Annotated in this window: 98 protein-coding genes, 2 tRNA genes and 13 pseudogenes; 44 read left to right on the top strand and 69 right to left on the bottom strand. The window is 62.1% G+C overall.

Translation table 11 applies throughout. The features are described 5' to 3' along the window. A pseudogene (locus E4Q23_RS12575) lies at positions 1-199 on the bottom strand (IS1634 family transposase); the annotation flags it as partial. Positions 200-748: 549 nt separating this feature from the next. After that, positions 749-904 carry a hypothetical protein gene (locus tag E4Q23_RS12570; protein WP_169066857.1) on the bottom strand — a complete coding sequence of 52 codons (156 nt, stop codon included), beginning with the start codon at positions 902-904 and terminating at the stop codon, positions 749-751. A gap of 264 nt (positions 905-1,168) precedes the next feature. Between E4Q23_RS12570 and E4Q23_RS12565 the strand changes: the two genes are divergently transcribed. Continuing rightward, positions 1,169-2,110: a COG2958 family protein gene (locus E4Q23_RS12565; protein WP_169066951.1), complete on the top strand. Its 942-nt coding sequence runs from the start codon at positions 1,169-1,171 to the stop codon at positions 2,108-2,110. A gap of 9 nt (positions 2,111-2,119) precedes the next feature. On the opposite strand, the gene E4Q23_RS12560 is transcribed toward E4Q23_RS12565, so the two are convergent. From E4Q23_RS12560 to E4Q23_RS12455, 24 genes and pseudogenes are all read right to left on the bottom strand, one after another. Continuing rightward, complete coding sequence (locus E4Q23_RS12560; RefSeq protein WP_169066946.1) at positions 2,120-2,410, bottom strand: hypothetical protein; 291 nt, start codon at positions 2,408-2,410, stop codon at positions 2,120-2,122. 80 nt (positions 2,411-2,490) lie between these two features. After that, complete coding sequence (locus E4Q23_RS12555) at positions 2,491-2,862, bottom strand: hypothetical protein (RefSeq protein ID WP_248595414.1); 372 nt, start codon at positions 2,860-2,862, stop codon at positions 2,491-2,493. Between the two features lie 103 nt (positions 2,863-2,965). Beyond that, the gene (locus tag E4Q23_RS12550; protein ID WP_169066945.1) at positions 2,966-3,634 is read right to left on the bottom strand and encodes a hypothetical protein; all 669 of its coding nucleotides are present in this window, start codon (positions 3,632-3,634) and stop codon (positions 2,966-2,968) included. A 3-nt stretch (positions 3,635-3,637) separates the two neighbouring features. Further along, on the bottom strand, positions 3,638-5,593 hold the full coding sequence (locus E4Q23_RS12545; RefSeq protein ID WP_169066944.1) for a phage tail protein: 1,956 nt from the start codon (positions 5,591-5,593) through the stop codon (positions 3,638-3,640). 15 nt (positions 5,594-5,608) lie between these two features. Continuing rightward, positions 5,609-6,964, bottom strand: coding sequence for a hypothetical protein (locus tag E4Q23_RS12540; protein WP_169066943.1), 1,356 nt, complete (start codon positions 6,962-6,964; stop codon positions 5,609-5,611). Continuing rightward, a complete protein-coding gene (locus tag E4Q23_RS12535) occupies positions 6,961-7,377 on the bottom strand; it encodes an NlpC/P60 family protein (protein WP_169066942.1) in 417 nt (138 codons plus the stop codon). Before E4Q23_RS12535 ends, E4Q23_RS12540 begins: the two co-directional genes overlap by 4 nt. Next, the gene (locus tag E4Q23_RS12530) at positions 7,377-8,225 is read right to left on the bottom strand and encodes a DUF2163 domain-containing protein (RefSeq protein WP_169066941.1); all 849 of its coding nucleotides are present in this window, start codon (positions 8,223-8,225) and stop codon (positions 7,377-7,379) included. The genes E4Q23_RS12535 and E4Q23_RS12530 overlap by 1 nt, the downstream gene beginning before the upstream one ends. Continuing rightward, positions 8,222-8,857 carry a DUF2460 domain-containing protein gene (locus tag E4Q23_RS12525; protein WP_169066940.1) on the bottom strand — a complete coding sequence of 212 codons (636 nt, stop codon included), beginning with the start codon at positions 8,855-8,857 and terminating at the stop codon, positions 8,222-8,224. Before E4Q23_RS12525 ends, E4Q23_RS12530 begins: the two co-directional genes overlap by 4 nt. Before the next feature lie 8 nt (positions 8,858-8,865). After that, on the bottom strand, positions 8,866-10,992 hold the full coding sequence (locus E4Q23_RS12520) for a phage tail tape measure protein (RefSeq protein WP_169066939.1): 2,127 nt from the start codon (positions 10,990-10,992) through the stop codon (positions 8,866-8,868). Next, the gene (locus E4Q23_RS12515) at positions 10,974-11,165 is read right to left on the bottom strand and encodes a hypothetical protein (RefSeq protein WP_169066938.1); all 192 of its coding nucleotides are present in this window, start codon (positions 11,163-11,165) and stop codon (positions 10,974-10,976) included. The genes E4Q23_RS12520 and E4Q23_RS12515 overlap by 19 nt, the downstream gene beginning before the upstream one ends. 53 nt (positions 11,166-11,218) lie before the next feature. Further along, positions 11,219-11,557, bottom strand: a complete 339-nt coding sequence (locus E4Q23_RS23895) for a hypothetical protein (protein ID WP_248595413.1) — start codon at positions 11,555-11,557, stop codon at positions 11,219-11,221. Positions 11,558-11,705: 148 nt separating this feature from the next. Next, positions 11,706-12,035, bottom strand: a pseudogene (locus tag E4Q23_RS25225) (phage tail tube protein); the annotation flags it as partial. Between the two features lie 222 nt (positions 12,036-12,257). After that, positions 12,258-12,620 carry a tail completion protein gp17 gene (gp17, locus tag E4Q23_RS12505; RefSeq protein ID WP_169066936.1) on the bottom strand — a complete coding sequence of 121 codons (363 nt, stop codon included), beginning with the start codon at positions 12,618-12,620 and terminating at the stop codon, positions 12,258-12,260. Continuing rightward, positions 12,620-13,102, bottom strand: coding sequence for an HK97-gp10 family putative phage morphogenesis protein (locus E4Q23_RS12500; protein ID WP_169066935.1), 483 nt, complete (start codon positions 13,100-13,102; stop codon positions 12,620-12,622). The genes gp17 and E4Q23_RS12500 overlap by 1 nt, the downstream gene beginning before the upstream one ends. A gap of 2 nt (positions 13,103-13,104) precedes the next feature. After that, entirely contained in the window at positions 13,105-13,464 is a 360-nt protein-coding gene (locus E4Q23_RS12495) for a phage head closure protein (protein WP_169066934.1), read from the bottom strand. Then, positions 13,461-14,084 carry a head-tail connector protein gene (locus E4Q23_RS12490; RefSeq protein ID WP_169066933.1) on the bottom strand — a complete coding sequence of 208 codons (624 nt, stop codon included), beginning with the start codon at positions 14,082-14,084 and terminating at the stop codon, positions 13,461-13,463. The genes E4Q23_RS12495 and E4Q23_RS12490 overlap by 4 nt, the downstream gene beginning before the upstream one ends. A 3-nt stretch (positions 14,085-14,087) precedes the next feature. After that, complete coding sequence (locus tag E4Q23_RS12485; protein ID WP_169066932.1) at positions 14,088-14,534, bottom strand: hypothetical protein; 447 nt, start codon at positions 14,532-14,534, stop codon at positions 14,088-14,090. 36 nt (positions 14,535-14,570) lie between these two features. Then, positions 14,571-15,872, bottom strand: a complete 1,302-nt coding sequence (locus tag E4Q23_RS12480) for a phage major capsid protein (protein WP_169066931.1) — start codon at positions 15,870-15,872, stop codon at positions 14,571-14,573. A 224-nt stretch (positions 15,873-16,096) separates the two neighbouring features. Continuing rightward, a complete protein-coding gene (locus tag E4Q23_RS12475) occupies positions 16,097-16,807 on the bottom strand; it encodes a hypothetical protein (protein WP_169066930.1) in 711 nt (236 codons plus the stop codon). Positions 16,808-17,424: 617 nt separating this feature from the next. Then, positions 17,425-18,342, bottom strand: a complete 918-nt coding sequence (locus E4Q23_RS12470; RefSeq protein ID WP_248595411.1) for a S49 family peptidase — start codon at positions 18,340-18,342, stop codon at positions 17,425-17,427. A gap of 16 nt (positions 18,343-18,358) precedes the next feature. Further along, entirely contained in the window at positions 18,359-19,639 is a 1,281-nt protein-coding gene (locus E4Q23_RS12465) for a phage portal protein (RefSeq protein ID WP_169066929.1), read from the bottom strand. Beyond that, positions 19,639-21,039: pseudogene (locus tag E4Q23_RS12460) on the bottom strand (terminase large subunit). The gene E4Q23_RS12465 and the pseudogene E4Q23_RS12460 overlap by 1 nt, the downstream one beginning before the upstream one ends. Before the next feature lie 17 nt (positions 21,040-21,056). Next, positions 21,057-21,356, bottom strand: a complete 300-nt coding sequence (locus E4Q23_RS23885) for a hypothetical protein (RefSeq protein ID WP_248595410.1) — start codon at positions 21,354-21,356, stop codon at positions 21,057-21,059. Beyond that, positions 21,353-21,823 (bottom strand): phage terminase small subunit P27 family, encoded by a 471-nt coding sequence (locus E4Q23_RS12455; protein WP_169066928.1) that lies wholly within the window; start codon positions 21,821-21,823, stop codon positions 21,353-21,355. Before E4Q23_RS12455 ends, E4Q23_RS23885 begins: the two co-directional genes overlap by 4 nt. A gap of 306 nt (positions 21,824-22,129) precedes the next feature. Between E4Q23_RS12455 and E4Q23_RS24595 the strand changes: the two genes are divergently transcribed. After that, entirely contained in the window at positions 22,130-22,264 is a 135-nt protein-coding gene (locus E4Q23_RS24595; protein ID WP_272873678.1) for a hypothetical protein, read from the top strand. A 52-nt stretch (positions 22,265-22,316) separates the two neighbouring features. Here E4Q23_RS24595 and E4Q23_RS12450 read toward each other — a convergent pair. Then, positions 22,317-22,595, bottom strand: a pseudogene (locus E4Q23_RS12450) (HNH endonuclease); the annotation flags it as partial. 87 nt (positions 22,596-22,682) lie between these two features. Between E4Q23_RS12450 and E4Q23_RS12445 the strand changes: the two are divergent. From E4Q23_RS12445 to E4Q23_RS12430, 4 genes are all read left to right on the top strand, one after another. Further along, entirely contained in the window at positions 22,683-23,204 is a 522-nt protein-coding gene (locus E4Q23_RS12445; RefSeq protein WP_169066926.1) for a DUF3489 domain-containing protein, read from the top strand. 121 nt (positions 23,205-23,325) lie between these two features. Next, complete coding sequence (locus E4Q23_RS12440; protein WP_169066925.1) at positions 23,326-23,577, top strand: hypothetical protein; 252 nt, start codon at positions 23,326-23,328, stop codon at positions 23,575-23,577. 91 nt (positions 23,578-23,668) lie between these two features. Further along, complete coding sequence (locus tag E4Q23_RS12435; RefSeq protein ID WP_169066924.1) at positions 23,669-23,860, top strand: hypothetical protein; 192 nt, start codon at positions 23,669-23,671, stop codon at positions 23,858-23,860. Between the two features lie 28 nt (positions 23,861-23,888). Next, entirely contained in the window at positions 23,889-24,269 is a 381-nt protein-coding gene (locus E4Q23_RS12430; protein WP_169066923.1) for a hypothetical protein, read from the top strand. On the opposite strand, the gene E4Q23_RS23880 is transcribed toward E4Q23_RS12430, so the two are convergent. The 16 genes and pseudogenes from E4Q23_RS23880 to E4Q23_RS12345 all read right to left on the bottom strand — a co-directional run bounded on the left by E4Q23_RS23880 (position 24,233) and on the right by E4Q23_RS12345 (position 39,691). Then, complete coding sequence (locus E4Q23_RS23880) at positions 24,233-24,670, bottom strand: DNA-methyltransferase (RefSeq protein ID WP_248595409.1); 438 nt, start codon at positions 24,668-24,670, stop codon at positions 24,233-24,235. The genes E4Q23_RS12430 and E4Q23_RS23880 overlap by 37 nt on opposite strands. A 562-nt stretch (positions 24,671-25,232) precedes the next feature. Next, a pseudogene (locus tag E4Q23_RS12415) lies at positions 25,233-26,222 on the bottom strand (ParB N-terminal domain-containing protein); the annotation flags it as partial. Continuing rightward, positions 26,209-27,606, bottom strand: a complete 1,398-nt coding sequence (locus E4Q23_RS12410) for a site-specific DNA-methyltransferase (protein WP_169066922.1) — start codon at positions 27,604-27,606, stop codon at positions 26,209-26,211. The gene E4Q23_RS12410 and the pseudogene E4Q23_RS12415, both read right to left, overlap by 14 nt. Before the next feature lie 151 nt (positions 27,607-27,757). Further along, on the bottom strand, positions 27,758-28,297 hold the full coding sequence (locus E4Q23_RS12405; protein WP_169066921.1) for a hypothetical protein: 540 nt from the start codon (positions 28,295-28,297) through the stop codon (positions 27,758-27,760). After that, positions 28,294-28,521 (bottom strand): hypothetical protein, encoded by a 228-nt coding sequence (locus tag E4Q23_RS12400; protein WP_169066920.1) that lies wholly within the window; start codon positions 28,519-28,521, stop codon positions 28,294-28,296. The genes E4Q23_RS12405 and E4Q23_RS12400 overlap by 4 nt, the downstream gene beginning before the upstream one ends. After that, on the bottom strand, positions 28,518-29,027 hold the full coding sequence (locus E4Q23_RS12395) for a crossover junction endodeoxyribonuclease RuvC (protein ID WP_169066919.1): 510 nt from the start codon (positions 29,025-29,027) through the stop codon (positions 28,518-28,520). Before E4Q23_RS12395 ends, E4Q23_RS12400 begins: the two co-directional genes overlap by 4 nt. A 332-nt stretch (positions 29,028-29,359) precedes the next feature. Next, positions 29,360-31,660, bottom strand: a complete 2,301-nt coding sequence (locus E4Q23_RS12390) for a PriCT-2 domain-containing protein (RefSeq protein ID WP_248595420.1) — start codon at positions 31,658-31,660, stop codon at positions 29,360-29,362. A 28-nt stretch (positions 31,661-31,688) separates the two neighbouring features. Then, the gene (locus E4Q23_RS12385) at positions 31,689-32,012 is read right to left on the bottom strand and encodes a DUF6511 domain-containing protein (protein ID WP_169066917.1); all 324 of its coding nucleotides are present in this window, start codon (positions 32,010-32,012) and stop codon (positions 31,689-31,691) included. Continuing rightward, complete coding sequence (locus E4Q23_RS12380) at positions 32,012-33,586, bottom strand: DEAD/DEAH box helicase (protein ID WP_169066916.1); 1,575 nt, start codon at positions 33,584-33,586, stop codon at positions 32,012-32,014. Before E4Q23_RS12380 ends, E4Q23_RS12385 begins: the two co-directional genes overlap by 1 nt. Next, positions 33,583-34,530, bottom strand: coding sequence for a PD-(D/E)XK nuclease family protein (locus E4Q23_RS12375; protein ID WP_169066915.1), 948 nt, complete (start codon positions 34,528-34,530; stop codon positions 33,583-33,585). Before E4Q23_RS12375 ends, E4Q23_RS12380 begins: the two co-directional genes overlap by 4 nt. Beyond that, a complete protein-coding gene (locus E4Q23_RS12370) occupies positions 34,523-34,888 on the bottom strand; it encodes a hypothetical protein (protein WP_169066914.1) in 366 nt (121 codons plus the stop codon). The genes E4Q23_RS12375 and E4Q23_RS12370 overlap by 8 nt, the downstream gene beginning before the upstream one ends. Before the next feature lie 4 nt (positions 34,889-34,892). After that, complete coding sequence (locus E4Q23_RS12365; RefSeq protein WP_169066913.1) at positions 34,893-35,399, bottom strand: DUF669 domain-containing protein; 507 nt, start codon at positions 35,397-35,399, stop codon at positions 34,893-34,895. 31 nt (positions 35,400-35,430) lie between these two features. Continuing rightward, positions 35,431-36,198 carry an ATP-binding protein gene (locus E4Q23_RS12360; RefSeq protein ID WP_169066912.1) on the bottom strand — a complete coding sequence of 256 codons (768 nt, stop codon included), beginning with the start codon at positions 36,196-36,198 and terminating at the stop codon, positions 35,431-35,433. Positions 36,199-36,227: 29 nt separating this feature from the next. Beyond that, a complete protein-coding gene (locus E4Q23_RS12355) occupies positions 36,228-36,620 on the bottom strand; it encodes a hypothetical protein (protein WP_169066911.1) in 393 nt (130 codons plus the stop codon). 99 nt (positions 36,621-36,719) lie between these two features. Beyond that, on the bottom strand, positions 36,720-37,283 hold the full coding sequence (locus E4Q23_RS12350) for a sigma factor (protein ID WP_169066910.1): 564 nt from the start codon (positions 37,281-37,283) through the stop codon (positions 36,720-36,722). Positions 37,284-37,477: 194 nt separating this feature from the next. Continuing rightward, positions 37,478-39,691, bottom strand: a complete 2,214-nt coding sequence (locus tag E4Q23_RS12345) for a hypothetical protein (RefSeq protein WP_169066909.1) — start codon at positions 39,689-39,691, stop codon at positions 37,478-37,480. Between the two features lie 299 nt (positions 39,692-39,990). On the opposite strand from E4Q23_RS12345, the gene E4Q23_RS12340 reads away from it, so the two are divergent. The 8 genes from E4Q23_RS12340 to E4Q23_RS23865 all read left to right on the top strand — a co-directional run bounded on the left by E4Q23_RS12340 (position 39,991) and on the right by E4Q23_RS23865 (position 46,921). Further along, entirely contained in the window at positions 39,991-40,431 is a 441-nt protein-coding gene (locus tag E4Q23_RS12340; RefSeq protein ID WP_169066908.1) for a DUF2924 domain-containing protein, read from the top strand. Then, positions 40,428-41,765, top strand: a complete 1,338-nt coding sequence (locus E4Q23_RS12335) for a recombinase family protein (protein WP_169066907.1) — start codon at positions 40,428-40,430, stop codon at positions 41,763-41,765. The genes E4Q23_RS12340 and E4Q23_RS12335 overlap by 4 nt, the downstream gene beginning before the upstream one ends. Beyond that, positions 41,765-42,160, top strand: a complete 396-nt coding sequence (locus tag E4Q23_RS12330) for a hypothetical protein (RefSeq protein WP_169066948.1) — start codon at positions 41,765-41,767, stop codon at positions 42,158-42,160. Before E4Q23_RS12335 ends, E4Q23_RS12330 begins: the two co-directional genes overlap by 1 nt. 127 nt (positions 42,161-42,287) lie before the next feature. After that, entirely contained in the window at positions 42,288-43,115 is an 828-nt protein-coding gene (locus E4Q23_RS12325) for a DUF6946 family protein (protein ID WP_169066906.1), read from the top strand. A 111-nt stretch (positions 43,116-43,226) separates the two neighbouring features. Beyond that, a complete protein-coding gene (locus E4Q23_RS12320) occupies positions 43,227-43,889 on the top strand; it encodes an SDR family oxidoreductase (protein WP_169066905.1) in 663 nt (220 codons plus the stop codon). A 559-nt stretch (positions 43,890-44,448) separates the two neighbouring features. Further along, positions 44,449-45,135: a hypothetical protein gene (locus tag E4Q23_RS23875; protein WP_248595408.1), complete on the top strand. Its 687-nt coding sequence runs from the start codon at positions 44,449-44,451 to the stop codon at positions 45,133-45,135. 657 nt (positions 45,136-45,792) lie between these two features. Then, positions 45,793-46,260 (top strand): hypothetical protein, encoded by a 468-nt coding sequence (locus E4Q23_RS23870; RefSeq protein WP_248595407.1) that lies wholly within the window; start codon positions 45,793-45,795, stop codon positions 46,258-46,260. A gap of 190 nt (positions 46,261-46,450) precedes the next feature. Then, positions 46,451-46,921 carry a hypothetical protein gene (locus tag E4Q23_RS23865; RefSeq protein ID WP_248595406.1) on the top strand — a complete coding sequence of 157 codons (471 nt, stop codon included), beginning with the start codon at positions 46,451-46,453 and terminating at the stop codon, positions 46,919-46,921. A 310-nt stretch (positions 46,922-47,231) separates the two neighbouring features. Here the strand turns inward: E4Q23_RS23865 and E4Q23_RS12310 are convergent. Both E4Q23_RS12310 and E4Q23_RS12305 read right to left on the bottom strand, forming a co-directional pair. Then, positions 47,232-49,409: pseudogene (locus E4Q23_RS12310) on the bottom strand (ATP-dependent RecD-like DNA helicase). Between the two features lie 12 nt (positions 49,410-49,421). Further along, a complete protein-coding gene (locus E4Q23_RS12305) occupies positions 49,422-49,733 on the bottom strand; it encodes an integration host factor subunit beta (RefSeq protein ID WP_169066904.1) in 312 nt (103 codons plus the stop codon). 468 nt (positions 49,734-50,201) lie between these two features. Between E4Q23_RS12305 and E4Q23_RS12300 the strand changes: the two genes are divergently transcribed. Further along, positions 50,202-54,494 carry a hypothetical protein gene (locus E4Q23_RS12300; protein WP_169066903.1) on the top strand — a complete coding sequence of 1,431 codons (4,293 nt, stop codon included), beginning with the start codon at positions 50,202-50,204 and terminating at the stop codon, positions 54,492-54,494. A gap of 658 nt (positions 54,495-55,152) precedes the next feature. On the opposite strand, the gene E4Q23_RS12295 is transcribed toward E4Q23_RS12300, so the two are convergent. Both E4Q23_RS12295 and E4Q23_RS12290 read right to left on the bottom strand, forming a co-directional pair. Further along, positions 55,153-55,246: transfer RNA gene (locus E4Q23_RS12295), tRNA-Ser, on the bottom strand. Then, the gene (locus E4Q23_RS12290; RefSeq protein WP_169066902.1) at positions 55,246-56,526 is read right to left on the bottom strand and encodes an aspartate kinase; all 1,281 of its coding nucleotides are present in this window, start codon (positions 56,524-56,526) and stop codon (positions 55,246-55,248) included. The genes E4Q23_RS12295 and E4Q23_RS12290 overlap by 1 nt, the downstream gene beginning before the upstream one ends. A gap of 244 nt (positions 56,527-56,770) precedes the next feature. Here E4Q23_RS12290 and E4Q23_RS12285 point away from each other — a divergent pair. Continuing rightward, positions 56,771-57,077 (top strand): annotated as a pseudogene (locus tag E4Q23_RS12285) (helix-turn-helix domain-containing protein). A 285-nt stretch (positions 57,078-57,362) separates the two neighbouring features. On the opposite strand, the gene recN reads toward E4Q23_RS12285, so the two are convergent. Together recN and E4Q23_RS12275 are read right to left on the bottom strand one after the other, a co-directional pair. Further along, the gene (gene recN, locus E4Q23_RS12280) at positions 57,363-59,018 is read right to left on the bottom strand and encodes a DNA repair protein RecN (protein WP_169066901.1); all 1,656 of its coding nucleotides are present in this window, start codon (positions 59,016-59,018) and stop codon (positions 57,363-57,365) included. Positions 59,019-59,041: 23 nt separating this feature from the next. Continuing rightward, positions 59,042-59,971 carry an NAD kinase gene (locus tag E4Q23_RS12275; protein WP_169066900.1) on the bottom strand — a complete coding sequence of 310 codons (930 nt, stop codon included), beginning with the start codon at positions 59,969-59,971 and terminating at the stop codon, positions 59,042-59,044. Between the two features lie 75 nt (positions 59,972-60,046). Between E4Q23_RS12275 and hrcA the strand changes: the two genes are divergently transcribed. Together hrcA and hemH are read left to right on the top strand one after the other, a co-directional pair. After that, positions 60,047-61,075: a heat-inducible transcriptional repressor HrcA gene (gene hrcA, locus E4Q23_RS12270; RefSeq protein ID WP_169066899.1), complete on the top strand. Its 1,029-nt coding sequence runs from the start codon at positions 60,047-60,049 to the stop codon at positions 61,073-61,075. Continuing rightward, the gene (gene hemH / locus E4Q23_RS12265) at positions 61,075-62,178 is read left to right on the top strand and encodes a ferrochelatase (protein WP_169066898.1); all 1,104 of its coding nucleotides are present in this window, start codon (positions 61,075-61,077) and stop codon (positions 62,176-62,178) included. The genes hrcA and hemH overlap by 1 nt, the downstream gene beginning before the upstream one ends. Before the next feature lie 82 nt (positions 62,179-62,260). Here hemH and E4Q23_RS12260 read toward each other — a convergent pair whose 3' ends face one another. After that, complete coding sequence (locus E4Q23_RS12260; protein WP_169066897.1) at positions 62,261-63,610, bottom strand: serine/threonine-protein kinase; 1,350 nt, start codon at positions 63,608-63,610, stop codon at positions 62,261-62,263. A gap of 183 nt (positions 63,611-63,793) precedes the next feature. Here E4Q23_RS12260 and grpE point away from each other — a divergent pair, with 183 nt between their 5' ends. The 4 genes from grpE (at position 63,794) to E4Q23_RS12240 (ending at position 68,968) form a co-directional block, all read left to right on the top strand. Further along, positions 63,794-64,354, top strand: a complete 561-nt coding sequence (gene grpE / locus E4Q23_RS12255; protein ID WP_169066896.1) for a nucleotide exchange factor GrpE — start codon at positions 63,794-63,796, stop codon at positions 64,352-64,354. A gap of 97 nt (positions 64,355-64,451) precedes the next feature. After that, positions 64,452-66,395, top strand: a complete 1,944-nt coding sequence (gene dnaK / locus E4Q23_RS12250; RefSeq protein WP_169066895.1) for a molecular chaperone DnaK — start codon at positions 64,452-64,454, stop codon at positions 66,393-66,395. Positions 66,396-66,461: 66 nt separating this feature from the next. After that, a complete protein-coding gene (dnaJ, locus tag E4Q23_RS12245) occupies positions 66,462-67,586 on the top strand; it encodes a molecular chaperone DnaJ (RefSeq protein WP_169066894.1) in 1,125 nt (374 codons plus the stop codon). A 239-nt stretch (positions 67,587-67,825) separates the two neighbouring features. Continuing rightward, complete coding sequence (locus E4Q23_RS12240) at positions 67,826-68,968, top strand: ABC transporter substrate-binding protein (protein WP_169066893.1); 1,143 nt, start codon at positions 67,826-67,828, stop codon at positions 68,966-68,968. Positions 68,969-68,993: 25 nt separating this feature from the next. On the opposite strand, the pseudogene cysS reads toward E4Q23_RS12240, so the two are convergent. Next, a pseudogene (gene cysS, locus E4Q23_RS12235) lies at positions 68,994-70,374 on the bottom strand (cysteine--tRNA ligase). A gap of 272 nt (positions 70,375-70,646) precedes the next feature. Between cysS and E4Q23_RS12230 the strand changes: the two are divergent. From E4Q23_RS12230 to recQ, 4 genes and pseudogenes are all read left to right on the top strand, one after another. After that, positions 70,647-71,199 (top strand): annotated as a pseudogene (locus E4Q23_RS12230) (peptidylprolyl isomerase). Between the two features lie 10 nt (positions 71,200-71,209). Further along, positions 71,210-71,701, top strand: coding sequence for a peptidylprolyl isomerase (locus tag E4Q23_RS12225; RefSeq protein ID WP_169066892.1), 492 nt, complete (start codon positions 71,210-71,212; stop codon positions 71,699-71,701). Positions 71,702-71,732: 31 nt separating this feature from the next. Further along, positions 71,733-72,473, top strand: a complete 741-nt coding sequence (locus E4Q23_RS12220; RefSeq protein ID WP_169066891.1) for a UDP-2,3-diacylglucosamine diphosphatase — start codon at positions 71,733-71,735, stop codon at positions 72,471-72,473. Positions 72,474-72,504: 31 nt separating this feature from the next. Further along, positions 72,505-74,334 carry a DNA helicase RecQ gene (recQ, locus tag E4Q23_RS12215; RefSeq protein WP_169066890.1) on the top strand — a complete coding sequence of 610 codons (1,830 nt, stop codon included), beginning with the start codon at positions 72,505-72,507 and terminating at the stop codon, positions 74,332-74,334. A gap of 8 nt (positions 74,335-74,342) precedes the next feature. Here the strand turns inward: recQ and E4Q23_RS12210 are convergent, their stop codons facing one another. Next, positions 74,343-75,824 carry an FMN-binding glutamate synthase family protein gene (locus E4Q23_RS12210; RefSeq protein WP_169066889.1) on the bottom strand — a complete coding sequence of 494 codons (1,482 nt, stop codon included), beginning with the start codon at positions 75,822-75,824 and terminating at the stop codon, positions 74,343-74,345. A 58-nt stretch (positions 75,825-75,882) separates the two neighbouring features. Between E4Q23_RS12210 and nadC the strand changes: the two genes are divergently transcribed. Then, positions 75,883-76,740 carry a carboxylating nicotinate-nucleotide diphosphorylase gene (gene nadC, locus E4Q23_RS12205; protein WP_169066888.1) on the top strand — a complete coding sequence of 286 codons (858 nt, stop codon included), beginning with the start codon at positions 75,883-75,885 and terminating at the stop codon, positions 76,738-76,740. 215 nt (positions 76,741-76,955) lie between these two features. Beyond that, positions 76,956-77,093, top strand: coding sequence for a hypothetical protein (locus E4Q23_RS12200; RefSeq protein WP_169066887.1), 138 nt, complete (start codon positions 76,956-76,958; stop codon positions 77,091-77,093). A gap of 88 nt (positions 77,094-77,181) precedes the next feature. Here E4Q23_RS12200 and thrC read toward each other — a convergent pair whose 3' ends face one another. From thrC to E4Q23_RS12180, 4 genes are all read right to left on the bottom strand, one after another. Further along, positions 77,182-78,669: a threonine synthase gene (thrC, locus tag E4Q23_RS12195; protein WP_169066886.1), complete on the bottom strand. Its 1,488-nt coding sequence runs from the start codon at positions 78,667-78,669 to the stop codon at positions 77,182-77,184. Between the two features lie 204 nt (positions 78,670-78,873). Then, positions 78,874-79,611 carry a GGDEF domain-containing protein gene (locus E4Q23_RS12190; RefSeq protein ID WP_169066885.1) on the bottom strand — a complete coding sequence of 246 codons (738 nt, stop codon included), beginning with the start codon at positions 79,609-79,611 and terminating at the stop codon, positions 78,874-78,876. Positions 79,612-79,741: 130 nt separating this feature from the next. Then, positions 79,742-80,872: a hypothetical protein gene (locus E4Q23_RS12185; RefSeq protein WP_169066884.1), complete on the bottom strand. Its 1,131-nt coding sequence runs from the start codon at positions 80,870-80,872 to the stop codon at positions 79,742-79,744. Between the two features lie 72 nt (positions 80,873-80,944). Further along, entirely contained in the window at positions 80,945-81,202 is a 258-nt protein-coding gene (locus E4Q23_RS12180) for a DUF2249 domain-containing protein (RefSeq protein ID WP_169066883.1), read from the bottom strand. 297 nt (positions 81,203-81,499) lie between these two features. Between E4Q23_RS12180 and E4Q23_RS12175 the strand changes: the two genes are divergently transcribed. From E4Q23_RS12175 to E4Q23_RS12155, 5 genes and pseudogenes are all read left to right on the top strand, one after another. Next, positions 81,500-82,033, top strand: a complete 534-nt coding sequence (locus tag E4Q23_RS12175; RefSeq protein WP_169066882.1) for a DUF2062 domain-containing protein — start codon at positions 81,500-81,502, stop codon at positions 82,031-82,033. A gap of 174 nt (positions 82,034-82,207) precedes the next feature. Then, positions 82,208-83,392 carry an acyl-CoA dehydrogenase gene (locus E4Q23_RS12170; RefSeq protein ID WP_169066881.1) on the top strand — a complete coding sequence of 395 codons (1,185 nt, stop codon included), beginning with the start codon at positions 82,208-82,210 and terminating at the stop codon, positions 83,390-83,392. 8 nt (positions 83,393-83,400) lie between these two features. Further along, positions 83,401-84,315, top strand: a pseudogene (locus E4Q23_RS12165) (CaiB/BaiF CoA transferase family protein); the annotation flags it as partial. Between the two features lie 56 nt (positions 84,316-84,371). Next, positions 84,372-84,575, top strand: a pseudogene (locus E4Q23_RS12160) (TRAP transporter large permease subunit); the annotation flags it as partial. A gap of 346 nt (positions 84,576-84,921) precedes the next feature. After that, complete coding sequence (locus E4Q23_RS12155; protein ID WP_169066880.1) at positions 84,922-85,671, top strand: protein phosphatase 2C domain-containing protein; 750 nt, start codon at positions 84,922-84,924, stop codon at positions 85,669-85,671. A 41-nt stretch (positions 85,672-85,712) separates the two neighbouring features. Here the strand turns inward: E4Q23_RS12155 and E4Q23_RS12150 are convergent, their stop codons facing one another. Both E4Q23_RS12150 and E4Q23_RS12145 read right to left on the bottom strand, forming a co-directional pair. Then, the gene (locus E4Q23_RS12150; RefSeq protein ID WP_169066879.1) at positions 85,713-86,612 is read right to left on the bottom strand and encodes an AEC family transporter; all 900 of its coding nucleotides are present in this window, start codon (positions 86,610-86,612) and stop codon (positions 85,713-85,715) included. 24 nt (positions 86,613-86,636) lie between these two features. After that, positions 86,637-87,800 (bottom strand): CaiB/BaiF CoA transferase family protein, encoded by a 1,164-nt coding sequence (locus tag E4Q23_RS12145; RefSeq protein ID WP_169066878.1) that lies wholly within the window; start codon positions 87,798-87,800, stop codon positions 86,637-86,639. A gap of 491 nt (positions 87,801-88,291) precedes the next feature. On the opposite strand from E4Q23_RS12145, the gene E4Q23_RS12140 reads away from it, so the two are divergent. Both E4Q23_RS12140 and E4Q23_RS12135 read left to right on the top strand, forming a co-directional pair. After that, on the top strand, positions 88,292-92,491 hold the full coding sequence (locus E4Q23_RS12140; protein ID WP_169066877.1) for a DUF748 domain-containing protein: 4,200 nt from the start codon (positions 88,292-88,294) through the stop codon (positions 92,489-92,491). Then, entirely contained in the window at positions 92,488-93,849 is a 1,362-nt protein-coding gene (locus tag E4Q23_RS12135) for a YhjD/YihY/BrkB family envelope integrity protein (RefSeq protein ID WP_169066876.1), read from the top strand. The genes E4Q23_RS12140 and E4Q23_RS12135 overlap by 4 nt, the downstream gene beginning before the upstream one ends. A gap of 80 nt (positions 93,850-93,929) precedes the next feature. Here the strand turns inward: E4Q23_RS12135 and E4Q23_RS12130 are convergent, their stop codons facing one another. From E4Q23_RS12130 to alaC, 3 genes are all read right to left on the bottom strand, one after another. After that, a complete protein-coding gene (locus E4Q23_RS12130; protein ID WP_169066875.1) occupies positions 93,930-95,240 on the bottom strand; it encodes a homoserine dehydrogenase in 1,311 nt (436 codons plus the stop codon). A gap of 113 nt (positions 95,241-95,353) precedes the next feature. After that, positions 95,354-96,592, bottom strand: coding sequence for a pyridoxal phosphate-dependent aminotransferase (locus E4Q23_RS12125; RefSeq protein ID WP_169066874.1), 1,239 nt, complete (start codon positions 96,590-96,592; stop codon positions 95,354-95,356). Then, positions 96,589-97,806, bottom strand: coding sequence for an alanine transaminase (alaC, locus tag E4Q23_RS12120; protein WP_169066873.1), 1,218 nt, complete (start codon positions 97,804-97,806; stop codon positions 96,589-96,591). The genes E4Q23_RS12125 and alaC overlap by 4 nt, the downstream gene beginning before the upstream one ends. 269 nt (positions 97,807-98,075) lie before the next feature. Between alaC and E4Q23_RS12115 the strand changes: the two genes are divergently transcribed. After that, a complete protein-coding gene (locus E4Q23_RS12115; protein ID WP_169066872.1) occupies positions 98,076-98,447 on the top strand; it encodes an Mth938-like domain-containing protein in 372 nt (123 codons plus the stop codon). A gap of 95 nt (positions 98,448-98,542) precedes the next feature. Here the strand turns inward: E4Q23_RS12115 and E4Q23_RS12110 are convergent, their stop codons facing one another. Continuing rightward, positions 98,543-99,235: a Bax inhibitor-1/YccA family protein gene (locus E4Q23_RS12110; RefSeq protein WP_169066871.1), complete on the bottom strand. Its 693-nt coding sequence runs from the start codon at positions 99,233-99,235 to the stop codon at positions 98,543-98,545. A 218-nt stretch (positions 99,236-99,453) separates the two neighbouring features. Between E4Q23_RS12110 and E4Q23_RS12105 the strand changes: the two genes are divergently transcribed. The 5 genes from E4Q23_RS12105 to E4Q23_RS12085 all read left to right on the top strand — a co-directional run bounded on the left by E4Q23_RS12105 (position 99,454) and on the right by E4Q23_RS12085 (position 104,656). Continuing rightward, positions 99,454-99,541: transfer RNA gene (locus E4Q23_RS12105), tRNA-Ser, on the top strand. Between the two features lie 257 nt (positions 99,542-99,798). After that, positions 99,799-101,379: an amino acid adenylation domain-containing protein gene (locus E4Q23_RS12100; RefSeq protein ID WP_169066870.1), complete on the top strand. Its 1,581-nt coding sequence runs from the start codon at positions 99,799-99,801 to the stop codon at positions 101,377-101,379. Further along, the gene (locus E4Q23_RS12095; RefSeq protein ID WP_169066869.1) at positions 101,376-102,893 is read left to right on the top strand and encodes a hypothetical protein; all 1,518 of its coding nucleotides are present in this window, start codon (positions 101,376-101,378) and stop codon (positions 102,891-102,893) included. Before E4Q23_RS12100 ends, E4Q23_RS12095 begins: the two co-directional genes overlap by 4 nt. 23 nt (positions 102,894-102,916) lie before the next feature. Then, positions 102,917-103,147, top strand: a complete 231-nt coding sequence (locus E4Q23_RS12090; RefSeq protein WP_169066868.1) for an acyl carrier protein — start codon at positions 102,917-102,919, stop codon at positions 103,145-103,147. Between the two features lie 51 nt (positions 103,148-103,198). Next, a complete protein-coding gene (locus E4Q23_RS12085; protein ID WP_169066867.1) occupies positions 103,199-104,656 on the top strand; it encodes a hypothetical protein in 1,458 nt (485 codons plus the stop codon). Between the two features lie 21 nt (positions 104,657-104,677). Here the strand turns inward: E4Q23_RS12085 and E4Q23_RS24590 are convergent, their stop codons facing one another. The 4 genes and pseudogenes from E4Q23_RS24590 to E4Q23_RS12065 form a co-directional block, all read right to left on the bottom strand. Continuing rightward, a complete protein-coding gene (locus tag E4Q23_RS24590; RefSeq protein ID WP_272873677.1) occupies positions 104,678-105,565 on the bottom strand; it encodes a PAS domain-containing sensor histidine kinase in 888 nt (295 codons plus the stop codon). Positions 105,566-105,659: 94 nt separating this feature from the next. Continuing rightward, positions 105,660-105,902 (bottom strand): annotated as a pseudogene (locus tag E4Q23_RS25220) (PAS-domain containing protein); the annotation flags it as partial. Continuing rightward, positions 105,899-106,339 (bottom strand): annotated as a pseudogene (locus tag E4Q23_RS12070) (EAL domain-containing protein); the annotation flags it as partial. The pseudogenes E4Q23_RS12070 and E4Q23_RS25220, both read right to left, overlap by 4 nt. Before the next feature lie 179 nt (positions 106,340-106,518). Beyond that, positions 106,519-107,013 (bottom strand): PAS domain-containing protein, encoded by a 495-nt coding sequence (locus E4Q23_RS12065; RefSeq protein WP_169066864.1) that lies wholly within the window; start codon positions 107,011-107,013, stop codon positions 106,519-106,521. Positions 107,014-107,342: 329 nt separating this feature from the next. Between E4Q23_RS12065 and E4Q23_RS12060 the strand changes: the two genes are divergently transcribed. Beyond that, on the top strand, positions 107,343-107,744 hold the full coding sequence (locus tag E4Q23_RS12060) for a GxxExxY protein (RefSeq protein WP_169066863.1): 402 nt from the start codon (positions 107,343-107,345) through the stop codon (positions 107,742-107,744). Positions 107,745-107,821: 77 nt separating this feature from the next. Here E4Q23_RS12060 and E4Q23_RS12055 read toward each other — a convergent pair whose 3' ends face one another. Together E4Q23_RS12055 and E4Q23_RS12050 are read right to left on the bottom strand one after the other, a co-directional pair. Next, a complete protein-coding gene (locus tag E4Q23_RS12055; protein ID WP_169066862.1) occupies positions 107,822-109,024 on the bottom strand; it encodes an ammonium transporter in 1,203 nt (400 codons plus the stop codon). Between the two features lie 175 nt (positions 109,025-109,199). Continuing rightward, on the bottom strand, positions 109,200-110,477 hold the full coding sequence (locus E4Q23_RS12050) for a murein transglycosylase A (RefSeq protein WP_169066861.1): 1,278 nt from the start codon (positions 110,475-110,477) through the stop codon (positions 109,200-109,202). A 49-nt stretch (positions 110,478-110,526) separates the two neighbouring features. On the opposite strand from E4Q23_RS12050, the gene E4Q23_RS12045 reads away from it, so the two are divergent. Then, a complete protein-coding gene (locus E4Q23_RS12045) occupies positions 110,527-111,468 on the top strand; it encodes an ATP-binding protein (protein WP_169066860.1) in 942 nt (313 codons plus the stop codon). Further along, a complete protein-coding gene (locus tag E4Q23_RS12040; protein ID WP_169066859.1) occupies positions 111,465-112,412 on the top strand; it encodes a Nudix family hydrolase in 948 nt (315 codons plus the stop codon). The genes E4Q23_RS12045 and E4Q23_RS12040 overlap by 4 nt, the downstream gene beginning before the upstream one ends. 229 nt (positions 112,413-112,641) lie before the next feature. Here the strand turns inward: E4Q23_RS12040 and xerC are convergent, their stop codons facing one another. Then, positions 112,642-113,613 (bottom strand): tyrosine recombinase XerC, encoded by a 972-nt coding sequence (gene xerC / locus E4Q23_RS12035; protein ID WP_169066858.1) that lies wholly within the window; start codon positions 113,611-113,613, stop codon positions 112,642-112,644. Between the last annotated feature and the right edge of the window lie 200 nt (positions 113,614-113,813).

Here is a 113,813-nt window from a genome sequence, read left to right as displayed (position 1 = left end):
TTCCTGGGGATGCAGGAAGCTGTTCGATGCGACGACACAGCACCGGCCAGTCCTCCTGCTTGATGGCGAAATTACGCCCGAGATTCAGCAGGGTGATCTGACGGACCTTGCCTGCGACGCGTTCGCCCCGCACCAGCCGAAAGGTGAAGTAGCCCTCGCCGGTGACCTTGTTGTTCGTTCGTGTCTGTCGGATATACATGCCCACGATCGTACAAGAAATGCAAGGGGAAAAACTAGGCTTGAAAAACTATTATGGCACAACATTGCGCCTCAGAAATGCGGCCTATTGAGAATCAATGACTTACAATCGCCGCAGCCCGGAAAAGGCCGCAATATGACAAAGAGTTGTTAAAGAGGGGTTAGGGCTTGCAATAGCTCAACCTGCTAAGTGCAAGCAGCGGTGATTTGTGAATCATGAGCAAAGGGGGCATGCGCGATACTTACCACATTTCGCGAGTTCTCAGCCCTGTTATCGGTGGTGGATGCTTGGCTTTATGATCGATCAGCCCCTGAATGGTGGCGTCGTCAAATCAATCCAGGAGCCACGCGATGCACACTCCACCGAGCGCCCTCAAAACCTACCGGGCTCGGGCGGCCGGCATCGACGCCAGTTTGCACCGGCTGCGGCAACTGGCCGACGACCACGTCGGCCACGATCCGGACGCCATTCGCTGGAGTCACGTTGGTGATCTTGGGCGAGTGGATTCCGGGCTGAACGGCCTCCGCCACCGTGAAACTCGCGCATTCATCACTGCACCTCCTTCACTTCCTTAGCCACCTCATCGATCCCGGCATCCCGGTTTCTCTCGATGAAGTTGAAGACCCATCGCACGATCGCCCAGCCCGGCAGACCGCAGCCGAAGATCAAACCGCCGAGCGCCACCAACCCGGTTACCGAATCCACCCACTCCTGCAGCCGAAAATACTGAACCGCATGCGGCACGAATGATTGGCCGCCGACGATTGTCGCTTACAATTCCCATACGGCCCTATCGGTGACTCACTCTGGGAAGGTTGGTCGGCGTTGCTGCCTGACCGGTCGCTCCGGTGCTATCTGGGCGACAAGTATGTGCTGGGCGCTGGGGAGTCTCCGGCGCAATAAGGAGTCGCGCGGTCGGTGAATGACGTGCTGATTGCGCCAGCAAGGGCGAGAATTGGAGTCAGAATCGTGGCGCTTAACCTTAGGAGCACAGTGGTTGCCTACCTGCGCGACCACGCTGAGCAGAAGTTCACCGCACGTCAGATTGCGGAGTGGATCTTTGCCACTTACCCTGACGAGTGTCAGGCCAAGAAGGAGAGCAGCAAGTACGTCGGCACGGACGCCGAGTTGGTGCAGCAACTGGTTGCGGAGATCGGCGCGCAGCGGGTTCCTCTTCAGAAGAAATTTCCGACGCTGAAGACTACCGAGGGACGACCGCGCAAGTACTACTACTCCGAGAAGTCAGACAGTGCCGAGGTAACCGCGGCGGAAAGCACGGGCCTTGCTCAGACAACGGAGGCAAGTAAGCCGAAGATCGGAGAGCATTCGCTGTATCCACTGGTCTCGACTTATCTTTGGGAGGAGTTCGAGGTCTACTCGAAGCGAATCGACGACAAGCGTTCGTCGAATAAGCGAGGGCCGAATGGCAATCGTTGGCTTTACCCAGATTTGGTCGGCATGGAGGACCTGGGAGCGGAGTGGCACCACGAGGTGAAGAACTGCGTTAAGCAGTACTCGGACAAACGCACCAAGCTGTGGTCGTTCGAAGTCAAGCTGCTGATTAACCGTTCCAACGTCCGCGAGTGTTTCTTTCAGGCGGTGTCCAACTCATCATGGTCCAACTTCGGCTATCTCGTGGCGGCTGAGATCGAGGGGCAGGACACGCAAAAGGAACTGCGCATGCTCTTCGCGGCGCACGGCATAGGCTTAATCAAGCTGGACGTCGAGAATCCGTCTGAAAGCCAGGTGTTGATTCCGGCCAAGGAGCGCGTGGAAATTGACTGGGACACGGCCAACCGGCTGGCCACCGAGAACAGGGACTTCCTGGAGTACGTGAAGTTGGTGAAGCAGTTTTACCAGACGGGTGAGGCACGCCTTGCGGACTGGGACGTGCCCAAAGAAGCTGGGTAGCTACTCTGGCTATTCTAGGGACGCCATCACAGAGAGACGCTGCTCGCCTCTAGTGAATTCGCCGTACCAAATCTCCCGGCCATCGCTTCTCGTCCGATGCAGGAGTAGCTCAAAACCTTCGCAGCCACGCTCCCTGCCAGATGCGAAGTCGGTAATTTCGAACCTCGCTTCACGTGCGAGCGTAGTGGCGATTGACTTCATTGCGTATTCGAAGAGATCGAGCAGGTGGGACTGCTCCGCGGCCATGATGCCATGCGATCTGATGTCCTCGATTATGGCCTCCTTGTACCTGTTAGTCATAACTGAACCTCCAGAGTGGTAGGTGACATGAACGCGCTGTTCTGCAGACCTGGCAAGCTATTTCCGGCCTCGCGCGTTCATCACAGCACCTCCTTCACCTCCTTTGCCACCTCATCGATCCCCGCATCCCGGTTTCGCTCAATGAAGTTGAAGACCCAGCGCACGATCGCCCATCCCGGCAGGCCGCAGCCGAAGATCAAGCCGCCCAGCGCCACGAGGCCGGTCACCGAATCTACCCACTCCTGCAACCGGAAATACTGGACGGCAATCGCGCCGCCACCGATTCCGGTGATCACCGTGCTGATCAACCCCACCGCCCACTCGCGCGTCGAGCGCGGCGGCGTCATCAGCATCACGACGATGGCCGAAAGCAGTGCTCCGCCTGCCGCTGCACCTCCGGCCGCCTTGAACGCCGCAGCCCCGGCGACGCCACTACTGGTTGGTTCTGGCACGATGACTCTCCAATGCAAAAAAGACCGCCGAAAGCATGTGCCTCAGGCGGTCGGGTGGTTGGAACGAATTGTGTTCGAAACGAGTTCGGCCGCGGCGACCAGGTCACGTGTCCGGCGTCACGCGGACGACGTTGGACCCATCGGCCAGAAGCAGCGTGCGTTTCCCCTGCGCCACCACCACGCCGCTTCCCCCTGCCGTCTTGAACGTCGTCGTGAACGCACCGCTGTTGTTGCAATAGACGACCGCCTGCCAACTGTTTGGCACGATGACGTTCCGATTGGCAGTCAGCGCGCCGGTCGTCGTCAGGTACGAACAGCGCGCCTTGTCGGTATTGGCAGGCGCCGTCAAATCCACATCGGCCGTGGTCACGGCAATGCTGCCATTGCTCGGCAAGTAAGCTGGCGCCACCCATGCCCGCTGATCTGTGTAGCTTGTCACCGATGACGCCCCGGTCACGGCGGTGTAGAGCGGAATCGATCCGCCGCTGAAGCCCACGGTATTCCTCGACACCACCCCAGCGCGCGTCGCCTCGATGTAATTTGTGGCCGATGCGGTGAGTACCAGCGCCGCCGCGTTGTTGGTGATCGCGGTCAACACGCCATCGACCATCATCACGCCGCCGTAGTAGAACCAGTTGAGCCCCGAGCACAGACTGCCACGCCGCCCGAACAAGGTCGCCGGGCTGCCGGCGTCGAACAGCGCATTAGCAGTGACTTCCTTGGACGACTGCGATTGCGCGATGAGATCCAGATGGGTGGTGCTGCTGGCCATGGTCTACCTCGTGATCGATGCGGTCAGTGGATATCCCCGACCAACGGTGGCCGAGATCTGAGTGAGCTGGAGATACAGCGTCGCCTGGTTGGCGCCGAAGTCGCTGACCAGGTCGATGCTGGTGTAGACGCAGGACGGCACGGTTGCGCTGATCGTCCGCTTGACCGTCGCATAGCTGCCGTCGGCATAGACGTCGATGGCGTACGATTCACTGGCTTCACCGAGCGACGCGTCGACGTAGTCCCGCCACTCACCGCCGTCGCGCGTGCGCCGAATCCAGGACAACGACCAATCATTGCTCGAAGGATCCCGGTTCCCGGTCAGCGCGACAGGCGCCAGCGGCTTGAGATTGACTCCTTGGTACGCAAAGGCCCGGTTGGCGTCGGTGCCGATGTCACGATCAACGGTCACGCCGCGATACAGGTACGACAGGCCGATCGACCCCGAACTCATTGTGATGGCTGCGACATCGGCGGTGTCGAGCAGCACCAGCGCATCGCCGACGGCATGCAGCCCCATCGCCCACTCGCTACCGAACCGCCCACGCAGCAGGTTCTGCAGCACGTAGCTCGTCCCGCTCACCAGCGTGCAATCTTGCGCCGCGATGATCTCCCAGCGGCCGTCCGCGCCGTACGCAAAGTGGTTCGCCTCGCCGAGCATCGCCAGTTGCGTCACGCTGAATAGTTCGCCTTGCGTCAGGGTCACATTGAGCACGCTGGCGTTGTCGATCAGCCGGTGCTCCGCCACCCCGATGCTGTTCGTACAGGTCCCCAGCGATGCCCCCGGCGGCCCGAAGTCCTGCAGACTCGCCCAGGTGCTGCCGGCATCCGTCGATTGCATCAGCACGCCGCCTCGCCATCCCACCAGCGCACCCGTCATCGCCACCAGGAATGACGGCCCGGACTGCGCGCTACTGACCATCGGCACGTCCATCAACACATACTCCGATGCACCCACCGGCGTGATCGTCGTCGCTCCGCTGACCGCCGGCGAAGCCCCGACCGCCGTCGGTGTGTAGATCGCCGCGCGGGCGTATTTCGCCTGGCACGCAATCCGTCCGTCGCTGGTGTAATGGATCGCCGTCAGGCGCAGGCTGACGTTGCCCTTGGGAGTAACCAGCGTCACCACATCACCCGGCTCGACTTGGTTGTAGGTCGGTGGCAAGGTCACCGACACGTCGTAACGCTCCAGCCAGTACAGGTACAGCAGCACCTCCGCCTTGCCGGCCGCCTCGGTCGCCGTCAATACGATCGGCAGATCGAGCACCAGGGCGTTGATCGCCGCCGTGTTGAGACGCTCTGCGTACTGTGTGCCGGCGTTGTGCTCACGGTCGTAATCCAAATGCTGCACCGTCACCCGCCGCGGCAGCTGCGAATCCATCTCCCGGCTGGTCGTGATCTGCACCCCCGGCGCGTCTCCTTCGCCCCGCGCGTCCAGGTCCGCGGCGGGAATCGTGACGACGGACGCCCCTCCGCGCACCACAAACCGAATCTTGTAGCCGTGCGGCACGACATCGAACGGCCAGGCCGCCTGTAGCGGTTCGAGCGCCGCCCGGATCGCCCCGATGCTGCCGACGCGGTAACCGCGCACCGACTGAGTCAGCGCCGTCACGTCGATGTCACCGCTGGTGAGCAAGCCCGATTGAAGGCATTCGGCGGCGACGATTGCACTCAGCACGGATTTTTGCGGGGTTATGCCGAACGTCTCTGGCGTGATTAAAAAGGACTGACCGACGCCGTGACTGAACGACCCCCAAGCCGACCCGTTCCAGCCTTTCTTGAACGTGCTGGGCCTGTTGTTTGGTTGCCCGACAGAGCCGCTCTTCAATTCCCACGAAACGCCGTCGGTGCTTGTTACCCACCAATAGGTATTTGCGTACTGTCCGGCGTTAAAGGCGATCAGCGTCGTGCCGTTCCACGTCGGGTTCCGCCAGCTCGTGAATCCCGTGCCGGTCGGCAAGGTGACCCAGGCGCTCTAGCTGCTGCCGTTGTCGGTCGAAATCGCAGCCTTGCCCAGGTTGAGCCCTTGATCGTAGCCGATCAGCAAGAACGCTGAGCCGAAGGCGCACATGCCGTAAATGTGGGTCACGCCAGCAGGCACGGTAACCGGCGACCATGCCCCTAAGCCCGTGCTGGATAGGTAGAGCACCGGCGTTGCCCCGATGTTTCCGCCGGCCAGGAACACCGCCCCGTTCCAGGCCGGCTGCGAATTCGACAGGTTGACATACGGCGCCAACCAGCCGTAATTCCAGGTCGTCAAATTCGCGGCGAGAAACACTGTCCGAACGCCATCGCCGGGGCTCACCCCATCGCCCGCGTGAATTCCAGAGCCCTGCTCTTTCTCGACGAGTAAAAAGCCGCCGTTGCCGGGCACGATCCAGCCGAATTTCCAACTGCCGAATTGTGGGCTCCACGGCACGTTCCAGGAAAGCAAGTTCACAGAAGTGGCGACACTGCCAGCGGCAAGAATGACGTATACGCCGTTGAAATACTCGATGCTGTGCCACACTCTGTTCGGGAACGGGTCACTGACGGTCCACGAGGTCATGTCCGTAGAAGTGACCAACCGGTCGCCAGTGGTATGCAGCAGAATAATGCCGACCCATTTCGAACCGTCCCATACCGGGCCGTAATGGGAGTTCAGGGACGGCAGCGCATACATGGCTACGTTCTCCGGGCCTCCCACAACGCCCAATTGCACTACCTCAACGCGCACCTGCGCACCGGCCAGGTTGTTGGCGTAGCGCTCCAGCGCCAGGTCGTAGAAGACGAGGTAAGCGAGCCCGCGCCAGGCCGGCGTATTGGCGACACCGAGCGTCGCCTGCATGCGCGCATCCGGCGCCTGGGTGTCGGTACCGAGGTAAAGCTGGAAACCGCTGGCCGCCGCGTTGCTGGCCGCGAGCGTATCGGGGTCCGAAGATCCCGCGTCGTAGATCAGATCCGGACCGACCCAGATCCGGCGCACGCCGACAATCGGCCCCTGGCACAGGCCGACGGCAAAGTTCGCCGAGTAGGTGTAGGTGCGCGTCGTCGTCTTGCGGCCACCGCCCTTGCCGCCCGACTTCTTCTTGGTGACCGTTTCCTTCAGCCGGTTGTTCTCCAGCCAGAAGACGTTGCCGTTGACCGTCACCGCGCCGTAGGTGCTGGTCTGGACCGACAGGTCATTGAGCCGTGGACCATTGACCGTCGGACCTTTCGGCGGATCGAGGTAGCCGCCGAGCGTCATTCCGATCTGCGCCCCGTACAACGCGCCGCTGGGGGTGCCGCCACCCAGGAAGAAGCCGGCCACCGCCCCGACGAGCCCGCCGACCACCTGTCCGCCGCTGCTCATTCGATTCCCCGGAAGCGATAGACACGCACGATGCGCGCCGCCCATATGCTGGACAGCCGGTGCTCGCAGCACTGGCCCACCGATTCATAGGCGTGAATGAGGGTGTCACCGGCGGTGATTGCCAGGTGCTGCGGATCGCCCGCAAAGCGCATCAGCAGCAGATCGCCCGGGCGCCGGTCAGCGATACCCGACACACGTTCCAGACAGGGCTGGCTATCGAGCGAGTGTTCGAGCTGCCCATCGACCGGTGTGCGCCCGTAGCCGGACACGTCGAAATGCCCAACGCCGATCTGGCGCGCGACGTGGATCGCCACCCCGGCACAGTCCAGTCCAAAACCGAGCAGCCGCCCCTGGTGACGAAACGGCGTGCCGAGGCACTGCCGCGCGGCAGCGAGAATCTCGTCGGCCGTCATCAGCCGCCCTGTCCGACCTGTGAATAGGTGCTGCCGGTGGGAATCCACGGAAAGCCGCCAAAGTTCGCCACGTTCGAGACGATGCCGGATCCGTTCCATCGGGCCTGGCAATCGGACAGTCGCTTGCGGCAGCCGCGGACCATGCTGTAGGCGTTGCCGGCCACCGGCAGGGTGTAGAACGGCTCGAAGGTGGTGATCACCCCGCCCGCAAAACTCTTGATCTCCAGCGCTTTCAGCCCCGCATTCGGCCCGCTGGTGAATTGGATCGTGCCCGCCCCGAAGGTGTCGGCCGCTTCCGTTCGCGCGGACGCCGTGAACACCGACGCACTGGTGACACTGGTCAAGGTGCCGGTGACGGTGTTGGCCGCCAGCGACACGCCGCAGCCGGCGTACTCGGTACCGCAGAACAGCTTCGGACACTGCGCACCGTAAGTCTGGCCAACGGTCTGGTTGAGCGCGTCGATCAGCGACACGCCACCGATCTGGAAGCGGTGATCGAGCAGGGTCGCCTTGCCGAAGATGCCGGCGACGACGGGTTCCTGGTCCTCGACGGGCGCGGCCCAGGACGTCGCGAAGACGTAGCAGCGCGCCCCGTCGAACAGGCCGCTGCCGACCGCGGCGCGCGACAGCCCGGACGCTCCGGCAATGCCTTCGATGTCGACGGAGGCCGGCGAGAATCCGGCGGTCGCCGACTGGCCGGTGAACTGGTAGCCCGCCGTCGACAGGTAAGTGTGCCCGCCCATCACCAGATCCCGAGGGTGGTCGGTCAGATAGATCGGCGACCCGGTGACCGGAACGATGCGCAGGCACAGGATGCGGTAGCGATAATCAGCAACGACGGATTTCATGGCTGCAGTAGCTCGATGATGTCGATCGATCCGCAATCGCGCATGGACTTGCTCAAGGCGGTAATCTCGATCGAGGAATTGAAGCGACACGGCAGGTCGAATTCGCAGCCGGCCTTGATCACTTCGGTGGTCGGTGCCGGGGTGATGGTCACGCGCCCGGTGGTGTAATCGACCGACACGCCCGAACTGAGCGTGACGTCGTTCTTCGAGACGAGCACCGTGCCGGCGACCGGCTTGTACAGATTCCGGTACGGCAGGCCGATACCGAGCGGCGTCGCGCCGCTACCGTAGCCCTTGATCAACTGGTACACCCCGCTGGAGATCTTCGGCAGCACCCAGTCCGTGGCCGTCGGCGCCCCGGTGTGATTGTTGGTCGAGAAATCGTCAGCGCAACGCACCCGGAAACCGGCGAACTTGCCGTAGGCGCGGTGATAGAGCGCCAGCACCCGCGCGGCCAGGTCATCGCGCAGCAGCGTGTAATTGATCGTGAAGCGTCGCGCCGGAAAACCGTGGATCAGTCGCCGGTACTCGGCGCCACCGGCGGTGGTGGTGATCTCGACGGCGTACTCGTCGGCGTAGCTCGCCCCCATGCGCACATCGACCGGCAGCCGCTCTGAAAGGAATTCCGGCATGTCGGCCCCTATGCAAAGCGCTGCGCGCGGCCGATCGCAGCGAGCACCTCGCGACCGACCTGACCGCCCGCCCGGCGCAGCTCGGCGGTGTTGGTCACGCCATGGATGTTGACGGTGACGCTGGTCGAGCCGCCGCCGCGAAGCCCGAGCTTGCCGTCGGATCCGCGCGACAGTGGCAGGATCGCTTCCGGCCCGGCTTCACCCATCACGCCGGCGCCAGCAGCAAAGGCGAAGAGGCGCGGGCTGTTGACGATCTGGCCCGAGAACCGTGAGAGGCTCGGCGAGCGATAGACGCCGCCATCGGCATTCGGCAGCAGGCCGCTGAGCAGCTTGAACGCGCCGCCCAACAGCCCGTCACCGACGCCACCCTTGGCGAGATCGCCGAACAGCCGCTTGCCGAGATCGGCGGCGACCGCCTCGGCAATCATCCGCTGGATCGTCTCGCCGAAGCGCTTGAGCATGCCGCTCATGCCATCCTTGAACGGGTCGAAGAGGAAATCGGCAAAGGCTGACTGGATGTTCGTGGCGGCAGATTTGGCGAACTCGTCCATGACGTTGCTGGTCTCCTTCGCCTTCTCGCCCATCTGGATGAAGCCTTCTCCCGCCCGCGAGGCGGCGCGGCCGAAGGTGTCCATGCTGATCGCACCAGCATTGAGGAGTGCGACCAGGTGCGTCACTTCAGCGTCGAGCGCTTCAACCGGCGTGCGCACCGACTCGAAGACGCGCCGCCCTTCGGCGAAGACCGCCAGACGCTGGCGCTGCACGTCGACCTCTTCCTCGGCGGCGGTCTTGGCGGCCTTGATCGCGTCCAGCGTTTCGGCGTAGCCGCGGGCGATCTCGAGGTTCGCCGCGGAGGCCGTCCTGTATTTGCCGTCGGCAATCGCGGCCTCGAGCTTCTCGACTTCCGAGAGGTTCTGGGTTGCGCGAATCTGGTCACGCAACTGATCGACCAGCCGCTGGCCATCGTCGATCGCCTTGGCGGCGCGGCCGCCACCACCGGTCTTGACCTTCGGGACGTTGAAGTTGGGCGCGGCGGTCTTGGCCGGCGACGCCAGGCCGCGCCCTCGACCTTCGTTGCTGTAGTCGCTGAATGTCTGGCCGGCGGACTTGCCCGCCGACAGGACACGTGCCGACCACGCGTCGATCGCCTTGCGACTCTTCTCGGCGTCTTCGCGCATTGCTTCGCCGATGTTCGCAAAACCCTTGAAATCGAGTTTGGACAGGGCGACGAGTTGCGCCGCCATGCCGCCGATTTCGGTGCCGATCGACTTGAAGACGTAGGCCACATTCCCGCCCACGACGATGAACGCCCGAAACGCATCCGACAGCGGGCTGAATGAACGGCTGGCATCGACGCCTTCTTTGGCGATGTCGACCAGCGAATCGGCCAGTTCGTTGAGCACCGGCAGCAGCTCGGTGGCGGTCTGCTTGGCGATCGATCCGAGCGCGGCATTGACCCGCGTCATCTGGTCGTTGAAGCGCTCCGCGGCCTGCGCGGTTTCCGTCGAGATGACGACGCCCAGCTTCGAGGCCTCGTCGCCCATTTCCTTCAAGCCTTGCGAGCCGGCATTCAGGAGCGGGATCAGGTCCGCGCCGCTGCGGCCAAAGATCGCCTGCGCCAGCGCCGCCTTGGCGGCCGAGTCTTCGTAGCCGGCAAAGCGGTCGGCAACGTCATTCAGCACGTCGCCCGAGCTGCGCAACTTTCCATCTGAAGCCACCACCGAGACGCCGATGGCCCTGAACGCGTCGGCCACCTCTCCTGTACCGCTGGCGGCTTCGGCCATATTCTTCGAGAGCTTCTTGAGACTGGTGGCCAGCGCGTCGTTGCTGACATCCGCCAGGCTGCCGGCGTACTGCAAGCGGGCGAGATTCTCGACCGTTTCGCCCGTACGCTGAGAGAGTTTCGACAGAGCATCGGCGGCGTCGATCGACGACGTGACCATCGCCGCCATGGCACCGACCGAGAACGCGCCGGCGAGACCGGCGAAGGCGTTGGCGATGACCGACGAGGCGCCGGCAAAAGCGCTCTCCATGCGCTTAGCGCTCCTCTCGGCCAGCCCGGAAACTCTGCCGAGGTCGCGCTCGATGTTCGCCAGCTTGGCGATGATGTCGATGGTCAGCGTGGCGAGGGCCATGATTCAGTCGTTCCCTTGAGCGTATTGGTGGTCGCGGATGGCGACGAGCTGGGTGATGAGGCTTCGGGGTCGGAGACGCCGAGGAGATCAATCACGATCGGTAGCGCCGACCAGTCGATGCCGCCCATCAGGTTCCAGGCCTGGACGGCGGTGGCGATGGGCAGCGGGGTCATGTGATGGCCTGGCTGAAGTTGCGCAGGAAGATCGCGCGCGCTCAACCAGGCGCTTAGTTTTTTAGTGCGTCCTCGATCTTCAGGACGTGGGCCTCAAAACCCTTGACGACCGCGTCGGCGATGCTGGCGAAGAGGTCCGGGCGGTCCGACAGCCACTCGGCGCAGGCCTCCGCGTCAAAGGGCAGCGGATGCGGGTCGCCGCCGGGGATCAGATCGCCCTCGGTGACGTTCTCCCAACCGACCACCAGCGAGAGGATGCCGCGCGCGGCGGACTCTCCCCGGATCTTCTCCTCGCGTTCGAGCGGCGTGGGCCGCAGGACCGTGAACACGAAGCCCCCGGCTTCGACACGCAGCTCGCGCGCCTTGCGGATCTTTGCGGAGAGGGCGCTCATGACGCGTAGTAGCTCGGCGTGCCGGACAGGGTGATGACCGTCGGCGTGGTGACCAGCGCCTGCGCCTGGCCCCCGGCAATAGCTGGCCGGCGGGGTAGCCGTTAAAACACATGATCGGACCGCCGGCACCGAAGGTGAATTTGACGGCGCGCTTGGTTTGCGTGTCCGAGGCGGCCTTGATCGCCAGCAGACCGGCGTCGCTGATGTCCCAGACGTTGGTGAAGGTGTACACCCCGGCCGTCGGCGTGCCCGGAATCTGCGTTTGTTGCGCGGCGTGAATGGTCGTCGTCGGAATGAAATCGAACTCGCCGCCGGACGGACTGACCTCGGTCGCCGTGGTGACGCTGACACCGAAGGTGATCTTCTGCGCGCTACCGCTGGTGAAGGTGTCGAAGAGCGTCGTATCGATGCCTTCGAGGGTGAAGCCCGCCCCGGAGACCGCCTTGACCCGGGCGACCCGGTCGTTCAGTTGCCACATGCCCTCGACGGCGAGGAGCACGAATTCGCCATTGGCGAGGGTGTTGGTCGCGGAGACGACACCTTCCGTGGCCTTGGTGACGGCGGTAATCGTGATCGCGGCGCCCAGCGCCGACTGCAGGGCGACGGCGACGTTCGACCACTTGCGGGGATTGGACATGGTATTTGCCTCCGAAAAAGAAAAACCCGCCAATCGGCGGGCGGGTGATGAAGAAGGGAAAGCTCAGAACACGTGCCACCAGTCGACCTCGACGGTGGCCGACTTGAGATCGCTCTCCGGGTCGATGCCGCTCGACCGATCGGCGACGCTGACGCCAACGACGGCCAGGGCGTTGGCGACTTCGTCGGCCACAGCGTCAGCCGCGGTGCGCGTGGGCGCCCAGGCGCTGACCTGGAAACGGACTTCCTCTGCGATCGGCTGGCCGTCGTGAATGGTGCTGACTGCGGTAGTGCCAGCCCGCTGGTAGACGACCGCCGGCAGGGGATTGCCCTCGGGAATGACGTCCGGGGTGATCCGGGTATCGACCAGCGTGGCCAGCGCGACGCTGGCCGACAGTGCGGCATGCAGTTCGGTTTCGGCGGACATCACTCACTCCCCGTGTTGAGCCGGTTGATCTCGGCGGTGGCCGAGACGATGAACGCTTCGGCGACCTGCGGCAGCTTGCGGCTGGCGGGGCGCAGAAACGGGCGCGCGGTCAGCTTGCGCGTGCCGAACTCCAGAAACCGCCAGTAGTAGGGATCGTTCGGATTGTTGGCGCCGGCTGCGCCGAGGCGTTTCTGTCGGGCGCCGCGCAACGGCCGCACACTGACGAACACGCCCACGTCGCCGGCTCGTCGCGCGAACTTCGAGGTGCGGATGCTGATCGCGCGCTTGACGGTACCCGGTCGGTGGTTGATCTTCCGCGTTTGCCGTACCGGCGCTGCGAGACGGGCATCGTCGCGTACCAGCCGCGCCGACACGCGCAGGGCTTTCAGCAGCCCCTTGCGCCTGAGCTTGTCGGGCACGCGCGCGAGGGCGCGCTTCAGTTCCTCGACGCCCTGCAGTCGGACGGTGAGGTCACTGCTCATGGTCAGAGTCCGTTCCGGAGTCCATTGATGGCGAGGATTTCCAGCGTGTGGCGACCGGCACCGACGTCAGTCAGCATCACGATGTCGTAGGGCTCGTCGTGCCACAGGACACGCTGCTCGCGCACCACATCCGCCCGCCACCGCATCCGAAACCGGACGTCGGCGGCGTACCGGGTTTGCTGGGCGGCGAAGAACTCGCGTCCCTTGAGCGGCCAGGCCTCGGCCCAGAGCGCATGGTCGGGAGTTTCGGTAACCACGTCGGTCCAGCTGACGACTTCCTCTCCGATGGCGTTGCGGGTGACGCTCTTGGCCTGCAGCCGGATGCGCTGCCTGGCCTGGCCGGGATTGAAGGTCGCGGTCATACCAGCACCACCCGGTAGGGGTCGAGCAGACCGTCGATGAACGCCAAGGCCTCGATCTTGCCGCTCGCCAGCAGGGCGACTTCCTCGCGGTGCGCATAGAGACTGCCCACGCGCAGCTTGATCCAGCTCTTGATTCCTGCGGGGACGCTGGCGGCATCGCCGTAGCCCGCAGCGAAGACCAGCTGCACAACACCGATCTGCGGCAGGGAAACGGGCCAGGAACTGCCGAACACCGGCGTCACGCGCGCCGGCTCGCAAGCCGTGTCGACGGTGTAGTCCGCTCGCGGCATGGTCTGTGTGGTGCCGGACATGTCCCGATATCGGATGGCGAACACCGACTGGACCGGGCACTTCGGCAGCAGGATCGCGTGCCCCGGCAGCGAGAACGTCAGTCCCGCAGGAACGCCCATCAGACTCGGGCCGGGAAAGCTGTCGAGCACCAGTTTCCAGCGCGCCGTGACGAACTGGCGGCCGGTGAGCGTTTCCGCCGATTGCCGCGCCGCCGAGATCAGCGAACCAATCAGCGCATCGTCGTCGGCAGACTCCACCCGCAGGTGGAGCTTGGCCTCGGCGAGCGACACCGGTTCCTCCGCGGCTGGGGTGATGAGTTGCAATGGCATGGCTCAGATGACCTGGACCACCGCGGCCTGGTTGAAGACCTCCGCCGTGGCGTAGAGCGGATGCACACCGATGAGCTTGCCGGCGACGATGCTGGCGGCGACCTCGACGGTCAGCGACAGACGCAGGAAGGCGAACCCGTTGTTGCTGTCGAGGTTCTCGGGTCTCAGGTTGATCAGCACCTGCTTGTTGTCGCCGCTGGCCTTGACGATCTGCCGGATCGCCTTGCCGCTGACGTCCTTGGCGCCGGTACCGGTGGCGTCCCGCGCCTGCTGGATCTTGGCGTCCAGAGTCGCCGCAGCGCCGAGAACGCCAGTCTCGACCAGCGCCAGAAACGCATGGAAGTTGGCGACCGGCACCCAGGCGGTGGTGACGGTACCGGCCGCCTGGCTGGCGGGGTCGATGGTGGCGAGAATCGACAGCGTTTCGCTGCCCTTGAGGTTGGGGTACATGGATGTCTCCTATGGAAAAATGCTTCCTGCCCGCGCCTATCGCGCGGCGAGCTGGATGTAGGGTGAGAGCGCGTTGGCTCCCTTGGCCGGGGCGATCGGGTTCTGGATCTTCGATTGGCCGTCCATGCGGAAGGTGGTGCGAAAGGCGGTCAGATCGGCGTCGAAGTAGAGATGCATCGACGTCGCGGTCTGCATGCCGCCGGCCTTGGTGATGGTCTGGTAGTAGGAGAGGTCGACCAGCAGCACGTCGCCCTGTGACGAGAAGGTGTTGGCGTGTTGCGAGACAAACACCGGGCGACCGAGCAGCGTGCCGTAGGGCGAGAGCTGGATGCCGCCGACCGATTGCCCGACCGGCAGGTAGATCGGGTAGTTGCCGAGAGTCAGGGTGAACAGCGCCGGCAGTACATCGTTGTTCACGATCCACACCGCGTTGGTGAATGATCCCGGCGGCAGGCGGGCGATCATCTTGGCGAGGTTCTGCGTCAGCAGGGTTTGCGTCGCCTGACCGGACTCCTTGGCCACCGTGACGATGGCGCCGCCGTTCATGCAGCCGAGCGGGATTCCGTTGCCGGCGCCGAAGAGGATCGACTCGTTGGCTTTCCAGCGGATCGAGACGGCCACCTTCTCCGGCAGGTAGCTGGTCAACGCGTTGGCGTCGTCGAGCAACTCGTCGGTGGTCGGGACCAGCGCCATCAGTTTCTTCAGGCGCAGGGTGGCCAGGCCCAGCACCGGCTTGGTGGGGGTGCCCGAGGATGCCTCTCCCTGCCAGTACGCCCGGATACCGTTGGTGCCCCAGGGCGTGGTCTCGTCCTTCGGAAACGCCATGCTGTTGCCGCTGATCTCGACGTTGTCGGTGAGCGGCAGCAGCGAGTCCTCGCCCAGCGACAGCCTGAAGATCTCCTGCGAGAACTGCGGCGGCACCAGAAAGCCGCCATCCTGGCCGACGGCCTCGTTGCCGTAGTTGCTCGGTGCGGCGGCGCCGATGCCGCCGAGCAGCAGGCGGGCGTCGATCGACTGGCCGGGCTTGTCGGCCTGGTACACCGCTTGCATGAATTCGCCGACGGAGCCGAAGCCGCGCCGGGGATCGGCTTCGCGGTTGTCGGTGACGATCGGGCCGATGACGTGGTCGACACCGATGCGTGCTTCGTCGGCGATCAGGGCGGCTTCGCGATCGATGGCGGCCGAGGCGGCGTCGATGCGCGCGCGCAGGGCGTCGAAGGCGGTCACTTCGTCGTCGGTCAGGTCGCGGCTTTCCGAAGCGGCGAGGTCGGTCAGACCGCGGGCCTCTTTGACCAGGGTGGTCTTGCGAGCCTGAAGCTCGCGCAGTTGCTTGCTCATGTGGTTCTCCAAAGCAAAAACCCGCACGAGGCGGGTTCGATGGACGTAAAAAAACCGCCGGGAGGCGGTTTGGGTGGGGGGACGACCGACGGGTCGTTTCAGGGCGGGGCGAGGGTCAGGGGAGCGGCGCCGGAAGACATAGCAGTGAGCGGAGCAAACATTCAACGAGGAAGTTCAAGCGGCACCTGCAGCGTTGTGCGGTCAGCCCCATGGGGTAGAGAAGGTCAGCGGAGAATCTGGGCACTCCGACGACGGCTCCCAATCCCGAAGGCTAGTGCGCCGATGGCCAGCAAAGCATTGGTGGAAGGCTCAGAAACCGCACCGTTGACTTCAACTCGCAGATTGTCTAGCCCCCAGCCCTCATCAAACACGCCCTGCAACCCGTTCATGGAAAACGACATTGCTACGGCAGACCCAGCATCTGGGATCGTGAAGGTGACGGGGAAAAAGACTCCCTCGCCAGAACCAGTATAGGTGCCTCCCGTATATGTGGCGTTATCCGAAGGCGTCCCTCCGGTTTCGAGAAAGTTCGGAAAGGCTTGGGTTGGCCCGCCAAAGGTCGTAGTCCTCGTGAATGTGCCTAGGTTGAACACGAAGTAATCCGGCCCGCAGCAGTTGAAGCCACCATCCATGCTTCTCATTATGTAGGCGTCAAACGAAACAGTAATCGCCGAGTGAGCCGGTAAGCCGGTGAGGCTCAACGTAACTTGGTTATTGCCAAGGCCACCGTTTGCCAATGCGTCGTTCAGCCCGAGGAACTTGCTCGCGGGACTTGTATCAGCATCGAGACCAAGTGTACCACTACCGGATGTTAGGGCTAACTCCGGTCCAATGGCAGACTCAAAGTCATTGAAATACACCACTGTAGCGTTCGCTGCCCCTTGAACAGCAAGGAACATGGCTGCCGCTGGGATAACCACGTGTCTTAGTTTCATCTGCTTTCCCCTCTAAGAGCCCCGCGAAAAGGGTTGGACATTTGCCGGGGCACCAAACGCCTCTAAGCCAACTTCCTGCCCATCGAACGACGCCGATAAAAAAAGCAATATTTATGCCATTGTTTTGTCTTTTTCATAAAAACAGATACTTAGGCGTAGAGTGGAGTGGAGTGGAGTGGACAAGTGTAAAATTTCTCGACACCACGTCAAGGGTTCTCAACCATTCGAGTGGCTAGAAAATGTCACCTTGCCGGGATGAGACCGTCGTCCGATAAGACTGTCATTCAAAAAGGCATCGGCATCAGGCTGATCCGCTCCTTGATAGCCCTGTGACCGGTTCGGGAGGAGTCTTGCGGAGTGTTTGGACATTGGTGCGAACTCTGACTGTAAAATTTGTCGACAGCCGATCTTACGTTCCGTGTGCAATACGGCGCTGCCTTGCTTGAAAACCGGAACCAAGACCTCACACTCGTAGATGATCCGAAGGGCTGATCTCTCGACGCATTGGAGGGCTCTTACTGCCCCGCCGGAGAGGGTCACTTCGGCCAATCGACGCTGACACGCATTAGCAATGCAGTGCAACAGGGCACGAATCACCGCCCCCACGTCACAGAATCTCAATCGCCCGTTGCGCGTAGGAGAGCCGCGACGCCCGCGGTTTGGCAATGGACCTCGCATCCCGCCGCATCTTCCTGACGACCTCGTCGAAGGTCGCCACGCCATCGATCATGCCTTGCGCCTGCGCAGCTTCGCCGCCGAGCACACGACCCTGACCCATGCCCTCGCGCACCTGCGCGATCGGCACCCCCGCGCCCGCGCGCCACCGCCCTGGTGAAGCTGGCGTAGTAATCATCCACACGCGACTGCATGAACCCCTGCGCATCCTCATCGAGCGGTACATACGGATTTCCCTCGACCTTGTACTTGCCGGCCGAGATCAGCGTCGGCTTGACGCCCTTGGTGACAAACGCCTGCGAGTAGTCGAAGTGCGCCTGCCAGACACCGATCGAGCCCACCTCGCCGCCCGGCGTGACGTATAGCTCCGCCGCCGAGCAGCCGATCCAGTAGGCCGCACTCGCTGCCAGGCTGTTGGCGGTCGCCACCACGGGCTTCTGTGCCCGGGCGCTGACGATCTCGTCGGCGAGTTCGGACACCCCGTAGACACTGCCACCCGGACTATCAATGTCGATCAGGATCTGGCTGACCGAATCATCGGCCAGCGCCTGGCGCAGGCCAGACGCAAACTGCTGCGTGCTCACGCTCCCCGGCCCGGAGACATCGTCGACCATGTTGCCGCGCTGGGTGACGACGCCGTACAAGGGCAGGACAGCAATCCCGCCACTGGACACCGCAGTGGCCACCTGCCGGCGTGCCTCCCGCACGTTGCGGTCAGCGGCGATCGATGCCAGGACGTCCTCACCAGCCGGAACGTCCAGCGACCAACGCGCGAGCACAGCCGCGACCGCATTCAATCGTTCGGGCATCAAGGCCCAGGGGGTGGCCAGAAATTCAGCAATCAGCAAGTGGTGGTTCATCGTGTCATCCCCATCGTCATTCGCTCTGTGCGTCTTCATCGTCTTGCGGTCCAGTCACATCCTGCGCAGGCCGCTGGTCCTGCCCGGCATCGCCTTCCAGACCCTCCGCCGAACCTTCCTCGACCATGTTGAGTGGCCGCAGTGGCTCGTCCAGCCCGTCCAACGGATTGAGGTTCTCGGCGATCCTCGCCTCGTTACGGGTCAGCCAGCCGTTCTGAATTCCGCTCTGGTAGTACGACGACCGGCTGGCGGCATCGCCGCGCATCAGATTTGCAAAGTCGAACTCGACCTCCAGATCGTCGCCGTCGAGCAGCAACTCGGACTCGATGCTCGCTTCCCACCGTTCCGCCCACGGCGTCATCGTGTGCATCACGAATTCCAGGCTCTGCTGCTCGATGTTCGAGAAGGTCGCGCGATCGAGATCCGCGATCATGTGCGGCGGCACCCGGAACAGCCGCGCGATGTCGGTGATCTGGAACTTGCGGAGTTCGAGAAATTGCGCGTCCCGGTTGGTCACGCCCACCTCGTGGAACTTCATGCCGTTTTCCAGCACCAGCACCTTGCCGCGGTTGGCCCCGGACTGCGCCGCCTGGTACGACTCCCGAAACACCTTCTTGGCCTCGCTGTCCTTGAACGACCCCGGAAACTCGATCCAGCCGCCGGTCGGCTTGGCGTCGTTGGCGAAGAAGCGCGCGCCGTAGTCCTGCGCAGCCAGCGCCATGCCCAGACTCTCGCGCGCCAGCTCGATCGGGCTCATGCCCATCAGACCATCGGACGACAGACCACGCAGATGCCAGATTTCCCCGCGCGGCAGTATGGCCTCTACGCCGAGCCGATCGGTCACCCGGTAGCGGTAATCACCGGACGGCATCAATTCCATCCTGATCCGGTCCGGGTGGATCGGCATCAGTTCGACGATCTCGCCGCGGCGGTTGGCCACGATCCGGTTGTAGGCGTTGCCCCTCAATGCCAGATGGCCCTGCAACATCTCGCGCCACTCGTACGGGTTCTGGTAGCGGTTCGGACGCTTGGCTAGCACGGTGTACAGCCAGTGATCCGTCACCCGGTCCTTGCCGCCATCGGCGCGTTGCCGGTAGAGCACGAACGGTAGGGACGCCATCGTCTCGGCCAGGATGCGCACGCTGGCGTACACCGCCGCCACGCGCATGGCGTTGTCCGCCGATACCCGCATGCCGCTGGAGCTTCGCATCGTGACCGGCTCGAACCAGAAGTCACCTCCGGACGAGCGGTCGTCACTCGAGGCCATCCAGCGCGAGAGAAAGCTGAACATCCCCATCAGAGCATCACCAGTTCGTAGTCGGCACCGAGCACCACCTGGGTGCCGGGCGTGATCGCCCGCGACAGTGCCATGATCAGCGCGACGATGCCGTCGATCTTGTTCTCCGGGCGCTCCTTGCGCGGATAGATGTTGTCCTTCGCGTCCAGGTGCGCCACGACGTTGCTCACCATTCACCCCAGTACCGGATCCCCGTCGTGGATCAGTTTTCGTTGCAGGACCAGCGCCTCCAATGTCTTCATCGGTTCCGAGAAATTGAGCACCGTCGGTCGTACCTCGATCATCGGCAGTCCCTCGGCCAGCATCCGGGTCGACAACTGCGTTGCCTGGAACGGGTCGAAGGCCACCGCCTGGATGGCAAAGCGCGAGGCAAAATCGACCAGGTCAGCTTCGATCCAGGAGAAATCGATCACGTTGCCCGGCGTCACCGTCAGCCGCCCGCTGCCCATCCAGCCGGGGTACTGGCTGTTGCCGGTGGCGTGCACCGTGTCTTCGGGCAGGTAGTAGCGACCGAACACCGCAAAGCCGCCGTCGATTTCCGCATGCGCGAAGACCAGCAGCAAGGCGGCGATGTCGGTCTTGCTGGCGAGATCAAGTCCGATCCAGCACGGCTGTCCCGCATAGGATTCGATATCGAGCCCCTGGTCGGCGCAGCGATCCCAGGAGCGCATGTCCATCCACGCGGTGTCCGCGTTGACCCACTCGTTCAGGTGCTTGGTCTTGAAGTTGTTCACCGCGCTCGGCATCTGCATCGCCTTGGCCTGCAGCGGCGCCAGCACTTCCGGACGCACCGAAATGCCCCAGTTGGGGTTGGCCTTGATCAGTGACTCTTCGAGCGTCCAGTCGTCCCCGTCATCGAGCCCATAGACCACAGCAAACTGGCTGTCGTCCGCGAACACGCCGTCGAGCAGGCGGGTGACGAAGGTCCGGATCTCGTAGCAGATCCCCGAGCGGTTGCTGCCGGCGGTGGTGATCACCCACAAGAGCGAGTTGTCGCGCTTGCCGGTGCCGGTCTCGACCACGTCGTAGACGGTGCGGGTCTTGTGCGCGTGCAGTTCATCGATGCAGCCGAAGTGAATGTTCAGCCCGTCGAGTGTCGATCCTTCGGCAGAGAGCGCCTCGAACTTCGAGCCTCTGGCCAGCACGTGCAGGTTGTGCGCACCGACGCCGACGCCGAAGCGGGACCGGAACCCGGCCGACTGGCGGGCCATGGTCTGTGCGTCGCCGAAGACGATGCGCGCCTGGTCGCGAGTGGTGGCCAGCGAATAGACCTCGGCGCCGCCTTCACCATCGGCCGCCAGCATGTACAGGGCCAGGGCGGAGGAAAGTGTCGATTTCGCATTGCCGCGCGGCACTTCGATATAGGCGCGGCGAAAGCGCCGCTTGCCGTCAGGCTTCACCCAGCCGAAGACGGTGGTCAGGATGAACACCTGCCAGGGCTCCAGCCGGATCGGCTGTCCTGCCAGTGGCCCCTTGACGTGCGGCAGGCGCTCGATGAAGGCGCACAGGTGTTGTCGGCAGGCCGGAAACTGCGCCCCAGCTTGTCGGTCAGCGTCGGGTTGAAGCGGTAGGGACTGTCCCTGCCCGTGAAGCGCGCGAGATCGTCGAGTTGCCGCTGGCAGGCCTCGCGCACCCACTTGCCGGTGAGAACCCTGCCGGTGACGACAGCCTTGGCGTACTGGCGGGCGATCGTCGTGTAACTGCGGTTGGCCGTCATCCGGCAATCTCCGACCACGGATCCGACTCGGTCGTCGATTCCGCCGGCAGCGAGATGCGTGAGCGCGCCGCCGGAGTGAATCCCATCTCGGCCTCGTAGCCCTTCATCTCCAGCGCCAGATCCCGGATCACGTCCATCAGGGGCGAGCGCCGCAGGATGCCGCTGGGCGTTTTGATCATCATCCCCGAGACACCGGCCTTGTTGATCTTGGAGAGCGCCTCGCGGTACATCCCGGAGCAGTTCGCCCAGCGCTCCAGCACCGCCCCGTCGAGCGCCGACAGCAAACCGGGTGGCGAATTGGCCACCGCGTAGTTCCACGCTTCCTTGGCGCTGTCCGACATGTACTCGGGCGGGGTGCACAAGGCCGTCGTCGGTTTCGGTTCGCGCACGTTGCTGCGGCACTTCTGCAGCGTCCCCTTGATCTCTTTCACGACCACGGGCAGGGGCTTACGTCCGGGAGCGGCCATACGAAATCACCCCGCGAAATGGCCCTTTCGCACCGATTTCGGCCGGAAACGAGCCGGATTTGGCACCTCTCGATTTGCCAAAAACCCCAATGAAATCAATGCTCAAGCGCCATTTTCCGCCAAAAAAAAAGTTTTCTAATTTGCACGCACAAAAAATTGACCACGCGCACGCATCCAGCATATGCCATTGTAGAGAACCTAGGCCCCTAGGGGCCTGTAGCCGAGTCATTTCGCGAAGCTGGACTTCCATATCTACACAATTGGCATTTTTCATTCATGCTGAACGTATAATGTGATGATGAGCGAATGATCTGGCCTTGCTTCGTGCGTGCGCAGCCGGACATCGAGTGGCCATCGACCGACGCTGACACGCTCAGCAGTCTCGGTCCGCTTGGCGACGCCGGTTCGGGTTGCCAAAGCCGCCGTCGTGCCTCGCCGTGACTCTGGCGTGGCAGCGACTGCAGAGCGACTGCAGATTCGATCGGTCGTTATTGTGGCTATCGCCATCGATGTGATCGACGACGCTGGCGGCGCACAAGACACCGAGCCGCAGGCACTCCTGACATAGCGGTGCCTCACGCAGAAGCCGAGCGCGCAGGCCTCGCCACGCGGCGCTGTTTGTGGGCAGGGCACGTTTCTCTTGTCGCTTCCTCTTCCCCGTATTGCTGTCCCACTGCCGGTGATCGGCACGGTGCGCGTCGCAATAGCCGGGTGTGGTCAGCACCGCACCGCAACCCGGGTGTCGGCAGGGAGTCGGGGCACGCAAGGGCATTCGCGTCTTTCTGGTTGGCAGGACTTGGCTTCGTGATTGAACAGCGCGTTCATGTGCTCGTCATCAACCCCGATCAAGGAGATCGCCATGACCCGCACCGCACTCACCGACACCCAGCGCCTGGTCCTCGAACAGGCTGCCGAGCAAACCGATGGCCGTGTCAATTGGTTCCCCGACAACGTCAAGGGCGGCGCCCGCAAGAAGGTGATCGAGGGCCTCTGCAACAAAGCCCTCATCACCGGCAGCGACGCTGACTGGTTCATCTCGCCGGTTGGCTACGACGCACTGGAACGTACCCCGCCGGCACTGCCGACCACGCATCCCGACCCGGAGGTGGAAGCTGCCCTGGGCGCCACGGAGGCGCAATGGGTGGCCGAGAAGCAAGCGACGACGGCGAAGCCCCGCACCCGCGAGAACAGCAAGCAGGCAGCGGTGATCGCCCTGCTCAAGCGGCCCGAGGGCGCGACAATTGCGCAAATTTGCGCATCCACCGGCTGGCAGTCGCACACCGTGCGAGGCGCGTTTGCCGGCGCGTTCAAGAAGAAACTCGGGCTGACCATCACCTCGGAGAAGCCCGCTGGTGGTGAGCGTATCTACCACATCGGGTAGTTACCCAAGGGGTGGTCGGACAGATCCAGCCACCCCCGAAATGATTGAGAACGCGCTTGCCTTCTCAATCGAACAGAGCGTTCATACGGGTGTCGCAACCAACTACCCCGAGGAGCATGCCATGACCGCCAAGACCACCCGCCAGACCAACGTGACCGATACCAACGGTCGCAGCCGCGGCGTGATGAGCATCCAGATCGAGTTCAGCACGTTGGCGCCGAGCATCATCATCCACGATGGCAAGACTTTCTGTGCCACCGGCAAAGAGGGCGTTAACACGAAAACAGGCAGCGCGGTGGTCGAAGCAGCAAGCGACGACGACCGGGCGCGCATCTGGATTGCACGCGATGCAACGTCCATTTGGGAAGACTGAAAGCGTTGCCAAAATGATTGAGAAAGCACTTGGCTTGTGTTCGTGGTAGAGCAATCATGTCTCTGTCATCAACGCAAACGGGAGAAACACCATGACCACCAACGAGACCCTCCGCAAGCACAGCAACTTTAACAGCGACGACTACGCCTACCTCGCCGCCAAAGGCTGGACCGACGCCGAGATCCTTGAGCGTTGGGACGACGAAGCCAAAAGCGGAAAAGGCCCCTGCTTCTGGACGGGGCCCGCACGCAGCAAGCTGACCGCCGTTACGGGCCGCAGGTAGACAGCCAAACACAACCAGGAGAGACGCCATGACCACCGCCAACACCATCGCCAACCCGATCCCCGCCACCGACAACGAAGCCTGGGGCTTCTACGGCGGCATGCAGGACAACGCCGAAGTCGCATGGCTTTTGGCCATGACCGCAATCTCCAACGCCACCGGCGAGCCTCTCGAATCGGTCAGGCTCTTTCTCGACAGCCGCCACGGACGACACTTTTCTGATGATGTCCGCAACCAGATGCTGGTCGGCAAGCACGTCGAGCAGGCGATTGACGCCGCCATCACGCAATGGATGGGCTGGACGATCAACCGCCGGACCAGCAAAGACTCCGGCATCCCGCAAGGCTTGCCGTACCTGACGGGGTTTGTGATTCACTGCGCGATCTCCGAGGAAGCACTCTCGGCCTGACCGACCAGGGCATCGAACGCCACGCCATCCGACTCCCGGGTGGCGTTGTTGTTGGTGTAGTCCTGCCAGCGGCGAACGATGGTATCGACGTACTTCGGGTCCAGCTCCATCAACCTCGCGGCCCGGCCCGACTTCTCGGCGGCGATCAACGTGGTACCGGAGCCGCCGAAGCAATCGAGCACCAAGTCACCCGGCCGGCTCGAATTGCGGATCGCGCGTTCGACCAGTTCCACCGGCTTCATTGTGTTATGAGACATGCCGATGCGCGTTTCAAACGTAGGGCTGCCCTCCACCGACAAGTTCCACACCAACCCTGAGTAGTTTATTTTCTCGGTGCTGCTTACGCTTCGCAGAGCGAAGCTGCACGATTTTTTTTGACGTGGCACGGTCGGCAGCCCCATCCATACGGCGCTCCTCCTGCGCTGATATACCAGTGCTCTGGGGAAACAGGTTTGAGCGATCCGCAAGCGCTGCAGGGCTTCCACCAAACACCATCTCGGAGTTCACAACCGGAGTGAATCCGCTTGTGCTCAAGGTGGGTGACAAGTTGCAGGTTTGAAATGTGATTATTTTGCTTATTGTGGTCGACGTGATGGACGCAAAACCCGTCTGGGATGACACCAAAGTCTCGTTCCCACACGACGTCGTGTTCCATTCGTAGCCGATCACCGTACCATTTTCTGATATAGCCTTTGCTGGTGAGCATATCTCGTCTCCCTCAATGATTTGAGAAGCCTCGATCCAGGCCAAACTGCCATCACGCAAAACGAGAAATGGGTGGTTGCCGGTGGCATCAACTGCGCGCTCCACGCCTGAAACAGTCAGTCGGAAAACAGGTTTTTCGATAGCGTGGGACGACACCAGTTCGACGGAGTGGAACTTCCCGTCCGCCGCAAGGACGCTGTCACCGGCAACCAACGATTCGATAATTCGCCAACCGTTGTCCGTCAACACCTCTGTGCCAGGGCACAGGCAAGGGTGCAGATCGTTCTTCACTGGCTTCTTGATCTGCCACACGTCGCCCTGATCACGGTCGCCGCACCAGTGGCGTTTGCCGCCCTCGGGCCAACCGTAGAGCATCGGCTCGTACTGGCGCTGGTAGTCGGCGCGGCCCAGGGTGAAGGTGTTCTTCGCCCAGATGATGAACGTCGACCAGTGGCCGCCGGCGGCGCGGAAGGCGGACTGCAGCACGTCGAGTTCGCTGGAGGACATCGCGATGTAGACCGCGCCATCGCAGCGCGCCAGCGCCGGGGTGAGGGCCCCCACCAGGAAATCGTGGAACCCGTCACCCAGGTTGTCGTTGATGATCGCGCGATTCTTGCCGCGCACTTTGTCCTTCGCGCTGTTGGCGTAGTTCACGTTGTACGGCGGGTCTTGCCAGAGCATCGACACGTGATCGGTGCCGAGAAGCGCCGGGTAGCTGCCTTCTTGCGTGGCATCCCCGCACAGCAGCCGGTGCTTGCCGAGCACCCACACATCACCCAGTCGCGACACCGGTGTTTCCGGTAGGTCCGGAACAGCGTCGTCGTCTGTCTCGCCTTCGGTGCTGGTCTCCTCGCCGGCCATGATCTCCAGCAACTGGTCGGCATCGAAGCCGGTCAGCGCTAGGTCGAACTCGTCGAGTTTCAGCTCATCGAGTTCGAGGCGCAGCAGATCGTCGTCCCACTCGGCCCAGGTCGCCGAGCGGTTGGCCAGCAGACGAAAGGCCTTGATCTGCGTCGGCGTCAGGTCGTCGGCGAGGATCACCGGCACCGTGTCGAGCCCGAGCTTGCGCGCCGCCTTCAGGCGCAGGTGACCATCGACCAGGCGCCCATCGGACTGGGCGACACAGGGGATCCGAAAGCCGAACTCCTGGATGGCGGCGGCCATCTGGTCGACGGCATGATCGTTCTTGCGCGGGTTGCGCGCGTACTCGATCAGTCGGTCGATCGGCCACTGCTCAACGGTCAGCATCGTCGCTCCCCAGGCGCTCGTCGGCGACCTCGTCAAACGTCTGGCCGGTGGCCACGAGCGTCACCGGCACGCCGGCAAAATTCTGCTGGAAGCGCTTGATCGCCACATCGACGTACTCGGGGGCAATCTCGACCGAGCGGGCGATGCGGCCGGTACGCTGCGCCGCGAGCATCGTCGTACCCGAACCGCAGAAGGGCTCGAAGACGAGGTCGCCGGTGTCGGAGTAGGCCTCGAGGATGAACTCCGGCAAGGCGATCGGGAAGACGGCGGGGTGGTCGATGTCCTGCCCGATCTTGCCCTTGTGGCGCATGACCCGAATCACCGAGTCGGGAATCCGGTTCTCCTGCGTGGGTTGGCCCGCTGCCGTCCAGCCGCCGACCTCGCCATTCCTGCTGCGCATTGCGGTGGAGGATCCGTCGGCACGCAGGTGTGAGTCCTGGCCGGCGTGTTTGCAGGGCACGATCTTGTTCGGCTTGCGGCTCTGGTGGTTGAAGTGGAAGACGAACTCGAAGCTCGGGGCGAAACGTCCAGCCCAGTCGCCGGGCATCCCCGGCCCCTGGTCCCAGACGTACCACGCGAACCGCCGCCAGCCCTCGGTACGCATCCACGCCAGCCAGCCGTCCCAGTACGGGATCACTTCGTTGTCGCGGTGGATCAGGCCGAGGTTGACGAGCACCTGGCCGTCGTCGGTCATCGGGAGATCTACGAAGACGCCGCGCATCAATCCGTCCCAATCGGTGATGCCGCCGCTGGTGTAGTCGCGCTGGTTGCCATAGGGCGGCGAGGTGAAGCAGAGCCGTGCCTGCTCGCCGGCCATTAGCGTCGTGATCACAGCAGAGTCAGCGGCGTCACCGCAGATCAGGCGATGCTGACCCAAGGCCCACACGTCGCCGGGACGAGATACGGGATTGGCCGGAACCTCGGGCACATCGTCGGCGGCATCGGGCGGGTTGCCATCGCCCGGCTGCTCTGCGTCGGTGTGACTGTCAGCCAGCAAGGCCTCGATCTCGTCGGCGTCGAATCCGGTCAACGAGAGATCGAAGTCGGCCAGCTTCAGGTCTTCGAGTTCCAGCGCCAGCATCGCGTCGTCCCAGCCGGCATCCAGCGCCATGCGGTTGTCCGCGATGAGATAGGCGCGCTTCTGGGTTGGCGTGAGGTGGGCCAGTTCGATGACCGGCACATCGTCCAGATTTAGCTTGCGCGCCGCGGCGAGTCGGCCGTGACCGGCGACGATGCCGTTGTCGCCATCGACCAGGATCGGGTTGGTCCACCCGTACTCGACGATGCTGGCGGCGATCTTGGCCACCTGCTCGGCGTTGTGGGTACGCGGATTCCGGGCGCAAGGAATCAGCGTCTCGACCTTGCGGTACTCGACGTTGAGCATGGTGTTCGGGAGTTCCAGGAGGGTGCGGCGCTGAAAGCAAAAACCCGCCACAGGGGCGGGTCAAGTCGAGCCAGAATGCAAAAACGCCTGCGGCGAGGAGGATCGGCAGGCGCTTTTGTTTGAGGCTGACGAAATGCTAGGCCTTCGATGTTCACCGGTCAAGGGGTTTGCTCCCGGCCTCACGTAAATACCCGTAATGCATAGCAAGCATGGCGAGCGCCGCGACCAGGATCCCGCGCGCCTCGGGCTGTGACAGCGGCCGACCGTTCCAGCCTTGTTGCGCCGACCACTCCTTGACGCTTTGCCCGAGCCCGGCGACGTGCCATACCGCCGAGCCGCCCGGACTGCCGATACCGCCCACGGCGTCGAGCGCCTGGCCGATACGCTTGAGGGCAAAGGCGGTGCGCTCGGTCATGCTGTCGCACCACTGCCCACCGCGAATGCGGTCGAGCGCCAGCGCGCGCGGTCCGTCCAGTTGAGCCCGCGCGAACGTGGCCGAGAATTCCTGCCCGGCGTCGTGCATCGGTGGCGTGATGGTGCCGTTCTTCAGCATCAGCCTGAGCGAATCGATGGTACGGAAGTGCTCGTTGCCCTGGTGCTCACCGGATGCCTCGCGCACCCACTCGACCTGACGACCGCCGGCCAGGGGGCGCACCGGACCGTACGGAGTGGGTTTCGTCTTGGCGCTCATCGCGAGTTCTCCCCACGGCGATCGGCAGTCTTCTGCCGACGTCCGTAGAGCCGGCTGCCGATCGCCTCGAGAAGCGTGCGCTCCCAGCTGTCGGTGACCGATTCGAGTGGTACCGCGAGGACGCCCTGCTTGTGCCAGGCGGCGGCACGCATCGCCCGCAGCTCGTCTTCGGTCGCTGGCGCCACCGGCACCAGGCGCCCGAGGGTGCAGGTCAGTCGGCTCATCGCGCGCCCCCTTTCAGCGCCCATTGCAGAAGCGCCAGCGCGTCCGCTTCGTTGTCGTCGGCGGGATAAAAACCCTTGGCGCGCATCGCGGCGATTACCTCGTCCTTGCCGGCGTTGCCGCGTCCGGTCGCGTGCTTCTTGATCGTGCCGACCGGCACGCCCTGGTAGGGCACTTGGTGGTGCTCGCACCACGCGGTCAGTTGCCCGAGGAAGGCGCCGTAGGTGTGGGCCGCAGCCGTGCCTCGGTGCGCGCGCACTTCCTCGAACACAACGGCAGTCAGCGGACCGGCCTTGGCGTGCAATTCGTCGAGCCACGCGGCGAAGCGCAGCAGCGGCATGCCGCCGCCCTCGAAGCGGCCCGCTTTGAAGGTCTCGGTACCCGAGGTGATGGGACCGCGTGGATAGGCCAGCGCCCAGCCAGTGTGCTGGCCGAGATCAAGGGCGAGCTTCGCACCAGGGAGGGCGGCGACAGAGGCCGCTGGCTGCGTCGTGGGATGGTGGGACATGTGCAAATCCTCCAAAAGGCTAGTGGCGGCCTGGAGGAGCGTGCACGCGACCGGGTCAGGGTCTTCGGCGCTCCCTCATGCCCGATCGGGATCGGGTACGGGTCAGAGCAAGAACGGGACTACGGCAATAACTTCAATAATTCATTCATTCAAGGGGAGTGTCCCTGGAGAGAGAGCTAGATCTATAAATACTTCAATATTTAATTCATTCAATATACATCCTGTTTTTTTTTCTCTCCTTCTCTCTCGGGATCGCGCGCGAGGGCAGATCTAGGTATACAGGGTATCTAAGGCTTGAAGTTATGAAGTTTTGAAGTTGTTCCTCGCGACCTTCACAACCCACTGTTTTCAAGTGCTTTTATCAAGTTCATCGGGCGCCGTGGTCCTTGAATCATTTCAATCTCGATCATCTGTGCGTCCAGTAGCGTCTTCAGCACGCCGTCTCGCTGACGCGCATCCATGAACTGCGTGCGGCGCGTGAACTCGCTCTTGGCCATCCCAACCGGTCCGGACGCTTGAAGTATTTGCAGCGCGCGCTTGTGATTCGACTCAATGACGTTCTCCGAAACGCGCATCGACGCTTCGCGAATCGTCTGTCCGGCGCAGTGCCGTGCGATCAGGATGCCCCACTCGGCGTCGTCGCCGGTGATCTCCGGATCCACGGCATCGCGCGACACCGCGCGGATCAGCGCCAGCTTGGTGGCGTTCTCCTCGATGCGCGCCAGGATTGATGCGAAGCCGGTGCCGTGCGCGGCGCGCAGCTCGTTCAGCAAGTCGTGGTCGAGCGCCTGGAAGACGCCCTTGGCCTGGGCATTGGTCGGTACGGTTCGAGGAAGGGGGGATACCTCGTCGACCGCACCCACGTCGGCCAGGTTGCCATTGAGCTTGCCACCGCCTTGATGGATCAACCGCAGGCGATCGATCAATTCCTGCGGCGGATCGATGAGGCCAAAGTCTTCGTTGCTGTCCGGAAAGTCCTCCTCGCTCTGAAGAATCAGGAACCGCGCCAACGAGCCATCGGCGATGTTGGTCGCCTGAAGCGCCTGCCAGAAGTGTAGCGGTGTCGTCGTGCCGTAAATGCACACGCAGGGTTGATGGGTCGCCCGATGCGCCGCCTCGGCCTGGCTGTGCGCATACTCCACACCGAAATACGTGGTGCCTGAGGTCGTGTACAGCTCAGTCAACAAATCGAGCACCTCGCACAGATAGCGCGGCGAACGCTTGCGATCGGCGGCGGCTGACAGGAACATGCCGAACTCGTCCAACTGGAAGAGAATGGCTGGCTGGCGGCGAAGCCCGGCCAGGAGGCCCGCGCCCGAGGCGATCTTGTTGCCCCCCAGGTACTGCAGCAGCCCGGCCCGGCTCAACAGTTCAATGATCACCACGCGGCTGTGGTTCTTGCCCGCACCACTCTCGGCGATTCCGACCACATAGAGGTTCGAGCGAATATTGCTCTGCGTGCGGTACTTCCGCCCCATCAAGGCTCCGACGGCGGTCAGCGAGGCGCCCAATGCGAGCACCGGTTGCGGTCGCTTGGCACTGCTCGTCATCAGTTGAATCAGGTCGGCGAGTACTCCGCCGACCTGATTCCAGCCGGCAGGCATGGGTGGCGCCTTGGGCGGGTTCGTCTGCGCGGCGTTCGTTGACGCGCTCGCAGTGATCGGCGTCGATCTTCCCAGGGACTGCAGCATCGCCTTCGCCGGATGCTCCCCGTTCAGCGCCAGCGTTCCGTTGAGAGGTAGCGTCGCGGCAGGCTCCCAGCCTGCTTCCAGCGCCAGTTTGTAGAGCGTGCCCGCCCCGATGCGGCTCGGCTTCATGCCTTTCCAGGCTTTCACGGTCGTCTCAGGAACATCCTTCGCGGCCCGCCCCGACCAGCTCTCGAACAGCGGCCAGCCGTCATCACCGAGCGCGCCCTTGATGGCCAGCCCTATGCGCACCCAACTGTCGTAGTCGAGGTCATCGTTCGCGATGAAGCGCAGCGCCTCGGTCACCGCCTCGAGCGTGCCGCGCTGTTCCCCAACCCCGCCAGCGGCTGTTTCAGCGCCTTGAAGGTGCGGCAGCCGCGCCGGCCGCAGTTCAGGCGGCACCAGCGCGATCGCTGCCGTGGCAAAAGCGTGCGCCTGCGCCTCGGTGATCGCCGGCAGATCGTCGATGGCGATCTCGGCCAGCGTGTCCAGCGGCCAGTCGTAGGGTTGCCCGGTTTCTGGATGGATGCCGTAAGCGACGAACTGCTGGCCCAGGCCCAGCACGTCGATCGGCGGCAACTTGAACCCCTTGAAGGGCTGTTCGGCGCGATAGACCAGCAGGCGTTTGGGCGCACGCCCAATCCGCAAGGCCGGCGTGTCGCCCAGCATCTCGCGGGCCAGGACCTCGATGCGCTTGGCCAACCGGGGATCGCTGAGTACATCAATATCGATACCGATCACTCGTCCCGCAGCGACGCCGATGCCGGCATCCGGCCAGTCGCCCCAGACGTCAATCTCGTGCTCGGTGGTGTCGCGCGTGCAATGGCGACTCCACGCCGGGTAGTCGTGCCAAGTCCCTCGGCGAAACACGCCCGGCTTCTTGGTACCGGGCTGAATCGGCAAGATCGGAAACCCGCCGTCGACGAGTTTGGCGCCCAACTGCGCCATGAAACTGGAAGCGGTCATGCTCCCCTCCTCAAAACGGCGGGTCTTGGGTGTAGGCGTCCCGCAGGTGATCCTGGAAAGCGGTGACCACGACGTCGATCAGCGTCGACCATTCGTGCTCCGACCACTGGGCCAGATTGGTGCGGCCGAGCGATTCGACGTACTCGCCGCCCAAGGCGCTGGCCTGACGCAGTGCGGCTTCTTCATGTTCATTGGGGTCGATCATTCCTTTGAGCCTCCCGATAATGTCCAGACACCGCATCGAACAAGCCCACAGATCGGGGCCGCTCTGGCGGGTCAGACGGGGTGAGTAACCAAAGCCGCGGTATTCGCGGCGGCAGATGTCGCAGAGCATCAGAAGCGCGCCGCCACGACTTCCGTGTAGCGCCCGCTCGGGCGGACCGCGATCTCGGCTGGTTGCCGCAAAGCCGGCGCGTGTTGGAGCGCTTCGTCGACGCTTTTTGGTAAGGCCGTACCGGGCGCGCGCGCCGCCCACCAGGTCGCTGCTTTCTGGCGGGGGTAGCCGGTATGCTCGACGCAGATCCACTCGTGATGGGCCGACAGGCCGCACCAGTACTCGACGCGCAGCGAGGGCGGCTTGCCGGGCTTCTCGTGGCGTGCGTAGCAAACCTGGCTCACCGCCACCCACTCGGGCTTGACCAGGCTTGAGAGCACCTCGAGCGTACTGGCCCGGGCCTCGATCATTGGTGCGGGCGGGGGAAACGAGTGCCCGCATTGAGGGCACGCGCGCGCCGCCGCATGAACGCGGCTGGCGCAGTCCGGGCAGACCTTGACCGGCGCGTCGCCGTCGCCCTCGCTGGGACGTTTCGGCTTGATCGCATCGATCGGTCCGTGACGCGCGATGTTGCCGGCGAAGTCCAGGACCAGGCAGTCGCTCTTGCCCGGCGCCAGCCGGCAGCCGCGACCGACGATCTGCACGTACAGCCCCGCCGACTTCGTCGGTCGCAGCATCGCAATCAGATCAACCCCGGGGGCATTGAAACCGGTGGTGAGCACGTTGGCGTTGGTCAGGCAGCGGATCTTGCCGCCCTTGAAGGCCTCGATCAGCGACTCGCGCTCGGCGCTGGACGTCTCGCCGACGATGGTCTCGCACCGGATGCCCTGCGTGCGGATCGCGTCACGCACATGTCGCGCGTGCTCGACACCGGCGCAGAAGACTAACCACGAGCGGCGATCCTGACCGTAGGCGACGATCTCGGCCACGGCACTTTGGGTAATCGCCTCCCGGTCGACAGCGGCGTGTAACTCGCGCGCAATAAACTCGCCGCCACGGGTGCCCACGCCGCCGACATCGAGTTGCGTCGCCATGCGCTTGGAGACCAGCGGCGACAGATAGCCCTGGTCGATCAGGTCGCGTACCGACACCTCGTAGGCGATGTCGGTGAAGATCGCGCCATCGCCCTCGTGGAGCCGTCCGGAGTCCAGGCGGTACGGCGTGGCCGTGAAACCGATCACCTTGAGCAGCGGGTTGATGCGCGTCAAACCGTCGAGGAAGCGCCGGTACAGGGTGTTCGACGAGCGCGGGATCAGGTGCGCTTCGTCGATCAATACCAAGTCGCACTGCTGCACGTCATAGACGCGCTTGTGGATCGACTGGATGCCGGCAAACAGGATGCGCGCCCTGATGTCTCGCTGCTTGAGTCCCGCCGAGTAGATGCCGGCCGGCGCCTCGGGCCATAGCCGCAGCAGTTCGCCATGGTTCTGCTCGATCAGCTCGCGGACATGCGTCACGACGAGAATGCGCTGGTCCGCAAACGCTTTCAGCACGCCTTCGATGAAGCGGGCCATCACCAGGGACTTGCCGCCAGCGGTCGGGATGATGACCAGGGGATTTCCGGTCTCCCCCTCAAAATACTGGTAGATGCCATCGATGGCCGCCTGTTGGTACGGCCGCACGGTCAGGGTCATAGCGAATGCTCCGCGTACTTGTGGCGGCCGCTGTCGCGCCAGATTTCGCCACCGGGAAGTTGATAGCTGACCCAGTCCGTACCGGCGTCGATCTGCTCGCACGGCACCAGGTCGGGGAGGTAGAGATGCTGGTCGCAGCCGGCGCGCTGGTCGGCCTCGGACAAGGCCCGCTGGTGTCGTTCACACCACCAGCCTCCCTCGACCGGTGTCGAGGACAGGCAGGTGCGACAGTTCACTGCCGCCGCGGCGTGACCCCGGCAGACCTCGGCATGGCTGCACATCCGGCACTCGAACCACGCCGGATCCTCGCTGACCCGGTCGAGCGGCCGCGCGGCGAAGAGGATGCGAGCGGCTTTTGCCAGCAGCCGATCGGCGTAATCGGCATCCAGTTCGACGCGTTCGATGTAGAGGTCGTCATTGTTCTTGTTCACGGCGAGGTACATGGCCCGTGTCAGGGTCGTGAGCCGCATGTAGATCTGCATCTGCGCGTCGTGCTGTGGCTTGGCCTGATGCACCCCTTTGGCGACGAGTTCGACGAAGCTCTTCGTCGCGTGCGTCTTGAACTCCAGCACATGCCAGGTCTTGGGGGCTTCGAGCAGGTTCAGCGCGACGGCGTCGAGCGAGCCACCGAAGTGACCACCGTGCGCCTCGACACGCCACTGCCGCCCGGTCTCCGGGTCGACTTCGAGCACGGTGGCGCCGGTGCGCCGCAGATTGCGGACGGCGCGGGTTTCTTCCAGCTGCCCGGTCTCGAAGAGCCGTAACAAGCGCCCCGGATGCTGCGCGACGGTGGTCCAGCGAAAGTCGTACCACAGCGACCGCTCGCAGGGCTTGCCGATCAGCGAAGCACCCAGGTGCGCACGAAAGCCCTGGTGAGCGTCGGCCTCGTAGGCGGCGAAGATGGCTTCGCGGGTCGGACTGACGACGGCAGGCAAGTCAGCCATGACCGACCTCCCTGCCTTGCCGCTCACGGGCGACCGCCAGGGCCAACTGCCAGGTGTCGTCCGGGAGCTGCTCGCGCAGCACGCCGATCAGCGTGTCCTTGAAGCGCTCCCGAGGGAGATCGCCCGCCAGCGCGGCCAGATGTGCTGACACCCGAGCAAGCTCCTGCTGCTTGAAACGCAGCGCCGTCTTCGCCCGGTGGAACCACTGCGCATCGAGGGCTCCGCGCCGGGCCTGACGGGCGATGTCCGCCGTAGCGATCTGGGTCTTGATCGAGGCGATCTCGCCCTGTAGCTCGACCAGACGTTCGCGACAGGTGGACGCGGTGTCGGGCAGCGGAATGAAGTCGGGAGCCGGCATCGGGTCAGCCCTGACGCTTCCAGGGCAGCGTGCTTTGCGCCGCAGGGCTTGCCGCACGGGCATGGCCGGCCGGGGCCGCAGGGACTGGCGCGGCCGGCGGCATCGGCTGCGTATCGCTGCCCGACAGGTAACGGATCGAGTTGCTCTCACCGTACTGTCCCTTCGGCGGGCGCACCTTGACGTCGATCTGGATCGGGATCAGATGCAGTTGCTCGCTGTTGCTGACCTGCATCTTGCCGGCCGCCCGGCACAGCGCCGACAGGCTGCGCTGCGCCATCAGCACGGCATCAGGGTTGGCATTGACGAGGTTCAGGCGGTCGAAGAACTTGCGCCCGGCGTACTGACCTTCGAGCACATCGAGTTCGAGGAGCAGGTATTGCCCCATGCCGTCCTTGGTTGGGCGCATTTCGCTGGCGACGAGCTGCACCCGGTACTTGCCGGGCGGAAAGACTTCGAAGGGGGTGGTGGGTTCGACGGTTGAGGCGTCGAAGGTGTGTCCAAATGAGGCCATGGCGGTTCTCCGTTGCGGTAAAAACAGGGATTCAGTGACTGACGAGCGCTTCTTGCAGGCAATCCGGCATCCCCTGCGCGAACGCCGACCAGTCGAGTGGCAAGGTGTCGGGCAGGCCGTAGCGGTTCTTGGCCAGGAAAGCCGGGCGTTCGGCGGTATGGATGACGCGCTCGCCGGAACCGAGGGCGCGGTTCACCTTCTTGTTGAAGCCGACGTCGGCCTTCACGGTGCTGATGCGGTAATTGGCGAAGAGCACGATGTCGGCGTGCTCCTGCAGCAAGGCGGCCGCGCGGGTGTGCAGCTTGATCACGTAGCGGTCGTAGGGGTCGTGCTCCGGGCTGTCGAAGCGTTTGATGTCGGTGTGGGCGATCTGCACGATGGTCATGCCACGCTCGTCGCGCAGGGCGTTCAGGCCGTCGAGGTACTGCCGCCAGAACTCCATGGTCGCCAGGTAGCCCTTGCCATAGCCCGGTGCTTCCAGATCCTTCCAGCCGTATTCCTTGCAGGTCTTCGCCCAGATCAGCGGTTCCAGCCAGTCGGCGCTATCGACCACCGCCGTCTTGAAGTCGTGCTTCTCGTTGTAGAGGGTGACCAGGCACTCGATGACCTCTTCGAACGAGCGTGCGATCGGGAAGTGGCTGGCCTCGATCGTGCCGAGACCGTCTTCGGTCTGGATGAAGACCGGATTGCTGGTGCCGGCGGCGAACGAGGTCTTGCCCACGCCAGCGACGCCGTGAATCAGGATGCGGGGCGGCTTCGGCGCGCTGGCGCGGGTGAGTTGGGAGAGCGAAATGGCCATGTGGGCGTGTTCCTTGGATAGTGAAGGGGTCAGTGCGCCGTGGTGAGCAGCTGCTTGCGGACTTGCGATGCGTTGGGGGTCATCCGTGCGCGAACCGCGATATAGCGAAAGACGAAGGGCTCGACGCGCTGGCTCACCAGATGCACCAGGCCGAGTTCGCAGGCGTGCCAGGCCCGCTTGGCCACGGCATGGATGCGCTGGCGCTCCTTGGACGGATACGGGCTGTTTGCGTCGGAGCGGTCCACCAGCAGCAGGCCCTGGTGGTACTGGATGCGCTCGCCGGCGAGCGACGTGGCGATCCAGTCGCACAGCGTGGCCTCGGTGAGCGGTGTGGCCGGTACGTACAGCGGACGTTCGAAATTGGCCGCGAGGCCGTTCGGCTCGCTTTGGCCCAGTACAAAGGTGGGATCGAAGGCGTTCATCAAATCTCCGTCAGGTGGCCGCAGCAGAAAAGCTGCGGGGTCTGATTGTTTTTACCGGGGGACCGGGGAATTTTTCTCAGGAGGGTGTGGCGGCGACGATCAGGCCGCCGCCTTAATGCCGAACATGCGCAGATGCATCTTCAGATCGGTGAGGCGGCGGTAGAAAGTGGCGGACGAAACGCTGGACGCCTCGCAGGCGCTGGGCGTGTCCTGATGCTCAAGGAGCAGGGAGAACAGCGCTCGCTGCTCGTCGTCCATCCGGCTGAGGGCGTGGTCGAGGTCGCGAGCGAAATGAAGTTCGTCAAAGCCGTTGGTGACTTCGCCCCACTGGGGGAGCACGGCGTCGGTGTCCGCCAGTGCATCGAGAGGATCTGTCGCGCCCTCGTCCGGCTCATTCCCGGAGCAAAAACTCAGACGCCAACGGTCCTTCGTTAGTCGGTACAGGAACTCAGACGCCCGATGCTTGGAGAGCATTCCGGTAAAGGTCCCGGCGCTGCCTTTGTCTGGGTCGAACTGTTCGGCACGCTCCAGCAGGTCGAGCAGCAGTTCCTGGTGGAGATCCTCCCGGTCGGCGTGCGAGAGTCCGAAGCGGGTTGCCATCTGGTATGCTCTGGCGGCCGCCGCATTGATGGCCGATTTGAAGTAAGTGCTATCGAGTGGCACGGTGTAACTCCTTGTTCGTTTAGGAGTTACCCATTCTTCTCACGGGACGTGAGATGCTCTACGCCGTTAATTGAGACGTAAGTGAGATGGCGCTCGGCACCCAGATCGGCGCTGCTTGGCTTGAATCCCGCAGGCACAAAAAAAGGCCGCTCAAGGCGGCCTGCTGGATGAGTGTTGGACGTAACCCCGCTGGTCTACACCAGCAACTGGTAGCTGCCTCGCTTGACCCCGGGTGGAAATCCCACGTAAACGCCCTCGACGGATGACCAGAACTCGTTGCCCAAGAGCTGGCGCGGGCTGGGCGACAAGGATCCCGCAGCACTCATCAACTGCTTGGTAGGCACGGCAGGTGATCCCTTGTGATAGGCATCGACCAGGGCCTGGAAAAAGCCGATCGCTTTGACTCCGACCAACGCGAGTGACGGTTTGCCGGGGATGTAGAGCGTCGCACTGTAGTTGTCCTTCTTGACCAGAGCTACGACCATTCCGCCGCGCGCCAGTTGCTTGCCCTGCGTGAAAACGCTTGCCAGCCTGTTGATGTCGAGGGACGACTCCTGATCACTGGTGGCCAAGTGATCGGCTACCGCTGCGATAACGTTCGGCCCCAGGCATAAGGGGTGGTCTCGACCTGCCGAGAGCACCAGGCCCACGCCTTTGTCGCTTCGGGCACGCATCAGGATATCGAGACGCTGCAGGGTCGTCGGCGACCTTAGATCACGAGCCAGGTAGCAAGGCGCAGCTTCTGCCCCGAGCTTGATCTTGCCGAGGTAGGTGAGGTTTTCGTCAAGTTTGATCAACTCGGCACTGACCAGGGGCGCCTTGAGGCGTTTGAGGACGATCTCATCGAGCCAGTCCCGCCTGATCGCGTATTTGTCGGCAGCCGACGCTGGCAATTCGACAGTGCTCCCGTCCTTCGGATGGTCGTAGGCGATCACGCCGGGCTTACCTGCCGAACGGACGTTGACCTCGTGAGTAGTGCCATCCTCGTCCAGCAACAAGCTGACGTAGCGGCCACGCGGTTCGATAAAGCCGCCATCCAGCAGCGCCTCGGGATCGAGTCCGCGGGTGAGGAAGAACTGCCCTGGCACCTCCTTTTTGGTCTGATCAAATAACTGCAGCAGTGCCGGAAGTAGAACGTGTTCCTGAACCAGCGTGAGCGGCTTGACCTGATGTAGGACGCCCCAGGCCGTCAGAAGGGCGTAGCCCAACTCCCGCTGTACCGGATCCCGGTTGCTGCGCAGATTGCATCGATTCGGTTCCGAAAGGGTGATGTTGAGCGTTTTGGATTTCTTGGTGCCGTACTGGGTGTAACGCACGGCGATGACGATCCGAGCGAGGCTGGCGGCCCGCTTGAACAAGTGATCCTTGCCGAACAACGCCTCGGCCACGTCCTCGATATCATCGCTGATGCTGACCTTGAGGCCAGCGCGATGTTTGGGGTTGTCCGGGCGCACGTCGACTTCCACCACTGCGACCCGATCGACATCGAACCCAGCGATAGTGGGTGTGCTCAGGTTCAGCGAGGTCAAGAAGCGCTTGAAGTTGTACTGCTTGAGGGTTAGAGGTCTATCCGACAGATCGATCTTGAGGCCTGTTTCTGCGAAACAGGTGGCCACCTGCTGGCGTACACTCGGGCTAGCGGAGAACACTTCGAGAACACCCTCGTCCGGCGAGAACAGCAAGGTCGCTTCGCTCAGCGGACGGTAGTATCGATCCCCTCGGCTGCCATCGGCCTCCCGAAACTCGGCCACACTGGACAACGGCCCGCCATGGCGAACGATGACCAGATGCTGCTGCTGTTCCTTTCCAGCCTGGTCCTTGCCTGTAACCTGCAGATGGGTCACCGTGCAGCGCCCGGTCAGTTCGAGGCGCTCTTGGATCTGGGTTTCCAGTGCGTGTTTGACGCTGTCGTCCCAGACGAAAGCCACGACTGTGTCGGCGTCGAGCTCGAAGGCCTCGTACATCCCGCCGAAGTTGCGGTAATGGTCAGCATAGAAGAGGCTCTCGGCTTCGTCGAACAGCGCGGGTTCGTACTGGTAGAGCCATAGGCTGCGCCCGAGGTCATCGAGTTGCGTGTCAAACGCATCGATATGCGCTTGCTCAAAGATTCTCGCAGCGACCCGGTTGACGGGTTCGACACCACGACCTTCCGCCAGGGTCAGGATCCTTTGTGCGTGGCGATCCAGAGGAACGGCGGCGTCGGCTTGGAGTTCGTTGCCCAGATCGATGAGTTGTTCGCGGAGGGCGGCGCTGCCGCTATCCTCGCCGGCGGTCTGCCATGGCAATTCGAAGAAGATGGCGGCGTAGTCACCCTTGTCGGCAGTCTCAAGAAATGTCGCCAGTGCCGCCAGCGGCGCGGCCTCGAGCAGCCGATGCAATGAAATGCCGTTCTTGAAGGTCTTCGCCACCCTATTTCTCCTTGTTGTTGTGATGACTTGCGGCACGCCCTTTGTGGCCAAATGGGCTCTCACCGCCGTGTAGGCGTGACCTCTCAAGCCGGCTGAGAAGAAATCCGAGGTGGCCCCGTATAAACATGCATGACTGCCAAACTCAACTCTCGCAATAGCTCGCCCATCAACCCTGTTCGCATCATTGCAATAATACTGGCGCACGGCGTACTCCGCCTGCATGAGCGTCAAAAAGCCCTTGATAGCCGCACCGGACAGCGCGTTCATGACCCTGTTCTGAACCCCAAGGGAGACATTTCATGACTGACGTACTGGCCCGGGTGGTGGCCCTCAAGACCACCCCGATTCCCGAATTGAAGCAACTGTGGCGCGACCTGTTCGATACGGAGCCGCCGCCGTACAACCGGCGCTTCCTGGAGAATCGCCTCGCCTATCGCCTGCAGGAACTCGCCCATGGCGGACTGAAGACCAGCACGGTCAAGCGCCTCGAACAACTTGGTGAACAACTCGACGGCGGCAAGGCGCGGGTTCGCAGCCGCCGCGCTGATGATCGTCCTATCGCCGGCACCAAGCTGATCCGCGAGTGGCAGGGCACGCCCTACGAGGTCATCGTCCAGCTTGGCCATTTCGAGTTCCAAGGCCAGCGCTATCAATCACTCTCTGCAATCGCCAAGGCGATCACCGGCACGGTCTGGAATGGCTGGTTGTTCTTCGGTCTGCGCGCACGGAGGCCTGCATGAACGCGATGACGCGCAAACTCCGCTGCGCGATCTACACCCGAAAATCCACCGAGGAAGGGCTGGAGCAGAACTACAACTCGCTCGACGCCCAGCGCGATGCGTGCGAGGCCTACATCGTCTCGCAGAAGTCCGAAGGCTGGGTAGCGCTCGACGACGCGTACAACGATGGCGGCTTCTCGGGCGGCACCCTCAATCGGCCTGGCATCCAGCGGCTGCTGCAAGATGTCCGCGAAGGCCTGGTCGATGTGATCGTGGTCTACAAGATCGACCGGCTGTCCCGATCGCTGGCAGACTTCGCGAAGTTGGTCGAGCTCTTCGATGCGCAGAAAGTGACCTTCGTCTCGGTCACGCAGTCGTTCAACACCACTACGTCGATGGGGCGGTTAACGCTGAACATCCTGCTGTCGTTTGCTCAGTTCGAACGCGAACTTGGCGGTGAGCGTGTGCGCGACAAAATTGCCGCCAGCCGCGCCAAAGGAATCTGGATGGGGGGTATGCCGCCGCTGGGCTACGATGTGATCGAGCGAAAGTTGATACCAAACCCCAGCGAGGCGGCGCTGGTCAGGCGGATATTTGAACGATTCATTGCGCTTGGATCGATGACTACCCTGTCGCGCGAGCTGCGTGCTGAGGGCGTGGCGACGAAGTCGTGGACTACCATCAAGGACAAGGCCCGCGTCGGGAAACTGATCGACAAGGGCTACCTCTACAAACTCTTCAAGAATCCGGTGTTCATCGGTGTCGCCGCCTACAAGGGTAAGCACTTCGCTGGCGAGCACGAGGCCATTCTGGATCGCGCCGTCTGGGAACAGGTACAGGCCATGTTGGGTCGCGGTGATCAAGAGCAGCGGGCTCGCCAGAACCGTCCCTCCCGAGCCCCCGCACTATTGAAGGGCCTGATCTTCGCCGATGATGGTTGGGCCATGACACCTGGCGCCACCAACAAGGGCGACAAGGTCTATCGCTACTACGTAAATACCGCCTCGATGAAGATCGGCAAGGACGCCTGCTCGATATCTCGTGTTCCCGCGGGGGAAGTGGAAGCCGCCGTAATTGCTCAGGTACGCAAAGTACTGCAAGCCCCCGAGGTGATGTCACAGGCCATCCGCGAAGTGGTGGCCCTCGATCCCACCGCCGATGCGCAGGAAACCATTCTGACCCTGCAATCCATCGAGCCGGTGTGGGACGAACTCTTCCCCGCCGAGCAGGCCAGGATCATTCAATTACTGGTGGAAAGGGTGACCGTCAGCCCCACCGGCCTACGCATCGACATGAAGGCGGCGGGCATGAGGGACTTGATCCAGTCGGTCATGCCAGGGAGGAAGGCCGCGTGATGGCTGCTGATGTCATTTCTGTTGATCTGCCAATGACCTTCAAGAAGCGTGGCGGGCGCAAGGTGATCGTTCTACCCGATGGCACGCACGGCAACCCGATGCCGATGGCGACCATCGACAACACCATGATCAAGGCGGTCGCGCGGGCATTTCGCTGGCAGAAACTGCTGGAGAACGGTACCTACGGGTGTCTGGACGAAATCGCCAAAGCAGAGCGCATCGGACCTTCGTTCGTGAGTCGTGTGATCAGATTGGCGTTGTTGGCACCAGACATCGTAGAAGCGATTTTGGCGGGCAAACAGCCTGCGAGCCTGACGTTGAAGGACTTGATGCTGCCATTTCCGGTGGAATGGTCTGGGCAGCGAGCGCAGTTCGGAATTGGTGCTGCGGGCTGAGTCTGCCGTGCGGTATCCGGCGGCGCTGCTCCTCGCTTACAATCGTCATCAACACCGCCCTCGACGCTTCAGCCAGGCCAGTTAAGGGCGCCAGACAAACCCGATTACACACTACCGGTGCGCCTGCATGCCTATCGCAAAACGTGGTCACGTCATCGCATCGCTCACGGATTGGGAGACGTATGGCAATCCGAAGGCTTCTTACCACTGGATTGATGGGAGGAGTGCCAAAGAAGTTGCCCGTGCTTGGCTGGTGGGAGGAGGAACGGCTTTGCCACCTGAAGTTGCCAGTTGCTTGGCAGCCCACAGCAGGTTTGGAGCGGTTCTATCTTGGGAAGCTGAGCCAGAAGCAAAGCTACGTTTCGACAACTTTCCCGGTGAGCCGAGGAATAGCGACCTCGCGGTCTATGTGACCGACGCAATCGGTCCCTACCTGCTTGCTGTCGAGGCCAAGGCGGACGAGCCATACGGAGACACAGTCTCGAAAACGCTGGCCGATGCACTCGAACGCCGCCTTGAGAATCCGCGGTCCAACGGGGTCGCCCGTGTTGAACAGCTGGCCCGTTCCTTGTTCAGTCCGCGCGTTAAAGGCGAACCACGGCTAGGCGACCTGCGCTACCAACTACTCACAGCCTGCGCTGGCGCGGTGTCTGAGGCAAGGCGAAAGGGTTACTCCCGCGCCGTCATGCTCGTGCATGAATTCGTCACGAGTGAGACACAGCCTGGCAACCACAAACGCAATAGCTCTGACCTATCGGCGTTCGTTTATCGGCTTTCTGGAGGCGGGACGACAGAGGTGGCAGACGACCGTCTCGTTGGTCCCTTCATCGTGCCGGGTGCCGCCGAAGTGGAGTTGTTTATTGGCAAGGTCGTGCGCCGTCTCGGGACCAGCGGTCCGCAGTCGGATGCGTGGCGTGGTCAGGGCAGAGAGAACAGTTTGGGGTTGGTGGCGTAGCGTAGCTCGCCGTTAATGACCCTATCCTTGCCTGCCGAGAAGAAAGGCAAGGGCTGAAACCGAGGGCGGCGTACCCGCTGGGTTCGAGGCGGATCGAAAAGGAGAAATGGTATGGGTGTTTCAGTCGTCACAGGTGCAAATCGTGGGATCGGTCTCGAACTCGCACGGCAGCTCAAAGCACGCGGAGCGATCGTGGTTGCAGTGTGTCGCAAGAGCTCGCCGGAGCTCGACGCGCTCGGAGTGCGTGTCGAATGCGATATCGACGTCACTGAGCCTGCAGCTTGGTCGAAGCTCGCCGAATGCCTCGCACACGACGACATTGACCTCCTGGTCCAGAACGCCGGCCTGCTCATTGCCGACTCACTCGAAGATGTTGATCTTGACGCGGTGCGCGCGCAGTTCGAACTCAACGCCATCGCGCCGCTCTTTCTCACGCGGGCACTCGCCTCGCGTCTTCATCCAGGCTCGAAGGTCGCGCTCATTACCAGTCGCATGGGCTCCATCGCCGACAACAGCTCCGGGCGCTACTACGGCTATCGTATGAGCAAGGCGGCGCTCAATGCTGCCGGTGTCTCTCTAGCCCACGACCTCAAACCGCGAGGGGTCGCCGTCGTCATCCTGCATCCGGGCGCCGTGCGCACCGAGATGACCGGCGGCCAGGGTATGATCGAGACGGACGAGTCTGTTCGCGGGCTCTTGCAGCGCATCGACCAGCTCAAACTCGAGACCACCGGACGATTCCTCCACCAGAATGGCGAAATCCTGCCGTGGTAAGACCGCGACCCGGGTCCCCGGTTGTGCTGGCAAATGGCGTCGTTGTGCGAACGGACGGGAGAGCGCCGATCCGACGATCCAAATGTGGTCAAGCTGGCGGAAACCTCGGGCAGCGGCTTGAAACGCATCGAGATGACGTTGTTTTCGGCCGGCTGAAAGCTTGCGGCGATCGGTTTGAATACAGGCAGTATTTTGGCTGACAGAACGACGGCCGTTGAGCACGTAACGCGATCGACGTCGGGCCGCTTGCGGCCAACTGCTGCCGTTGGGGTTTCCAGTGCGAATGACGGCTCAAGACTGATTGAAGCCTGCTGACATTGGCATACCCGCTGGCCGGTGCACTCGGTTTGCTGCCGTTCGATTTCTGCTTGGTCGCATGACGGCAGGGTGCCCTGAGGAGTCATTCGAATTATAGAGATAGAACCGCTCAGCAATCATGATGGCTACAATAAGCGCTCCTCATCTGGCGCGCAATTTCGGCGCCACGTTGGCAAGTCGTTCCATTGTTCTGATTTCTTTATGACTGGTAGTCGTTCCGAGGCACGAGAGAAAGGCGTCTATGCAAGCCCCATATGAACTTACAGATGGTCAAGTGAAGCTCCAAACCATTATTAGTGCTTTCCCTGAAAACAGCCCTCATTGGAATGAGGCACAAAACCGATTTCAGTTTGTGGATCGACTTCTAATAGAATGTCTTGGTTGGGAAAGGCCAAGCATCAACGTCGAACTCTTCGATGAGCTTGGTGGTAGGGCAGACTACCTCTTAGGAACACCGCCGAAGGCCATATTGGAGGCGAAAAGAGAGGCAGTGCACTTCGATATTCCTCCTATCGGCAAGCCAACAATCGCCCGAAAGATTGCTCCCCTAATTAAGTCGTCGAAACCGTTCTCAGAAGCGGTTCGCCAAGTCATTCCCTATTGCGCAATTCATGGAGCTCAGATTGCTATCGTTTGCAACGGTCCGCAGCTCGCAATCTTCCAAGCAATTGCTCCTGGATACTCACCGCTTGAAGGGGACTGCTACCTTTTTGATGGCTTTCAGTCGTACTTGGAGAATTTTGTAACTCTTTGGAGGCTGCTATCACCGGAGGGAATTACCGAGAACTGTGCCTACCGTGACCTGGCCTTGTATCGAACTCCACGCGTCCCAGAAAAAGGCTCTGCTTCGATTTCGGAACCATACAAGTACCGGTATAGGAATAGCTTTCAGGAGAACCTCCGTTCGTTGTCGTCATTTTTTGCTTGAGGAAATCGAAGACAATCCAACGGTTAAAAAAATCGTTCTATAAGGAATGCTACGTTCCCATAGAAGCGAATAGCAGGCATCTACTTCAAAGCAAAAAAAATAATTGAATCCAGATATAGACGCGTTGGGAACGATGGCGTTGCTCCTACACAGCTTGATGCTACAGCGTCTATTAGCAGGGATGGAAATTTGAGATTTTACACCCCAGGAATTTCTGGCGCCGTCGGGTCAAGACCAATTGTCGTAATCGGCGATGTGGGCGTTGGCAAGACTTCTTTCTTTTGAAAATTTGTTCCAAAACTTAGGTGTTTCAAAAAAAGGCCAACGCGTATTTTATTCACATCAATCTTGGAACCAAAGCCAACCTATCCAAGGACATCAAATCCTACGTTCTTTCTGAGATACCTAGCGTGTTAAAGGAAAGGTACGGTGTCGACATAGACGAAGCCGACTTCGCAAACACGATATATTCTCGAGAGTTACTTGACTTCGATCGAAGCGTTAAAGGCGCGTGGAAAGGAGTTGACGACCATGCTTATCAGCGCGAGCGGGTAATCTTCCTTACAGAGAAGATCAGTAACCGCGATAGGCATCTCCAGGCTTCTCTGGGCCATCTTGCGCACGCTTGCAATAAGCAGATTATTTTGGTGCTCGATAATGCTGACCAGCGAAGTTTTCAAGTTCAGCAGGACGCGTTTTTTAATTGCGCAGGAGCTAGCGGCGACCCGCAATCTAATCGTCTTTGTGGCATTACGCCCTAGCACTTTCTATGTCTCGAAGACGACTGGCGCCCTTTCCGCGTATCAGAACAAAATATTGACGATTTCACCCCCGCCTGCCGACGAAGTAATACAGAAGCGTCTAATTTTTGCGGCGCGTGTCGCAGAGGGTAAGGCGGCACCAGCTGCATTATCCGGAATCCGCCTCAATCTTGGAAGCGTCGTATCGTTTCTAAACGCAACATTAAGGTCGATACGTACAAGCGAGCCAATCAGACTATTTCTCAGCAACATCACTGGAGGAAATACGCGTGCTGTCATCGAGCTTATCAACGGCTTCTTTGGCAGTCCGAACGTAGATTCAGAGAAGATCGTTCGAATCGAGAGCACTGGGGGGCGCATATAAAAATTCCCCCTTCACGAATTTACAAAGCATGCTCTTCTCGGCGAGTATGCATATTTCAACTCACAGTCATCTTTAGTCGCTTGCAATATTTTTTGACGTAATGATGGCGGATCCACGAGAACACTTTCTCTGTAGTTTGATTATCGCGTATTTGGGCTCGAATTTGGGTATCGTAGATAATGACGGTTTCTTGAATGGCAAGGACATAAGTGCCGAAATGACTCTATACGGCTTCGTCGAAGACCAAGTTCGACATGCAATTCGGTGCCTAGCAAAGAAACGTCTGATCGAGACACCTCACGCACATTATCGTGAGCTCCCAGTTGAAGATAGTGAGCCGCCCGAGCAGTTTCACTTCCGCGCGACATCTGTAGGCCTTTACCACACCAGATTTTGGACAGGTTCTTTTGCCTTCCTTGACGCCGTTTCAACGGATACGCCAATCTTCGACCAAAGTACGCGAGACGTAGTATCAAAGCTAGCCTCGTCGTTCGCGATCGGCGATCGATATCAAAAAGCCAACTGCTTCAGGAAGTATTTGGAAAACCAATGGCATCTCGCTAGTTTTGGCTCAACCTACTATGACTTTGTCGCTCTTATGAACAGCCAGGAAGATACCTTTGCGTCTGTAAAGCACGTTGCTGAACGGTACGCGTCTTGATCGATGAAGGCATCAGACTTTTCTATCGTCGAGGCCATAAGCGTAAGCTCCTGATCAGCCTGCGCGAGCTTCCGCTATTGGCCGGGTCCGGTCCACCACCTGAATCAAGTCATACCCGCTCTAGTGGCGGGTGAACTCAGTAAGCCGTCGCTCAACCGCCGGCGCCTACCGTGCCGTTAACGGCTCCAATCGCTGCACAAGAGACGCTCCCGCTAGATGGGCCAATGACCGCAGAGGGTCGGAAGGCGGCATAGCCCACAGTAGCGACGGCCCTGCATCAGTTGTGCCCCGATGAAAAGTGACCACGCGGCTACCGCTCTCTCGCCACCAGACGTTCTTTCAGTTTTGACCAGCGCCGTTCCACCTGCTTGCCCTTGACCGCCATGGCCAGCGCTCTCTTCTGGCCAACCAGCACCACCAGCCTCTTGCCACGCGTGATGCCCGTGTAGATGAGGTTGCGCTTCAACATCATGTAGTGCTGGGTCGAGATCGGAATGACCACCACCGGGTACTCAGAACCCTGCGACTTGTGGATCGTCGTTGCGTAGCAGAGCACCAGTTCGTCGAGTTCGCCAAACGGATAAGTCACCACCCGGCCATCGAAGGCCACGGCGAGTTCCTCTTCCTCCTGATCAATGCCGGTGACGAAACCGATATCGCCGTTGAAGACATCCCGGTCGTAGTTGTTCTCGATCTGCATCACCTTGTCGCCCACGCTGAAGCGGTTGCCGAACTTATCAACACTGTGCTCGCCGGGCGGGTTGAGCACCGCCTGCAAAGCCTGGTTGATACCGCGGGCGCCGGTGATGCCCCGGTTCATCGGGCACAGCACCTGAATGTCGCGAATCGGATCGACCTTGAACTTCCGCGGCAGCCGCGTCTGCACCAAATCCACCACGGTTTGCGCGATGACTTCCGGCTCCTCGGCAGCGACGAGGTAGAAGTCCGAGGCTTCTCCCTTCTCTGGCTGGCTGGGAAACACGCCTCGGTTGATCTGGTGGGCACTGCGAACGATGCGCGATGTCGCCGCCTGGCGGAATACTTCAGTCAGCCGGATGACGGGAACCGCTCCTGAGTCGATCAGATCGGTGAGAAATTGTCCGGGGCCGACCGAGGGCAGTTGATCCACGTCGCCAACGAGAATCATCGCTGTGCTGGTGGCCACCGCCTTGAGCAACTGGTTCGCCAGGGGCACGTCGATCATCGAGCATTCGTCGGCAACCAGAAGATCGCATTCGAGAGGATTGTCCGCGTTGTGCTTGAACTGACCGTTGAGCGGATTGACCTCCAACAGGCGGTGGATCGTCTTTGCTTCCAGTCCTGTCGATTCGGAGAGACGCTTGGCTGCTCGTCCGGTGGGCGCACACAGCAGAGGCTTGACGCCCTTGACGGTCATGATGGTCAGAATCGAATTCACCAGGGTGGTCTTGCCGACGCCGGGTCCGCCGGTGATCACCAGCAGCTTGGAAGACAGTGCGAGACGGATGGCTTCCTTTTGGCTGTCGGCTAGTTGGATGGCGAGCTTCTGCTCGACCCAAGGGATGGCTTTGTCGGCATCGAAGTCAGGAAGGGTCGTCCCGCCCGTTTTGAGGCGCTGTATCTCGGCGGCGATCGACTGCTCGGCGTAGTACAGCGGCGCAAGGAACACGCAGGGTTTGCCTGCGACGGTGTCGGGCAACAGCACTTCGTCGGTGATTTCCTGAGCGATCGCTGTCTCGATGATGATTCCGGAATGTCGAGCAGCTTCACCGCCAAGGGCACCAGTTCTGCATAGGGCAAACCGCAGTGGCCCTGGCCTGATGCTTCGGTCAGCGCGTAAGAGATGCCGGCCTGGGCGCGCAGGGGAGAATCCTTGGCGATGCCGATCTTCTGGGCAATCGTGTCCGCGGAGAGAAAGCCGATGCCGCGAATGTCCTGGGCCAGGCGGTAGGGGTTTTCGGTGACGATCTCGATGGCGCCCTGGCCATAGGTCTTGAAGATGCGCACCGCTCGGGAAGTGGATACCCCATGCGCGTGCAGGAAGACCATGATGCTGCGAATGATCTTCTGGTCGGCCCAGCCGGAGGTGATCCTTCTGGCGCGGACTTCGCCGATGCCGGGAATTTCGCGGAGACGCTCTGGCGACTGCTCGATGACGTCAAACACCGCCGCACCGAAGGACTTCACCAGCTTGCCGGCATAGACCGGGCCAATGCCCTTGACCATGCCTGAACCGAGGTAGCGCTCAATGCCGGTCAAGGTGGTCGGCGGCGAGATTTTGACGAAGACGGCGCGAAATTGCCGGCCATGCTCGCGATCGGTGACCCAGCTGCCGGAAGCAGAAGCGTATTCGCCGGGAGAAACGACGGGGGGCGTGGCCGATGAGGGTGATCAGTTCTCGCTCACCCTTCACTTTCAGGCGTAGAACACAGAAACCGTTCTGCTCGTTGTGGAAGGTGACGCGTTCTACGAGGCCGGCGAGGCGGTCGAGTGTGGCGGCGTCAGACATGGAGGGGCGTCGTCAGGCAGCCTGCTGAAGTGGTGCGTTCTTGACTGACGCCTGGACGCGTTTGCGCAGCTCCTTGCCAGCCGTGAAGTGGGGTACATATTTCGCGGGTACCGGAACCGCTACCCCGGTTCTTGGATTGCGGCTGTTCCTCGCTGGATGGTAGTTCAGACGGAAGCTGCCGAACCCCCGGATTTCAACGCGATCTCCTTGCGCAAGGGCGCGCACGATGGCGTCAAGGATTTCCTTTACGGCGATGTCGGTATCCTTTACCGTCAGCGTCGGAAAGCGGGAGGCGATGGTAGCGATCAGATCAGCGCGGGTCATGGTCTGCATTCTACCGTCAGGGCTCGTTTTGCCCTGCGTCGGCGGAGTGGAAGCGTTTGCATAACGGCCGGAAGCGGAGGTGACGTTGAAGGATCAGATGGCACGGTTTTCAGTGTAGTGATCGCGGGAGAAAGTTGAATCGGGGATGGGTCGATGATGCTTCGGTGGTCTACCTCAAAGAAAGGCGTGGTGCCGCCATAGTCGTCGCTTACAATCACCATAGGCCTCACCTCTCGTTGGTTCAGGGTAGGAAGTTTTCCTACCGGCGGACGATCGTGTCCGCTACACGATATGCGAGAAATCCTGCCTCGAAATTCTGTGCCATATGGCCTCAACCGCGGGCGGCGGTAGAAGAAGTAATAGTGAGAAGTCGCCTGCCGGGAGTCCGAAACATCAAACTCAAGAACCCAGGGCAAACGCGCCAAGACCCGAAAGCCCGACCGGTCGCTGATCCAGGGAGATGTCTTCTTGATTGACGTGCCTACCCTTCCAGTTGAAGTCAACCGCACTTTTTCGCCTTTCAAAGAAGCGGATTCGGGCGAGCCAGACATTGAATTCTGGTTCCGACACAACGATGGATACGGAGTCAGTTGGAACGATCTCATCGGGAAGCGGCTGGTGGTCGTTGTCGGCGAAGCTGGGATTGGCAAGACATACGAGTTCCATGCTCAGGTACGGCGACTCCGGTCGGCCAACAAGGCGGCCTTCTTTATTCCGCTGAACCTTCTTGTACACCCAGATGATTGGGTGATCGCCCTCGGTGAGGACGCAAGCCTGTTCGAACACTGGAAGAGCAGCACGGACGAAGGGTACTTCTTCCTCGATGCGGTCGACGAAGCTCGGCTGACCGGGCCGACTGCTCTGCGGCGGGCGCTGGCCTGTATGAAGCGCGTGCTTGTCGGCCAGACTGAACGTGCGTCGCTGTTCGTGTCGAGCAGAGTCAGTGACTGGAACCTCAGCCAGGTGCGGCACTTAATTGAGCAGGAGCTTGTCCTGACGGTCCCGGTACCGCTGTCGAACCGAACTGACGATTCTACTGACGTCGTGCCACAGGACGCGGCATCCGGCAAAGCCGTTGCAGTACCTCTTGTCGCTTACTACCTCGACGGTTTATCTGTCGATGCAGCCAAACAGCTCGCAGGGCACTATGGCGTACAGGCAATCAGCGAGTTCTGGGAAGCAGTGGAGGATGGAGCCTATGAGTTCCTCGCAAGTCGACCGCTGGACCTGGAATGGATGGCTTCACGCTGGAACAGCGCCGGGGAGCTGGGTACCTTCATGGAGTTGCTGGAGGATGCCGTCACCAACCGGCTACGGGAGAAGAACCCCGGTTACGTCGACGCCGGCGTTGCGCTATCTCCCGACCAACTACGTTCCGGGGTAGAGGCATTGGCCGCCGCAAGCGTTCTGTCGGGCAATGCCTATTTCCAAGTCGAGATTGGAGTTGCTCCACCCGGAGTGATCACTCTTGGCGACCCTCTGCCCGACTGGAAGCCCGACGAGTATCAGCGGTTACTGGGTTCCGCGATCTTCGACGAAGGGACCTACGGGAGGGTCCAGTTCCACCACCGTGCCCTTCGGGAATACCTGGCAGCATGGTGGGTGAAGCGACGGCTGGATGTGGGCTTGCCCTTCGGCGACGCATGGGCACTGTTCGTCGGAACACCCTACAGCGAGGAAATCCTCCTGCCGTCCCGTCGACCCGTCTTGTGCTGGCTCTCGGCGTTGGACGCAAGAGTGCGTACACGCGTCATCCGGGCATTTCCCGAGATGGTCATCTTCGAGGGTGACCCTCAGCAATGGAGCGTCGACGACGTCGTGGGGGCTTTTGCAGGGTATCTGGATCGCGTGAAGTCAGGTTTCCGAGCCGATTGGAATAATGATCCGTCAGAGTTTCGCCGGGTTGCCAAAACGATTCCGCCTGCGCAGCTTTCGACCTGGATAGAAGCGTATCGAGGAGATCTGGAGGTGCTGGTCAAGCTGCTGACCGTGATTAAACATGGTCGAGTGACGGTTTGCGCAGATCAAGTTTTTGCGATGTACCGAGACAGACAGAACGTTGCACAGCTGTTGGGGCCTTCGCTTGATACCTTGTCAACAATCGCGACCTCTGACCATCGCGCAGAGATTACCGAAGACCTGCTTGCTGGTCGGCTGGCCGGGAATGAAAGGATCGCAGCAGGAATCCGGGCCGTCGGTCTAGCGCATTTCACTTCCGATCACCTGCTAAATACTCTTGCGCAGACCCGCTCGGAGAATCGCTACGGCGGCGGTGCCATGGCATCGATGGTAACGTCAGACCTCCTGCCAAAAGCAACCCTGCAAGAGGCGACGTTGCTGCTCGCAGCCGTTCTTACACGCCTGCCTGAGCTTGACGCGCATGCTCTTGCATGTCGATCCGAGACCGAGGACAACCGCGATGGATGGATGCTGTCGGTCTTGCCGGACGTGCTTCTCAAGTGCCTCAACCTATCGCCATCGTGTGACACGGACAGCATCGCGCTAATGAAGTGCGCGGCCCTTGCCACGGAGAAGCTCAGACACACGCCGTATGCCAATGAGCAGGACTTCCAAGACCTTCGCGCCGCGGTTGCTAGGTTTCCGGAGCTTCGCCAGGAAGTCGCGCTTGGGATCGCCCTCTCGGAGATGCCACGGGGAATCTCGATACTAATAACTGGGACATCGGGGCTGGTTCGCCTGGATCAGGCGGATCTGGATTGGCTTGTAAAGGCAGCAAATGAAGCGAGTGCCGACCATACGGAGCGCAATATTTGGTATCGCATTGCCGCGGATATCGCCTTGATGTTTCTCCGAGGAAGGGCCAGAAACAAGGTGCTAAACGAACTGGCCAGCGGCCCGGACACAGAGCTGCGGCGCAATGAGAACCATCGGGCAAGGTTGGAACGGGTACAGGTGGTGCGCACTCGGCGAGGCTGGACACATCAGAACTTGGCGCAAGAGAGAGTGACGTCGGCACGCGAGGTGAGCGAAAGCGAAAGCAACAAGGCTGCCTTGTTGAAGAAGATCTCTGGAATTCAGGATGGCTCTGATTACAACCTGATCGTATGGCTCGTTCGTCATGCAGTCGCGAGCGACCAAACAAACCGGTACACGAAGGTGAGCGTAAACGCGATCCATCGTGAATTCGGGCCTGAGATTGGGACCGCTTTCGACGAGGGGCTTGCCCAAGCCTGGAGGCACATCGATGTGCCGGATTCGACGGCATACCTGGACAACAGCGTGCCATGGTTGGGAATCGTCGGACTGGCCAGTGCGAATCACGCCTTCCGAACCGGGCTGCGCACCACGGAGTTGACGAAAGAGGAACTCGCCAGAGTCGTTCGCTTCTGCGTGTGGGAGCCTCGTAGCCTCGAGCCCTGGTTCACAGAGCTCGCGCAGAATCGTCTGGATCAAGTCTGCAGCGCACTGGCGCCGTGGTTCGATTTCGAGCTCGCGCTGAGCACCGAGGCTCCGGTTCGACGAGTCATCAACATGGTTTTGGCTGGACCTGTGTCTCTCCAAGAGGCAATACTACCGAGGGTCGTCAAGGCTATTCGCGAGGGAGCGATTCCAAATGAAGAACGACGACGAACGTTGGTATTGGCGATTGCTGATGCCCTTCCTACTGGACGCGATTTCATGGGGGAAGTTGCAGCAAACGCGCTTGAGGTAGGTTTCACAGCTTCGCCCCAACGCTTCGAAGCCGGCTGGTTCCGCGACTGGGCGAGCATAGATTTCGCCGGTGCGTGGAATGGGTTGATGGAGCATCGCGACAAAGGGCGTTTTGCTAAGGACGAACTCGTTGAACAAGTTTCGGCCGTGTTGGACGGAAACAGCCAATTTTGGAACCAGCAGGCGGGAGACGAGAGAAAAGCCTCAGCGCTTGCCGCATTGTTCGGACTGGCCGACGAGTACCTTCGTGATCTAGAGAAGCGCACGACCGCTCAGCCGGATGCCGACAGACTGTCACCTAGGAGAAAGGTGCTAGAGCTGTGGAATCGGATCCCAGATATGCTATCGACTTGCGGAGGCCCGCGCGCATACGAGGCGCTGATGAGCCTTGCCAAGGGTTGTGGTGAGCCTATGCATGCCGCGCGGATAAGATCACAGGCTTACCAGCAAGCCGCACGGGAAGCCGAGGACGCCACGCGGATCTCGGCGGCCGCACTACCGTCAATAGGCGAACCCTACATTCGCGAAGCACGTACGGAAGGAGAGTTGTTCCTGCAGGTCATGGCGCGGCTGGTAGAGATCGCCGATGGCATCGAGAAGGGACCGTTCAGCGAGCGCGGCTTGTTCCCTGCAGGGGTCGTTGAGAAGCAACTTCAGCTTTGGCTTGCGGCTCGCCTGGAAGATACGCCGCGTCGAAGCTTCACGGCCCGCTTCGTGGTCACGCGCGAACCGACTGTCGACGCCGACAAGCGCACCGACATTGAGGTCTCCAGTAAGGTTGGCAAGGTCTGCATCGAGATCAAACCCCTCGACAAAAACAGAAGAAGCTATTCGGCTCAGAGCCTGGCCGAAGACACTTTGGGAAGACAACTCCTGGAGCAGTATCTGCGAGGCAGGAACAGTCAGCACGGAATTCTGGTCATCTTTCGGCTTGACTCGAAGCGTTGGCAAATTCCGAGGCGCAAGGGCAACCGACCGTTTGGAGAGCTTGTTGATTACCTCAGAGAACAGGCACGCAACGTGCTTGCAAACGATTCGCAGATCTTGGGGCTTGAGGTACTCCCTATCGACTGTACGGCACCGTCTTGAGGTAGGTTCCGCACTTTCCATGGATTCAGACTCTCGCGATGGGTCTGCGTCGAATGTCCATAGGACACATTGGCCGGTTACGGGACATAGGCTAGCGCGTCGAGTACGGCGGCGGCGTCAGCATTACGCCCGGGAAGCCAGGACAATCAGGCTTGATCGATACTGCCCACCTCCGAACAGATCGATCGTGACGAAAGCGCCGGCGAGCAGGGAAAGCACGCGCCCGGGTGCCGAACGCGGACGAGAATCGATGGCACCGGAAGTGCTCGTGAGTCAAGCAGCCAAAGGCAAGACAGTCGAGCGACACCTTGAGAGAAGGGAGCCTCCGAAAATTCATTGCGCGGGAAACTAAGCCCTGGCCAACAGTTCTCGGCCGCCTCTACACCACCAGAAATTTCGCGGTGGCGTATCTGTCTGACCCAAAGCACATGCCCGAAAACCACCCGTCAGCCTATGTCAGTTTCTGAAGCAAAAACAACGGCTTAAAAGTTCTGCACTAAAATCGCGAAGTCACGAGGTTTCGAGAGAAACGGCCCGTAAGAACCGAGAAATGACATTTGTGGGGTGGCGAGGTCAACAGGTATAAACGAAAAACCCCGCAGAACATGGCGTCCGGCGGGGTGATCGTTTTTGTCGCAGAGCTTTGCTGCGACTTTCCTGGCGGAGACGAAGGGATTCGAACCCTTGATGCAGGTTTATGCCCGCATGCTCCCTTAGCAGGGGAGTGCCTTCGACCTCTCGGCCACGTCTCCTAGGAGGGCGTGATGATATCGGTTTCGTCACGTCCGGTCAAACCCAACTTCGACTTTGGCGGCTTCTCCAGGCCGAAGGCCTTGTGCAGGACGCGCACGGCAAGTTCGAGGTACTTTTCCTCGATGACGACCGAGATCTTGATTTCGGATGTCGAGATCATTTGCAGGTTGATGCCTTCCTTGGCCAGCGCGCCGAACATCTTGCTGGCGACTCCGGGGTGCGAGCGCATGCCGACGCCGACGGCGGAGACTTTGCAGGTGCCCGTGTCGCCACTGAGGTCGCGGGCGCCGATCTTTTGCCGCACGGTTTCCAGGATGGCGAGGGCCTTGCTGTAATCGCTGCGGTGGACGGTGAACGAAAAGTCGGTGGTGTCGTCACGGCCAATGTTCTGGATGATCATGTCGACATCGATGTTGGCGTCGGCGATTGGCCCGAGGATCTGGTAGGCGATGCCGGGGCGGTCGGGAACGCCGAGCATGGTCAGCTTGGCTTCGTCACGATTGAAAGCGATGCCGGAAATGACGGGTTCTTCCATGGTCCTTTTTTCCTCAACAGTGATCAGCGTGCCCTCGCCTTCGTCCTCGAAGCTCGAAAGCACACGCAGTTTGACTTTGTACTTGCCAGCGAATTCGACCGAGCGGATCTGAAGCACCTTGGAGCCGAGGCTGGCCATTTCGAGCATTTCCTCGAAAGTGATGGTGTCCAGTTTGCGTGCTTCCGGCTCGACGCGCGGGTCGGTGGTGTAGACGCCGTCGACATCGGTGTAGATCTGGCACTCGTCAGCCTTCAGTGCAGCGGCCAACGCAACGGCCGAGGTGTCCGAGCCGCCGCGGCCCAGAGTGGTGATGTTGCCGTCTTCATCGGCACCCTGAAAGCCGGCGACGACGACCACGTTGCCCTCGGCCAGGGCTTTGCGAATTCGCGTTTCGTCGATCTTGAGGATGCGCGCCTTGGTAAAGGCGCTATCGGTCAGCACGGTGACTTGCGAGCCGGTGAAACTCCTGGCTTTAAGGCCTTCGCCATGCATGGCCATGGCCAGCAGCGCGATGGTCACCTGTTCTCCGGTCGAGGCGATGACGTCGAGTTCGCGCGGGTCGGGCGAGGGCGAGATCTCCTTGGCCAGGGCGATCAAGCGGTTGGTTTCGCCGGCCATTGCCGACGGAACGACGATCACGTCGTGCCCCGCCGCCTGCCAGCGAGCGACGCGTTTGGCGACGCTTTTGATACGATCCGTCGAGGCCACCGACGTACCACCGAACTTCTGAACTATCAGTGCCATTGCCAATCCAATTCGAGGTCCGAAAAAACCGCTATTCTAAAGCATTGCTTGACACGGCGGCAAAGAGCCTCCGGCCCTGATGAGCCGATCGGCATTAGTCAAATGTTCTAATCAAATGCCACTTGCAATTCTGTTTGATTCGCCTATAGTGTGCCGTGTATTACTTGGGTCAGAGGGTGTCGATCTGTGGCAGGAAGCGGGTTGCCTGCTGGTTCGCGTAGAGTCATCGTACGAAAGGATAGCTATGAGCACCGTCAAAGTCGTCGAGAGGGTCGATCCTCGCGAAATTCGCCGCAAGCTTGGCCTCAATCAGCAGCAGTTCTGGTCAAAAAATTGGCGTGACGCAAAGTGGTGGTTCGCGCTACGAGAGTGGCCGCAACATGCCAAAGCCGGTACGTGAGTTGCTGCGCCTGGTGCATGTCGAGCAAATCGATATTCAGCGCCTCAAGCGCGAGGACTTCGAGGTCGTCGAGTATCTGAAGGCGGAAGACCCCGAACAATTCAAATCCCTCAAAAAAGCAGCCAGAGGCAAGGTCAAGAAGGCTGTTTGAGCCTGGCTTGGCGGCGCCGCTGGTAGCGCCGTTTCCGGACGTGATCCGGGTTTTCACGAAGGTGGTCAACTGCTGGCTGCTCGCCGGGCGGCGAGCGCCACCGCCCGGGTGTCCCGGAAGCCAGGTTTCCCGCAAGATTTCCCGAAGCGCGTGCCGTTCAGGGTGAACTCGTTACGCGAAGCCCTTGCGCGGGGGCCCGGCGCAGGCGTTTGGAGTCCGGGCGGTGAGCGCTGCAAGGCGTTCCGGAGTGCGCCTCGCGCCTGGTCTTCGGTCTTGTTCTCCTGGTCAGGGAAGTTGCAGCATTTCCTTGGCGTGCTGGCGAGTGATCGGCGTGATTTCTATGCCGCCCAGCATGCGGGCGATCTCTTCGATACGTGCTTCGGCTCCAAGTGTGCTGACACGGCTACGTAGCTGACCGGCCTCGGAGACCTTGCTGACTTGCCACTGCCAGTTGGCGCGTGCGGCGACTTGCGGCAGATGCGTCACGCAAAGGACTTGTCGTTCGGCACCCAGTTCGCGCAGGAGGCGGCCGACGACCTCGGCGACGCCGCCGCCAATGCCCACGTCCACCTCGTCAAAGATCAGTGTCGGGACGCTTGCCGCCTGACTGGTGACTACCTGGATGGCCAGGCTGATGCGCGACAACTCGCCGCCCGAGGCGACCTTGGCCAGGGAGCGCGACTCATTTCCGGCCAGCCCGGCAATGCGAAACTCGATCTGCTCAAGTCCGGCGGCGCTGCCGCCCTCGATCGGCAGCAGCGCGATGTCGAAGCAGCCGCCGCCAAGTGCCAGTTGCTGCATCACCTGGCTGACTTCGCCGCCCAGGGCCAGGGCAGCGCTTGCGCGACTGGCGGACAGCCGCCGAGCCAGTTCACCGTAATGCTTGCCCGCCGCTTCGACGCGTTCGCTCAGCCCGGCGAGGTCGGCGGCATCACCAAGTACCGCCAATCTCTCCTGCCAGCGCGCCAGCAAGGCCGGCAGTTCGTCCGGAGTGCAGCGAAATTTTCGCGCACAATCAAGGACGGCTTCGAGGCGGCTTTCGACGTCCGTCAGGCGCTGCGGATCAAGCTCGACGCGGTTGGCGTAGCGGCGAAGTGCCGAGATTGCTTCGCTGAGCTCCGCCTGCGCCGACTGCAGCAGAACGGCGACTTCAGAGAGAGCGGGGTCGTATTCGGAGAGGCCATCGAGCCGACTGGCGACTCTGGCGACTTGCGCTTCGCATGCTGCATCGCCTTCGGCGAGCACCTGCAGCGCGAACTGGGCGCCTTCACCCAGGCTTGCTGCGTGTGCCAGGCGCTTGTGCTCGTCGTTCAGTGCCCGCCATTCTTCGCTCGAGAAGCCGAGCGCTGCCAGTTCTCCCAGTTGCCAATCCAGCTGCTCGCGTTCGGCGGCCAAGGCTTCAATGCCCTCGGCGGCGGCGTCGAGGCGGTTCCTGGCGTCGCGCCATTGCCGCCAGGCGGTGGCGACTTCAGCCAGCAGGGCGTCGAGCCGGGCGTGCGAATCGAGTAGTGCGCGTTGGGCGTCGCCGCGCAGCAGCGACTGGTGGGCGTGCTGACCGTGGATGTCGACCAATCCTTCGGCGACCTCGCGGAGCTGCGCCTGGGTGACCGGCGAGCCGTTCAGGTAGGCGCGCGAGCGGCCGTTGGCATCGAGCACGCGGCGCAGCAGCAGACCGTCCTGGCTATCGATATCGTGCTCTCGCAACCATGCGGCGGCCGCCGGAGACTGGTCGAGATCAAACTCGGCGCCAATCTCGGCGCGTTCGCTGCCGGCGCGTATCAGGCTGGCGTCGGCGCGCTCGCCAAGGGCAAACGCCAGCGCGTCGACAAGAATCGATTTGCCGGCGCCGGTTTCTCCGGTGAGCGTGCCGAAACCGCCCTGGAACTCGAGTTCAAGGCGATCGACCAGTACAAAGTCGCGAATTGTCAGCCGGCGTAGCATGATGGGGTGGTCGCAGGAATTGCCTAGTGCTCCTTTGGTCGCTCGCTCCAGTGGAGCTTCTGACGGAGCATGGCGAAGTAGCTGTGGCCGGGTGGATGCAGCAGGCAGATCGAATACTCGGAGCGACGGATGCGTACGCAATCGCCGTTCGTGAGGTCGACTGTCACCTGGCCGTCGAAGTGCACGCGCGAATCGGTGCCATGAACGATGCGGATCTCGATCTCGTTGCGATCACCAACGAGGATCGGCCGGTTGGTCAGCGCATGCGGGCAAAGCGGGACCAGCGCGATCGCCGAAACCTGGGGATGCAGGATCGGGCCATTGGCCGATAGCGCGTAGGCTGTCGAGCCGGTGGAGGTGGCGACAATCAGGCCGTCCGCGCGCAGGTGGTAGATGAATTCGCTGTCAACGAAGAGCTCGAATTCGATCATTCGGCCGATGGCTCCCTTGTCGACGACCACGTCGTTGAGCGCCAGGTGAGGGGCGCCGACAGGGCGTTCGTCACGCAGCACCTCGGCTTCCAGGAGCATGCGCGTTTCGGGAACGAATTTGCCGTCGAGCAGGTCGTCCATGGCCGCCAGCATGTCGTTGCGCGAGATGTCGGTCATGAAGCCCAGGCGCCCCTGGTTGACCCCGACCAGGGGCACGCGATAGCGGGCCAGTTGGCGTGCGGCGTTGAGCATGGTGCCGTCGCCGCCGGCCACGATGGCCATATCGGCATGCGCGCCCAGCCAGGCAAAACTGCCGCTCGCCCAGCTGCGCAGGTCAAGTTGCGAGACGACGTTGCGTGCGGTTTCCTCCTCGATCAGGACCGTCATGCCGCGTTCGTGCAGGTATCTGGCCAGCATGCGGATCGATTCGGCAATATCCTGACTATGATACTTGCCGATCAGCGCAATGGTCTTGGGCAGATTCGCGCAATCGGTCGATTCGTGAGGAAAGACATTGTTCATGGCGTCAATTAGACCACAATTCAGCTTTCATCCGCGGCGCCCCCGCGAGCGGGGAATTTTTGTAGAATCCAAGCCATGCTAGACGAACGCGCCAGAAGGCTGCTCAAGACGCTCATTGAACGTTACATCGCGGACGGGCTGCCGGTCGGGTCGCGTGCCTTGTCAAAGTACTCCGGCCTGGACCTGTCGGCAGCGACCGTGCGTAACGTCATGGCTGACCTCGAAGAGAATGGTCTGATCGCCAGTCCGCATACCTCGGCCGGACGTGTGCCGACCTCGCGTGGTTACCGTTTCTTCGTCGACAGCCTGCTCACCGTCGAGCCGCTCGAGAAAGAAAAGATTGACGCCATCGAGGGGCAGCTATTGCTCTCGCAACCGCGGCAGCTGATCAGCAATGCTTCGCGCCTGCTCTCCGGCTTGAGTCACTTTGCGGGTATCGTCATGACGCCCAGGCGGCGGGTGCCGAGGATTCGTCAGATCGAATTCGTCAGTCTGTCGGAAAAGCGCATTCTGCTGATCCTGGTGACGGCCGACGGTGACGTGCAGAATCGCCTGCTCTTTCCCGGCCGCTCATATACCCCGTCGGAACTGGTTACGGCAACCAATTACCTGAACCAGCATTTCATCGGTGGCGATTTCGAGCATATTCGCCTGCGTGTCCAGGAGGAGCTGCTGCGCTTGCGTGGCGATCTGCAGTCGCTGATGGCCGCCGCGCTGGCCGCCGGTGACGAGGCGATGAAGGGCACGGACGAGCGCTATATCATCTCGGGTGAGCGTAATCTGCTCGAAGTCGAGGAGTTCTCGTCGAACATGAAGCGGCTGCGCGAGTTGTTCGACCTCTTCGAGCAGCGGACTTCGCTGATGCAGTTGCTCGATCTGTCGCATCGCGCCGACGGCGTGCAGATCTTTATTGGCGGCGAATCGGGCCTGGCACCCCTCGATGAATGCAGTGTGGTTACCGCGCCTTACGAGGTCGACGGTCAGATCGTCGGCTCGGTGGGTGTGATTGGTCCCACCCGCATGGCCTACGACCGCGTCATTCCGATCGTCGATATCACCGCCAAACTACTTTCTTCCGCGCTCTCTTACCAGGCCAATTCCTGATGCCTCGTTATCTCCCCGAGCCGGCTTACGGTCATGGTTCGCCGGCAAGAACTGCCGTTTTGCTGATCAATCTCGGCACACCCGACGAGCCGACGGCGCCGGCGGTGCGACGCTACCTCAAGGAATTTCTTTCCGACGCGCGCGTCGTCGAGATTCCACGCCCGCTCTGGTGGCTGATCCTGAATGGCATCATTCTCAGAGTGCGACCGCGACGGTCGGCCGAAAAATACGCGTCGATCTGGACGGCCGCTGGCTCGCCGCTGAAAGTGTATGTCGAGCGGCAGGCGAAGCTGCTGCGTGGTTTCCTGGGACAGGCAGGGCATCAGGTGGTCGTCGACTACGCCATGCGTTACGGCGAGCCGTCGATTGCGGCAACCCTCTCGCGACTCAAGGCCGCAGGCTGTACGCGGATTCTGCTGCTGCCGCTCTACCCTCAGTACGCGGCAAGTACCACCGCCACCGCCATCGATGCCGCCTGCAGCTGGTTACAAAGTGTTCGCAACCAGCCGGAAGTGCGCTCGGTCCGGAGTTTCGCCGACCATCCCGGCTACATCGCGGCGCTCGCGGCCAGTGTTCGCGAGCATTGGGCGAGCAGTGGGCAGCCGGGCGATTCGTATCGGCTGATCATGAGTTTTCATGGGCTGCCGCGCTACACCCTGGACAAAGGCGATCCCTACCACTGCGAGTGCCAGAAGAGTGGCCGCTTGCTGGCCGAGGCGCTTGGTCTTGCTGCGGGGCGCTATCAGATCTGCTTTCAGTCGCGCTTCGGTCGCGCCGAGTGGTTGCAGCCGTATACCGCGCCGACTTTGAAGGCGCTCGGTAAAGAGGGTGTGCAGCGGGTCGATGTGATCTGTCCGGGTTTCCCTGCCGACTGCCTGGAGACGCTCGAAGAGATAGCCATCGAAGGGCGCGCCGAGTTCCTCGGCGGCGGCGGCAAGGAGTTCCACTACCTGCCGTGCCTCAACGACCGCGACGACTGGATTCGCGCCCTGGCCGACATTGCCGAAACGCAGCTGCGCGGCTGGCCGACGCAACTCGCACCGGAGGCGGCCGGCCTGGAACTCAGCGCCCTGCGTGCCAAGGCTCTGGGAGCGTCATCCTGAGGGCGGCGCCAGCGCGCCCGGTGCCATCCATCCTCTCAATACGCTTCCGCGACATCGACAGCGCGCCGTGCCAAACTTCTGTCTAGAGCAATTGCAGCGGCGGCGTCAGTCCTAGAGAGGAGGCCGAAAGGCTGCCCTGCACGGCGGTCTGGCCAAGCTTGGCGAGGACTTTGTTGGCTTCGCGCAAGCGGCGGAGCACATTGGTCACGAGAACTTTGTTGAAGCGTTCGCGCAGTTCGTCGGAAGCCAATTCCAGCGCCGCGCTGTTGATTTCGAGGAATAGCGTGGCTTCCAGAGTGACTACGGTGGCGTGCCGCAGGGTGTCAGTGGGATGCATGAAAGCCATTTCGCCGATCACGTCGCTCGAACCCAGTCGGCAGATGACCCGCCCGTTGTTTGATACTTCGACGAAGCCGTCAATGATCACGCCGAACTTGCGGTGATTGTCGCCTTCGCGGATCAGGGTGACCTTCTCCGATATCTCCCGCCACCTGCTGATGCGCAGCACTTCCCAGAGCTCGATATCCTCGAATTCAACGAAGAAGTCGAGCTTGCGCAGCCTTTCGAAGTGGGTCAGATCCTGTTGGGTCTGGTCTTCGTCGAGCATCTGGTAACGCACCGCCGAGAGATCCTTGGCGAACGCGGCACCATTGCGGTAGCGGCTGTAGAGGTCTTTTTCAAGAGATTTCTTGATGATTGCATCGAGGCCAGCCGGCAGGTTGGGGTTCAGCGCACAAACCGACGGCGCATCCATGTTGACGATCTTGTAGACCAGCGTCGCAGGATTGTTGGCACGGTACGGTAGCCGCCCGGTGAGTAGCTGAAACAGTAGTACGCCCAAGGAGTAGAGGTCGGTCTTGTGATTGAGCGGGTAGTTCTTGACCTGTTCGGGAGACATATAGGCGGGTGAGCCGACGCCCATGACGAAGGTCGAGTCCTGGCCCATGTCCTTGTGCAGGTTCAGCCCCAGGCCGAAGTCGGTGATGCGCGGATTGTCGTCGGCGTCGAGCAGAATGTTGGCCGGCTTGATGTCGCGATGGACGACGCCCTGGTGGAAAGCGTGATCAAGCGCCAGGCAGCACTTGAAAATGATGCCGATGACGCGGTGCATCGGGAGCAGGCGGTTGATCGAGCAGAAGCGGTCGAGCGCTCCGCCGTCAACGAATTCCATGACCAGGTAGGCTTGGTCTTTCTCGACGACGGCGTCGTACACCTTGACGATGTTGGGGTGATTGAGCCGTCGGCCGATCGCGTCCTCGGTCTGGAAGATCTTGCGCAAGCGCCGTGACATCGCTGCGCTATCCTTGCCAAAGCGGATCAGCTTGATGGCGACCTGACGAGTTGCGTCCGGATCCTGGGCCAGATAGACGACCGCTGTCGCACCCTTGCCGAGCGTGCGAATAATCTGATATTTGCCGATTTTCTCCGTCATGCGAGTACCAAGTCCTGTTGGGGGGACTAGAGACAATTGAGATGCTGCTAGGGAAACAAGGCGCTGAATGAGCAATTATGCGCGAATTGCGGTGGCCTTCCACCTCCTCAAGCAGATAAAAAAGCCCTTGAAATCGAAAAACTCGCCCCAACCTGCGTGCAGTTTTCTGGGAGATCATCATCTATGCAAGTAAACGACACACCGCCTGACGAGAGCAACGCGGCGCCCGAAGCCACGGAGCCTGTTGAAGTGATTGCCGAAAGCGCGCCTGCGGAAGGCCGTGCGCCGAGTTTTGAAGACGCCTTGCGTCAAGCCGAGCTGAAAGCCGCCGAGCATCACGATGCCTGGTTGCGTGCCAAAGCGGAAACCGAGAACGTGCGCCGGCGAGCCCAGGAGGATATCGCCAAGGCTGCCAGGTTCGCCATCGAGCGCTTCGCTCGCGAACTGCTGGCGGTCAGGGACAGCCTGGAAATCGCGCTGGCGACCGACACGCAGAGCGTCGACAGCCTGCGCGCGGGAAGCGAAGTCACCCTCAAGCAACTGGTCGCCGCTTTCGAGAAGTCGGCGTTGAAAGAAGTCAATCCGCTCGGCGAGAAGTTCGATCCGAACCTTCACCAGGCGATCAGCGTCGTCGAATCGGAGCAGGAGCCGAACACTGTGGTTACGGTCTTGCAGAAGGGCTATCTGCTGGCCGAGCGCGTGTTGCGTCCGGCGATGGTTGTCGTCGCCAAGGCCAAGGCTTGAAATTCCTGCGATAAGCCCCAGTTTGGGTTTGTCAACAGACATTCAGCCAGTGGGCGGATGTCGTCACAATTTACCGAAATATTGAAAGGATTCTGCTATGGGCAAGATCATCGGCATTGATCTGGGCACAACCAACTCCTGCGTTGCCGTTATGGAAAACGGCAAGCCGAAGGTTATCGAAAACTCCGAAGGTGCGCGCACCACGCCGTCGATCGTTGCTTACGCCGAGGACGACGAAATTCTCTGCGGCGCGCCAGCCAAGCGGCAGGCGGTCACCAATCCAACCAACACGCTGTACGCGATCAAGCGCCTGATCGGCCGCCGCTTTGAAGAGAAGGAAGTGCAGAAAGACATCGCGCTGATGCCTTTCAAGATTCTCAAGGCTGACAACGCCGACGCCTGGGTCGAGGTGCGCGGCAAGAAAATCGCCCCGCCGCAGGTTTCCGCCGAAGTGCTGCGCAAGATGAAGAGGACCGCTGAGGACTACCTCGGCGAGGAAGTGACCGAAGCGGTGATCACCGTGCCGGCCTACTTCAACGACAGCCAGCGTCAGGCGACGAAAGACGCCGGTCGCATTGCCGGTCTGGAAGTCAAGCGCATCATCAACGAGCCGACCGCCGCGGCGCTGGCTTTCGGGATGGACAAGAAGCAGGGCGACAAGAAGATCGCGGTCTATGACCTCGGCGGTGGCACCTTCGACGTTTCGATCATCGAAATCGCGCAGGTCGAAGGTGAGCACCAGTTCGAGGTCTTGTCCACCAACGGCGACACCTTCCTCGGCGGTGAAGACTTCGATCAACGCCTCATCGACTACATCATCGACGAGTTCAAGAAAGAGTCGGGGGTCAACCTGAAGGCCGACGTGCTCGCGCTGCAGCGCCTCAAGGATGCTGCCGAGAAAGCCAAGATCGAACTCTCTTCCGGCCAGCAGACCGAAATCAACCTGCCGTACATCACGGCCGACAGTTCCGGACCCAAGCATCTGACCTTGAAGATCACCCGCGCCAAGTTCGAAGCTCTGGTCGATGAACTGGTCGACCGTACCATCGAGCCCTGTCGTATCGCCCTCAAGGATGCCGGCTGCAAGATAGGCGACATCGACGACGTGATTCTGGTCGGTGGCCAGTCGCGGATGCCGAAGGTGCAGGAAAAAGTGAAGGCTTTCTTCGGCAAGGAACCGCGCCGCGACGTCAATCCGGATGAAGCCGTCGCCGTCGGTGCCGCCATTCAGGGCGGCGTGCTGCAGGGCGAGGTTAAGGATGTCCTGTTGCTCGACGTGACGCCGCTGTCGCTGGGTATCGAGACGCTTGGCGGCGTGATGACCAAGCTGATCAAGAAGAACACCACCATCCCGACCAAGGCGAACCAGGTTTTCTCGACGGCCGATGACGGGCAGTCGGCGGTCACCATTCATGTTCTGCAGGGCGAGCGTGAAATGGCCAACGGCAACAAGAGCCTCGGACAGTTCAACCTCTCGGACATCCCGCCGGCGCCGCGTGGCATGCCACAGATCGAAGTCACTTTCGATATCGACGCCAACGGCATTCTGCATGTCTCGGCGAAGGACAAGGCGACCGGCAAGGAGAACAAGATCAAGATCCAGGCCTCTTCCGGTCTCAGCGAGGAAGAAGTGCAGCGCATGGTGCAGGATGCCGAAGTGCACGCCGAAGAGGACCGCAAGGCGCACGAACTGGCCGAAGCGCGCAATCAGTGCGACGGCATGATCCATTCGGTCAAGAAGTCGCTTGCCGAGTACGGCAAGGAGCTTAGCGATGACGAGAAGGCCGTCATTGAGGCGGCGATGAAGGAAGCCGAAGAATCCATTCGTGGCGACGACGTCGCGAGCATCAAGGCAAAAACCGAGGCTCTCGGCACGGCGGCGCAAAAACTTGGCGAGAAAATGTACGCCAAGCAGCAGGCCGAGACGGCTGGCGGCGCGGCCGAGCAGCATGCTCCCGGAGCGGATTCCGCGGGTGAAGCGAGAAAGGACGACAGCGACGTTGTCGATGCCGAGTTCACTGAAGTCAAAGACAAGAAGTAGGCATACTGCTGCAGGGCGGGGCGTATAATCGCGCCTCGCTCCGTCCCACAACGTGCTTGAGAAACGATGGCTAAACGCGACTTTTACGACATTCTGGGCGTCAATCGCGACGCATCCGATGAAGATATCAAGAAGGCCTATCGCAAGCTGGCGATGAAACACCATCCGGACCGCAATCCGGATAATCCCAAGGCCGAGGATCAGTTCAAGGAAGCCAAGGAAGCCTACGAGGTTCTCTCCGACCCTCAGCAGCGTGCGGCCTACGACCAATACGGTCACGCCGGAGTCGATCCCCAGTCAGGCATGGGCGGCGGTGGCCCGGGCGGTTTCTCCGACGCCTTTGGCGGTATTTTCGACGAGATCTTCGGCGGTGCTCGCGGTGGCGGCGGTCGTTCGAATATCTATCGCGGCGCAGACCTGCGCTACAACCTCGAAGTCACCCTCGAGCAGGCGGCCTTTGGCACCGAAACCAAAATTCGCATTCCGACCATGGAGGTCTGCGCTGCCTGCCACGGTAGCGGCGCCAAGTCCGGCACGCAGCCGAAGACCTGCCCGACCTGTCAGGGGAGTGGCCAGGTTCGTTTGCAGCAGGGCTTTTTCTCGATCCAGCAAACTTGTCCGAAGTGCCATGGCACCGGTCGTTTCATTGCCGACCCCTGCGCTCCCTGTCAGGGCGCGGGTCGTGTCAAGCAGCACAAGACGCTGGCCGTCAAGATCCCGGCCGGAGTCGACGAGGGCGATCGCATACGGCTCTCTGGCGAGGGTGAGCACGGCGTCAACGGTGGGCCGTCGGGAGACCTCTACGTCCAGATTCACCTCAAGGCGCACCCGGTTTTCCAGCGTGAGCAGAGCGATCTGCATTGTGAAATGCCGATCAGCTTTACGACCGCCGCTCTCGGTGGCGAGATTGATATCCCGACCCTTGACGGTGCGGCGAAGGTCAGGATTCCTGCGGAAACGCAGTCCGGAAAGGTTTTCCGTCTGCGCGGAAAAGGCATCAAGAGTGTGCGTAGCCATGCGCATGGGGACCTGCTGTGTCACGTGGTGGTCGAAACGCCGGTTCATCTGACCGACCGTCAGAAGGAGTTGCTGCGCGAACTCGAAGAGTCGAGTCAGGAAAACTCGGGACGTCATAATCCGCGCGCCAAATCCTGGATGGATCGGGTGCGCGACTTCTTCGCGGCGACCTGAGCGCGCTTTTCCGGTGTGCGGGCCAGCGCAGGCCTGTGGCCGGCTTGTCCTGCGCTCTGCGAACGGGGGTCGAGCGGCCCTTGTCTCCGGAATGCCATTCCATAAGCTTGCAATAGATTCTTCGACTCGTTTCTTGGCAGTCATGTAAGCCGCCTGTCAGTTTTTCTTGCAATCCTTCCTTTTTGGTCGAAACGGTCCACAGCCGACCGCGACTCGCACCGAGGAGGAGGGTCTGGCGTATGAGGTTTGCAAAGGTGCTGCTGTGCGCTCTGTTGAGTTGCTTTGGTGGCGTCCTTGCGGGCGAGGCTGGGGTGACCGCCAATAGCATCCTGATTGGCATGACGGCGCCGTTTTCTGGCCCCAATGGCGCTTACGGACTGGATATGAAGCGCGTCATCCAGGCCTATTTCCGTCAGATCAATGAAGCCGGCGGCATCGACGGCAGGATGTTGTCGCTGCGGGTCCTTGACGACGGCTACGAGACCGAGCGCGCGGTGGCTAATACCAAGGCCTTGATCGACACGGAAAAAGTCTTCGCCTTGCTCGCTTCATACGGGTCGAGCCCGACGACCGCCGCCATGAACGAGGCTTTCGGGATTGCCCGCGTGCCGCTGATAGGGGCCATTTCCGGTGCTGATTCGATCCGTCAGTCGCCGAAGGAGCATCCGAACAATCGTTACATGTTCAATCTCCGGGCCAGCTACGCGAACGAAACAGAAGCCCTGGTCCATCATCTGGTTTCGCTGGGCATCAAGAACATTGCCGTTCTGTACCAGAACGATGGTTTTGGCAAGTCCGGACTGGAGGGCGTGGTCAGCGCACTGAAGAAGCATCAACTGACGCCGTCGGCGGTGGCGACCGTCGAGCGCAACTCGGTCGATGTCGCTCAGGCAGTGCAGCAGATCGCCGCGGTCAATCCGCAGGCGGTGATCATGGTGACGCTTTACAAGCCCACGGCAGCTTTTGTCCGGGCCATGAAGAAGGCCGATCAGCTGCCGCAGTTCATGACCCTTTCTCCGGTTGGCGCCGAATTGCTGGTGCAGGAGCTTGGCGAGGCGGCGCGCGGCATCGGCATCTCGCAGGTCATGCCGTCGCCGTGGAGCGATACGACGCGGCTGGCGCACGAGTACCAGAAGTTAATCGGTCCGCAGGGGAAGCCTTCCTACTATGGCCTCGAGGCCTATGCGATGGCCAGAGTGCTGGTCGAAGCGATCCGCAAGACCGGCAAGGAGCCGACTCGCGAAGGGCTGGTCAACGCCCTCGAGAGCATGCACAACCTCGACCTGGGCGGTTATCGCGTCAGCTATTCGGCGAATGAGAGGCGCGGCTCCGGCTTTGTCGACCTGACCGTTATTGGACCAGATGGGCGCATCATGCGTTAGCTTCTCCGGGTTCGTGACTCGGTGACTAGGAGCGTCGCCAGGTGGTTCCGGTCGCGCCATCCTCGAGGACGACACCGGCCGCCAGCAGCTCGCCGCGGATGCGATCTGCGGCCGCGTAGTCCTTGTTCTTCTTGGCGGCAAGGCGCTCGGCGATGCGTGCTTCGATGTGCGCGACGCCGGTCTCCGTCTCCGTCTCGCTGCTTGGCGTCGCTTGCAGGAAAATCTGTGGATCGCGCGTCAGCAGGCCGAGCAGACCCGCCAGCCCGCGCAATTGCCCGGCCACCGCCGGTGACTTGCTGCGATTGAGTTCGGCAGCCAGATCGAAAAGTGCCGCGCAGGCTTCTGGGGTGTTGAAGTCGTCATTCATCGCTTGCCTGAAGCGCAAGGCCTGCGGCTCGTCCCAGTCGACTGGCGAAGCTTCGGCGTTCACGCTCTTGAGCGCCGTATAGAGTCGCGTCAAGGCCTGACGGGCATCGTCGAGATGGCTGTCCGAGTAGTTGAGCGGGCTGCGGTAATGTGCGCGCAAGATGAAGAAGCGGACAACTTCGGCGTCGTATTTCTTGAGAATTTCCCTGATCGTGAAGAAGTTGCCAAGCGACTTCGACATTTTTTTCTTCGGCGACCCGAACGAAGCCGTTATGCATCCAGTAGTTCACAAACTGGCAGTGATGGGCGCCCTCGGATTGCGCGATCTCGTTCTCGTGGTGGGGAAACTGCAGATCCTGACCGCCGCCGTGGATGTCGAAGTGCTTGCCGAGCAGGTCGGAACTCATCGCCGAGCACTCGATATGCCACCCGGGGCGGCCATTGCCCCACGGCGAAGGCCAGAAAGGCTCGTTCTCGCGGGCGTGTTTCCAGAGCACGAAGTCGAGCGGGTCGTCCTTGGCGCTGTCGACTTCGACGCGTTCGCCAGCCCGCAGGTCGTCGATCGATTTGCCGGAAAGCTTGCCGTAACCAGCGAACTTGCGCACCGAAAAGTTCACGTCGCCGTCCCTTGACTGGTAAGCGAGGCCGTTTTTTTCCAGTTGCCCAATCAAGTCGAGCATCTGCGGCACGTAGGCTGTGGCGCGGGGTTCATGATCCGGCGGTTCGACACCGAGGGCCGCGCTATCCTCGTTCATGAAAGCGATGAAGTGCTCGGTCAGCTCCGCGATACTCTGCTTGTTCTCGAACGCACGCTTGATGATTTTGTCATCGATGTCGGTGATGTTGCGAACGTAGGTCACCTGCAGCCCGCTGGCACGTAACCAGCGTTGCACGATGTCGAAAACGACCAGGACGCGGGCATGACCCAGATGGCAGTAGTCGTAAACGGTCATACCGCAGACGTACATGCGAGCCTCGCCGGGGGTGATCGGCACAAAGTCCTGTTTTTCCCTCGCCAGCGAGTTGTAGATTTTCAGCATTTTTGGACTCACGAGAGTGCTCGGCGCCGACCGGCGCGAGTGGGGGAGTGCTTTGGTTTCGACGTACTTCTTGTTAGAATTCACTGGCTAAGTTAGCTCTAAGCGCTGCACCGGCCAGTATACCATAACGATGCCTTCGGTCTCCCCGAAGCCGCGGTCGGCGCTGCTTCCTGCCGAGTACCCGCGATCCGCTCGACGTCTGCAGCAGGGCGCCGCAGTACGGGCGACGGTAGCTGGCGAATCATTTACGAAGGGAGTGCCTGATGTACAAAATGCTTGCACCGCTAGCCGGCGCACTGTTGTCCTTTGCTGCTCTGGCCGCACCGACGGTCGAAATGCAAACGAGCATGGGAACAATGGTCATCGAGCTTGATTCAAAAAAAAGCGCCGAAAAGCGTGGACAACTTCGTCAAGTACGTCAACGAAGGCTTTTACAACGGGACGATCTTTCATCGCGTCATCCCGGGATTCATGATCCAGGGTGGTGGCTTCAACGCCGCGATGGAGCAGAAATCGGCGCCGAGAAAAGTTGAAAACGAAGCCAGCAACGGGCTGAAGAATGATCGCTGGACGATTGCCATGGCGCGTACTTCTGATCCGCATTCGGCAAGTTCGCAGTTCTTCATCAACCACCAGGACAATGCCGCACTCAACAATCCTGGATCCGACGGCTGGGGTTACACGGTCTTTGGCAAACTAACGCAGGGGATGGACGTCGCCGACAAGATTGCCAAGGTCCCGACCGGCAACCGTGCGATGCACCAGAACGTTCCTCTTGAGCCGGTCACCATCCAGTCGGTCAAAATCATCCCCGAGAAAAAATAAGGAATCCCGCATGATCAAGCTGCACACAAGTTTTGGCGTCATTGCTATCGAACTGGACACCGAGAAAGCGCCCCTCTCGGCGCAGAACTTCCTCGACTACGTCAGCGCTGGCCACTACGACAACACGATTTTTCATCGCGTCATTCCGGGTTTCATGATCCAGGGCGGCGGCTTTGCGCCAGGCATGAAGCAGAAGCCGTGCCAAGCGCCCATCAAGAACGAGGCTGACAACGGTCTCAAGAACAATGCCTACACGCTGGCCATGGCGCGTACCAACGAGCCGCATTCGGCGACCGCGCAGTTCTTCATCAACGTCGCCGATAATGCTTCGCTCAACTACCGGGCGGCGAATGCCGAGGGTTGGGGTTACTGCGTCTTCGGCAAGGTCGTCGAAGGCACCGGGGTGGTCGACAAGATCAAGGGCGTGCGCACCGGCTCCTCCGGTTTTCATCGCGACGTGCCGGTCGAGGACGTGGTGATCGAACGCGCTGAAGTTTGCTGAGGGCTGCTCTGGGGTCGGATCTGCAGCAGCCGTGATTCTTTTCATTTCCGACCTCCATCTGGCGCCGCAAGCGCCAGCAATCACGCGTATCTTCCTCGATTTTCTTGCCGGTCGCGCGCGCTCTGCCGAGCAACTATTCATCCTCGGCGATCTTTTCGAAGCCTGGCCGGGTGACGATTGCCTGGCCCCTGCGAATGATGGCGACGAGTCCTTCGCTGCGGACATCGTCGCTGCGCTGCACGCGCTGACCCGCAGCGGCGTTGGGCTGTCGCTGCTGCACGGCAACCGTGATTTCCTGCTTGGCGAGGCCTTCATGGCGCGCAGCGGCGCGCGCCTGCTCGCCGATCCTCACGTCCTGTCGCTGCCAGGCTGGCAGTTCGTCCTTGCCCACGGCGATGCGCTGTGCACCGACGACCACGACTACCAGGCGTTTCGTGCGCTCGCTCGCCAGGCGGATTGGCGCGCCGCCTTCCTGGCCAAATCGCTGCCCGAACGCGAGCAGATAGTCCTCGCACTGCGCCAGCAAAGCGCGGCGGCCAAGCGCGACAAGGCGGATTTTCTGATGGACGTCAATCTCGCCGCAACCGACGATTTCCTGCGCGCGCACGGCTACGCCACCCTCATCCATGGGCACACGCACCGCCCGGCACGCCACGATCACATCGTTGATGGCATTCACGTCGAGCGCTGGGTAATGTCGGACTGGACTGACCAGGCCGGCGAGTGCCTGTGCTGGGACGGCGACACTCTGACCCGCGAGGTACTGACTTGAAGCGTTTTTCTCCCTACAGTCGCCAGCGAAGATGAGCGAGTCGGCCAGCGAACTCCTGCGGCGAATTTTCGGCTATGCGTCGTTTCGTGGTCAGCAGGCGGAGATCGTCGACGAGCTTGTCGGCGGCGGAGACGCGCTGGTGCTGATGCCGACCGGTGGTGGCAAGTCGCTCTGTTACCAGATTCCGGCGCTCCTGCGGCCGGGCGTCGGCGTCGTCGTTTCACCGCTGATTGCTCTCATGCAGGACCAGGTTGATGCCTTGCGGCAGGTCGGCGTCAATGCTGCTTTCCTGAATTCGTCGCTGGATTTTCGGGCGGTGGTCGAAACCGAGCGCAGCCTCTTGCGCGGAGAACTCGACCTGATCTACGTGGCACCAGAACGCCTGCTGACCGATCGTTTCATCGGCCTCCTCGAGCAGCTGATCGCGCGCCAGCAGGTGGCGCTGTTTGCGATCGACGAGGCGCACTGCGTCTCGCAGTGGGGGCACGACTTTCGTCCCGAGTACATGCAGCTCTCGCAGTTGCACGAGCGTTTTCCCGGTGTGCCGCGTGTGGCCCTGACGGCGACCGCCGACCAGCTGACCCGTCAGGAAATCAGAACTCGGCTTGGTCTCGAACAAGCGCGAGTGTTCGTCGCCAGCTTTGATCGCCCCAATATCCGTTACCTCATCGTCGAGCGCGACAACCCACGCCAGCAGCTGCTTGCCTTTCTTGCTGCGCATCAGGGCGCGGCAGGAATCGTCTACTGCCTGTCGCGGCGCAAGGTCGATGAGACGGCGGCCTGGCTGAACACGCAAGGGGTGACGGCTTTGCCCTATCACGCCGGACTGACGAGTGCTGACCGGCAGCAGCACCAGCAACGCTTCCTGCGTGAAGACGGGCTGGTGATGGTGGCCACCATTGCTTTCGGAATGGGAATCGACAAGCCCGACGTGCGTTTCGTCGCCCACCTCGATCTGCCCAAGAGCCTCGAGGCCTATTACCAGGAAACCGGCCGCGCCGGGCGCGACGGAGAGCCCTCGGAAGCCTGGATGACCTACGGTCTCAACGACGTAGTCATCCATCGCCAGATGATCGAGGAGTCTGCTTCGCCGAGCGCACAGAAACGCGTCGAACGACAGAAGCTCGAGAGCATGCTCGCCTATTGCGAGTCGGCCAGGTGCCGGCGGGTCATCCTGCTCGACTATTTCGGCGAGCAGGCGACGCCCTGTGGTAACTGCGACGTCTGCCTGGAGCCACCGATCTTGTGGGATGGCACGGTGGCTGCGCAGAAGGCCTTGTCCGCGGCTTTGCGCACCGGCCAGCGCTTTGGTGCCGGGCACCTGATCGACATCCTGCGCGGCAAGAACACCGAGAAGGTACAGCAGTTTGGCCACCAGGGCTTGCCGACTTTCGGCGTTGGCGCCGATATCGACGAGCGCGGCTGGCGCTCGGTGTTTCGCCAGCTGCTCGCCGCGGGCCTGCTCGACGCCGATGCCTCGGCGTACGGCGCGCTCAAGCTGACCGACAGCGCACGACCGATTCTCAAAGGCGAGACCCGTCTGCAGCTTCGCCGCCAGGTCGAGCGGCCGAAAAGTCGAGCGACCAGGAGCAGCCGAGTGGGCACCGGAAATGCGGCGTCAAGCGGCGCTTCCAGAGCCGGCGACTCGCCGCTGCTGGCCAGCTTGCGCGAATGGCGACTCGCGCAGGCACGCGAGCAGGGGGTTCCCGCCTACGTCATTCTGCACGACAGGACTTTGGGCGAAATCGCCGCGCTGCTTCCCGCTTCCGTGTCGGCGCTCCTCGCCGTTCCCGGCATCGGCGCGGCCAAGGCGGAGCGCTACGGTGACGCTTTGCTGGCCCTCGTCGCGGCGCGCCACTGAGCCAGCCCTCAGGCAGTTGCTGCGGCAGCGGGATAGGGGCGGAGCAGGTCGAGAGCGATGCTCTGCCCTGAGGCCTGCACGATACGTACGTGCTCGCGACGCAGTTGGCGCGCATGGCGGAGGCCGCAGGAGTGCGCAATCATGCCGACCTCCTTGTTCATGTTGCGGCAGTACGAGGCGACGCGTGCCGCCTTGTCGTCGACGACCAGGCCGCGTTGCAGACGCGGATTGTGAGTGGTGACTCCGGTCGGGCAGGTGTTGGTGTGGCAGCGCAGAGCCTGGATGCAGCCGAGAGAAAACATGAAGCCGCGCGCCGTATTGACGAAGTCGGCGCCGCTGGCGAGTGCCCAGGCGACGCGCGCCGGAGTCAGCACTTTTCCGGCGGCGATCACCCGAATCCGTTCTTTCAGGCCGCTGGCGATCAGCGCATCGACAACCAGGGGCAGCGCCTCGTCAATCGACATCGCCATGTGATCGGCCAGCGCCTGCGGCGCCGCACCGCTGCCGCCCTCACCACCGTCGATGGTCAGGAAGTCAGGGGCTGCCTGCAGGCCGCGTCGTGCGATTGCGGCGCTGAGTTCATCGAGGAAGCGCGGGCCGCCGATGGCAGTCTTCACGCCGACTGGCTTGCCGGTCACGGCGCGGATGTGTTCGACCTTGTCGAGCAACTGCTCGATGTTGCTGATATCGGGATGACGGTTTGGACTGAGCGAGTCGCGGCCCTCGGCAATGCCGCGAATGCGGGCGATCTCGGCGCTGACTTTGCTGCCGGGCAGGACGCCCCCCTTGCCTGGTTTCGCGCCCTGTGACAACTTGATTTCAAAAGCCCGCACCGTCTCGTGTGCGGCCACTTCACGCAAGCGCTCGTCGGACAGTTGTCCGCTCTCGTCACGAACCCCGTATTTTGCCGTTCCGACCTGAAAGATGATGTCGCAGCCACCCTCCAGGTGATAAGCAGAGAGCCCGCCCTCGCCGGTATCGAGCCAGCAGCCGGCGGCTGCCGCGCCGCGTGACAGAGCGCGCACTGCCGGCCGGGAAATGGCGCCAAAGCTCATCGCGCTGATATTGACCAGCGACTTGCCGACGAAAGGCGTCCGGCAATAGCCTTCGCCGATAAGCAGCATCGGCGGCTCTTGCTGCTCGGCGTCGAGGATCGGGAAAGGGGCGTTGACGAAGACCAGAGCGCCGGGTTCATGGAGCGGGTACGTCGAGCCGAAGCCGATGATGCCGCCTTCGTTCTTGGCCATGCGATACACCCAGCTGCGCGTGGCCCGGTCGAACGGCTGTTCCTCGCGGTCGCCGAGAAAGAAATATTGCCGGAAGTATTCACCGAGGCTTTCGAAGAAGTAACGCAGATGGCCCACCAGCGGAAAGTTCCGCAACACGGCGTGCTTTTCCTGCGTCACGTCCTGCACGTAAAGGGTGATCAGCGCTCCGGCGACAAAGAGAGCAAGCAGCACTCCCAGGCTACCAAGCAGTATGTTGAGCATTTGCGCTTCCCTTCGGTGATAAAATCCAGTCGCCAAGTTGTCAGTCTACGGGAATGTCATGCTCATTGCAGCCCTGCTCGATGCCGAAATCGAGCGTAACGTCTCTGCCGCACTCAGCGAGGATGTCGGCAGCGGTGACCTCACCGCGCAGCTTGTTCCGGCCGGAGTGCGTAGTCGTGCCCTGGTGATTGCTCGTGAGGACGCCATCCTCTGCGGCAGCGACTGGTTCAGCCGTTGCTTCAGCAAGCTCGATGCGACGATCAATATCGTCTGGAAGGCGCAGGATGGCCAGCGCACCCACCCGGATCAGGTGCTCTGCGAGATCGAAGGATCGGCGCGCGCCTTGCTCACTGGCGAACGCAGCGCGCTCAACTTCCTGCAGTTGCTGTCAGGGGTCGCCACCAAGGCTCGACAGTACGCCGATCGGGTGGCCGGTACGCGGGCACAGGTGGTCGATACGCGCAAGACGATTCCCGGCTTGCGTCTGGCACAGAAGTACGCCGTCAGCTGCGGCGGCGGCGGCAACCACCGCCTCGGTCTTTATGACGGAATTCTGATCAAGGAAAACCACATCCACGCCGCTGGCAGCATCGCCGCCGCGCTGGCCGCGGCCAGGGAAATCGCCCAAGGGGCGGTCAGCGCCTGTCAGTTCGTGGAAATCGAAGTCGAGAACTTGCTTGAGCTGGAGCAGGCACTGGATGCCGGCGCGGAAATGATTCTCCTCGACAATCTGGACCTTGATCAGCTGCGCGCAGCCGTGGCCCTGACCGCCGGTCGGGCGATTCTCGAAGCCTCGGGCAATGTCAGCCTTGATAGCGTGCGTGGCATCGCCGAGACCGGTGTTGATCGCATCTCGGTCGGCAGTTTGACCAAGGACGTACGTGCGCTGGATCTGTCGATGCGGTTTTCGGCTTGATGTGCAAGTCGCATGCACGATTCACGCCTCACGAGTCCACTAATCGCCCTTCTCCTCGCGGCGTGAGAAGGGCCGCGGGATCTAACTGTCATGACCGTGAGCAGGCTCACCGAGGCGATCCGACGGCCGCCAGCGAATGCGTTATATAATGGGCTTCGGGCGATGTGACCCAGGCGGGAACTTATGGCCTGTGCATCAAGGGAAAGGGGGCTGGGATGCTGTTTGCGCTGTTTTACGTGTTGGCGATTGTGATTCTGATCATGCACTTCACCGGATTCCTGGCGCGTCATAACCTCGAATGGCTGGTGCTGGTACTTGCCGCTGCCGTTTTTCCTGCGGTCATCTACCTCTGACGCTGCACAGGGGCTAGGCAAGGGCAACTCCGCTGAAATGGAAAAGGGCGCCACTGGCGCCCTTTTCCATTTCAGCCACTGCCGTGAATCAGTCCAGGTATCGCTGGATGATCCCCTTCACCGCGTCGACACTGACGTCGATCACCTCGACCCGTTGCGGCAGGTCTTCGATGCCCAGCAAGCCCACAGGCCGCTCGGGTCGGCGGCCGAGAGCTTCGACGATGGTTTCCTCGAACTTGGCCGGCAAGGCCGTCTCGAGTACGACCATCGGCATTTCCGGGGTGCGCAGTTCGCGAGCGACCTTGAGTCCGTCGGCGGTGTGAGTATCGATCATCAAGCCATATGTCTCGAAGGTGTCGCGGATCGTCGCCAGACGGTCGGCATGGCTACTCCTGCCTGCGGCAAAGCCGAAGTCGGAAAGCCGGGAGTAAAAAGACGTCTTCGAGAGGTCGACGCTGCCGCCCGCATCAACGGCGCTCCACAGGTTGCGAATGACGCTGGGGTCGCGGCCAACGAGATCAAAGGCAAAGCGCTCGAAATTCGACGCCTTCGAAATATCCATCGACGGACTCGATGTGGCGTGCGTTTCGGCGCTGCCACGTGGGCGATAAACGCCGCTATGGAAAAACTCGTTGAGGACATCGTTCTCGTTTGTGGCCAGGACCAGGCGACCAATCGGCAGACCCATCATGCGCGCGATGTGACCAGCGCAGATGTTGCCGAAGTTGCCAGAGGGTACGGCAAAAGCGACCTGCCGATCACTGCTGCCGTCGACGCCGCCGGTGGCCGCGAAATAGCCTTTGAAGTAGTACACGATTTGTGCCGCAACCCGTGCCCAGTTGATCGAGTTGACCGCGCCGATTTTGTAGCGGGCTTTGAAGGCGTGATCGTTGGACACCGCCTTGACGATATCCTGGGCATCGTCGAAGCTGCCGCGCACGGCGATATTGTGGATGTTGTCATCGTGCAGCGAATACATCTGTGCGCGCTGAAAGGCGCTCATTCGCTGGTGTGGTGAGAGCATGAAGACGCGCAGCCTTTCTTTGCCGCGCATCGCATATTCGGCCGACGAGCCGGTGTCGCCCGAGGTCGCGCCGAGGATGTTGATCTTTTCGCCACGCTTGGCCAGCACGTACTCAAAAAGATTGCCGAGCAGTTGCATGGCGATGTCCTTGAAGGCCAGCGTCGGGCCATTGGACAGTTCGAGGATCGCCAGGCCCGCTTCGCCGCGGGCTTCGTCGGGCCGCTCCAGCCAACGCAGGGGCGTGATCTCGGCGGCCTGCTCACTGTTGCGGCCGTTGCCGTACACCTGTGCGGTGTAGGTCTTGGCAATCAGAGGCTTCAGATCGGCGGGCGGGATATCGTCGATGAAGCGGGAGAGTACGGCGTAGGCCAGATCGGCGTAGGACAAGCTGCGCCAATATTCGAGTTCGGTTTTGCTGATCTGTGGATAGGACTCCGGGAGGTAGAGACCGCCGTCGGGAGCCAGGCCGGTGAGCAGAATCTCGGTGAAGCTCGGCGCTGCCGAGAGTTTTGTGCTGGAGAGGTTCTGGCCGCGAGTCGAGAGATAGCGCATGTGGAGGACCATTAATGTGACAGTCGCGCAAGCGACTCACGAAGCTCCCTTCTTCCCCTGCGGGAGAAGGGCCTGGGGAAGAGGGAATGCGGCTGGAAAGCCGGCGAACGCGCAGTTTATCATGCTCCGCGCCGTGTCCTCGGCGCGGGTGCGTCGCAAGTCTCGGCGCTTGGCCGGGCGTCAGTCAGCCAGTCAGTGAGCCAGTCAGCCGCTAACGACGCAGTTCTTGCCCGCACGTTTGGCAGCGTAGGTAGCCGCGTCGGCACGGAGAATCGTGTCTTCGACGGATTCGCTGGTTTGCTTGGCGACGACGCCGGCGCTGAAGGTCACGGCAAGCTCACAGCCCGGCATGGCGTTGGCGGCGAACTGACGCTGGAAGCGTGAAATCGCCGCGACCGCCTCGTCGAGCGCGGTCTCGGGAAGCAGCAGCACAAACTCTTCACCACCGAAACGGCACAGGATGTCCGATGGACGCAGCGCTGCGCGCAAGCTCTTTACCAGATGCACCAGCGCTTCATCGCCCATCTGGTGGCCGAGGGTGTCGTTGAGGCGTTTGAAATCGTCGACATCGATCAGGGCAATGGCCAGTTGGCTGCCGTTGCGACGTGAGCGCGCCAGTTCGCGCTGATACGCTTCGTCAAAGCCGCGCCGGTTGAGCGCGCCGGTCAGGGCGTCGGTAAATGCCGCCTGCAGGGCTTCGCTCAAGGCGCTCTCGAGTTCCGCGATACGCGTTTCGGCGACCAGCAGTTCGAGCGCACTTTTCGCCGCTACGGGAGGCTTGATACGCCGAATGTGCGGGTGATGGACGCGGCCGGTGGCCGTCGGCAGAGCGCCGTGGCCGTGCAGCGGCAAAGGCATATTGGCGAGATCCGGCAGCCGCTGCGGCCGGCGTGACGCGTGCCGCGATGACTGTAGAAGGGAAAGCTGGTTGTGCTTGAGCATCTTGTTGCCTCCGTCTGGGGGCCGCTGTGCGTCGGCCATGATTGCAGATACGGATAGCTCTCGCGGATCTTGAGACTTTTTTCTCGGATATCTCGTAATAAATTGTTTATCAATGATAAATAGGTCCTTCTCAGCCCTGGTTTTTGGCCCGGGCGGTGGCCAGCGAGCGCAGCAGGCCGATCGTGAAGGACAGCATCGCCACCGCTGCGACCCAAAGCCCGTCGCTCATTCCCAGTGCCAGCAGGATGCCGCCAGCGAGGAACAGGAGGGCGCGCAGGGCGCCGCCGCGACGTAGTTCGGCGTGCATCCGGTCACGCGCTGGCGTGCGCCTGCCGGGGCAGTACCAGACCGGCAACAGTTCGGACAGGGCGCCGCTGACCAGCGGCAGCAGGAAAGCGACGACAAACGCCGGCACGGCGTCACGACCGCTGAGCACTGCAAAGGCATGTGCGCCGCCGAAGATCAGCAGCAGCGCAAAGCCGGCCAGGGCCGCGAAGAGGCTTGCCGCCGCGCCGTCGGTGCTCAGCCCCTGCCAGCCATGACGAGTCAGGCAGGCGCGCCCGATCTGTAAGGTGACGAGCAGCAACACAAGCGCACCCGCAAGCGACAGCGGTGGCCAGAAAGCGGCGCCGAGCGCAATAGCCAGCACCCCGCCAACGGCGAACGGTAGCTGCCGACGCAGCCGTTGCGCGGCGCCGGGATCCGGCGTTCGCAAGGCCGTCGGCAAGAGGACCTGCAAGCTTCCCAGCGCCGTCAAACCGATGAATCCGAGCGTGTTCAGATGCAGATGCAGCAGGCGCAGTTGCGGTCGTTCTTGCGGCCACCAACCCATCGCCGGGATCAGCAGCAGCGCTGCTGCCAGGAAGACGATGGCCAGCAGGTACCACTGCCAGCCGGGGTGCGGTCTTCCCAGCGTTGCTCTCGCACGCCGGATCACCCAGCTGGCAAAGAGCAGTGCGATCAGAAGAGTGCCGCTGGCTGCGGTGTACAAAGCACTCTCCGGTAGCGTTCCCCGGAAGGCGAGAAAGGTCAGTGCGCCGGCCACCTGCAGCAGCAGCGGCAGCAGCAGAATGCTGCGCGGTGCTGCGCGGCTGCGCGTCAGGACGGGGACGAAATGGCTGATGGCGGCAAACATCAGCGGCACGATGCCGACCGCGAAGATCAGGTGTGCTGCTGCGGCGATCGACACGCCGCCGGAATGCAGCAGCGCCAGCGCCGCAAGAAAAACCGCGACCGCAGAAAAGCCCAGGTAGATCAGCACCGCTTCACACCCTCGCCTGTCTTTTCTGCGCCGGCCAGCTGTCGTGCGGACCTCGGCTGCGGCGGCTTGCCGTCAAGCCATTCTGGTGAAGTCGATGACGATGGCGCCGGCTTCGCGCTGCACGTACTTGATTTGCAGGGCATCGCCGAAGCGGGCCTGCAACTGCGCCAGCAGCGGCAGCGGATCGTGGTCGTTGCAGAAGCGCATCGTTTCTCCGGCAATCAAGGCATCGAGTGCGCCAAAGATCGCCGCGTGGCGAAAACGCTTGGCGACGCCGCGTGCGTCGAAGGGATAAATGGCTTCCTGAGTGGGCTGATCGCAAGCATGCATGGCGGTCTCCGTAAGTAACAAGGTGATTGGGAGATCGGATCTTGGGACAGCGGCCCCGGGCTGTCTTTGATATGGGCCGGCAATTCCCGTACGCGGGGCATAGGAGCGACGCCAAAGCGGGGAGGCTGGCAAGAGCGCTGGGAAAAGAGCGGGAAAAGGACGAGAAAGGGACGAGAAAGGGACGAGAAAGGGACGAGAAAAGACCGAGAACAAGCCGCTCAAGACCTGGATCCGCGTGCGGCCGTTGGCCCCCGGCAGCGTCTGCTGCGAAGAGCAGTAATCGCGGATAATGGGCACATGCGTCGCTATCTCAAGAAATATCTTCCCGATCAGGAAACGATCCGCAGCAACCCCTGGCTGCGTCCCTTCCAGTCATCCCTGCTGCATCCGCGGCTATGGCACCTGAATCGCCACTCGGCGGCCGGTGCGGTGGCCACCGGCCTGTTCTGCGGCTTGATTCCCGGTCCACTGCAAATGATCGGCGCGGCGCTCGCCGCAGTGAAGTTTCGCATCAACCTGCCGCTCGCTCTTCTCGTCACCCTGTACACCAATCCCTTTACCATCGTGCCGCTGTACCTGGTGGCGTATCAGCTTGGGCGGCTGTTGACCGGCGACAGCGCGGGCTTCATTGCACCGCCGGAGTTCAGCATCACTGCCTTTGCCGCCTGGACCGAGGCCATGCAGGGATGGATGCTGGTCGTCGCCAAGCCCCTCGGCCTGGGCCTCCTGGCACTGGCCAGCGTGCTCTCGGTGTTCGGTTACCTGGCGACGCGGGCGATTTGGCGGCTATACCTGATCAAGGCCTGGCATCGTCGCCGAAGCGCCTCCTGAGTCCCGGTCGCTCGCGGCTCGGCAGCGCTCGCTTTCGGCAAAGCCTTGCCTGACAGCATGCGGCGAAGGGTGCTCGCCCCCTGTTGTCGTCAACCGCTCCCTACCCTCGCGAAACAATGGCAGGCAGGTGGCAGCAAGCGACAAGCCGTCTCAACAATGCACAAGGAGATCTTGATGGCCAAGACATCGAAAGCCCGCTTTTGCTGGGAGGACCCGCTGCTTCTCGAAGCGCAGTTGAGCGAGGAGGAGCGCATGCTGCGCGATGCCGCGCGCGACTACTGTCAGGGCCGCCTGCTGCCACGGGTGCAGGATGCGTTTCGCCACGAGCGCACCGATCTGGCGGTCTTCCGCGAAATGGGCGAGATGGGTCTGCTCGGCGCGACGATCCCGAGCGAGTACGGTGGCGCTGGCCTCAACTACGTCAGCTATGGTCTGCTGGCCCGCGAGGTCGAGCGCGTCGATTCGGGTTATCGCTCGATGATGAGCGTGCAGTCGTCCCTGGTGATGGTTCCGCTGCACGCTTTTGGCACCGAGGCGCAGAAAAGCAAGTACCTGCCGCGCCTGGCGAGCGGCGAATTGATCGGCTGCTTCGGCCTCACCGAACCCAACCACGGTTCCGATCCTGGTGGCATGACCAGCCGGGCGTGCGCGGTTGACGGTGGCTACCGACTGTCGGGTAGCAAAATGTGGATCACCAACTCGCCGATCGCCGATGTCTTCATCGTCTGGGCCAAGGACGATGTCGGCGCGATTCGCGGCTTCATCCTCGACAAGGGAATGAAAGGCCTGTCGGCGCCGGCTATCCGCGGCAAAGTCGGCTTGCGGACCTCGATCACCGGCGAAATCGTCATGGATGAGGTCTTCGTCCCCGAGGAGGATGCTTTCCCCGACATCCGTGGTCTGAAGGGGCCGTTTACCTGCCTCGATTCGGCGCGTTACGGGATTTCCTGGGGAGTGCTCGGTGCCGCTGAGTTCTGCTGGCACACGGCGCGCCAGTACACCCTCGATCGCCAGCAGTTTGGTCGTCCGCTGGCTGCCAATCAGTTGATCCAGAAGAAGCTGGCCGACATGCAGACCGAAATCACCCTCGCCCTGCAGGGCTGCCTGCGCCTCGGGCGCATGAAAGACGAAGGCACGGCGACGCCGGACATCACTTCAATGATGAAACGCAATTCCTGCGGCAAGTCTCTCGATATCGCCCGCAGCGCGCGCGACATGCTCGGTGGCAACGGGATCTCGGACGAATTCGGCGTCATTCGGCATATGGTCAACCTCGAAGTGGTCAATACCTACGAAGGCACGCACGACGTGCACGCCCTGATCCTCGGGCGTGCGCAGACCGGCATTGCTGCCTTCTGAAGCCGCCGATGAGTTCTGCCGCGAGCGAGGCGAAAAGCGGCGGCGCGCTGGCGCATCTACGCGTGCTCGACCTGTGACGCGTTCTCGCCGGCCCCTGGGCCAGGCAGCTGCTGGTCGACCTCGGCGCCGAGGCGATCAAGGTCGAGCGGCCCGGTTGTGGCGACGACACGCGCGGCTGGGGGCCGCCGTGGCTGGCCGACGGCGATGGCCAGGCGACGCGCGAGGCCGCCTGTTTGCTGTGCACCAACCGCAACAAGCGCTCGCTGACAGTCGACACCACCCGACCCGAGGGGCAGGAGATCGTTCGCCAATTGGCGCGCGACGCCGACGTGCTGATCGAGAACTTCAAGGGCGGTGGCCTGGCCGCCTACAGCCTCCAGCAGCACAGCATGCGTACGCTCAACCCCAAACTCGCTTATTGCTCGATCACCGGCTTTGGACAGCACGGGCCGTACGCGGCCCGCGCCGGCTACGACTTCCTGATTCAGGGCATGGCTGGCCTGATGAGTGTCACCGGAACGGCGGACGGCGAGCCCGGCGCCGGCCCGCAGAAAGTCGGTCTCGCCCTGACCGACATTCCCACCGGTCTCGACGCCGGCAACGCCATTCTCGCTGCGCTGGCGCATCGCGACCGGGATGGTTATCGCAGCGCTGACGGCCAGCACATCGACCTTGCGCTGCTCGATGTTCAGATTGCCTGCCTGGCCAATCAGGCCATGAACTATCTGGTTTCCGGGACGGCGCCGAAGCGCATGGGCAATGCCCGCCCGAACATCGTCCACTATCAGGATTTCCCAACCGCCGACGGCGACATGATCCTGGCAATCGGCAACGACGGCCAGTTCGCACGCTTCTGCACGGTCGCCGGACGTTCCGAATGGGCCGGCGACGAGCGCTTCGCGAGCAACGCGGCGCGCGTCAGCACAGCGATGCCCAGATTGCGGCGCTTCGGAAGGCGGGGATTGTGTAGTTGCGTGTAGTTGCCTGCAGCATCGTCGTTGTCATCATCGGCATCCTGACGCTGACCGGCGCCGCCTCCAGCTTCGCCGGTTTCATTCTTACGGTCGGCGAAACCAGCCTCTTCCTGTCGCTGCTGCTGACCATGCTGGTCTGCCTGATCCGCGGCATGGGCATTCCGATCATCCCCAACTACATCATCACCAGCGCCATTGCCGCCGCTGCCACAGGTCTTGCTGTCGCACTCGCCGTATGCGGGCAGCTACGAACGGTGCGTGGACGGCCGTTGCCAGCCGATGCCCGCGCCGCCGCGACCACGTTCCACCGAGCGCAGGGTTGAAGGCGCGAAATGAGTGGGCAGCATGGCACAATGAGAGCTTCTTCGAAAAGGAGCCGCCCTTGTTGGCACGAGTTATTCTGACGCGCGAGTCGCAGCAAGCTGGGCAGGCCGCCGCGCTGCTTACTGTTGGCGAACCCGCTGGCGTTTTTCGGGCGTGGCCACGATGTCTGCCAAGGCAGCTGTGAGCGGATCGATCTCCGAAGTCCCGAGCGTATATACGGTGTGTGCCGGCATGGCCACTGACGTGGGCCGCGTGCGCTGCAACAACGAGGATGCTCTGAGCTTTGTTTGCCCGGATGACCTTGTGCTGCGCCGACGTCTGGGCGTGCTGGCGGTGGTCGCCGATGGCATGGGCGGACACCGGGGAGGAGAGGTGGCGAGCACGCTGGCAGTGGAAACCATTTGCCGCGGCTATTTTTCTGCGCTGCCGGGCGAGGATCGCTTGCAGGCCCTGGAACGGGCAATGCTCGAAGCGAATCACGCGATTTGCAGGGCCGGCCTCGCGGATCCATCGCTCGAGGGGATGGGGACGACGGCAACCGTGCTGGTCGTCGTGGACAACAGGGTGTTCTTCGCGCATGTGGGCGATAGTCGCCTCTACCACTGCGCCAATGGCCGCTGTCGGCAACTGACCGAAGACCACACCCTGGTCCAACAAATGGTGAAGAACCACGTGCTCAGCGCGGAAGAGGCCCGCGATTACCCGATGCGCAACGTCCTCATGCGCTCCCTCGGCACCTATTCGGGCCTGCAGATTGCCACCCAGAACTGCGCTGCTCCGCAGATCGGCGACGCCTTCGTCCTTTGCTCGGACGGCTTGCACGCTTCAGTCGAGCCCGCTGAAATCGCCGAGCTTGTCGCCTCCCTGGAACCGCAAGAAGCCAGTCAGCGCTTGGTCGATCTGGCCTGCGTGCGTGATGGTAGCGACAACATTTCGGTGGCCGTGGTCGTCATCCGGCCAGCCGCCGCCAGCGAGGAATGATGAATCGGTGGCGAAAGGCGCTGCTACTGGCCGGGGCTTGCTCAGTAACGCAAGGCAATGGTCAGCCACAGCGGCAAGGTGAGCATCGCCACCAGGGTGTTCGCCGAAACCAGCCAGGCGACGCCCGGGCCGTCGCCGCCCATGCGTACCGCCAGAATATAGGCTGAGGTTGCGGTTGGCAGGGCGCCGAAAACGATCACCGTATCGAAGTACACCCCACTCAGGCCCAGGCTGCTGGCCGCCAGCAGGCCTGCCGCCGGCACGGCCAGGAGCTTGACCGCCAGCAGGTAGCACGAAGCGGCATGCGATCCGGAAGTGCCGCGCAACTTCAAGGCCGCGCCGACGGCCAGCAGGCCGAGGGCGATCGCCGCTTCGCCGAGACGGCCCAGCAACTGGCCGGCGGCGGCGGGCAGCGTCAGGCCGCTGGCGCTGAAAGCAAAACCGGCCAGCGTGGCCAGGATCAGCGGATTGCGGACCATTTCGCGGAGCAGCCCGAGATTGCCGTGCCGGGCCAGCATCCACACCGACGCGAGGTTGGCCAGTGGCACCATTGCGCCGATCAGGATGCCCATCGCGGCGATCCCCGGGGCACCGTGCAGCTTGCCGATGACCGCCAGTCCGAGGTAGGAGTTGAAGCGGAAGGCGCACTGGAAGCGCGAGGCGAAAAGCGTCTTGTTGCCCTTGAACAGCGGCGCTGCGCAGAGGCCGAAAAGCACCCCGCAGCCGAGCGCTGCGGCGCCGCTGGCGAACAGCGGTGCGGCGGTGGCGAAGTCGATGTGGGTGCTGGCCAGGGCCTTGAACAGCAGGGCCGGAAAGAGAACGAAATAGACCAGCTTTTCCAGGCCACTCCAGAAGTGCTCACCGAAATCGACCAGCCGGTAGAGAGCCCAGCCGAGCAGGATCAGGCCGAAATCGGGAAGCAGCAGCAGAACGCCTTGCATGCGGTCGGGTCCGGCCAGCGCGGCTCAGATGACTTTCTGCGCACGCAGATTGGCGATCTCGGCAGCGCTGAAACCGGCCTCGCCAAGGATTTCCTCACTGTGCTCGCCGGCGGCTGGTGGCACGTGGCGTGCTTCGAAAGGGTGCTCGCTGATCTTGAACGGCGGTGCGAACTGCTTGACGCCAGCGACTTCGACGATCATTTCGCGGGCCTTCAACTGTTCGTTTTCGAGACTCTCCTCGAGCCGCAGGACTGGTGCCACGCAGCAGTCGACGCCATCGAAAACCGAGGTCCACTCGGCGAGACTGCGCTGGGCGAAGATGGCTTCCAGTTCGCCGCGGATGCGCCGCCCCTCGGCGCCGGTGGCAAAGGCGCAGGGGCGCAGCTCCGGGCGGTCGAGGGTGTCGCACAGGGTCTGCCAGAACTTCGGCTCCATCGCGCTGACCGCCAGGTGGCGGCCGTCGCTGGTTGCATAGACACCGTAGCTGGGCATGCCTCCGGAAAGCAGGTCTTCGCCGCGCGGCTGCGCGCGCCCGCGGTCGAGCACGGCCAGTAGCGGGAAGAGGGTGTGCGCGAAAACGGCATCGGTCATCGACACGTCGACGTAGCGGCCACGACCGCTGGCACGGGCGTCGACGACGCCGGCGAGCAGCCCGATCAGCGCGCTCAGCGAGCCACCGAGCAGGTCTCCGATCTGGAAGTTGGGAATTGCTGGCGCATTGCCCGCGACGCCGATCTGGTCGAGCAGGCCGCTGTAGGCCAGGTAATTGAGGTCGTGGCCGGCGCGGTCGCGGTAGGGGCCGTCCTGGCCGTAGCCGGTAATCGCGCAATAAACGATGCGCGGGTTGATTGCCGCTACCGCCTGGTAGCCAATGCCCAGCTTATCGACGACGCCGGGGCGAAAGCCTTCGACGATGACATCCGCGCTGGCGGCAAGGCGCATGAAGGCCTCGACACCGGCGCTCTGCTTGAGGTCCAGAGTGAGGCTGCGCTTGTTGCGATTGACGAGTTCGAAGTAGCTGGTCTTGCCGTGCACCGCGCCGGCGCTGCGTGCGTAGTCGCCGGCGCCGGTGTCCTCGATCTTGATCACGTCGGCGCCGAGATCGCCGAGGTGCATGGTTGCCAGCGGTCCTGGCAAAAGTCTGCTCAGATCAAGGACGCGAAGTCCGTCGAGAGGAGGTGGGCGCATGCTGAGGGGCTTTCGAAAGGGGCTTGTTGGTGGAACTCGATGGCAGAGCGGCAAGTGCGTGCAGCCGTGCGAAGTGAGCAAAGTAAGGCCTCGTCAAGGGGCGGTAAAGGCGCAGGGTGGCTAGTCGTGGCAAGTCGTGATGAAATTGTGCCAGCTTGTGTCGAATGATGCATTGTAAGCCTTGCGCGCTGGGCCGCGCTTACCGCCGCCGGACTGGCGGCCGTCGCCGTGGCGGAAAAACAAGGCGACAGCAGCGCGCCCGCGCCGACGCGAGCGGCGACGGTTATGCCCCAGGGCTACAACGCGTTATCATGAATATCTCTTGGCTCGCCATGCCTGCAGTGTTGAGGCGTGTGGCTCAGCCGCTGGAACCAGCATTGCCCTTGCGCTGTCGGAACCGCTTGCCGATGGGCAACCGTCAACCCGTGTCGCTGGCACGTATACAGAGGTACAGAGGCCTAGCCGTCGTCCGGGCCGTGGAAGCGCCAATCATGCTCAACAGCTTGCGAATGTTCTTTTCCAGAAAATTGGTGATCATCACCGGGTTGCTGCTCGCACTTTACGTGCTCGGCGGCTTCTTCGCCTTGCCGGCAATCGTCAAGTGGCAGGTCGAGAAACAGGTGTCCGCGCAACTCGGCCACTCGATCAGCGTCGGCGACGTACGCTTCAATCCGCTGCTGTTCAGGTTCGAGGTCGATGACCTCGCCTTGTCCGACCCCGACGGGCAGCCGCTGTTGGGCTTCAAATACCTGCTGGTCGATTTCGAGTTGCGCAGCCTCATCGATCGCGCCTGGACTTTCGCCGAAGCGCGTCTCGAGGCCCCGGTTCTGTACTTTGCCCTCGACAAGGACGGCCGGCACAACTTCGCGTCTTTGCTCGAACGCTTGCCGGAAAGCGAGCCCGATCAGGAAGTAGATGCCGGCTTGCCGCGCTTCATCGTGCAGCGCGTTGCGCTGAGCGACGGCCGCTTCGATTTCTCCGACCAGCTGCTCGAAGAGCCGCTTGTTGCACACCTCGAGCCGCTCGCGATCGAGATCGACAATCTTTCCAGTTTGCCCGAATTGGCCGCCAGCTACCGGCTGTCGGTGCGGACGGCTGGCGACGAGACGCTCGACAGCAGTGGTGAACTGGCGCTCGACCCGATCGCCACGAAGGGGCGGCTGACTCTGAGTGGTTTGCAGCTGGCGACCGTGGTCAGGAGCCTGCCGCGTCTGCTGTCCATCAATTCGCCGACCGGGAAAGTCGATCTCGGCGCCAGCTTCGACCTCGCGGTCGACGCGGGTGGGACGCTCGGCGGTATCGTGCAGGATCTCGATTTCGACATCGCGGGCCTGTCGCTCAGCGCTGCCGATGCTGCGTCGCCGCTGCTGGCCCTGGAAACGCTGTCCTTGAAACAGGGACGGGTCGACCTCGCTGCACGCGAAGCACGGCTGGCGACTTTCCGCCTGGAAAAAGGGCGCGTCGCCGTCGCCTTCGACGACGACGGCAAGGTCAACTGGCAAAAACTGCTGCGTGCCACCGCGCAGGCGCCTGAAGAGAAAACGGCGGCAACTGCGGCGGTAGAGGTGGAGCCCGGGTCGGAGGTCGCGGCGGCGGCAGTGGTCGCTGCCGTTGCCGACGCGCCCGCGCCAGGCGCGTGGCGCGTGATCATCGAGAGCGCCGAAATCTCCGCGGTCGAGTTCGCCTATGCGGACGCGGCGCAGGCACTGGCCGTCGACGTTGCCGCGCTTGCTTTCGCGACTTCGCCGTCGATCGAATTGGCGGCGGCGGGAACGCGCGTCGAGCTGGCGCAGCCGAAGCTGGCGCTGAGCGGTACGCGACTCAAGAGCGGTGCGAATTCGCTGGCGTTTCCGGATGGCTCGGTCGCGGCGGGGAAGATCGCCATGCTCATCGCCGATGCTCGTTTCGACCTCACGATCGACAAGCCACAAACGAGCTTTGACGGGCTGAAGGCGAAGAGCGGGGCCGACAGCGTCGATCTGGGCAAGCTGGCGATCGCCAGCGAGACGCTGGCGCTGGCGCAAAGCGACACCGGGCTCGAGCTCACCATCGACAAGGCAGAAACGAGCTTTGACGGGCTGAAGGCGAAGAGCGGGGCCGACGGCGTCGCTCTGGGCAAGCTGGCGATCGCCAGCGAGAAACTGTCGCTGGCACAGAGCGACGCCGCTCTGCGCATCGACGCGGCGGCTGCGCAGGTTTCGATGGCTGGCCTTGCTGCGCATCAGGGCGCAGATCGCATCAAATGGCAGGACGCCGCCCTCGATGTGCGCGCCATTGCCGCCACCCTGGCTGGGTCGTCTGCCTCGCCCGCTGCCGCTGGCCTGAAGCTGAGCTTTGCCGATGTGGCGCTGAAATTGAAGGCCCTCGCTGCCGTTGCCCAGGGCTCGTCGTCCGAAGTTGCGCGGATTGCGGCGGCCAGCCTTGGCGCCAAGTCGCTGCTGGTCGCCCTGCCCGACGGTCCGCTCGACGTCAGCGGCGATGGCCTCAGCGTGGCGCTGTCGGACGCCGTTTTTCACAGCCCTGCCGATCCTGCGACCGAAATGGTCCGCTTTGCGCGCACCAACCTCACTGGCGGCGTGCTGCGCCTGAAGGATCGGGTACTCAGCGTCGACCAGGTCGTCGTTGCCGATGGCAAGGCGCAGACCTGGCTCGACGCAGAAGGCAAATTCAACGGGCTGATCGTGACTCGCGGCGCCGCCGAGGCGGCAGTTGAGGCAGCCGCCGCGACCGAGGGTGACGCCGCAGCGGCGGAAGTTGCCTGGCGGGTGGCCGTCAAGTCGGTCGAGGTCGACAATTTTGCGCTCGGCTTCGAAGATCGCAGCGGCGGGCCGCCGCTGGCGGTGGGGCTGCAGGCGATCCGCGCGCGCATCGCCGGTTTCGCCACCGGGGTCAGCACGCCGATGCAGGTAGAGCTCAAGGCCAGGGTGGCCAGTGGCGGCGAAATCGAAGCCAAGGGCAGCGTTCGCACCGATAACGGTGCCACGGATCTGCAGCTCAAGCTGGCGGCCATCGCCCTGGCGCCGGTGCAGCCCTACCTGTCGGAGGTCGCCGAACTGACTCTGGCGTCGGGCACGCTGTCGACTGCCGGGCGTTTGCGCTACGGCGATCCCGCTGCCGATGCCAAACTGGCCTACAAGGGCAGCTTTGCGGTCGATAAGGTGCAGATCGACGAGATCGAGCCGAAGCGGCCCTTCGTCATCTGGGAGACCCTGGCGACTGACGACCTGCTGCTGAGTGTCGAGCCGAACCGCCTGGACATCGGCGAACTGCGGCTGGTGGCGCCGGACGGGCGCTTGATCATTGCCGAGGATCAGTCGGTGAACCTGACCGACGTTCTGAAGAAAAAGCCCAAGGGCGACGAGTCGGCGGCTGCTGCCGACAAGCCGGCCGGCGGGGAAGATGCTGCACGAGCCGCCACCGCGGCGGCAACGGCCGACGACGGCGCGCCGGTAAATGATCCCTTCCCGGTCAGCATCGCCCGCATGCGCATTTCCAAGGGCGTGCTCGAGTTTGCCGACCTCAGTCTGCGACCGCAGTTCGGTACGCGCATGCATGACCTGAAAGGGGTGATCACCGGTCTGGGGACGGATCCGACCCGCAGCGCCAAAGTGCAACTCGACGCCAACGTCGACAAGTACGGGTCGGCGAAGATTCGCGGTGAGATCAGCGTTTTTCGCCCGGAAAAACTGACCGATATCGAGATGACTTTCCGCAACCTGACGATGAGCTCGCTGTCGCCGTACGTGGTCAAATTCGCTGGCCGCAGGATCACCGGCGGGCAACTGGCGCTCGATCTGCAGTACAAGATCAAGGACAGCAAGCTGCGTGGCGAGAACAAGATCGTTCTCAAGCAGGTGAAACTTGGCGAGCAGGTCGATTCCCCAGGCGCGGCGGACCTGCCGCTCGATCTGGCGATCGCCATCCTGAGTGACTCAAAGGGGGTCATCGACATCGGCCTGCCGGTCAGCGGCGATCTCGGTGATCCTGAATTTTCCTATGGGGCGGTGATCGGCAAGGCCTTCGGCAACCTGATCGCCGGCATCATTACCGCGCCCTTCCGGGCGCTCGGGGCGCTCTTCGGTGCCGGTAGCGACGCCAAGCTCGACAGCATCGACTTCGAACCCGGCCGCGCCGCGCTGGCACCGCCCGAGCGCGAGAAACTGGCAGCGGTCGCCGGTGCAATGAAGGAGCGCAAGACGCTGACCCTGGTGGTGCCACCTGCGCAGTCGGCCGAAGTCGACACGCCGGCGCTCAAATCGCTCGCCGTGCGTACGGACATCGTTGGGCGCATGGGGCTGGAATTGACACCCGGTGACGATCCGGGTCCGGTCGACGCGGCCAACCCGCGCGCGCAGGTGGCGATCGAGGCCGTGTTCAGCGAGCGCTACGCCCCCGAAGTGCTGGCGCTGGTGAAGCAGCGCGCAGTGGCCGCAGCGCCGGCTGGCAAGTCGCCAGCGGGGGCGCCGCCAGCTTTCTACCAGAGCCTTCTCGAGCGCATGATCAAGGAGCAGCCGGTCTCCGATAAGGAGCTGGCACAGCTGGCTACTCGGCGCGCTGAAGCGATCGTCGCCGAGGTCAGCGGCGCCGACGGCGTGGCCGCCAAGCGTGTGCAGCTCGGCAAGGCACGCCCGGCGAGTGCGGCAAATAACAAGGTGGTCACCCTGCAGCTCGAACTCGAGGTTGCCAAGTGAAGCCAGTCATCGATGCCGGTTTGCTGAGCCGTCTGGAAGACAATATCTGGGGTCGCCACGGCGGAGAGGGTCTGTCCCTGTGGCAGGCGCGCGGCATGCGGGTCTTGCGCACGCTCCTGCTGCTGGTGCGCGATGTGGTGAATGGGCAGCTGACCCTGCGCGCCATGAGCCTGGTCTATACGACACTGTTGTCGATCGTGCCGTTGCTGGCCTTGAGTTTTTCGGTGCTCAAGGCCTTCGGCGTGCACAACCAGATTCAGCCGATGCTGCTGAAGTTTCTTGAGCCTCTCGGCAAAGAGGGGGAGGAGATCGCGGCCAACATCATCGCCTTCATCCAGAACATGAACGTCGGCGTACTCGGTGCCCTGGGTCTGGCCTTGCTGCTGTACACCGCAATCTCCCTGATGCAGAAGATCGAGGAATCGCTGAACTACATTTGGCACATTCACCGCCACAGGCCGCTTGCCGATCGTTTCAGCCGCTATCTGAGCGTTCTCATGGTCGGTCCGATACTGGTCTTCGCGGCGCTGGGCATCACGGCCACGGTGATGAATGTCGAGACCGTGCGCGGCGTGCTGGCGATCGAGATGTTCGGGCAGCTGGTGCAGACGATCAGTCGCCTGATGCCCTATCTGCTGGTCATTGCGGCTTTCACTTTCATTTACATGTTCATCCCGAACGCTCGTGTCCGTCTGCTCCCGGCGCTGATCGGCGGCATTGCCGGTGGTGCTGCCTGGCAGACGGCCGGGTGGGGATTCGCGACTTTCGTGGCCGGCTCGCACCAGTACGCGGCGATCTATTCGAGCCTGGCGATTCTGATTCTGTTCATGATCTGGCTCTATTTGAGCTGGCTGATCCTGCTTTTCGGTGCCAGTGTCGCTTTTTACGCACAGCATCCTGAGTACCTCTACGCCGGTGCCGGCGAACCGCGACTGAGCAACCGCATGCGCGAGCGCCTGGCGTTGGCGACCATGACCCTGGTCGCGGGCCGTTTCGTTGCCGGCGAGGCCATGCCCTCGCTGAACGAATTCATTCGCTTGCTGAGGATGCCGCGGTATCTTCTGCAGACCGTGCTCGATGCCCTGGAGAGCGAGAAACTGCTACTGCAAAGCGGCGACGATCCGCCGCTCTACCTGCCCGGACGTGACCCGGCCCTGATCAGCGTGGTGCAGGTTCTGGAGACGGTGCGCAGCGCCGGTGAGGAACGTTTTTTTTACCCCCGCGGGTTTGCCGGCATTGCCGGCCGTCGATCAGGTGTTCGAGCACATGCGGCAGGCGCTCGAGGCGACGGTCGGCGGCATCAGCCTGCGCGAGCTGGCCGCGCAGGGGACGGCGGTCATGCCGCCCGCTGCCCCTGAGCAGGCGATCGACCAGACGATCGTCGAGGAAGCCTTGCCGGAGGGGGCTGACGCCGCCGAATGCGGCGCCGGCCCTGGCCTTACAGCAACTCTTCCAGGCGCAGGCGGACGATCGCCCCCTTGACGGCGGCGAGCGAAGCGATGCGGGCAATCGCCGCGTCGATGTTTCTTTCGCGCGTCTGATGGGTGAGCATGATGATCTCGGTCTGGACTTCACCCTCGGCAGGCTCGCGCTGGATCATGGCGTCAATCGAGATTTCCTGATCGGCAAGAATGCGCGTCACGTCGGCGAGCACACCCGCCCGATCATCAACCCGCAGACGCAGGTAATAGCTGGTGATGACGTCGGCCATTGGCAGAATCGGCAGGTCGACCATCGCGTCGGGCTGGAAAGCGAGATGTGGCACGCGGTGCTCCGGGTCGGCGGTGTGCATGCGCGTGACATCGACCAGGTCGGCAATCACCGCCGACGCTGTCGGCTCGGCGCCAGCGCCCTTGCCGTAGTAGAGCGTCGGGCCGACGGCGTCGCCCTTGACCAGGACGGCGTTCATCGCCCCTTCGACATTGGCGATCAAGCGTCGGGTCGGGATCAGCGTCGGATGCACGCGTAGCTCGACACCTTCGCTGGTGCGCTTGGTGATGCCCAGCAGCTTGATGCGGTAGCCGAGCTGTTCGGCGTACTTGATGTCGGCCGCGTCGAGCTCGCTGATGCCTTCGATGTGCGCCTTCTCGAAGCTCATCGAATTGCCAAACGCAATCGCCGACATGATGCTCAGCTTGTGCGCCGCGTCGACGCCTTCGACGTCGAAGGTCGGATCGGCCTCGGCGTAGCCGAGACGCTGCGCTTCCTTGAGCACCACCTCGAAGGACAGCCCCTTGTCGCGCATCTCCGTGAGAATGAAGTTGGTGGTGCCGTTGATGATGCCGGCGATCCATTCGATGCGGTTGGCGGTGAGTCCTTCGCGCAGCGCCTTGATGATCGGGATGCCGCCGGCGACGGCGGCTTCGAAAGCGACCATTACACCCTGGTTCTGGGCAGCGGCAAAAATCTCGTTGCCGTGTTTGGCGAGCAGCGCCTTGTTGGCGGTCACCACGTGCTTGCCGTTGGCGATGGCCTGCAGGACCAGCTCCTTGGCGACGCTATCGCCGCCGATCAGTTCGACGATGATGTCGACGTCGGGGTCGCAGACTACCGCAAAGGGGTCGTCGGTGACCCGGCAGCTGCCGTCGGTCAAGCGGCGCGTACGTTCGACATTGCGGTCGGCAACGACGCTGACCTGAATGGGACGGCCGGCGCGGCGCGTGATCTCCTCTGCGTTGCGTTTGAGTACCGCGTAGGTACCGCCACCGACGGTGCCGATGCCGAGAAGTCCAACATTGATAGGTTTCATAGAGCAGCCAGGAGGTGAGGTTGAGGGAACAGGGTGGAAATTGGAGAAATGCGGGCGAAATGCGTCCAGGAAAGCGTTGGAAAATGCGCCCGCGGGTCCGGGAAAGCCGCGACCTAGGCCGCGCTGGGAGTCGCCGCGCGCTGACGATAGCCTTCCAGAAAACGCGCGATGCGCGCAATCGCGTCGCGCAGGTCGTCTTCGTGGGGCAGAAAGACCAGCCGGAAGTGATCGGGATGCGGCCAGTTGAAACCGCTACCCTGGACCAGCAGGACGCGTTCTTTTTGCAACAGTTCGGCGATGAATTTCTGGTCGTCGCGGATCGGATAGAGCTTCGGGTCGAGGCGCGGAAACATGTACAGCGCCGCTTTTGGCTTGACGCAGCTGACGCCGGGGATGGCAGTGATCAGCTCGTGCGCCAGGTCGCGCTGGCGGCACATGCGGCCACCCGGCGCGACCAGATCGTCGATACTCTGGTAGCCGCCGAGGGCGGTCTGGATGGCATGCTGCCCGGGCACGTTCGAGCACAGGCGCATCGACGACAGCATATCCAGGCCCTCGATATAGTCACGCGCTTGGCTCAGGTCGCCGGAAACGACCATCCAGCCGGCGCGATAGCCGCAGGAACGGTAGTTCTTCGACAGGCCGTTGAAGGTCACGGTGAGGACATCGGTCGATAGCGAAGCGATTGCCGTATGCGTTGCACCGTCGTAGAGCACTTTGTCGTACACCTCGTCGGCGTAGATGATCAGGTTGTGCTGACGGGCGATGTCGACCATTTCGAGCAGCACCTGGTCAGGATAAAGCGCGCCCGTGGGGTTGTTCGGGTTGATCACCACCAGCGCGCGGGTACGTGGCGTGATTTTGGCGCGCAGATCCTTCAGATCGGGCAACCAGTCGCTGCCTTCGTCGCAGAGATAGTGGCGCGGCGTGCCGCTGGACAGGCTCACCGCGGCGGTCCACAGCGGGTAGTCCGGTGTCGGCACGAGCACTTCGTCGCCGGCATTGAGCAGCGCGTTCATGGCCATCACGATCAGCTCGGAGACGCCGTTGCCGATATAGATGTCCTCCAGGGTCACGCCATGGATGTGCTTCTGCTGGGTGTAATGCATCACCGCCTTGCGCGCCGAGAAAATCCCTTTTGCATCCGAGTAACCGGCCGCGCTGGGCAGGTTGCGGATCATGTCGAGCTGGATTTCCTCCGGCGAGTCGAAGCCGAAGGCGGCCAGGTTGCCGATGTTGAGCTTGATGATGTGGTGGCCTTCTTCCTCCATCTTCCTGGCCTGTTCGAGGACCGGGCCGCGGATGTCGTAGCAGACGCTGTCCAGCTTGTTGGATTTACGGATCGGTTTCATGGTGTCTGTCTTTCGCGGCCACTGCCCGCAGGCAGCAGGCCGTCTTTCCTGAACATGTCGCGGATGCCGCGCACTGCCTGGCGCGTGCGTTCTTCGTTCTCGATCAGCGCAAAGCGGACGTGATCGTCACCGAACTCGCCGAAGCCGACCCCGGGCGAAGCAGCGACCTTGCCTTCGAGGAGCAGTTTCTTGGCAAACTCCATCGACCCCAGGTGCCGGTAGAACTCGGGGATTCTAGCCCAGATGTACATCGACGCCTTCGGGATGTCGACCATCCAGCCGGCTTCGTGCAGCCCCTTGGCGAGCACGTTGCGGCGCCGCTGATAGGTCTGGCGTACCTCTTCGACGCATTGCTGCGAGCCTTCCAGGGCGATCACCGAGGCCACCTGGATCGGTGTGAAAGTGCCGTAGTCGTGATAGCTCTTGATGCGCACCAGCGCCCGGCACAGCTCTTCGTTGCCGACCATGTAGCCGACTCGCCAGCCGGCCATGTTGTAGCTCTTGGACATGGTGAAGAACTCGACCGCCACCTCGCGCGCGCCGGGGACCTGCAGGATCGACGGTGCCTGATAACCGTCGAAGACGATATCGGCGTAGGCCAGGTCATGCACCACCAGAATGTTGTGCTCCCTGGCCAGGGCGATGACGCGCTCGAAAAATTCCAGGTCTACGCAGCGGGCGGTCGGATTGCTCGGAAAGCCGAGAATCATCATCTTCGGTTTCGGCGTCGTCTCGATGACGGCGCGCTGCAGCTCCTCGAAAAAGTCGACGTCCGGCGTCATCGGCACCGAGCGAATGTCGGCGCCGGCAATGATCGCCCCATAGATGTGGATCGGGTACGAGGGATTGGGTACCAGGACGGTATCGCCGCGGTCCACAGTGGCCAGCATCAAATGCGCGATGCCTTCCTTGGAGCCGATGGTCACCACCGCTTCGCTTTCCGGGTCCAGCGTCACGTCGTAGCGCCGCTGGTACCAGTCGCAGATCGCCTTGCGCAGGCGCGGAATGCCCTGCGAAACCGAGTAGCCGTGCGTGTTCTCGCGCAGCGCCGCTTCGACCAGCTTGTCGGTGATGTGCTGCGGCGTTGGCCCGTCGGGATTCCCCATGCTCATGTCGATGATGTCTTCTCCGCGCCGGCGAGCGGCCATCTTCAGCTGGGCGGTAACGCTGAAGACGTAGGGCGGCAAACGTTGGATGCGGGAAAACTCTCTCATGATCCGGGCTCGAGTAAGGGCAGCGCTGTTGATGACGCGTCGATCGGCGAGCGGGGCAGGTCACGCTTGCACGCGGTCCCTCGCTGGAGGCGATCGGCAAAAAAGCTATAATCGTACTTTAACGGTCATGACCCTGTCGAGATACCCTGGATCATGAAAGTCATGACCGTTCCCCCTCTTCTCCTGACCCTTCTCCCGCGGGGGGAGAAGGGAGGTTCGTGAGTCGCTTGCGCGACTTTCTCGTTAAGGTTTTGTGCGCCGCAATTTTCATGAAGCTACAGCTCGACAGACCCGATGGTTTGAACACCTTCACCGCCTACGGTGAGGGCTACGTCAGCGTGAACGGTATCCGCCACAGTTGTAATCTGGCGGCTCTGCCGGAGCGCCTGTTTCCCGAGTGGACGCAGGCCACTTTCGAAACCCTGCGCGTCGAGGACTTCGAATGGCTGGCTTCGCTCGACGCCGAAATCATCCTGCTCGGCACCGGCAATCGGCTACGCTTTCCCGCTCCCGAACTGATGCGCCCAATGGCGCGCGCGCAGAAGGGCCTGGAGGTAATGGATTTGCCGGCCGCCTGTCGTACCTACAATGTCCTGATGGGTGAAGGTCGCAAGGTCGCCGTCGGCCTGCTGCTGGTCTGACGGCACGGCGCGACACCAGCCTCCTCGCAATGACGGTGCGCCGGGGGTAAACCAAAAAGGGCGGCCGCAGCCGCCCTTTTTCATGCCGTAGGCGCTCAGTCGCGTTCGCCACTCAACATCAGCAGCAGGTTCAGCAGGCTGACGAAGACGTTGTAAATGCTCAGATACACCGACAGCGTCGCCGAGATGTAGTTGGTCTCGCCGCCATTCACAATGCGGCTGATGTCGTAGAGGATATAGGCCGAGAAGACCAGCACCGCCACCGCCGATATGGTCAGCGACAAGGCCGGGATCTCCAAGAAGATGTTGGCCACTATCGCCAGCAGAATGACGATCATGCCGATGAACAGAAAGCGGCCCATGAAGCTGAAATCCTTCTTGGTGATCGTGGCGACTGCCGCCAGCGAGAAGAAGATCGCGCCAGTACCGCCTGCGGCCATGGCGATCAGTGGACCGCCATTGCTGAAGCCGAGTGCTACTTGCAGGATGCGCGACAGCATCAGCCCCATGAAGAAGGTAAAGCCGAGCAGCAATACGACTCCCATGCCACTGTTCTTGGTGCGCTCGATGCCCCACATGAAGCCGAAGGCAATACCGAGGAACAGCAGGAAGGACATCATCGGGCTGCCGGACATGAACGTGAACTGCATCTGTATGCCGGCCAACGCACCGAGGACGGTTGGCACCATGGTCAGCGCGAGCATCATGAAGGTATTGCGCAGAACCCGGTTCTGCTGCACGGACACCTCGCGAGTGGCCTGGCCTGTCATCTGAAACTGGGGTTGCATGGATTTCCTCCTGTTGATGGAACTGCGAATAACGAATACGGCGCTGAGACTAGCCAAATCAGCGAAAAGTTTCAATCACTATCCGTTATGTCCGATCCTGGCTGCCGGGTCGCAAGCGGTTCTCGACAGAAAAGCGGTAGCGCCTCCTGGCCGCCGCACCGTGCTATCATTCGCCCCGCCCGTTGAGGCAGGCTGGAAACGCCGCCGCTGGGCTTGCGGGAAGTGTGGCAGAGTGGTCGATTGCACTAGTCTTGAAAACTAGCGACGGGCAACCGTCCGTGAGTTCGAATCTCACCGCTTCCGCCAGTGTGCGTATTTCAGCTGCTTGTTCGAGAATGAATTTCTAGCCAGCCAATAAGGGTGCTTAGCTGCTCGGCCAGCGATTCAGTCAGCAAACGATGCCTTGCGGCGCCCAACCACTGGCCCGCAGGCTTCAAGGCGAATCAGCAACTCTGCGGAACTGGCAGCCAGCTGGCACGACAGACACGGCGAGGCCCATGGCTGAACCCAGCTCGCGGTCCCGCGCACACCCTCTCCTGACGACTCCACGGTTCTCTCAGAAAATGACCACGAATTACAATCTGGCCGGCGCCATTCATCGCCATGGCCTGCACACGCCCGACGCTGTTGCTGTTGCCTACAAGGGCCAGTCCGTCAGCTATCGAGGACTCTCGCAGCGTGCGGCCCGTCTGGCGCAGGAACTCAGGCGGAGTGAGCACTGGCAAGGCGATGACGGCCAGCCGCCGCGCGTCGGGATTCTGGCGTCGCGCGGGATTGACGCCTGCGTGGCCTTGCTTGGCACCTGCTGGGCGGGGGCGACCTACGTGCCGATCGGGCTGAAGCTTCCCGAGGAGCGGATGCTCACCATTCTCTCGCTGTGCAAGCTGACGGCGATCGTCGCTGACGCCGACGGGGCGAAGTTGCTCAGCGAGCGCTTGCGGGCCGCTTGTCCGCCGGTGCTCATTTGCTCGGCGAATGACGCCGTGCGCGAGGAAATCGACGTCATCGCAGCGGCCGGGGAGGCGCTGCTGCCTGACCTCGCCGATGCTCCCATGCCCATGGCCGGCAGCGACCTTGCCTATATCATTTTCACCTCGGGAACGACCGGGGTGCCCAAAGGGGTGATGATCTCGGCGGCCGCGGCTCGGCACTACGCGCAGATGATCAGCCGCCTGCTCGACCTGCGAGCCAGTGATCGTGCTCTCGAAACCTGCGAACTCACTTTCGATTTTTCGGTGCATAACATGTTCAGCACCTGGGAAGCGGGCGCTGCGCTGCATATCCTGCCGGCAACGGTAGTCATGAATGCCGTCAAATTCGTACGCAACGCAAAGTTGACGGTCTGGAATTCGGTGCCCTCGCTGGTCGGCATGCTGCGCCAGCTGAAAACCCTGCATCCGGACAGCCTGGAAAGCCTGCGGGTGACCGTCTTCGGTGGTGAAGCGCTCCCGGAGGGTACGGTCGCGGCGTGGCGAGTTGCCGCGCCGAATACGGCGATCTTCAACCTCTATGGTCCGACCGAGGCCACCGTTTTCTGCCTGGGACAGGAGGTTGCCGACGACACGCCGATCACCGCCGGACGCGACTTCATCGCCATCGGCACACCTTTGCCGGGCAACGAAGCGATGATCGTCGATGGCAATATGCAAACCGCGCCCGGCGGGGAATCGGGCGAGTTGGCGGTCGCCGGCGTGCAGTTGGCCGATGGCTATCTCAACGACCCGCAAATGACGGCAGCGCGATTCCCGACCATCCATGGCAAACGCTGGTATTTGACCGGCGACCTGGCCAGCGTGGATGCCGCAGGGATTTTTCACTGTCTTGGTCGCCTCGACAATCAGGTCAAGGTGCTTGGTTACCGCGTCGAACTCGAGGAAGTCGACGCGCACCTGCGCGCAGTGAGCGGCATTGACCTGGTCGGCGCGGTGGCCTGGCCGACGGTTGACGGCATGGCACGAGGAATCGTCGGCTTCCTGGGTGCGCGAGCCGTCGACTCGGTTCAGCTCATACGCGAGATCAAAACCAGGCTTCCTGCCTACATGGTCCCCAATCAGTTGATCGCTCTCGAAACGGTGCCCCTCAATCAAAGCGGGAAAGTCGACCGTCAGGCCCTCAGGAGACTGCTGGACAAAGACCCGGCATGAGCTTGCAGTCGGGGGCGCGGAGTGCCGACGAGTCGAGCGAGGAATCACGGCCAGCTCGGTTTCGTGCCTGCTTCGGAAAGAAAAGTCTGCGCGAGCTGTTGGCCATCGACGAACGCGAGCACCTCGTCCTTGCCGCGCAAACCTGGCTCGGTCAGCTGGCCATTTTTCTGGTTGCCGTGCTCGCCGTTTCCAGTTTCGAGGATGGCTGGCAGGCGGCCCTGTTGGTCGGCCTGTCCATGGCTTATGCGCGCTTGCCGAAGTATCGTAACGTGATCCTCCTCGGCGGCACCTGGACGGCCGCGCTGCTCGCCTTGTGCCTTTCGCAGAATGCTATCCAGGACAACATCCGCGCGATGATGGTCGTGGAAAACGTTCACCACGTATCGCCACTGGCGCTCGGCCTGCTCGCCATGGCGGTTTTTTTTGTTGGCGCCTGGAGCGTGTTGGCGCTCAGCCGCCGCGACAAGACCCTGTTCGTTGCGCGTCGTCCGATGCTTGCCTTGCTGGGCGTCGAGGCCGTTCTCTGCGGGCTTTGTTCGCTGAGCGTGATCGACGGTCTGCCGCGCGTCCTCCTGTGGTCACTGCTCATCGTGTTCACGCCCTACCTCTGGTTTCTGGCCTACGCTCTGGCTGATCAACGCTCACGCGATGCGAGTCCGCCGATCTTTCAAATGGGCGTACTGCGGCCCTTCTGGTCGCCTACTTTTCTTCCCTTCGGCAAGGGCGCCGCCTTTCTCAGGAAGACTTTTGCCAAGTCGCCAGAAGATCTCGCCGTCACGCAGATCAAGGGCGTCAAGCTGCTGTTGTGGGCAAATGTCCTGCTGGTCATCAAGATCGCTCTGGTCTGGGTCTTCCAGGAGCAATTGCAGGTACCCAGTCTGGAGGGCGCACAGGATGCCTTCCTGGCCGGGCAGTCGCATTCGCTGCCCTATGCCTGGGCAGCGGTGATTCTGTCCACCGCGAAGTTCTCGTTGCAGATCGCGTTTTGGGGGCACCTTTTCATCGGCGTGGCGCGGCTGGCTGGTTTCAGGCTGCCGCGCAGTACCTGGCGTCCGCTTGCTTCGAAGACCTTGATGGAGTACTTCAACCGCTTTCACTACTACTTCAAGGAACTGCTCGTCGATTTCTTCTTCGTGCCGACCTTCTTCAAGATGTTTCGCGGCCATCCGCGGTTGCGCCTGTTCTTTGCCACCTTCATGGCCGCAGGCGTTGGCAACGCCATCTGGCACTTTATCCGCGATATCGACCTGATTGCGACGATGGGTCTTGACGGGGCGCTGGCGAGCTTCGCGAGCTACGCTTTCTACTGCCTGATTCTGGCGACCGGTCTTGGTCTCTCGCAAGTGCGCATGAGCATGGGCTTCAAGCCCTCGTTGAGCCTTGCGGGGCGGCTCCGGTCTTTCCTTTTCGTCTGGTCTTTCGTCGTCTGTCTGCATATTTTCAGCGATGGCTCGCGCAGCCACGGCATTGGTGAGCGACTCGCTTTTCTCGGTAGTCTTTTTGGAGTGATCTAATGAACAGTGATGGCAAATTGAAGTTGCGCAAGTTTCTCAAGGAAGCTTTGGAAAAGCATGCTGACCATGGCGAGCTGGATGACAGCGAATCGCTCTTCGTCAGTGGCCGGTTGGACTCCTTCTCCATGATGCAGTTGGTGATGCAACTGGAAGAAGCTTTTGGGCTCGATTTCTCGACGGTCGACTTCGACGTCAGCCTGATTGATTCGCTTGACGAGATCGCAGCCTTCGTCGATGCCAACGCGAGTTCTTGATTCGGCAATGAAAGTCGCCGTAGCGAAGATCGACGACGGATTGCTTTCTGGATGAGCGTTGCACTGGGGCCCTCAGCTCTGCGCAGCTTTCTGGCTATCGACGAACGCGAAAGCCTTGTCGAGCTGGTGCAAACGGCTCGCGGCCGCCTGCTTTTGTTTGCCGTTGCCGTGTGCGCAGTCTCGACCTACAACTCGTGGTGGGAAGCCGCTTTTGTTGTCGGTGCGGCGTTGGCCTTTGCCTACCTGGAGAAGCAGCGCAATCTGATCCTCTTTGCCGCGACCTACGCGATGGCATTTTCCACCTTATGGTTGTCGGAAACGGCTATCGAGGAAAACATCGCCGTGCTTGCCGCGCAGGAAGGCGTTGGCCATGTTTCCCCCTTGCTGCTTGCACATCTGGCACTGATCACGTTCATGATTTTCTCGTGGTCGGCGTTGATGCTGGTACGCAAACACAAGAACTTCATGCTGGCGCGGCGACCGGTTATCGCACTGCTGGCCATCGAGATCGCTTTGTGCGGGCTGACGTCGCTGGACCTCGTTCACGGTATGCCGCGGCTGGCGCTGTGGTCTTTCCTCAGCGTTTACACACCGTATATCTGGTTCCTGGCCTATGCCATCGTCGACCAGCGAGCGCGCGACCGTAGTCCGGACGCTTTTCAATTGGGCACATTCCATCCCTTCTGGGGCGGCCCTTCGTCGATTCCGTTTGGCAAGGGCGCCGGCTTCCTGCGCAAGACCTTGTCGAAAACGCCGGCAGATCTGGCGGTCACGCAGATCAAGGGCGTCAAGTTGCTGCTCTGGTCGAACCTCTTGCTGGGTCTGAAAATGGTGCTGACCTGGCTTTGCGAAGAGCAGCTGAATATCCCCAGCGTCGAGCTTGCCCTGAGCGCCTATCTGGATGGTCACGCTTTCCCGGTCGTGCTTGGCTGGTCGGCTGTGCTCTGGTCTACCGCCAAGTTCTGTCTGCAGACCGCATACTGGGGACATCTTTTCATCGGCGGTGCTCGGCTGGCCGGCTTCCGCTTGCCGCGCGCCACCTGGCGGCCACTCGAAGCACGGACCCTGATCGAGTACTTCAATCGCTTCTCCTACTACTTCAAGGAGTTGCTGGTCGACTTCTTCTTCGTACCGACCTTCTTCCGGGTGTTTCGCAAGCATCCACGCCTGCGCATGTTCTTCGCGACCTTCATGGCCGCTGGGGTCGGCAATGCCATTTTCCACTTTGTCCGCGAAGTCGACCTCGTCGCGACGATGGGTTTGTCGGGGTCGCTTGAGTCGTTTACCAGTTACGCCTTCTATTGCGTGATTCTGGCGACGGGTATCGGCATTTCGCAGGTGCGTGCGAATGCCGGCTACAGGCCATCGCCGACGCTCGCGGGAAGGCTGTGGTCGTTCCTCACCGTCTGGGGCTTCGTTGTCTGCCTGCACGTCTTCAGCGACGAATCACGCCGCCACACGCTGCTTGAACGTTGCTCTTTCCTGGCCAGCCTTTTCGGCGTCGGCTGAGCGAGATTTCGGGCCAGCGAGTCAGCGGCTGTAGGGGATGGTGAAGCGGAAGGTCGCGCCGTCCGGTGGCGTACTTTCCACCCAGATGCGTCCGCCGAGATGATCGACGATGCGCCGGCAGATCGCCAGCCCGAGTCCCGTACCGGCGGGATGGGTGGCGTTGGCGCTGACTAGCTGGCGGAACTCCTCGAAGACCTCGTCGTGTTTTTCGGCGGCAATTCCCGGACCGTTGTCGATGACCGAGATTCTTGCTTCGCTGGCCTGGCAATCAAGGCAGACGCGAACGCGGCCGCTGTTCTCCGCTGCGAACTTCCAGGCATTTGAGAGCAGGTTGATGATCACCTGCGTCAGGCGATCACGGTCAGCGGCGATGCGCGGGGCCTGCGCCGGCAGGGTCAATTCGAGCGCGACCTGCTTCTCGGCGAACATCGGTGTCATCGACGTGACCGCCGACTGCAGCAGTTCCGCGGCGTCGAGGTCGTCGATGAACCAATCCATGCGCCCGGCCTCGATCTTCGCGAAATCAAGCAGGTCGTTGAGCATGCGTACCAGACGCAGGCACTCGCTATTGATGATGCCGAGAAACGCTTTTCGCTGCTCGCTAGCGATCTCGGCGTCGTCGCTGAGGATCTCGGCGAAGGAGCGAATCGACGTCAGCGGGGTGCGCAGGTCGTGGGTGACCATGTTGAGAAACGCGGACTTGGCCTGGTTCGCTTCCTCGGCTTTCTGTTTCGCCGCCTGCAGGTTTTCTTCCCAGGTCTTGCGTTCGGTGACGTCGCTATAGGTAGTGACGAAGCCGCCATCCGGCAAGGGGGTGCCGCGCACTTCGAGCACCGTGCCATTCGGTCGCACGCGCTCGAAGCAATGCGCCTCGGCCTTGCTCGCCAGGACGATACGCTCCTTGACCAGTTCTTCGATAGCGCCCGGACCGTAGTCGCCGCGCTCGGCGTTGAAACGAAAAAAAATCGGCGAGTGGCCGGCCGATGCTTCCCATCTCCTTGGGAAAGCCGAGCAGTTCGAGAAAGCGCCGGTTGCAGGTCACCAGGCGCAGCTCGCGGTCGAAAATGCTGAAACCCTGCGCCAGATACTCAAGCCCGCCGACGATCAGATCAACGCGGCTTGTTTCCTCTCGTTTGCTTATTGGCACGTTTGCTCCTTCTGATGCTGGTTCACGAAACTCCTTTCTCCCGCGAGGGGAGAAGGGAGGTTTGAGAGTCGCTTGCGCGACTTTCACATTAACGGTCATGACATGTCGAGACACCCCAAATCATGAAAGTCATGACCGTTTCCCTCCTTCCCCTGCCCCTTCTCCCGCAAGGAGATGGGAGTTTCGTGAGTCGCTTGCGCGACTTTCACATTAAAGAAATTGCCCTGATAGAGATAGCACCCGGAGTCCTCCAGAAAATCTCTTTGCGCCGGTGTTTCCACTCCCTCGGCAATCACCGCCAGCGCACGGCTGCGCGCCAGAGCGACGACGATCCTGGCAATCTCGGCGTCGCTGGGGTCGCTGAGGATATCGCGTACAAACGACTGGTCGATCTTCAACTGATTCAGCGGCAGGCGCTTCAGGCAGGAAAGCGAGGAATAGCCGGTACCGAAATCATCGAGCGAGAAGCCAACGCCCCTGGCTTTGAGCGCCAACATCTTCTCGATGCTGTCCTCCACGCGGTCCACCAATAGATTGGCATCGGTCACGAGCATGCCCTGCTGCGTTTGGAAGGCGACGGCGGCGATGCGCAGCTCGGCCTCGGTCTGTTTGCGCAGCGTGATGTCGCTGATCACGGTGCGCAGTACGCGCGCACCATCGGCGTCCAGTGCGGCAACGGTTTCCAGATGCGCCCAGAATTTAGCGCCTGCAAAGTTCACCAGGCGCAACTCGCACGACTGCCGCTGACCGTCTGCCAGAAGCTGCCTGCGGTGCAGGTAGAAAAGGTCCTGGTCTGCTTGCAGAATGAAGCGGCTGATGCGCTGCCTCTGGCCAGTTCGCCGCGGGCGACGCCCAGCAAAGCCGCGGCGGTGAGGTTGGCCTCCAGGATCAGCCCCTGCTCGCTCAACGTGCAGTAGCCCACCGGCGCCAGGTCATAGATGTCGAAATAGCGTGCGCGGGTCGCGTCGAGTTCCAGTTGCGCCCGGCGCAGTTCTTCGTTCTGCATCTCCAGCTCGCTCTGGTGCACGCGCAGTTCGTAGAGGAGATGGCGGGCCGCGTCCGGCCAGGCGGCCTCGATGTCTGGCGACGCCTGCGCCGTTTTTTCCTGTAGTTGCTCTTCGGCAGCCAGGCGCAGCGTCGACTCGCCGTCCGCTTGCTCGTTTGGTGGGGAAGCTGGGCAGGGTGGGGGGCGCTTATCCTGGCTGCACATGGGAGGCAGCGATCAGTAGTTGGTCCGTCGTCGCGGCGTCAGGTTCGGCTTTCTTCATCACTTTCCTGGCTGTCACGCCCTGTCGTCACCAATGGTTGTGAAATGTCCCGTAATGATAGGCGTATCAGCGGTGAAGTTCTACCTGGACAGCTAGAGTGCTCCGGGGCGCTTGTTTGCCGCCGCTGCTTGCGGCCGCAACGAGCAGCCTCGGATTGCGACGAAGAGCCGATTTTCGGGGCTTGATTTGTCCGCAGATTACGCAGATTCTCGCAGATTAAAAACTCCTGCTTGTAGGATTCAATCTGCGGATATGGAATGGGCGGGCTTTTATGAGTGGTGATGAGCAAAGCTTTGCGATTATCGGCGCGGCCATGTCCGTGCATCGTGAACTTGGGCACGGTTTTCTTGAGGCGGTCCATCAGGAAGCCTTGGCTGTTGAGTTTATGAAGTGCGCTGTTCTGTTCGCGCGTGCGGTGGAGTTGCCGATTCGCTATCGTGGGCAAAGGCTCAATACGGGGTATCGGGCCGACTTTCTTTGCTTTGATGAAGTCATCGTTGAGGTGAAGGCTCTTGAACGCCTGACCACTCGCGAGGAGTCGCAAGTTATCAACTACCTGAAAGCCAGTGGTCGAGCGCGCGGCTTGCTCCTGAATTTTGGCGGGCGAAGCCTGGAGCACAAGCGCCTGGTGTGGACGCATTCGCTCGTGCGAGCTGAGCATAGAGAAGGCTGACCACCGGCACGAGGCCGCGAAGAAATCCGCGGGCCTCGCTTTTCTTCCCGCATTGCTCGACTCCCCGCAATCAGGTCTTACCAGTTGCTTTCCCGCTCCGGAGTCGAGGTGATGTTGTGGATTGAGAGATCGGCGCCGTTGTATTCCTGCTCCTGGTCGAGACGTAGGCCGATGGCCGCTTTCAGGACGCCATAGACGATGTAGCTACCGACCAGCGCGATGACGATGGCCAGTACGGTCATGATCAACTGCGGCATGAAGGCGATGCCGCCGACGCCGCCCAGTGCCTGGCTGCCGAAAATGCCGGCGGCGATACCGCCCCAGGCACCGCACAGGCCGTGCAGCGGCCAGACGCCGAGGACATCGTCTATTTTCCAGCGATTCTGGGTGAGCGTGAACATCACCACGAACATGCCGCCGGCGATGCCACCGACGACCAGTGCGCCCATCGGGTGCATGATGTCCGAGCCGGCACAGACGGCGACCAGACCGGCGAGCGGGCCGTTGTGCACGAAGCCCGGGTCGTTCTTGCCCGCCACCAGTGCCACCAGCGTGCCGCCGACCATGGCCATCAGCGAATTTATCGCCACCAGCCCGGAGATGTTTTCGATCGTTTGTGCACTCATCACGTTGAAGCCGAACCAGCCGACGGTCAGGATCCAGGCGCCAAGTGCGAGAAAGGGGATCGACGACGGCGGGTGTGCGGAGATTCCGCCCTGCTGGTTGTAGCGCCCATGGCGTGCGCCGAGCAGCAGTACTGCCGGCAGCGCTATCCAGCCGCCCATGGTGTGCACCACGACCGATCCGGCGAAATCGTGGAACTCGGCACCATAGGTCGCTTTCAACCACGCCTGTACGCCGAAGGCCTGATTCCAGGCGATGCCTTCGAAGAAGGGGTAGATGAAGGCGACGATCATGAAAGTCGCCGCCAGTTGCGGATTGAATTTGGCGCGCTCGGCGATGCCACCCGAAACGATGGCCGGGATGGCTGCCGCAAAGGTCAGCAGGAAGAAGAACTTGGTCAGCTCGTAGCCGTTCTTCTGCAGCAGGGTGTCGGCGCCATGGAAGAAATCGATGCCGTAGGCGATGCTGTAGCCGATGAAGAAATAGGCGATTGTCGATACCGAGAAGTCGGCAAGGATTTTCACCAGTGCATTGACCTGGCTCTTCTTGCGCACCGTGCCCAGTTCGAGAAAGGCAAAACCGGAGTGCATGGCGAGCACCATAATGCCGCCGAGCAAAATGAAAAGAACGTCGCTACCAGACTTGAGAACTTCCATGGCCCCTCCTGAAAATCGTGTCGAAGCCATCAAGCAAGATGCGTGCCGGCACTAAATGGTGCGTGCAAGCAGGAATTGGGGCGCCAGCAAACAAAAAGCGCACAAGACTGGTGCGCTTTTTGTTTGCTGGCGCCCCTTTAAGGGGCTCGATGCACCGGCGCGTGCTGTGTTGAAGCTATTCTGGTGCGGCCCCCGGCGGCAGGAGTACCCACATCTTGCCTTCCTGTTTCATCCGTCCGGCCTCGGTGGCGGCTTGCTCGCCGAAACCCCAGAAGAAGTCGGCGCGGACGACGCCGCGAATCGCGCTGCCGGTATCCTGTGCCAGCATCAGTCGGCGTAGCGGGGTGCTTGTCGACGGTCGGGTCGTGGACAGGAAAACGGGCGCACCAAGGGGGACATGGCGGGGATCGACGGCGATGCTGCGCTCGGCTGTAAGCGGCACCGCCAGCGCCCCGTTCGGACCCTCGCCATCGCCACCTTTGATGGCTTGTTCGCTGAAGAAGACGTAGCGCGGGTTGGCGTTCAGCAGTTCGCTGAGGCGCGTCGGATTGGCGCGCGCCCATTGTTTGATGCCCTGCATCGAGGCCTGGTCGAGGCTCATTTCGCCGCGCTCGACGAGCAGTTTGCCGATCGACTGATAGGGGTGGCCGTTCTGGTCGGCGAAGGCCAGGCGCGTCATGCTGCCGTCGGGCAGGCGGACGCGTCCCGATCCCTGGATCTGCAGGAAGAAGAGTTCAACCGGGTCGTCGACCCAGAGCAGAACGCGACCGCCCTTGGACTGGTCGCCCCTGGTGATCTCGGCTCGCGTGTAGTAGGGGACGACCTTGTTGCCCTGCAGGCGACCGCGCAGGCGCAGGTTCTTGAGTTCCGGCTGGACGGCGCCGAGATCGATGTGTAGCAGGTCGGGGGGGGGGCCGAGGACGGCTTCGAGATAGGGCGTGCCGCGGGTCCGCGAACCCCGCAGCAGCGGTTCGTAGTAGCCGGTCACCAGACCGTCGCTGCTGCCGTCCGGATTGGTCAGCAGCCACGGCTGGAAGTGGGACTCGAAGAAGCTGCGCAGGGCGGCGCTGGAGGGGGACGGCAATGCCTGCGCCTGCTCGCAGGCCGTGCGCCAGAGTGGCCACTGCGGGCGCTTGGCAAAGGCTCGGCAGGATTGCAGAAAAGCCGGCAAGGCGGCGCGCAGATCATCGTCGCTCCAGGCCGGCAAGTCGCTCCAGCGTGCCGGCTGCAGCGGCTTGAAGGCGGGCGTTGCTGGCTGCGCTGGCTCGCCCGGCCTGGCTGTCGCACCCGGCTCACACACCGGACAGGTCGGGCAGACCGGGCAGTCGCCTTTTGGTGCTTCGCTTTTCGTGCCGCAGGCGGTGAGCAGCAAAGTCAGCAGGGTGGCGGCAAGGGCGCCGAGGCTCCGCGCTGCAAGCGCTTTACGCGGCGTCCGTGATTGGCTTTTGAGCATGGTTTTGGCTACAGTGTCGGGTTCGTAAATCCGCTGAGTATACCGTCCGATGACTGATCCCTTCCGGCAACTTGCCAGCTTTCTGCAGCGCGCCGAGCAGCTCCTCGAGCGCCTCGAACCCTTGCTCCCTCCGGCGTCGCCGTTACCCGACTGGCAAGCGGCGAAAGCCTTTCGCTGGCGCAAGAGTCGCGGCGTCGGCTACTTGCAGCCGATTGCCCGCCTGCCGGCCATCCAGCTCGACGACCTGCACGATATCGAGCAACAGAAAGCGCGCATCGACGCCAATACACGTCACTTCGTCGCCGGCCAGCCGGCCAACAATGTGCTGCTCACCGGCACGCGCGGTTCGGGCAAGTCGTCGCTGATCAAGGCGCTGCTCAATGCCTACGCGGGCGAGGGCCTGCGGGTCATCGAGGTGGAGAAGGGCGATCTTACCGACCTGCCGGATATCGTCGAGCTGATCGACGGGCGCCCCGAGCGCTTCATCATCTTTTGCGACGACCTGTCCTTCGACTCCGGCGACGCGCGCTACAAGGCGCTCAAGGTCGTCCTCGACGGCTCGATCGCGGCCGCGCCCGAAAACGTGCTGATCTACGCCACGTCGAACCGCCGTCATCTGATGCCCGAGTACTTTGCCGAAAACCTCGAGAGCAAGCGCGTCGGCGAGGAGATTCATCCCGGCGAGGCGATCGAGGAGAAGATCTCGCTCTCGGAGCGCTTCGGGCTATGGATTTCCTTTTACCCCTTCGACCAGGACGCCTACCTGAACATCGTTGCTCACTGGCTGAAGTCTTTTGGCTGTGCCGAGGCTGAGGTCAGGGCTGCCGAGCGCGACGCCCTCAACTGGGCGCTCGAACGCGGTTCGCGCAGCGGCCGCGTTGCCTGGCAGTTCGCGCGTGACTGGGCGGGGCGACAGCTGACGTCGCCGGCTCGCCCGAAGCGGACGCGCACGAAAACGGGGCCTGGCGCGGCGCGACCGGCTGCGCGATGACCCCCGTCACCGAAGTTGCCGCGGCCGTCCTGCTGCGTGGCCATGCGATGGCGCCGGAGTTTCTGCTCGCGCAACGGCCGCCCGGCAAGGTCTACGCCGGTTACTGGGAGTTTCCCGGCGGCAAGGTCGAGCCTGGCGAGACGGTGCATCAGGCACTGGTGCGCGAATTGCAGGAAGAGCTGGGAATCACGGTCGACGCCGTCTGGCCATGGGTTTGCTGCGAGTTCACCTATCCGCACGCCAGCGTCCGCCTGCGCTTCTACCGCATCCACGCCTGGCACGGCGCGATCGCGCCAATCGAGCACAGCGCTTTTGCCTGGGTGAAAATTGGCGAGCCGGCCGGCGTCGAACCGATCCTCCCCGCCAATGGCCCGATCCTGCAGGCGCTTGAATTGCCGCCTGTCTATGCGCTGAGCAATGCTGAAGAGAACGGCGTCGAAGCCGAACTGCAGCGCATCGAACGCGCCCTGGCGGGCGGCTTACGCCTGCTGCAGCTGCGCGACAAGACGCTGGCACCAGCGCCGCGACTGGCATTCGCGCGCGCCGTCATGGCCCTCGCTGGCCGCGCGGCAAAGGCCTGCGTGCTGATCAACGACGATCAGGAGCTGGCCCGCACGGTCGGCGCCCACGGCCTGCACCTCTCGTCGCAACAGCTCTGGCAGCTCGACCGCCGGCCGGATTTCGCGCGTGTCGCCGCCTCCTGCCACTGCGCCGCCGATCTTACGCGGGCGGCGCAACTCGGGCTGGACTTCGTCGTTCTCGGTCCGCTGCTGCCCACCGCCAGCCACCCCGGCGCGACCGGCATCGGCTGGCCGGAGTTCTCGCGCCTCGTCGAACGCTCGCCGCTACCGGTCTACGCGCTTGGCGGGATGCAAGCGGAGATGCTAGAAACGGCTTGTCACGCGGGGGCACACGGCGTCGCGCTGCTGCGTGGCTGGCGCTGAGCGCAAAAACCGTGGTCAGGGCGAGGAGCCTGGGCCCGCATTGCTATTCGCCGTATCTCGAATTTGCAGGCGCAGCCCTCGTGATCTGGCCGCCTCTGACGAGTCGATCAGCCGGGCAAAAAAAATCTGGTGCTGGTCTCTTGCCCAGGCGATGAGTTGCCCCTACACAGCTGGCTGCTGTATCGCTGGCGACGACAGCGCTGACGCAGGCCAGCACGGTGTCGCGGTGTTATTTCGGGTCCTCTTTGCGCTTCGCGCGCGGATGCGCCTTGTCGTAGACCGCGGCCAGGTGCTGGAAGTCGAGGTGGGTGTAGACCTGCGTTGAGGCAATGCTGGCGTGGCCGAGCATTTCCTGGACTGCGCGCAGGTCGCCCGACGATTGCAGGACATGCGAGGCAAAGGAGTGGCGCAGCATGTGCGGGTGGACCCGTGCCGGCAGGCCTTGCGCCAGACCGCGTCGCGCCAGCCGCAGCTGGATCATGCGCACGCCGAGTCGCTGGCCGCGCTGGCCGACGAAGAGAGCGGTTTCGTCGCTGCCGGTGAGCCGATGGCGTTGGTCGACCCAGGTCGCGACTGCTTCCCGGGCCTTGCTGCCGACCGGCACGAGGCGCAGCTTGCTGCGCTTGCCGAGGACGCGCACTTCGCCGGCCAGCAGGTCTTCGAGGCATGACAGATCCAGTGCGGCGAGCTCGGCCAGGCGCAGGCCGGAGGAGTAGAAAAGCTCGAACATGGCCTGGTCGCGAATCGCCAGCAGGCTTTCATCGGCCACTTCGAGCAGGCGATTGGCTTCGTCGGGCGAGAGGGTCTTGGGGAGCGCCTTGGGGCTTTTCGGTGGCCGCACGCTGTCCACCGGGTTGTGTGTGGCCGACCCGCGTTGTCCGAGCCAGCGGTAGAAGCCGCGCCAGGCGGAAAGCGTGCGCCCGAGCGAGCGGCCGCCCAGGCCCTGCGTGTGTAGTTGCGCAACGAAGCGCCTGATGTGATGGGTCTGGATGGCATCGAAGGCGATTTCGGAGCGGGCATTTGATGGCCTTCCGTCGCCGCTTGCTCGCGGCAGTTCGCCGATCAGGCGGCAGAGCGACTGCAGGTCACGCCGGTAGTTGTCGACCGTGTGCGGCGACAGCCGCCGCTGCTGTGCCAGTTCGTCGAGGTAGGCGCCGACGCTGGCACTGCGCTCGCCGGCTGTGGCGGCGGCGGTGGACACGGCGATGTTTTTCAGCGCTTAATGTGAAAGTCGCGAATGCGACTCACGAAACTCCCTTCTCCCCTCGCGGGAGAAGGGGCAGGGGGAAGGAGGGAAAGACGGTCATGACTTTCATGATTTGGGGGTGTCTCCACGTGTCATGACCGTTAATGTGAAAGTCGCGCAAGCGACTCATCGAAACTCCCTTCTCCCCTTGCGGA

It is taken from the genome of Candidatus Accumulibacter phosphatis, from assembly GCF_012939955.1.
In the GTDB taxonomy this organism is placed as follows: domain Bacteria; phylum Pseudomonadota; class Gammaproteobacteria; order Burkholderiales; family Rhodocyclaceae; genus Accumulibacter; species Accumulibacter delftensis.
The sequence above is the reverse complement of the archived record's forward strand: the minus strand, read 5'-3'. Positions and strand labels throughout refer to the sequence as shown.

Coding starts and splice junctions, on each gene's coding strand:
- alaC (WP_169066873.1), bottom strand. CDS start 97,806: ATGAGAGAGTTTTCCCGCATCCAACGTTTGCCGCCCTACGTCTTCAGC.
- E4Q23_RS12110 (WP_169066871.1), bottom strand. CDS start 99,235: ATGCAACCCCAGTTTCAGATGACAGGCCAGGCCACTCGCGAGGTGTCC.
- E4Q23_RS12320 (WP_169066905.1), top strand. CDS start 43,227: ATGGGTGTTTCAGTCGTCACAGGTGCAAATCGTGGGATCGGTCTCGAA.
- E4Q23_RS12405 (WP_169066921.1), bottom strand. CDS start 28,297: ATGAGCGCCAAGACGAAACCCACTCCGTACGGTCCGGTGCGCCCCCTG.
- thrC (WP_169066886.1), bottom strand. CDS start 78,669: ATGCGCTATCTCTCGACTCGCGGCCAGAACCTCTCCAGCACAAAACTC.
- E4Q23_RS23870 (WP_248595407.1), top strand. CDS start 45,793: ATGCTGACCAGCGAAGTTTTCAAGTTCAGCAGGACGCGTTTTTTAATT.
- E4Q23_RS12095 (WP_169066869.1), top strand. CDS start 101,376: ATGAGCTTGCAGTCGGGGGCGCGGAGTGCCGACGAGTCGAGCGAGGAA.
- E4Q23_RS12435 (WP_169066924.1), top strand. CDS start 23,669: ATGACCACCAACGAGACCCTCCGCAAGCACAGCAACTTTAACAGCGAC.
- E4Q23_RS12140 (WP_169066877.1), top strand. CDS start 88,292: ATGCTCAACAGCTTGCGAATGTTCTTTTCCAGAAAATTGGTGATCATC.
- E4Q23_RS12055 (WP_169066862.1), bottom strand. CDS start 109,024: ATGGAAGTTCTCAAGTCTGGTAGCGACGTTCTTTTCATTTTGCTCGGC.
- E4Q23_RS12560 (WP_169066946.1), bottom strand. CDS start 2,410: ATGACTAACAGGTACAAGGAGGCCATAATCGAGGACATCAGATCGCAT.
- E4Q23_RS12200 (WP_169066887.1), top strand. CDS start 76,956: ATGCTGTTTGCGCTGTTTTACGTGTTGGCGATTGTGATTCTGATCATG.
- E4Q23_RS12470 (WP_248595411.1), bottom strand. CDS start 18,342: ATGAACCACCACTTGCTGATTGCTGAATTTCTGGCCACCCCCTGGGCC.
- E4Q23_RS12290 (WP_169066902.1), bottom strand. CDS start 56,526: ATGGCACTGATAGTTCAGAAGTTCGGTGGTACGTCGGTGGCCTCGACG.
- E4Q23_RS12535 (WP_169066942.1), bottom strand. CDS start 7,377: ATGACGGCCGACGAGATTCTCGCTGCCGCGCGGCAGTGCCTCGGCACG.
- E4Q23_RS12260 (WP_169066897.1), bottom strand. CDS start 63,610: ATGACGGAGAAAATCGGCAAATATCAGATTATTCGCACGCTCGGCAAG.
- E4Q23_RS12515 (WP_169066938.1), bottom strand. CDS start 11,165: ATGACCCCGCTGCCCATCGCCACCGCCGTCCAGGCCTGGAACCTGATG.
- E4Q23_RS12045 (WP_169066860.1), top strand. CDS start 110,527: ATGACTGATCCCTTCCGGCAACTTGCCAGCTTTCTGCAGCGCGCCGAG.
- E4Q23_RS12430 (WP_169066923.1), top strand. CDS start 23,889: ATGACCACCGCCAACACCATCGCCAACCCGATCCCCGCCACCGACAAC.
- E4Q23_RS12465 (WP_169066929.1), bottom strand. CDS start 19,639: ATGGGGATGTTCAGCTTTCTCTCGCGCTGGATGGCCTCGAGTGACGAC.
- nadC (WP_169066888.1), top strand. CDS start 75,883: ATGCTCATTGCAGCCCTGCTCGATGCCGAAATCGAGCGTAACGTCTCT.
- gp17 (WP_169066936.1), bottom strand. CDS start 12,620: ATGTCCGCCGAAACCGAACTGCATGCCGCACTGTCGGCCAGCGTCGCG.
- E4Q23_RS12520 (WP_169066939.1), bottom strand. CDS start 10,992: ATGGCCCTCGCCACGCTGACCATCGACATCATCGCCAAGCTGGCGAAC.
- E4Q23_RS12480 (WP_169066931.1), bottom strand. CDS start 15,872: ATGAGCAAGCAACTGCGCGAGCTTCAGGCTCGCAAGACCACCCTGGTC.
- E4Q23_RS12455 (WP_169066928.1), bottom strand. CDS start 21,823: ATGGCCGCTCCCGGACGTAAGCCCCTGCCCGTGGTCGTGAAAGAGATC.
- E4Q23_RS12440 (WP_169066925.1), top strand. CDS start 23,326: ATGACCGCCAAGACCACCCGCCAGACCAACGTGACCGATACCAACGGT.
- E4Q23_RS12495 (WP_169066934.1), bottom strand. CDS start 13,464: ATGACCGCGACCTTCAATCCCGGCCAGGCCAGGCAGCGCATCCGGCTG.
- E4Q23_RS12500 (WP_169066935.1), bottom strand. CDS start 13,102: ATGAGCAGTGACCTCACCGTCCGACTGCAGGGCGTCGAGGAACTGAAG.
- E4Q23_RS12335 (WP_169066907.1), top strand. CDS start 40,428: ATGAACGCGATGACGCGCAAACTCCGCTGCGCGATCTACACCCGAAAA.
- E4Q23_RS12170 (WP_169066881.1), top strand. CDS start 82,208: ATGGCCAAGACATCGAAAGCCCGCTTTTGCTGGGAGGACCCGCTGCTT.
- E4Q23_RS12490 (WP_169066933.1), bottom strand. CDS start 14,084: ATGCCATTGCAACTCATCACCCCAGCCGCGGAGGAACCGGTGTCGCTC.
- E4Q23_RS12180 (WP_169066883.1), bottom strand. CDS start 81,202: ATGCATGCTTGCGATCAGCCCACTCAGGAAGCCATTTATCCCTTCGAC.
- E4Q23_RS12475 (WP_169066930.1), bottom strand. CDS start 16,807: ATGAAACTAAGACACGTGGTTATCCCAGCGGCAGCCATGTTCCTTGCT.
- E4Q23_RS12145 (WP_169066878.1), bottom strand. CDS start 87,800: ATGCGCCCACCTCCTCTCGACGGACTTCGCGTCCTTGATCTGAGCAGA.
- E4Q23_RS12540 (WP_169066943.1), bottom strand. CDS start 6,964: ATGAGCAGCGGCGGACAGGTGGTCGGCGGGCTCGTCGGGGCGGTGGCC.
- E4Q23_RS12190 (WP_169066885.1), bottom strand. CDS start 79,611: ATGCTCAAGCACAACCAGCTTTCCCTTCTACAGTCATCGCGGCACGCG.
- E4Q23_RS12395 (WP_169066919.1), bottom strand. CDS start 29,027: ATGTCCCACCATCCCACGACGCAGCCAGCGGCCTCTGTCGCCGCCCTC.
- E4Q23_RS12370 (WP_169066914.1), bottom strand. CDS start 34,888: ATGCCGGCTCCCGACTTCATTCCGCTGCCCGACACCGCGTCCACCTGT.
- E4Q23_RS12155 (WP_169066880.1), top strand. CDS start 84,922: ATGGCCACTGACGTGGGCCGCGTGCGCTGCAACAACGAGGATGCTCTG.
- recN (WP_169066901.1), bottom strand. CDS start 59,018: ATGCTACGCCGGCTGACAATTCGCGACTTTGTACTGGTCGATCGCCTT.
- E4Q23_RS12410 (WP_169066922.1), bottom strand. CDS start 27,606: ATGCTCAACGTCGAGTACCGCAAGGTCGAGACGCTGATTCCTTGCGCC.
- E4Q23_RS12085 (WP_169066867.1), top strand. CDS start 103,199: ATGAGCGTTGCACTGGGGCCCTCAGCTCTGCGCAGCTTTCTGGCTATC.
- E4Q23_RS12485 (WP_169066932.1), bottom strand. CDS start 14,534: ATGTACCCCAACCTCAAGGGCAGCGAAACGCTGTCGATTCTCGCCACC.
- grpE (WP_169066896.1), top strand. CDS start 63,794: ATGCAAGTAAACGACACACCGCCTGACGAGAGCAACGCGGCGCCCGAA.
- E4Q23_RS12400 (WP_169066920.1), bottom strand. CDS start 28,521: ATGAGCCGACTGACCTGCACCCTCGGGCGCCTGGTGCCGGTGGCGCCA.
- E4Q23_RS12150 (WP_169066879.1), bottom strand. CDS start 86,612: ATGCAAGGCGTTCTGCTGCTGCTTCCCGATTTCGGCCTGATCCTGCTC.
- dnaK (WP_169066895.1), top strand. CDS start 64,452: ATGGGCAAGATCATCGGCATTGATCTGGGCACAACCAACTCCTGCGTT.
- E4Q23_RS23880 (WP_248595409.1), bottom strand. CDS start 24,670: ATGGGGCTGCCGACCGTGCCACGTCAAAAAAAATCGTGCAGCTTCGCT.
- E4Q23_RS12330 (WP_169066948.1), top strand. CDS start 41,765: ATGGCTGCTGATGTCATTTCTGTTGATCTGCCAATGACCTTCAAGAAG.
- dnaJ (WP_169066894.1), top strand. CDS start 66,462: ATGGCTAAACGCGACTTTTACGACATTCTGGGCGTCAATCGCGACGCA.
- E4Q23_RS12305 (WP_169066904.1), bottom strand. CDS start 49,733: ATGACCCGCGCTGATCTGATCGCTACCATCGCCTCCCGCTTTCCGACG.
- hemH (WP_169066898.1), top strand. CDS start 61,075: ATGCCTCGTTATCTCCCCGAGCCGGCTTACGGTCATGGTTCGCCGGCA.
- E4Q23_RS12065 (WP_169066864.1), bottom strand. CDS start 107,013: ATGTGCAGCCAGGATAAGCGCCCCCCACCCTGCCCAGCTTCCCCACCA.
- E4Q23_RS12385 (WP_169066917.1), bottom strand. CDS start 32,012: ATGCTCTGCGACATCTGCCGCCGCGAATACCGCGGCTTTGGTTACTCA.
- E4Q23_RS12050 (WP_169066861.1), bottom strand. CDS start 110,477: ATGCTCAAAAGCCAATCACGGACGCCGCGTAAAGCGCTTGCAGCGCGG.
- E4Q23_RS12115 (WP_169066872.1), top strand. CDS start 98,076: ATGAAGCTACAGCTCGACAGACCCGATGGTTTGAACACCTTCACCGCC.
- E4Q23_RS12355 (WP_169066911.1), bottom strand. CDS start 36,620: ATGAACGCCTTCGATCCCACCTTTGTACTGGGCCAAAGCGAGCCGAAC.
- E4Q23_RS12525 (WP_169066940.1), bottom strand. CDS start 8,857: ATGCCGGAATTCCTTTCAGAGCGGCTGCCGGTCGATGTGCGCATGGGG.
- E4Q23_RS23875 (WP_248595408.1), top strand. CDS start 44,449: ATGCAAGCCCCATATGAACTTACAGATGGTCAAGTGAAGCTCCAAACC.
- E4Q23_RS12100 (WP_169066870.1), top strand. CDS start 99,799: ATGACCACGAATTACAATCTGGCCGGCGCCATTCATCGCCATGGCCTG.
- E4Q23_RS12360 (WP_169066912.1), bottom strand. CDS start 36,198: ATGGCCATTTCGCTCTCCCAACTCACCCGCGCCAGCGCGCCGAAGCCG.
- E4Q23_RS12375 (WP_169066915.1), bottom strand. CDS start 34,530: ATGGCTGACTTGCCTGCCGTCGTCAGTCCGACCCGCGAAGCCATCTTC.
- E4Q23_RS24595 (WP_272873678.1), top strand. CDS start 22,130: ATGATCTGGCCTTGCTTCGTGCGTGCGCAGCCGGACATCGAGTGGCCA.
- E4Q23_RS12225 (WP_169066892.1), top strand. CDS start 71,210: ATGATCAAGCTGCACACAAGTTTTGGCGTCATTGCTATCGAACTGGAC.
- E4Q23_RS12130 (WP_169066875.1), bottom strand. CDS start 95,240: ATGAAACCTATCAATGTTGGACTTCTCGGCATCGGCACCGTCGGTGGC.
- E4Q23_RS12390 (WP_248595420.1), bottom strand. CDS start 31,660: ATGGCGCAGTTGGGCGCCAAACTCGTCGACGGCGGGTTTCCGATCTTG.
- E4Q23_RS12060 (WP_169066863.1), top strand. CDS start 107,343: ATGAGTGGTGATGAGCAAAGCTTTGCGATTATCGGCGCGGCCATGTCC.
- hrcA (WP_169066899.1), top strand. CDS start 60,047: ATGCTAGACGAACGCGCCAGAAGGCTGCTCAAGACGCTCATTGAACGT.
- E4Q23_RS12530 (WP_169066941.1), bottom strand. CDS start 8,225: ATGAAATCCGTCGTTGCTGATTATCGCTACCGCATCCTGTGCCTGCGC.
- E4Q23_RS12325 (WP_169066906.1), top strand. CDS start 42,288: ATGCCTATCGCAAAACGTGGTCACGTCATCGCATCGCTCACGGATTGG.
- E4Q23_RS12380 (WP_169066916.1), bottom strand. CDS start 33,586: ATGACCCTGACCGTGCGGCCGTACCAACAGGCGGCCATCGATGGCATC.
- recQ (WP_169066890.1), top strand. CDS start 72,505: ATGAGCGAGTCGGCCAGCGAACTCCTGCGGCGAATTTTCGGCTATGCG.
- E4Q23_RS12210 (WP_169066889.1), bottom strand. CDS start 75,824: ATGCTCAACATACTGCTTGGTAGCCTGGGAGTGCTGCTTGCTCTCTTT.
- E4Q23_RS12445 (WP_169066926.1), top strand. CDS start 22,683: ATGACCCGCACCGCACTCACCGACACCCAGCGCCTGGTCCTCGAACAG.
- E4Q23_RS12125 (WP_169066874.1), bottom strand. CDS start 96,592: ATGAAACCGATCCGTAAATCCAACAAGCTGGACAGCGTCTGCTACGAC.
- E4Q23_RS12365 (WP_169066913.1), bottom strand. CDS start 35,399: ATGGCCTCATTTGGACACACCTTCGACGCCTCAACCGTCGAACCCACC.
- E4Q23_RS12175 (WP_169066882.1), top strand. CDS start 81,500: ATGCGTCGCTATCTCAAGAAATATCTTCCCGATCAGGAAACGATCCGC.
- E4Q23_RS12240 (WP_169066893.1), top strand. CDS start 67,826: ATGAGGTTTGCAAAGGTGCTGCTGTGCGCTCTGTTGAGTTGCTTTGGT.
- E4Q23_RS12550 (WP_169066945.1), bottom strand. CDS start 3,634: ATGGCCAGCAGCACCACCCATCTGGATCTCATCGCGCAATCGCAGTCG.
- E4Q23_RS12275 (WP_169066900.1), bottom strand. CDS start 59,971: ATGAACAATGTCTTTCCTCACGAATCGACCGATTGCGCGAATCTGCCC.
- E4Q23_RS12340 (WP_169066908.1), top strand. CDS start 39,991: ATGACTGACGTACTGGCCCGGGTGGTGGCCCTCAAGACCACCCCGATT.
- E4Q23_RS23885 (WP_248595410.1), bottom strand. CDS start 21,356: ATGACGGCCAACCGCAGTTACACGACGATCGCCCGCCAGTACGCCAAG.
- E4Q23_RS23895 (WP_248595413.1), bottom strand. CDS start 11,557: ATGAGCGCCCTCTCCGCAAAGATCCGCAAGGCGCGCGAGCTGCGTGTC.
- E4Q23_RS12040 (WP_169066859.1), top strand. CDS start 111,465: ATGACCCCCGTCACCGAAGTTGCCGCGGCCGTCCTGCTGCGTGGCCAT.